Source organism: Aminobacter sp. GW821-FHT11F06 (assembly GCF_058808215.1).
In genome coordinates this window covers 114,691-228,177 of sequence record NZ_JBXARL010000009.1, presented here as the reverse complement: position 1 = coordinate 228,177, position 113,487 = coordinate 114,691, and the positions used below count along the sequence as shown (strand labels likewise).

Below are 113,487 nucleotides of genomic sequence, written 5' to 3'. Positions count from 1 at the left end.
CGCCGAGGTCGTTTTCGCCGATATGCGTGCCGCCGACCTGGTTCATGACGCCGCTGATCGCGCGCCCGAACATGATCGACAAGACCGCTGACCAGCCGACGCCGTAGATGGCAAGGAAAAACCCGACAAGGATCAGAATGCCTGTCGGCCCGAAGACGCTGCGCATCAAGGTGAACTGCTCGATCCCGAATTTGCCGGTCGAGATGCAGACGCTGACGGCCATGATCGACACGCCGATGACATTGCCGATGATGATCGCGTAAATGCCGTCGCGGGCGCCGACGACAAGGGCCGTGCTGCCGCCGAGCAAGAATGCCCAGGTGGCGATGGCGAGGCCGATATTGATCCAGGAGTGATCGAGGAAGCCGAGCTCGCGTTCTTCTTTCAGTACGGGAAGGGTGCCGAAGGCAGCGCTTGCGCCGGTGAATTTGGGTTGGGGGGCCATCAGTTGCCCCCGATCCACATGGCGATCGTGACGATGAGAATAGAGGTCGTGACGGCGAACCAGATGCCGATTTCGCGGCCCGATATGTCGGCGCGCGCTGGATCCGCATAGTTTGGGTCCGCAATGATGTTCAGTCGTCTGTTGAGTTCCCGACGCATTTCATTGTCGGTTGAAGCGACAGTCATTTCATCCTCCTCCAAAGACTAAATGAATACCGATGCCCTGGCGTTGAAGAAGCTCCAACGCTTCGGCTCGGGGTAGGCTTATGTGCCGGGCAGGTCAGAGCCGCGGCCGCGCCCTTTCGGGCGTGGGTCAACTTGGCCGTTGCGTCCGTTTGAGGTTTGGGAGCTCGCAAGCGGGGTTCTCCTATCTGAACGACCCCAGGTTCCGGCAGATTCTTGGATGTGTGGCGCGCCTCTCATCTCCTCGTTCGAGGTCAGCCTCCCATCGGTTCATTACGTTGCGGCAGTTTGATTTCGCTGTCAAACATTTTTCCTGACAGTGCTGTAAAAACATTAGCGAGAGTGCACATAATTGACGAAATGCATCTGTTTTGTGGCTACGAAAATAGGCGTCATGGAAAGGAGCTGCGCTGGCTATCATGGCCCGGACGCTTTGGGGAAGTCAGAATATATGACTGTGATATCAATGAGTTAGATATCAATCTGGATATTCTGACGCGCTCAGATGGGACAGTGGCGGACAGAATTTGGTGGGCTCATTTTCGCCTGAGGGCGCCGAAACAGTTCAAAACGGCTGTTGACACGAATGTCAAAGCTACGTAGCGTCAAGGTCGAAAGAGCAATCAACGACCCCAATGCCCCGACATGTGAGGCTGCGGTTTGGCAGTCCCTCAGGTGCTGTACCGACGGCCAGGCGTCGAGCCTTTCCGGCAATGCTCAAAGTCAGGAAATCATCCATGGAATCCGCCGCTCTCATTCATCTTGAAGATCGCGTGAAATCGGTCAAACGGGCCAAGACCCGCTTTTTCCGCAATCCGGGTGTTCGGGCGGAGTCGCTGCTGGAGGCGGCGCTCGAATGCTTCGCCGAGGAAGATTACGAGAGCGTCACCATCCCGCTTATCGCCAAGAAGCTGGGTGTCGCCCACTCGCTTATCTATTATTACTTCAAGAACAAGGACTCGCTGTACCAGTCTTCTGTTCTTCACGCGCTTGACCGGCTGATGACCAATTATGGCAAGGTCGTCGCACGGCATGAAAGCCCGGCTGAATTGCTGAGCGCTTACCTGGACCTCAATGTCGAGATGTCGGAGACGCTGCGCAGTCTCGTGCGCATCATGTTCGTCAATGCCGGCGGGGCCAAGGACGCGGGTCCCAAGTTCATCGACAGCTTCGTCGAGGACTTTTACGAGTCCGAAAAGCGAGTCCTCGCCGATTGCATCCGCCAGGGCGTCGAGGTCGGCATGTTCGCCTGCCCGGACCCCGATGAGATGGCGGCGTTCATCTCGCGCAATATCGACGGCATCTACTTCGGCAGCTTCATGCCGCATGGCGCGCCGATCCCTGCGGCGATGCGTTACCTCAAGGAGGTGGTCTGGGGACTGCTTCACTATGCCGGCGACCCCTCCGCCAAAAGCCCTTCCACAACCAAGAGCGGGAGATAGCCATGTGCCAGGTATGCGGCTGCGGGCCTGAAAACATTCGTATTGATGGCAAGAGCGATGCCGGGGGCGGCGATCACCAGCATGCCCATGACCATCATGGAGAAGGGCACCACCACCACGATAATGGCGACGGGCATCACCATCATCACGACCATGACCATCGTCACGCGGACGAGAATCCCGTTGCGGGCATCCAGCCCCTCGACCTGCATTTCGGCAAGGATGCCGCCAAGACCCATGTGCCGGGCATGAGCCAGAAACGGCTGGTGCAGATCGAACAGGAGATCCTGGCCAAGAACGGCATGTTCGCCGACGATGTGCGCGACGAACTCTGCTCCCATGGCGTGCTTGCGCTCAATCTGATCGCCAGCCCAGGAGCGGGCAAGACCACCTTGCTGGTCGAGACATTGCAGCGGCTCAAGGGAAGCTTCCCGACCTGGGTGATCGAAGGCGATCAGGAGACGACGAACGACGCCGATCGCATTCGTGCGACCGATACCCAGGCCGTGCAGATTAACACCGGCAAGGGCTGCCATCTCGACGCCGACATGATCCAGCGCGCGCTTGCATCGCTTTCGCTAAAGCAGGGTGGCGTTCTGTTCATCGAAAATGTCGGCAATCTGGCGTGCCCGGCCGGCTTCGATCTCGGCGAGGCCCACAAGGTGGTGATCTTGTCGGTGACCGAAGGCGATGACAAGCCGGTCAAATATCCCGAGGCCTTCGCTGCGGCCGACCTTCTGGTCATCTCGAAGTCGGACCTTGCGCCTTATTGCGATTTCGACATCGAAGCCTGCGTTGCCCGCGCTCGTGAAGTCAACCCGTTGATCGAAACCACCGTGGTTTCGGCCCGCGACGGCACGGGCATGACGGAATGGCTCGAGTGGATTTTCCGCGCCCGTCAACAGCAGTTGCAAGATCTCGCGCGCGAGTTGCAGGCGCGGGTGGAATCCATCCGCAACACATTGCACGCGTGAGGTGGCGTCATGCACGAACTCACGATTGCCTCAAGCCTGATCGATCTTGCCAGCGATCACGCGTCGAAAAATGGCCGCGGCCGGGTCACCGGAATGCATGTGCGCCTCGGCGTCATGTGCGGCATCGCCCGCTCGCTTTATTTCTGCTTCGGCCCGGCGACGCGCGGCACGCTTTGCGAGGGCGCCAAGCTGCACATCGAGGAAGTGCCGCTGACCATATTCTGCGAGCACTGCGCCGAGGCGCGCTCGCCGATATCCCTTTCCAATCTTCGCTGCCCCGACTGCGGGAGGCCTTCACGCAAGGTGCTGTCGGGGCGCGAGATGGAACTTACCCATATCGAGCTTGAGGAAGAAGCTCCATTTCCGGCGTTGGCCCCGGTTGGGCAAACACTTCAGTAGTTTTCTGTTGGGAGGAACAGCAGCATGCTTGATCGAAAAGCAGACATAGCCAAGTGGCAGTTCACGCCACATCAACATCGTGGCCCCGCCGAGCAGTTCGGCGAGAACGATCATATCTACTCTCCGAAGCTGCACAACGGTGCGTTCAAATCCAGGGGGCTCGCCACCTTCATGGGCGCGCCCTATTGCCCGCCGGACCGCCACAAGATCCGCGAAATGGGCGCAAAGATCTGCTTTCTGGCCGTACCGTGGGATCAGGGCCAGATCGTGCGCGCCGGCGCCTCTCAAGGTGCTTCTGGCCTGCGTGAAGCGACGACGCAGTACTTCCCCTACATGTTCGAATATGACGTCGACCTGCTGAGCTTTTTCCGCGTCGTCGATTGCGGCGACGTGCCGACAGTGCCCGGCAACAACATCAAGTCGCAGGAATACACCACCGACTACGTCACCGAATGCCTCGAAGGTGGTGCCAAGGTGATCCTGTTTGGTGGCGATCATTCGCTGCCGATCCCCGGTGCCAAGGCGCTGTCGCGCTTCACCGGCGCCGGCAAGATGGGCTATCTGCACGTCGACAGCCATCTCGATGCCGGGCCCGACTGGGCCGGCAATCTGATCACCAACTGCTCCGGTGCGCCGCGCGCGCTTGACCTGCCCAACTGCAATGCCAGGAACATGGCGCATATGGGCTCGCGCAACGGCCTCAACCCCAAGGACTGGTGGGACTTCTACGTCGACAACGAAATCCGCGTCGTCACCATGCCCGAGATGATCGAGCGCGGGCTTGACGTGTGCGCCAACGAGATCTTCGAACGGGTGAAGAAGGACGCCGATACGCTCTACTTCACCTGGGACACCGACTCGATCGACATGAGCTGCATGCCCGGCTCGACTTCGCCGGAATGCTACGGTCTCAAGGGGCGGGAAGCGATCCAGTTCGCGCGGATCGCTGGCCGGCATGGCTGCGACATCCTCGATGTCGTCGAGCTCTGCCCGTACTTCGACTCCAGCCAGATCAGCGCCAAGATGACGGTCAACATGATCTACCACTATCTCGGCTCACGCGCCCAGACCCTGCGCCAGCAGGGCAAGCAACCGTAAGAATTCTTGAGGAGGAGATTCAGTCATGAACCCAGCAAAATCCTACGCCCATCTATTCTCGCCGCTTGGCGGCGACGCTGGCGACAACTACCGCGCGCCCGGCCTGATCACGTTCCTGCGTTCGGCGCATGTGCCGCTGAACGCCGAAGCGCTCAAGGCCTGCGGCGCCAAATATGCCTTCGTCGGCGTGCCCTTCGATGAGGGCAATGTCGGCAAGCCCGGATCGGAAGACGGCCCGCGCGAATTCCGCCTCGTGTCGCAGGAGTATTTCTCCTACTGGTTCGAATATAATGTCGACCTGCACGGAACGGCTGTCGATTGCGGCGACGTTTCGATGCCGAAGGTCAGCCCCGAAGTGGCCCACGAGCGCATTTATCGTGCGGTCCGCGAAGTGCTGAAATCCGGGCTCACGCCGATCATCTGCGGTGGTGACCGCTCGATCTCGATCGCCGCGGCGCGCGCGCTTTCCGACCATATCGGCGCGGAAAAGAAGATGGGCTACATGCATTTCAGCGCCCAGCTCGACATGGCCGACAGCTGGGCCGGCGAGCGCAATCTCGCCCCTTGCGCGATGGCCCGCATCACCGAGCTGCCCAATCTCGACATCAGCAACGTCGCGCATCTGGGCGCTCGCAACGCCATGAACCCAAAGGACCATATCGACCTGTCGAAGGAGAGGGGGCTGCGGTTCGACTCGATGTTCGACCTGTTCGACGGCGGCATCTACCCGCTTGTCGAGCGCTCGATCGAGCGGGTCTGGGGCAACACCGACGCGCAATATCTGAGCTTCAATTTCAACGTCATGGATTCGTCGGCTGCACCCGGCGTCACCTCGACGGAGCCGGGCGGCATCGAGTCGCGCGAGATGATGCGCATCGCCGACATGATCGCCAAGCGCGGCAGTGTCAGTGTCATCGACCTCACCGAGCTTTGCCCGATCTTCGACATCAGCGGCACGGCGGCCCGCCTGGCTGCGTGTGTCATCATGCGCTTGATGGCATCGTTGGCGGCACAAAATGGCGACGTGATCGACGCCAATCTGCGCCGCACCGACCTGGTCGCCGCCGAATAACAGACAACCACTTGGACAAGGCCGGCTGTGGCCGGCCACAGGAGTTGATGGTGAACACGACAATGAACACTAAAAAGATGACGCGCTTCGCAGCGGCTGTTGCTGTTGCCTATGCCGCCTCGACGATGCCGAGCTACGCGCATTTCCTGCCCGAGGCCGGTGGCCTGGGAGCCGGACTGTCCCACCCTTTGTCAGGACTTGACCATATCCTGGCCATGGCAGGGGTCGGCATCTGGGCCGGGCAGAATGCCGACAACGAGCCAGTGTTTCGCTGGCTGCCGCTCGGCTTCGTCATCGGCATGATCGCCGGTGCGGTGTTTGGCATGACCGGGCTTGCGCTTCCCTTCGTCGAACTGGGCATTGCCGGGTCGGTGGTGTTGCTGGGCGCGATCGTGGCCCTGGGCAGCCGGGTGCCGTTCGGTGCTGCCTTTGCAATGACTGTCGCGTTTGGCGGCCTGCATGGTTTTGCCCATGGCCAGGAATTGCCGATCGCCAGCAATGCCTTGCTGTACGGGCTGGGCTTCGTCGCTTCGACAGTGGTCCTGCACGCGATGGGCTTTTCGCTGGCAACCTTCGTCGCGCGCCAATCCTGGCGCACCGCGCTCAAGGTGGGCGGTGGTGGCATCGCCGCAGCAGGCGTGGTCCTGGCAGCCGGCCTGGCCGGCTGATCGGCGGAACCGGCGCGCTTCGCCTGGCCTGAGCGTTGGAGGGCGCTCAGGCCCATCGCTTCCATTCCTGAAAATCTGTCGCTGGCCCTGCACTTGGGCAGCGGCGAACGAACGACGTTTCTCCTGCGCTTCCGCCGCGCCGGCACGAAACCTGTTTGCCAAAATTACCGGAGGATACAATGACTTTAAGCTGGCGCTTCACCGCCCTCGGCGACCGCCATCGCGCACTGGGTTCCAATCTTGAGGATTGGAGCGGCATGGGCACTGCCTGGACCTATGACGCCGACCCGTTCGACCAGCACATCGCGATCCGCACCAGGGCCGGCCTGATGGACGTGTCGGGCTTGCGCAAGATGCACCTGATCGGACCGCACGCCATCGCGGTTCTGGAGTATGTCACCACCCGCAGTGTTGCAAAAATCCAGCCGGGCCGTTCGGTTTATGCCACCATGCTCAACGAGCGCGGCCATCTGATCGACGACTGCGTGATTTATCGCAACGGGCCCAATTCGTGGATGCTGGTTTCCGGCACCGGCACCGCGCATGAGGAGATCGTCAAGCAGGCGGCCGGGCGCAATTGTGCCGTGCTGTTCGACGACGACCTGCACGACCTTTCGCTGCAGGGACCGGTCGCCGTCGATTTCCTTGCCAAGCATGTGCCCGGGATCCGCGACCTCAACTATTTCCACCACATCCACACCACGCTGTTTGGGGCGCCGGTGACAATTTCGCGGACGGGTTACACCGGCGAACGCGGCTACGAGATTTTCGTGCGCGGCCAGGACGCGCGGCTTGTCTGGGACACGATCCTGTCCGAAGGCAAGGAGATGGGCATCATCCCGTGCTGCTTCAGCACGCTCGATCTGCTGCGGGTCGAGAGCTATCTGCTGTTTTTCCCCTACGACAACTCGCAGATGTACCCGATCCCGGGCGAGCCCGTCGGCGACAGCCTTTGGGAGCTCGGCCTCGATTTCACGGTTTCGCCCGGCAAGACCGGTTTCCGGGGTGCTGAGGAGCATTATCGCCAGAAGGGCCAGGAGCGCTTCAAGATCTTCGGCATGCTGATTGAAGGCGACAAGATGGCCGATCTCGGCGACGAGGTCTGGGCCGATGGCAAGAAGGTCGGCGTCATCACCTGTCCGTCCTATTCGAAGCTGACCAAACGCTCGATGGCGATTGCCCGTCTCGACATGCCTTATGCGCGGCAAGGCGTGAAGCTGGAGGTGCGGGGCAAGTCGCTGAAAGCCAACGCGATCGCGCACACGCTGACCTTCGATGATCCCGAAAAGAAGAAGCGGACGGCAAAGGGCTGACATCCGGCACTGCCGCAGCCTGAGGGTTCCCCCACCGGTATCGCGGGGGGGGGAACCGACAAGGCGCAACGAAAGTGGTATCAATTCTGGCCGGGTGGCCGTCATCTTTTTGCTGCGTCTGTCTCAAAATCCTGATACGAACCGATCCGGCCTCACTGTCGGGCCATGCACATTGCTAAAGTTACAAGGAATAAGCATATGGCGACTGGAACCGTGAAGTGGTTCAACAGCACTAAGGGATTTGGGTTCATTCAGCCGGACGATGGTGGCCAGGACGTTTTCGTCCACATCTCCGCTGTTGAACGCGCTGGACTCTCGACCCTCGCTGATGGCCAGAAGGTCAATTTCGAGATTGAGCAGGACCGCCGCACCGGCAAGTCCTCCGCTGGCAATCTCAGCAAAGCCTGATTTTTCTCGCGCACCCTGGCAACCGGAGGCGCGCGGCAAGTCTCGACTGTACTGACGGCTGCGCCAATGAGCGCGCGAGAAATATGGCGTGATCCGGAGGCCTGGGCAGCAAACTGCCGCAGGTCTTCAGACATGATCATTTCAGATCGGTCCATTTGGCGACGAAAAGGCGGGGCTATGCCCCGCCTTTTCGTGCTTGTGGGGTCAGTTTCAGCATTATGATGATGGGCCGCCGGCGCGCCCGACACTGGTTAAAGTGACATCGCCGGCTCGGTTTCTCGCCTGATCATGTGCCGATGCTATTGTTGCCAGACGCGATTGACGATGGCACGGCGGTTCTGGCGGGAGCGGTAGAGGCGGATGTCGACCCGGATGTCCCAGGATGTATCGCCCGCCCGAACGAGCGTGCCATTGTCCAGTTCCGCCCGGACCAGGCTTTCGGGAACCCAGGCGACACCCCAGCCGGCAAGCGCCATGCCCTTGAGCCCGACTGACATCGATCCGGTATGAGCACGTTTGTGCGCGGCCAGTCTTTCGGACAGAACTTCGCCAAACAGCAGGCCGAAAAACGAGCCTTTCTCATAGCCGACATAGCTCGCGGGGTGCTCCCCATCCGGATCGTGCAGCGGCTTGCCGTTGCTTGACGGAGCGGAGACCGGAATGATCGTTTCCTGGTCGAGGATGCGGTACTCGAACAATTCGGGATCGAGCACGAGGGACACCGCGGGGTGCGCATAGGTCAGCAGGAAGTCGCAGTCGCCTTCGACCAGCGAACTGACGTTTTCTTCCATGCTGCCCAGATCGGGCTTGATGCGCGACAGGAGCGGGCCGACCCTGTCGCTGACTGTGCGCAGCCAGCCGGGGAAATAGGTGAAGGACAGCGTGTGAAGCGCGGTGACGGTGATCGTCTGCGCCTCGACCCCTTCCTGCTCGCGCAGGCTTCGCCTCGCCTGGGTCAGGCTGCGTACGGCCTCGCGCGCCACGGGCACGAACTTTTCGCCGGTGCCGGTCAGTCGCGAGGGATAGGTGGCGCGATCGATCAGGCTTGAGCCGAGCCATATCTCGAGTTGCTTGATGCGGCGGCTGAAGGCGGACTGGGTGATGTGCCTATCTTGCGCAGCCTTGGAGAAGCTGTTGGTTTCCGCCAAGGCGAGGAAGTCTTCCAGCCACTTGAGTTCCAAGACGCCGCTCCCTCAACGCAACGCCTTGCGTCTGATGAACGCGTAAGCCGGCGCTGTACCATTTTGACTCTGCGATGGTGGGATGCCGCCGAAGCCGACCTTATGTCAAGCATGCGGTGGCGAGGTCTCGTGGATGAAACCGATATCCCCGGGGCGGCGGCGCGCTGGCGCTGGCCGTTGTCAGCCGCGATGCCTGCCCGCCCAGCGGCTTGCGGCAACGGCATCAAACTATTCCACCTTTGCAATGTCTCCGGCCGGCAAATGGAACTAAGGATGTCGCATGAAACATGGCTCCACGGGCATTCCTCAGACATCGACGCGTTGCAGGCTGCGTGACCTTGGCATAACGCCAGGCGTTTTCGCGCCGGGTCCGCTCAATGCGATCACCGACGTTGCTGGTGTTCTGGTTGGGCACGCGACCGTCGTCGAAGGCGACACCATCCGCACCGGCGCCACCGCGATCCTGCCGCATGGCGGCAACATCTTTCGCGACAAGGTTCCAGCCGCACTCGCCGTCTTCAACGGTTATGGCAAGTTCGTCGGCTCGACCCAGATCGACGAGCTGGGCGAGATCGAGACGCCCATCATTCTCACCAACACGCTGGCGACCGGCCGCGCCATCGAGGCGATCCACGCGCATACGCTGGCGCAGCCGGGCAACAATCGGGTGGTGTCGATAAATGCCGTGGTTGGCGAAACCAACGATTCCCGACTGAACGACATCCGCGCCGGGCGCCCCGACATTTCGGAGATCAGGTCGGCGATCGATGCCGCCGGGGATGGCGTGGTCGCCGAAGGGGCAGTCGGGGCGGGCACAGGCACGGTGGCCTTCGGGATGAAGGGCGGTATCGGCACAAGCTCGCGGCGCGTGCCCTTCAAGAGCGGCGAAACCTTCACTGTCGGTGTTCTGGTGCAGTCCAACTATGGCGGTCGGCTGTTGGTCGACGGCGAGCCCTGGAGCGCCAAGCCTGCTTCCGAGGATAAGGACGGCTCCATCGTCATCGTGGTGGCGACGGATGCACCCTTGTGCGAGCGCAATTTGAAGCGGCTGGGCCAGCGTGCTTTCGGCGGCCTTGCCAGGACGGGCGCGGCCCTCAGTAACGGCTCAGGCGACTATGCGCTGGTGTTTTCGACCAATCAGAGCGTTCGCCGCACACCCGAAAGGCGCGCCGGCATCGTCACGGCGCCGACGCTGCCCAATGAACTGGTGTCGCCGCTGTTTGAGGCGGTGATCGAAGCGACGGAAGAAGCCATCCTCAACTCGCTGTGCATGGCCCATACCGTCGAGGGTTATGACGCGGGTAGCGGAAAGCCGTCTCGCATCGAGGCAATTTCACTGAAAACGCTGGCGCGGAACAAGACGCGCTAGCGGCCACTTTTATTCGGATTTGGAGAATTCCCATGACTGGCGGAGAAAATCGCATTGTCTGGCTGAACGGCAGCTATCTTCCGGCCAGCGAGGCGAAGCTGTCGATTTTCGATCGCGGCTTCCTGTTTGCCGACGGTATCTATGAAGTCACCGCGGTCCTTGGAGGCAAGCTGGTCGACAGCGCGTTGCATATGGCGCGGCTGGAACGTTCGGCACGCGAGCTTGGCTTGCGCCTTCCGGTCACCACTGCTGCGATCGAGCAGATCGAGCATGCCCTGATCGAGCGCAACGGGCTTGAGGAGGGCGTCGTCTATCTCCAGCTGACGCGCGGTGCCGAGGAGCGGAACTTCCTGTTTGGCGACGAGTTGGAGCCAACGCTCCTGCTGTTCACGCAGCCCAAGGTGCTTGTCGATGTAGCGGCGGCAAAGACCGGCATTGCCGTCAAGACGGTGGCCGATCAACGCTGGGCCCGGCGCGACATCAAAAGCGTGTCGCTGCTGCCGCAGGTCCTGGCCAAGCGCGACGCGCGGGCCGAAGGCTGCGACGAGGCGTGGATGGTCGAGGACGGCCATGTCACCGAAGGCGCGTCGTCCACCGCCTATATCATCACGCATGACGGCAAGATCGTCTCGCCGGCCAACAGCAGGCGCACGCTGCCTGGCTGCACGCGGCAGGCGATCGTTCAGTTGATGGACGAGAGCAGCCTGACGCTTGAGGAACGCCGCTTTACCGTCGAGGAAGCCCTGGGCGCGACTGAGGCCTTCATCACCAGCGCTTCAACTTTCGTCATGCCGGTGACCCGGATTGACGGAAAACCGGTCGGCGACGGCAAGCCAGGTCCGATCGTCACCAGGCTGCGCGAGATCTATCTCGATCATGCCCGGGCAAATGCCAGCTGATCTGCGGCGTAAGACCGTCACGTCATCGTGACCAGCGAGAGTTGATGACGCTGGAATAAACCTGTTCGTCCCGAGGTCTCCTCAGCATGCGCCACAAGCGGCGCGGCAGGAGATCGACATGACCCATTATGACGAAAAGGACGGCGAGGGCATCAGCCGTCGCCATGCGCTGGAGTGCATGATCTGGGCAGGCACGGGTATACTGTGGACGATTTCAGGTGGCGTGCCGGTTTCGCTCAACCTTCTGGGCGAAGCCGAGGCCGCCGCGGCATTGTCCACCGGCTTCACCTTCCTGCAGATCTCGGACAGCCATATCGGCTTCGACAAGGCGGCCAACCCGCATGCGATCGATACGCTGAAGGAGGCGATGGCCAAGATCAAGGCGCTTCAGACAAAACCCTCCTTCCTGATCCACACAGGCGACATCACCCATCTTTCCAAGCCGGCGCAGTTCGACAACGCAGCTGAGATCATCGGCGGCTCGGGCTTCGACGTGCGTTATGTGCCCGGCGAACACGATGTCATCGATGAGGGCAACGGACAGGCCTATCTCGAGCGCTACGGCAAGGGCACCAAGGGTGCCGGCTGGTACTCGTTCGATCAGAACGGCGTGCATTTCATCGGTCTCGTCAACGTCGTCAATCTGAAGGCTGGCGGGCTTGGCAATCTCGGCGCGGATCAGCTCGCCTGGCTGGCCGACGACCTGAAGCCGGTCAGCAACTCGACCCCGGTCGTTGTCTTTGCCCATATCCCCTTGTGGGCCGTCTATCCGGAATGGGGCTGGGGCACTGACGACGCGGCACAGGCGCTCGCTCTGCTCAAACGTTTTGGCTCGGTCACCGTGCTGAACGGCCATATCCATCAGATCATGCAGAAGGTCGAAGGCAATGTGACTTTCCATACGGCCCGTTCGACGGCCTTTCCGCAGCCGGCGCCGGGCACGGCTCCAGCACCTGGGCCGATGACGGTCGAACCGGGCAAGCTTCGCGGTTTGCTCGGCACCACCAACGTTGCGGTGAAACAGGGCGGTGGCGAGCTTGCGATCATCGATCACACGCTTGCCGACGTTTGAACGGAACGCCGAAAGGAGCCATTCGCATGATCCGCATACATCTCCAGCTTGCGGCAATCGTCATGGGTCTCGGCCTGGCCGCCATGGATGCACCTTTGCTCGCGGCCGATGCGCCGGTGGTGAAGATCGAAAACTTCGCTTTCACCCCACGGACATTGACCGTGAAAGCCGGGACGACGGTCACGTTCCGCAATGACGACGACATTCCGCATCTGGTCGTATCGAGCGATGGCTCCTTCAGGTCCAAGGCGCTTGACACAGGCGACACCTATGCCTTCACCTTTACGAAGGCTGGCGACTTCCCCTATTTTTGCGGGCTACACCCGCATATGCAGGGCAAGGTCACAGTTACTTTTTGAAAGCCGTCCGCGAACCTTGTTGGGAGTCCCGGATGATAAGGCTGTGTTGAGCGGCAATGTCTCGGCCGAACGCTTTGGTGAGGTGGTTTTGCCTCATCTTGGCGACGCTTTGGCGCTGGCGCGCTGGCTGACCGGCAATGCGGCGGACGCCGAAGACGTGGTGCAGGAGGCCTGTCTCAAGGCCCATGCCGGCATCGGCAGCTATGCCGGCGGCAATGCCCGGGCGTGGCTATTGAGCATCGTGCGCAACAGCTCCTACTCGTGGCTCGCGCGCAACCGGCCACGAAGCATCATCGCCGTCGGCGATCTCGCGGATCTCGACGAGATGGCCGCTTCGCAGGAGCCCGCCGCCGGCCCTGAGGCGGCGCTGATCGCCAAGGCCGACATCGCCGCACTGGAAGCGGCCATCGCATCGCTGCCGCACCATTTTCGGGAAGTTGTCGTGCTGCGCGACGTCAATGACCTCAGCTACAAGGAGATCGCGACAATGCTTGGCGTGCCGCTTGGCACTGTCATGTCCCGCCTTTCGCGCGCCCGAGGCATGCTGATATCGGAACTGGGAGGCAAGCCATGAACGAAGATAATGGCCTTCCAACCGATCCGCGCGATATTCGCCTTCTGATCCATGCCCTGGTCGATGGCGAGCTCGACGCTGCAGCGGCCTTGACCCTTGAGCGGCGGATGGCGAGCGATTCGGCCCTTGCCGCCGAACATGCGCGTATCGCGGCCCTGCGCACCGCTGTTTCCAGCTTGCCCCGGCCCGAGATCAGCGATGCGTTTCAGGCGCGCATCGCCGGCCTTGGTACACACAAGCTGGCGGCGACGAAGCCGGCAAATGACAGCTTCCGCTTGTCGGGCTGGCGCGCCATGGCCGCCTCGGCACTGGTCTCAGCCGCAGTGGCAAGCGGTGCCACCTACTGGATGACCGGCCCCGTGGCGCAAGATAGCATCGCCACGGCCATCGCCAGCAGCCATCGTCGCAGTCTGTTGGCGGCCAGCGCGGTGGACGTCGCATCCTCCGACCGTCACACGGTCAAGCCATGGCTCGATGCCAGGATCGGCGTCTCGCCGCCGGCACCCGACCTTGCGAAAGATGGATATTCACTCCTTGGCGGCCGGGTCGAGGTGATTGGCGACAAGCCTGTGCCGGCGCTCGTCTACCGCCACCGCGAGCACCTGATCACCCTTGTCGCGATGCCACAGCAAACCGTCGTTGTGCAGACTGTGGCGGCGCTTTCGGCCAACGGCTTCTCGCTGGTGCGCTGGAGCGAGGGCGCCTTTTCCTACTGGGCCATTTCGGATACCGAGCGCCCCGTGCTTGAAGACTTCGTCCAGCGTTTTCGGGCTGCGGCCGCGGCAGGTTGACTGCAGGCCGACGGGATTTCCAGTCGCCTGTCTCGAATTTCGTGATTACTTCTTGCTATGCGTGACATATAACAGGGCACGTGCAGCGGAAGAACAGCCATGAGACGGTCAGACCCAGACAATGACGGCGATCAGAGATCGTCGTCAACGGTGAAAAGCGTCGAGGTTGCGGTCGAGATACTCGACGCGCTCGCCGACGCCCCGGGGCCTGTGCGCGTGACCGAGCTTGCGCGTTCGCTCGACATGACCAAGGCCAGGGTTTCCAGGCACCTGCAGACGCTGACCCGCCTCGGTCTTGTCGACCACGCCAGGGAAGGCGAGGGTTATGTCTTTGGCCGCAAGCTGTTCAAGTTCGGCCGCGCGGCGGTCTACCGCAGCAACGTCGTCGAGATCGCCCGGCCCTATCTCAGCGAGCTGTGCGCGCAGACCGGGCATACGGCCTTGCTGACCACGCCGATCAAGGGCGGCGCGATGGTCGTGCACGCGGTGCCAAATCCATTCGAGCCCGGGATCATGGTGCAGCCGGGCATGGTGCTGAGCCTGCCCGGATCGCCGGCGGCCCGGCTGTTTTATTATTTCGAAAACAAGAAGCCGGTGCCGCCACGGGTCGTCGAGAATTTGTCGAAATACGGGGTCGATTTCGAGACCGACACGCGCGGCAATGGGCTTGGCGGTATCGCAGCCCCGATCTTCGAGGCCGACGGACAGATTTGTGCCTCGCTGGGCGTGATCCTGTCGTCGTCGCTGCTCGTGCCCGAGCCGGACGTCCAGCTTCTCGCCACCGTCAGGTCAGTGGCGAGCGAGATACAGAAGCGTTATGCCGATGGCGTCCACCCGCCGCTGATGCCACAGCAAGCAAGCTGATCACAGATGTTTGCCGGCTCGCAGGCAAGCCCGCGAGCCGGGTCGATCATGCCTTGGCTACTGTGCGCGAACCCGCTTCGAGCTGAACCAGCGCTTTGGCCGGATCGAAGACCACGCCGATGGGATCCTTGCCCGCTGCCACCGCATCGACCTGTTGGCGCAAGACACGGCGCAGCATGCCGATGCCTTGATCGGTCGAGGTCAGGTTTTCTTCCGAGTGGAAGGTGATCGGCCCCTGGCCGACCTGCGCCTCGTAGTCTCCCGGCAGCTTCCGGTGTTCCTGCTCGGTGAGTTCGTGCCAGAGCTTGCCGGCATATTTCGAGCGGATCTTCGCCAGCGTGCCGGCTTCGCTCACCCGGCCGACCGAGTAGATGCGGAACGAAGTGTTGTCCATCGGCAGCACCCAGCCGAGCAGAGAGCAGGGTCCGTCGACAGTCGCGACCGGGCTTGCGACAGCGCGCACGGTGGGTACCACCGCCTCGGTGATGCGCTGATGTTCGCCGGCTTCCAAATCGCGCAGTTGCAGGCTCGAGACGCCACGCGGCGTATAGTGAAAAGTCACGCGCGGCATCAGGCTCATCTTGGAGTTGAACTGATCGCCGCTGAAGGAGCCGTGCAGGATCGGCACGTGGAACGGGTCGAGCACATTCTCGTAGTGCTGGAGCCAGTTGCAGTCGACGATGACAGGGCCGCCGCTGCCGATGCTGCTGTCGTCGGTTTCCAGGAACTCTCCGGCCTCAAGCCCCTCAAGCACGTCATAGCTCGGCAGGACCGGCTTGCGGTCGAGCGGGCCCATATAGGCAAAGATCAGGCCATATTTCTCCTCCAGGGGATAATGCGGCTGGCGGACATGGCCGCGCGTCTTTTCGCCCATTTCCGGTTCGCAGGGCTGCTCCAGGCAGTTGCCTTCGGTGTCGAACAGCCAGCCATGGTAGCAGCAGCGAATGCCTGACTCCTCGACGCGGCCGTAATAAAGCGAGGCACCGCGATGCGCGCAGCGCGGGTGCACGAGGCCAGGGCGGCCCTTGCCGTCGCGAAACAGGATGAGCTCTTCGCCGAGCGCCTGGATCTTCTTTGGCGTGGCGGTCGCGTCTTCCGACAGCCCGACCGGGTGCCAATAGCGGCGCAGCAGTTCGCCCATCGGCGTTCCGCGTTCCACTTCGGTCAATTCGGCAAAATATGTCGGCTTGGGCAATGTGTAGGCCGATCCGTCCTTGGTCATGCATTCCTCCCTAGCGGTCGAGCCGCAGCAGCGCCGTCTTGGCGCGTGAGCAGCAGATCATCATTGTGTTCCCGGCAGCGCGCTCCCCGTCGCTGAGAACCTTGTCGCGATGGTCCGGCACACCCTCGAGAACGCGGGTTTCGCAGGTGCCGCAGACCCCGTTGCGGCAGGACGAAGGCGCGTGAACGCCGGCCTGTTCGAGGGCGTCGAGAATCGTCTGGTCCGCGCCGACACGGACCGAGGCGCCCGATTTGTTCAATATGACGGTGAAGCCGCCATCGTCCGCCGCCGGAACGGTCGGGGTGAAGGACTCGTAGTGCACGGTCGATGGATCGCGGGTTTGGCTTGCGGCCAAAAACGCATCCAGCATCGCCTGCGGTCCGCAACAATAAAGATGGGTACCAGGGCTGGTCTGGCCGACGATCCCCTCGATGTCGAGCAGGCGATCATTCTCGTTATCGATGTGCAGGTGGACGTGTCCGCCGAGCGCTGTCAGTTCGTCAACAAGGGCACATTCGGCGCGCGAACGCACCGCATAATGCAGATGCCAGTCGGCGCCGGTCGCCTGCAATTGCCGGGCCATGGCCAGCAAGGGCGTGATGCCGATGCCGCCGGCGATCAGGACCGATTGGCCAGCCGTCCCGGCCAGTTGGAAGGTCGTCCGTGGCAGGGAAATCTTGATGCGGTCGCCGGGACGGGCGCTGGCATGAAGCCATCGCGAACCGCCGCGTGTCGTCCGGTCAAGCGCCACGGCGATGCGGTAATCGGCCCCGTCTGCGGGACCGATCAGGGAATATTGGCGCACCAGCCCATCAGGCAGATGGACATCGATGTGGGCGCCGGGCTCGAATGATGGCAGAGGCCCGCCATCGGCGGGCCTGAGGTCGTAGGAAAGGACCGAGGGCGTTTCGTAGGACATCCGACGGACGATCATCTCGATCGTTCCGCCGGCATTTTCTTTGTGACCGTCGTTCATTGTTGCGGCCATCCCCAAAGCCGTTTGAGTTGAGTAGCCGCGCGTCCGCGGAATGCCTAGGCGAGCGGTTCGCCGAGCGGATTTGCTGGCGGTACCACCGGCGAGGGCACGAACGGATGGATCAGCGCCCAGGGGCTCGGCATCTCGCTGACCGAGACGGCGATCAGGGCAGGGCCCTTGCTGTCTTTTGCCCGTGCAAGCGCGTCGTGAAGTCCCTGAGGTGAGTCCACCTTTTCAAAGGGCAGGCCGAAGGCGCTTGCCAGATGCGCGAAATCAGGGTTGGCAAGCTGAACCGCGAAGGTCTCGCCAAAGGTGCGCTGCTGGATGCGGCGGACATTGCCGTAATGGCCGTCGACGAACACCACGACCGACATGTTGCAGCCGTCGCGCGCGAGTGTCGCCAGCTCCTGCATGCCCCAGCCGAAACCGCCGTCGCCGTTCAGCGAAACGACGCGCCGGCTCGGATTGCCGTGTGCCGCGCCCAGTGCGGTGTTGAAGCCGTAGCCCAGCGTGCCCTGATAGCCTGGGGTGACGTAGGAGTTGGCGGCATGGACGGGGAAGGCGATGTTGGAGAAATAGCCGATCTGGGTCAGCTCGCTGACCAGAATGTCGTCGTCGGCCATGCTGGAACGGATGGCCCTGACATAGTCGGTCTGCGGCTGGATCGCGTCGGTTTGCGATGAGGACCAGGCCTTGACCTTGGCGGTCTTGTCGGCGGACGAGCTGCGTGCACCCGCGGGCAGGGCGGCAAGAAGCGCTTCAGCGCCGGCCGTCGCATCGGCTTCGACCAGGCAACCGGGCGCGCGGGGCGCGCTGGCCGCGGCAGGGTCGACATTGACGTAGATGTATTTGGTGTTGCCGTTGGCGTGGGTGGGCTTGGCGATGCCGTCGATGAAGCGGGTGCCGACCGCAACGATCACATCGGCATGTGGGAACACTGCCCGGCCGCCGAGTGAAGTCAAAGCGAGCGGGTGGTTGTCGCTGAGCAGGCCGCGTGCGCCGTCGGTCATGACCACGGGCGCCTGCAGCCGCTCGGCGAGCGCCTGGATGGCCTTGCCGGCACCGGAAGCAGCAGCGCCACCGCCGATCTGGATGACCGGGAACTTCGCCTGCGCCAGGATGGCCGCCGCTGCGTTGACGGCATCGGTCTGCGGTTCGAGGCGGCTGAATTCGGCGCGCGGCAGGATTGACGTCACGCCCTTGGCCTGAAGCACATCCGGCGGCAGTTCGATGGCAACCGGGCGCGGGTGGCCCGAACGCAGCTGCACGAAGGCTTCGTGAACCAGCGCGGCGACATCTTCGGGGCGATGCGCGATGCCGTGCCATTTGGTCAGCGACTTGAGGATGCCGCTTTGATCGGGGATCTCGTGCAGCATGCCGTGCTTCTGGCCGATCAGCGTCGAGGGGATCTGGCCCGAGATGCACAGGACACGCGAGGAACAGGCATAAGCGGTGGCGAGGCCGGAAAGCGCGTTGAGCACGCCGGGTCCCGGCACGACCATGAACACGCCTTCGTGACCGGTCGTGCGGGCATAACCGTCGGCCATGTAGGACGTCGCCTGTTCGTGGCGCGGCATGACATAGCGGATGCGGTCGGGCTGGCTGCGGATGGCCTCCACCGCCCAGTCGAGCTGAATGCCGGGAATGCCGAAGATGTCGGTCACGCCTTCTTCGAGGAGCTGGGCTACCAGCGCCTGTCCCCCGGTCAGCTCCATAGGTTCGTACTTCCCGCTCACGCTGCTCTTCTCCAATAGTTTGACCGCAAGGCGGAGGTCTGTCCCGGGCGGCTTGCCAGCCCGAGGCGCATCCCAAAGTCCTGCGAATAGTCACGTGGAATACAATGTCGTCTCATAATGCGTTACGGCGTCTCGCTAGTCAACGAAAAATCGCACCCGACAATGACCAGTCAGATACCGGGGCTGGTCGCCTGTCGTGCACATCCGCAAAAAATGCTAGGCGTCGCTTGCGCCGCCGCTGGATGCGGCAAGCCAGACGTTGACCATGTTCAAAATACGCGATAGAGTCTCACAATACGAGACAAACGAGGATGTTATGTTTTCCAATCTCTCCACGCCGACGGCCGATCCGCTGCTTGGGATGATGCAGCAATTTCGCGATGATCCGAGTTCCGACAAGGTCGATCTCGGCATCGGCATCTACAAGGACGGGCAGGGCAACGCGCCTGTGCTGGCCACCGTCAAGCAGGCGGAAACCTTCCTGGTGGAGAACCAGAAGTCGAAATCATACGTCTCCTCGGCCGGCAACGAGGACTATAACCGCTTCACCAGGGAGCTGATTTTCGGCGCCAACAGCGCCTTGCTTGCGCGGTCGCGGGCTATCCAGACGCCCGGCGGGACCGGCGCCTTGCGCGTCGCCGGCGATTTTGCCAACCGGCTGAAGCCCGGTTGCAAGGTTTACCTGCCGACACCGACCTGGCCGAACCATCCCTCGCTGCTGGCGGCGGCTGGTCTCGAAGTGGTCAGCTACCCCTATTACGATGTCGCCTCTGGAACCCTGCAGTTCGACCAGATGATCGAGGCCCTGCGCGCCACGCGCCCCGGCGACCTGGTGCTGTTCCACGGCTGCTGCCACAATCCGGGTGGTGCGGACCCCAGCCTGGCGCAATGGGCCGAGATCGCCGAGCTGCTTGCCTCGACCGGCGCGATGCCGCTGATCGACCTCGCCTATCTCGGCTTTGGCGACGGCCTGAACGAGGATGCGGCCGGCGTCAGGCTTCTGGCCGAGCGCCTGCCGGAAATGCTGATCGCCAGCTCCTATTCGAAGAACTTCGCGCTTTACCGCGAACGCGTCGGCGCACTGACGCTGGTGGCCAAGGATGACGCGACCGCCAGCCGCGCGCATGGCCACCTGCTGCCGGTCGTTCGCACCAACTACTCGATGCCGCCGGATCACGGTGCTTCGGTTGTCGCGCATATTCTCGGCGATGCGGCGCTTCGCAAGACCTGGGAAGGCGAGGTCGCCGAAATGCGCGAACGCATCAACGGCATGCGCACCAAGCTGGTGGCGGCACTGGCTGGCCGCACCACGCGCGATTTTGGCTTCCTTGGCGCGCAGCGCGGCATGTTCGCCATGCTCGGTATTACCCCTGCGGACGCCGAGCGGATGAAGGTCGAGCACCATGTCCACATCACCAGTTCGGGCCGCGTCAACGTGGCCGGCCTGACCGACAAGAATGTCGGCCATGTCGCCAACGCCATCGTCGCGGTCTGCGGCTGATTTTCTCCAGACGCAGTGTGGATAAAAATAGGGCGGCGTTCCGATGGAGCGCCGCCCTTTCTCATGGGCGCCTGAATGTCATCCGGGACCAGCTTCCGCTGTGTCCCGGATTTTGACCGAGTTTCAGATTTCGTAAGGCAGGCCGAGCTGGGCCTTGCGTAGCCGCTGCTGGCCGATCTCGGTGTTCCCCCAATGGTTCAGCGTCTGGTACTGCATCCTTGTCTGGAAGCTCGTCTGTCCCGGGAAGATGTGCAGGGCCTCGCACATCGAGCAGGCCCAGTGGACCGTGGGCCAGATGCGGCGCAGGCACATTTCCGAATAGCTATCGAGCAGGGTCGAGTCGTTGGACTTCAGCAATCGCCTGATCGCCTCGGCCATGATGCGCGCATCGCCAACCGCCAGGTTGAGCCCCTTGCCGCCGCTCGGCGGCACGATGTGCGCTGCGTCGCCAGCAATGGCCAACCGGCCGTGGCGCATCTTTTCGCAGACATAGCCACGAAGGCGGGCAACGGAGCGCTCGATGATCGGGCCGCGATTGAGCTGGGCGTTGGTACCATCGTCGAGGCGAAGGTCGAGTTCGTCCCAGATCTGCTGATCGCTCATGGCATTGGGATCGGCATCGGGCTCGACTTGGAGGTAGAGCCGGCCGACCGAGGCGGAACGGGCCGATGCTACCGCCAGGCCGCGCGTGGAGTGCGCGAAGCCGCGACGAGCCGCAAGCGGTGCGGCCTCGGCAAGGATGCCGAGCCAGGCGAACGGGTATTCGGTCAGGAAGACATGGTCGTCGGAGCCCGGAATGTGGCGGCGGCTGACGCCGTGATAGCCATCGCAGCCGGCGATGAACTGGCACTCCAGCACCTTGTCTTCGCCATTATGGCTGTAGTGGATCACAGGGGCGTTCTCGATATCGTCGAGCCTCGATACGGCGGCCTCGAAATTGATCGGCAGGCCGTCGGCCTCGCGCTGGAGGATCAGGTCCTCGACGATCTTCTGCTGGCCATAGGTCGTCAGGTGGCGCCCGGTGCCGTCGTCGAGCGAAATGTCGGCCTTCTGCTTGTCCCAGCACAGCTGCATCGAGCGCATGGGAATGCCTTCGCGGTTGAGCCGCTCGCCCATGCCATAGGTTCTCAGCGTATCGACGGTGCCCGATTCAAGCACACCGGCGCGCACGCGCCCGAGCACATATTCGCGCGTCCGCCGCTCCAGGATGACGGAGTCGATACCGTTGAGCTGGAGGATACGCGCCACGAGCAGGCCGGCAGGCCCCGCGCCGATGATCCCGACCTGAGTTTTCATGAGTTCACCTATTGCTGACTGGAGTGCTACGCTGCTGCGGGCGTCAGTATTCGAGGCCCTTATCCTTCAGGCGCTTGCGCAAATTGAAGAGGTCGAGGCTGAGGACGCCCTTGGCGAGTTCGGCGCGTTTGGCCTCTTCCTCGGCGATGCGCTGCTCGGAGAGCCGCGCGACATTGTCGGCCTGATCGCGGGGGATGATCGCCACGCCGTCATCATCGGCGACCACGACATCGCCGGGATTGACGACCGCGCCGGCGCAAGAGATCGGCACGTTCACCGAACCCAGCGTCTCCTTGACCGTGCCTTGCGCGCAGATCGCCGTCGACCAGACCGGGAACTTCATCTGCGTGAGGTCTCGGATGTCGCGGACGCCGGCGTTGATGACCAGCCCGATGCCGCCGCGCGCCATGACCGAAGTCGCCAACAGATCGCCGAAATAGCCGGCGTCGGAAGGCGAAAACGGCGCAACGACGAGGATGTCGCCCGGCTTGATCAGCTCGATCGCCACATGGATCATCCAGTTGTCGCCGGGCGGCACCAAAACGGTGACAGCACTTCCAGCAATGGCAGCACCCGGATAGATCGGCCGCATCCGAGAGCTCATCAGCCCGGTTCGGCCGAACGCCTCATGCGTGGTGGCGACGCCGGCCTTGGCCAGCCGGGCGATGGTGGCGCTATCGGCGCGCTCGATGTTGCGGATGACCTTGTTCATGATTGGCGCGTCTGCAGCGAGTGATAGCGGAATTTGGTGCGGGCATCGCGCAGCGACATGCCCTCGGTGATGGCTTGGCGGATGGCGTTTTCGGCGGTGGCGATCTCGTCGGCGAGGTCGAGAACCTCTGTCGCGCGCTCGCTCGGAATGACGACGACACCGTCGGCATCGCCAACCAGAATGTCGCCCTGTCGAACCAGTGCGCCGCCGATCTCGACGGTGATGCCGGTGGCGTCGACCTGGACGCGATCCTTGCCGGTCTTCATCGAATAGCTGCGCGAGTAGATCGGATAGCCGAGCTTGAGGCAGAGATCGACGTCGCGGCAGGCACCGTCGATCACCGTGCCGGCAAGCCCCTTATGGCTGGCCAGCTGGGTCATGATATCGCCCCAGACCGTGCAGTCCTCACGGCCGCGATTGTCGAGCACGACGACAGTGCCGGCCGGGAGATCGTCGATGAAGTCGCCGACATTGCCCGGCGCCAGCACGTCGATCGGGACATAGCGGACGGTGAAGGCGCGGCCGACAAGCCTGAACTTGTGGTCGCGCGGCTTGATGCCCCGGCAGACGCCTTCGATGCCGAGCCGATCCATCGCGTCGGACAGAGTGGCGCAGTCGTGTTTTCCGGCGCGTTCTACGGCCTGGTCGGTCATTGCATAACCTCGAGCATGTCTTCGTAATCGGCGCCGAGCACCTGCGAGACCGGCTTGCCGGTCTTCAGGGCCTCGACCATCAGGCGTTCCTTGGCCGCGATGCGCTCGGCGGTCTGGATCACCTTTTCCGCCTTGTCGGCGGTAAGGAATACCGCTCCCGAACCGTCTGATATGACGTAGTCGCCGGGCGCAATCGTCACCGCATCGATGGTGACGGATACGTTGGTTGCGACTTCGTGGACGCGGCCACGCGCCGTGCGCACCGTGTTCGTTCGGGCAAAGACGGGAAAGTCGAGACCGTTGGCTTCGTCGACGTCGCGCAAGGGGCCATCGACGATGACGCCCTGTATCCCGGTCAGGCGCGCGGCCTGGGTGAGCACGCCGCCCCAGCCGCCGGCATCGATGCCGGGATGGGCAACCACGATCACGGAATCGGCGTCGCCGGCCTCGATGGCGCGAGCGCCCAGATGCACCTTGGGCGCACCTGCGGGTGCCGGACCTGCTGCGAGCTGGACCGTGACCACGCGCCCGGCCACCACGCCGCCGCCGGAGCGGCGGGCTATGCCGGTGACAGCACCATTCATGCCAAGCGCGTCGAGCGCGTCGGAGACCGAGCAGGCGTCAAGCCGGCGCAGCCGCTGGATGAGATCGAGGCTCATGGCTTGACGTCCCACCAGTACATGCCCTGCGCGGTGCCGGTTCCGGCCTCCGACCGGTAGCATGGCACATAGGCGACCTCGTGGAACTCGGTGTTCATCCTTTCCATGACACCGGCGGTGGTGATCCAGCTCTTCATTTCCGAGGTGCCCGACTGAAGCTCGGACAGCGGAATGTTCTTGAGGAACTCGGCGTCCTTTTCGCGCATCGCTTTCATGAAGCGGGCATCCCAGTCTTCATCGATGGTGAAATGGCTCATGCCGCCCGAGCCGAACACGACGACGCGCGCATCGCTGTTCCAAGAGCGGATCGCATCGCCGACCACCTGGCCGAACTTGTAGGAGCGCTTTGCCGTCGGCTGGTTGGGCGGGAAGAAGGTGTTCTGATAGATCGGGACGTTGGGGATGACGTTGTCGCGCATGACCTGCCGGTAGATATGGCCGAAGGCATGGCTGATGCCGGTTGTGCGCGGATTGTGGGTCGGCAGCTTGGGCGACACCGTGATGTCGAATTCGTTTTCGACCAGATTACCGATGATGTGCTTGGCGAGTTCCGGCACCGTGTCGTATTCGCGGTACTCTTCCGGCGCATGCCCGGCTTCACCCTCGGCTACTCCCGGCGGCATCAGGCGGCGGCCCTCTTCGGTCGCCGGATGATGGCGGATCTTGTCGCCGTAGTAGATCATGTAGGGCGGGCTCAAATCCTCGCCGTAGATCTCGTGCTGGTCGTTGCCGAAGATCACGGCAACATCGGCCTTCATCGCGTCGAAGGCGTCGGCAAGGCGCTCGCTGGCCGCGTGGCACTTCTCATAGTTGGCGGTCATCGCCGCCATGGTGCTGCGCGCCGCAAGGTTTTCGTGCTTGCGCAGTTCGCAGAGTTCTTCGAAGGAATAGACCCCGCCGCGGAACGGGTGCTTGCGCGTGCGGTCCGACTGGACGCGCAGCAGCCACTTGTCGGGCGTGGTGTGCAGTTGCGGCCCGTGGGCCGTGCAGATGAATCCGACTATTTTCGCCATTGGGTAGCCTCCATGTTTGCCAAGGCTGCGCTTCAGGTGACCTGGGGTTGATCAGGCTTCGATGTTGAAAAGCCGCGCGGCATTGCCGCCCAGGATTGCCTTGCGTTCATCATCTGAGATGAACGACAGACCGTTGATGTGTGGGATGATGGTGTCGAAGGTCTCGCCGGTTTCCGGATCGATCGACGAGCCGACGCCGGGCATTTCCGCGCCGTAGAGGCACTGCGAAGCGCCGACGACCTTGACCAGCAGTTCGATCGCATCGCGCGAGTAAAGCACGGTGTCGAAATAGAGCTTCCGCAGCTGGTCGCGGAAACGCACGCCCGAAGAGGACATGCCGTTACGCGGTACCGTCGTCGCGTCGAAGCGGCCGAGCTGGTAGGGGATCGCCCCGCCGCCATGGCTGACAAGGATCCTGAGATCGGGGAAGTCGTCGAGCACTGTCGACTTGCACAGCCCGTAGACGGCGGTGGTTTCTTCGTTGATGAAGTGCAGCGAATAAGGTTCGCGCTCAGGCGCCCGCGAACTCGCCGAATGGATGTGGCCGACGACGTCCAGCTCGCAGAGCTTTTCGTAGAGCGGGTACCAGTAGCGGTCGCCCATCGGCGGCGCCATGCGGCCGTTGTTTTCGAACGGGTCGGGATTGATCAGGCAGCCGCGGAAACCGAACTCCTTCACGCAGCGTTCGAGTTCGGGCAACGCCTCGGTGATCGGGCTGTCGCCGGTCTGGGGCAGGCCGGCGACGCCATAAAAACGCTCGGGGTAGAGCGCGCATTCCTGGGCGATGATGTCGTTGGCGTATTCGACATACCAGTGCACCAGCTTCTTGGGCTCTTCCGAATGCATCAGCTGGAACGGGCGCGGCGACAAAAGCTGGATGTCGACGCCGGCCTGATCGAGGCAGGCGAGGTGGCCCATCGGCGCCATCTCGACGCGGTTGAATGCCTGTTCCAGCGCCTCGTTGGACACCGGTGGCGCCTTGCGGCCATGCGCGCCGCGATGCGACAGGATGCTGGCCTTGTAGGCGGGAAGCTGATGCGGCACCGCCATATGGGCATGACAATCGATGATCTTCATCGGGCACTCCAGAATTCCAGAAAGGTTTGCATTGGGCTTCGCCTCAGTTCGATGAGGCGGCTGCGCCAGTGATGATGTCGAGCAGAGCGTTGGGGTCGGCCGGGCAGATTTCGCCGCGCCAGGCCACGTGCCGGTCGGGCCGCGACAGGACGAAGGCCTCGGCGTAAGGTCCCGGCCCGGAACCGTCGGGCACCACGTCAAGCAGCTGGATCGGGATGCCGCGCGCCGCCGCCGCCGCCATCAAAGGCTGGGCATCGCGGGTCAGGTCGAACCGCAGCAGCGTGTAATCAGGGCCCATCGCGTCGTAGAGCGAACGCTTGCCAGCGAGCCAGATATGAGGCGTGCGGCAGCCAGGCACTGTCGACGGCGTGAAGTCGGCCATCGAATAGGCCGGCTGGGCCTCACCATCGTAGGAAATGATCGGCGAGCGATCGTAGTAGTAGCCGAAGTTGAGGCCGCCGCAGCAATATTGCTGGACGTTGAGATCGTAGATCTTGCGTCCGAGCGTCTCGCGCGCCGTCTCGCCGGCTGGAGTGTCGTCTTCGATGTCGGCGGGGACGATGCGACGTTCCTTGGCCATGGCATGGGCATGGTTCATGGCAAAGACCGAAACCTGTTCGGTGATCGGCTGGCGCTCGGCCGCGTAAGCGTCGAGCATTCCGGCCTTGCCCCATCCAGCGATGTTGGCGGCGAGCAGCCACCCCAAGTTTTCCGCGTCGGCAATGCCGGCATTCATGCCGTAGCCGGCGTAAGGCACCCACAGATGTGCCGCGTCGCCGCAGATGAACACGCGCCCGGAATGGAAGCGGTCGGCGACGAGGCGGCGCCCGAACCAGTCTTCATTAGAGAGCACTTCATAGGAGAAATCAGGGCCGACGCCGAGGATCTCGCGGATCGACCAGTCGCGGTCGACGCTGTCGAAATCCGGCTCGTCGTCGCGCAAATAGTTGTGCACCAGCCAGGTTTCGCGGCCGTCGATGGCATAGACATTGCCGCTGCGCCGGGGGTTGAGCGAAAAGCTCGCCCAGGCCGGCTGGTCGTTCATCAGGCCGAGCAATTCAGGCGCGCGGATATAGGTCGACTGCACCCGCTGAACCACGGCGTCGCCGACGAGCTTGGCGCCGATGTCGCGGCGCACCTGCGAGCGGCCGCCATCGCAGCCGGCGAGGTAGCGGGCGGAGATCGTCGTCTGCTCGCCGCTGTCGATGTTGCGGGCGCTGATCTCAACGCCGTCAGCGGTCTCGCTATGCGACAGATACTCCGTGCGGTTGAGCACGGTTAGCCCGGGCATCGCCACAGCATGTTCAAACAGGATCGGCTCGAGGAACAGCTGGTTGATGCGGTGCGGCGGCTCGGCCGTCGGCCAATCGGTATCTGGGCCGCCGGTTGCCGTGAAGCGGTCGCGCCGGCAGGGGATCGGGATGCGGGTGATCGCCTTGCCGACCATGCTGGTGCGGTAGGCGATGTCGTTGGCATAGTCGGCCGGCAGGCCGGCGTTGCGGGCAGCATCCGCGACGCCAAGCCTTCTCAGAATCTCCATCGACCTGGCCGAGACGTGATTGCACTTCACGTTTGGCGGCTCGCCATGATGGCGCGTCTCCAGCAGCGTCACGGCCACGCCGCGCTGCGCCAGGATCATGCCGAGCGTCAGCCCGACAGGCCCCGCGCCGACGATGAGGACGTCGGTATTCAGCACTGCCGTCATGGCCGAGGCCCCGCGACGGTCAGCACGACCTCGCCGTTGCTCACACGCACAGGAACAGGCGTCAGCCCGACGGACTTGTCGATCGGATGGCGGCCCGTCAGCATGTCGAACTCGAAACCATGCCAGGGGCAGACGATGTGCATCTGGTCCTTGGAGAAGCCGAGGCCCAGGCTTTTGCCGCTCTCGGCGACCTGCTCCAGCGTGCGGGGCATGATCTTGCCCTGGCAGACAGGCCCGCCCATATGCGGGCAGATGTTGAGATAGGCCCGCACTTCGTCGCCGATGAAATAGACGCCGACGCCGACGCCATCCACTTCGACGACCATGCGCTGCCGGGTCTTGAGCTCATCATGACGGCCCAGAATAACCTGCCGCGGCGCGACCGCCGCCATGTCAGGGGCGCTCAAGATGCCCTCCTGAACCACATGGCCAGATCAAACACGTTGAGGTCGGCCGACCGCAACAGCTCGCTGACCAGGACCACCGTCTCGGTGGCCGTCAAGGCGTCCGGGTTGACCGGTGGGAAAGCCTTGTCGGACTTCTCGACCTTGGCCGAATAAAGCCGTCCCAACGCGGTCAGCGCGACGGCGATGTCCGCTTCCGTGATGTTATCGAGAGTTCCGGAAGCCAAAGCTTCGTCTGCTGCTGCTGCGATCGCTGCGGCCGCTGCGCTGAACCCAGCGCCATGTTTGGATGTTGTCATGTTCTGTGCCACTAGGATGCGGTTTTGGGACGGTTGGCGAGCACGTCTTCGGCGAGCGGCTTGCGGCGTGTCGTGTCCAGCTTGAACAGCCTTGCAGCGTTCAGACCGAGGATGTTGCGCTTGGCCTGCTCGGTGAGGAACGGCAGCGAGTCGATGGTGGCGGGCGAATCCCAGTCCCAGTGCGGCCAGTCGGACGAATAGAGCAGCTGCGTCTCGGCGTTCATGGCCTCCATGGTCGCTTCGAGAAGCTTCATGTTGCCGCGTTCGAGCGGCTGGCTCGTGTAATACATCTCGCGCATGTATTCGCTCGGCAGCCGCTTGAGGCCGGGCGCTTCGCTGGGGCGCATCATCACCTCGTGGTCGAGGCGCTGCATCAGGAACGGAATCCAGGCCAGCCCGCTTTCCACCCACAGCATGTTGAGCTTGGGGAAGCGCTCCGGCATGGCGTTGACGATCCAGTTGGTCAGGTGGATCTGGTTGTAGTGGGTGAACGAGAGCGCATGCATCGACAGAAAGCGGTTGAGCTGCGCGAAGGACGGGTCGCCCCAATGATAGCCGGAGTGGAAGGCCAGCGGCTTGTCCAGTTCCTGGATCATCGAATAGAGGCGCATGTAGCAGTCATGGTGGACCGGCTTGTTGCGGGTCGAGCAGACCGTGAAGCCGATGATGCCCTCGGTATCGCCGTAGCGCGCGACCAGCTCCTCGCAAGCCTCGGGCGTGTTGAAGGGCAGATAGAGCAGGCCCTTCATGCGCGTGTCGATGGGCAGGATGCGCTCGATCATCCAGCGGTTGAACGCCTTGGCCAGCGCCACCTCGATCTCGTCCTGCGGGTGCATGCCCAGCAGCAACATGGCGCTCGGAAACACCACCTGGTAGTCCAGCCCCATCGCGTCCATGCTGCGGCGCGCGGTCGAGATGAAGCGGTGGACGCTGTCGTCCAGCACCGGCTCGCGGCGTCCCTGGTGGCCGATGCGCCCGCCCACGCTCTGCAGCGACAGGCCAGGCGAGATGTTGAGCAGCGCGTTCGGGCCGGCAAAACCCTTGACCTGCTGCTGGCCGATCTGGCGCAGCACGTCATTGTCGATCAGGTCGATGATTTCGGACCAGAAATGATCTTCCGAAACGTGAGCGTCGACATCGACGATGAGATAGTCGTCAAAGTTCTTCGCCGCCTGGCGCGTGGCATGCGAGAGCACGTCGCGCGAGTCGGTCGAGCCGGTGATTTCACCAAGCTCGCGGAAATTGGGAATGGAATTCTCGTTCATTGCGCTACGTTTCAGCCCTGTGTCACGAATTTGGTCACGAGATAGCTATCGAGGCCTTCCGACCCGCCTTCGGATCCGTAGCCGCTTTCCTTGACCCCGCCGAAAGGGGTTTCAGGTGTCGTCAGGACCATGTGGTTGACGCCGACCATGCCGGACTCCAGCTCGTCGCCGATCCTTGTCGCGGTCGTTGTGTCCCGGGTGAAAGCGTAGGCGGACAAACCGAACGGCAACCGGTTTGCCTGGGCGACGACCTCGTCGAAATCCTTGAACCGGCGTGTCACGGCGACGGGTCCGAACGGCTCCTCGTTCATGATGCGGGCTTCGTTCGGCACATCGGTCAGGATTGTCGGCTGCCAGAAATAGCCGCGTTGGCCATGACGTTCGCCGCCCAGTTCGACGCGGGCGCCGCAACGTTCCGCATCCGAAATCATGCCTTCCACGGCACTGATCCGGCGGGCGTTGGCGAGCGGCCCCATCTGCGTGGTGGGGTCGAGGCCATCGCCCAGCTTGAGCGATGCGGCGACCTCGCGGAACCTGGCGACAAACCTGTCGTGGATGGATTCGTGCAGGTAAAACCGCGTCGGAGCGATGCAGATCTGGCCTGCGTTGCGATATTTCGACCGCGCCGTCATCTCGGCGGCTTTTTCGACATCGGCGTCGGCAAAGACGATGGTCGGCGCGTGTCCGCCGAGCTCGAGCGTCGCTGGCTTGACGCCTTCGGCCGCCAGCTTGGCGAGGTGTTTTCCGACGCGCGTCGATCCGGTGAAGGAAATCTTCTTGATGACGGGCGATGCGATCAGGTGCGTCGAGATCTGGTCCGGCACGCCGAAGACGATGTTGAGCACGCCGTCGGGAAGGCCGGCATCCGCGAGTGCCTGGGCGATAGCAAGGGTCGGCGAAGGGGTTTCCTCGGCGGGCTTGGCAATGCAGGAGCACCCGGCAGCCAGAGCGGCGGCGATCTTGCGGGCGGGGATTGTGACGGGAAAATTCCACGGCGTGAACACAGCGACCGGGCCGATCGGCTCGCGGAAAACCAGGCTGCGGACACCTGTTGTACGCGAGGGAATGATGCGGCCATAGGCGCGGCGGCCTTCTTCGGCGTACCAGTCGAAGATGTCGGCGGCACCCATGACCTCGGCCACGGAATCGCCGACCGGCTTGCCCTGCTCCAGCGTCATGAAATGGGCAATGGAGGCGGCGCGTTCGCGCAGCAAAGCTGCTGCCCGGCGCAAAATACCGTAGCGTTCGAAGGCTGAAACCTTGCGCCAGGACCGATACGCCGTGGCGGCCGCATCAAGCGCATTATCCAGATCGGCGGCTGTCGCGACCGGGATTTCACCGACAGTTTCGCCGCTGGCGGGATTGATAATGGGCAGGATCTCGCGATCGCCCGCCCTGACCCTCTCGGATCCGATCCGCATCAAGCGATCTATCTGACCTTCTATGATCATGTCCCACTCAACTGATTGAAATTGTTGAAGGCGGGAGCTCGTCACCGCCATTTTCAAAACATATGATAGTTTAAAAAAAATGGTCGTGCAATCGCCATTTTTAGCTTGATATTCGGCTCGAAATATTCTTTTTTGTCCTAAATATCGTATCAAAGGGATAGGCATGCAAAAAGCGCCTGATGCTGACGGTGGCGGTCTGACCCAGATGGTCGGGCCGGCCGAGCGCCTATGGTCCTCGGGCAAGCAGTCCACGCTCTCGGCGAACGTGATCGATCAGATACGAACGGTTCTGTTTGCCGGCCGGCTGGCCCCCGGCGATCGGCTTGGCTCGGAGGCGTCGCTGGCGCTGCAGTTCGGCGTCAGCCGCATGACCATGCGCGACGCTTTGCGCTCGCTCCAGGCGTCCGGCGTGCTCGATGTCAAGGTCGGCATCAAGGGCGGGATCTTTGTCGCCGAAGGCAATTCCGAGCGCCTTGCCGAGACCATCGCCATTCAGCTCAAGTTGATCGGCATCAGCACCGAAGAGCTGCTCGACACCCAGATCGCCATTGAGGTGATGGCGGCAGGCCTTGCGGCAACCAACGCCGACAGCGCCGATATCAAGGCGCTGCATGACGCGCTGGCCGAGGCCGAGCGCCTGATCGACGACGCCGAGGAATTCACCTGGGCGGCGATCAATTTCCATGGCTGCGTTGTCGGGGCTTCCCACAACCGGGTTCTGGTCGCGCAGTTCAGGGCGCTCAGCCATGTTCTGATGCCGCTTTATGTCCGCGGCTCGTCGCCGGAAGTGGCGCGGCGGGCAGTGGCGTTTCAGCGTGCCCTGATTGCCTGCATCGAAGCGCGCGGGCCCGATGCGGCGAGAAATCTGGTCTACCAACGTCTGCAGTTCGTCAAGTCGCGCCAATTGGGCGACCTGGCGAAGGGAGAGCCTGGCGAATGACCACGGAGGAGCGGTGAGGCCCATCGCCTTGCCGCTTTGGTTCACGCCGGGCGCAGAGGGGCCAGGTGCAGAGGGGAATGCCTGCTGAACGCCGCAAAAGGAGCGGGCGTTGCGGGTTAATTTGTGAAAAAGGGAGTGAGGAACATGTTTACGATTTCGCGCCGAAGCCTGCTCAAGATATCGGCGGCTTCCGGTCTTATGGCGGCATTGCCGCGTGGTGCGTGGGCGGCTGAGCCCAAGCGCGGCGGACACCTTGTCGTGGCCAGCGGCGGTGCCTCGACGGCGGACTCGCTGGATCCGCGCACATTCGGCTCGCCTTACACGGCGGTCATGTCAGGCATCACCTACAATTCGCTGATCGAGGTCCATGGTCTGGACATGGATTTGCGCCCGGGTCTCGCCAAGAGCTGGGAACCGGCCAATGGCGGCAAGACCTGGATCTTCGACCTGGTCGAAGGCGTGACGTTCCACAATGGCAAGCCCTTCACCAGCGAGGACGTGGTCTTTTCGCTGAAGCGCCATGGCGAGGAAGCCTCGCGTTCCAACATGCGCAGCATCATCAAGGGCGTGTCCGATATCCGCGCCGATGGTCCCAACCGCGTCATCATCGATCTGCCCGAAGCCAACTACATCTTCCCAGCCATGCTGACGGCTTTCTCGCTCGGCATCGTTCCGGCGGGAACAACGACGTTCGACGGTGTTGGCACAGGTCCCTACAAGCTGAAGAGGTTCTCGCCGGGTGAAGTTCTCGAAGCCGAGCGCAACGAGAACTATTTCAAGTCGGACGCAGCCTTTGTCGACAGCGTCGAGTTCCTTGCGATCAATGACGCCTCGGCGCTCGGCAGCGCTTTCCAGAGCGGCCAGATTCACCTCACCACGCTGCTCGACGCACGTACCGCGCCGCTGATGCGCCAGATGCCGAACCTCAAGATCTACAACACCGAGGGCCGCGGCTTCATCTGCTTCAACATGCGTACCGACATGGCGCCGTTCGACAATCCCGACATGCGCATGGCGCTCAAGCTTGCCGTCAACCGTCCCGACATGCTCGAGCGCGTTTCGGTGGGCGTCGGCCGCATTGCCAACGACACGCCTGTTGCGCCGAGCGATCCGGTCTACGCGTCCGACCTGCCGCAGACTGAATATGATCCGGTGCGCGCCAAGGAACTTTTCGACAAGACAGGCTTCAAGGGCCCGATCGTCTTGCAGACCTCGGAAGCCATCTCGTCGCGTGCCGTGGACATGGCCGTGATCTTTCAGGAGCACGCCGCCAAGGCGGGCATTCCCATCGAGGTCAAGCGCGAGCCTTCGGACGGCTACTGGGAAACCATCGTTGGCCAGACGCCGTTCCATGTCTCGGCCCGTTCCGACCGGCCGACGGCCGACGCGATCTTCTCGGTCGCCTTCCTCAGCACCTCTGGCAACAACGAGTGCAAGTGGGTGAACAAGGATTTCGACGCCGCCGTCATCGCGGCCCGCGCCGAACCCGACCTCGAAAAGCGCAAGGCCTTCTATGCGACCGCGCAGAAGATCTGCCGCGAGGATGGCGGAACCATCATTCCGTTCTTCTCCAGCACGGTTGAAGGTACGACCAGCGATCTCGATGGTTTTGTGCCCTCGGCACTGCAGATGGCCGGTTACCGCGCCATCGAGCAGGTCTGGTTCGCCTAGTACCAAGGACTGGACGGCATGACTCTATTCGCCAATTCCCCGGTGAAATCGTTCGTAGTAGCCAGGGTTGCGTCTGGACTCGTGTCGATCTTCTTCATCTCGTTCCTGGTCTTTGTGGGAACGTCGATGTTGCCGGGCGACGCAGCCAATGCGTTGCTCGGCCAAAATGCGACCCCTGAAACCGTCGCGGCCCTGCGCAAGGTGCTGGGCCTCGACGAACCCTTGCCGGTCAGATACCTGCACTGGCTGAGCAATGCGCTGCACGGCGATTTCGGCACCTCGCTGTCCAATGCCCAGCCGGTCATCAACCTGCTGGTGCCGCGCCTGATCAATTCGCTGATCCTGGCCTGTTCGGCAGCGGTGATCGTGCTGCCTCTGGCGATTGCGGCAGGACTGCTTTCGGCGATCAACCGGGGCAAGGCGATCGACACCGCGACCGGCTCGATCTCGGCGATCTTCCTGTCGATGCCGTCATTCCTGATCGGCTACCTCCTGGTTTTCATTTTTGCCGTCAAGCTTGGCCTGTTTCCGCCCTTGTCGATGGTTCGCTCCAGCGCCAGCTTCTCGACCTGGATTTCGGCCCTGACGCTGCCGGTCCTGACCCTGGTGCTTGTCGCGCAGGCCCATGTGATGAAGCTCACCCGCGCTGCCGTGCTTGGTGTGATGAGCTCCGACTACATCTTGATGGCCGAAACCAAGGGCATCCCGCGCAATGCGATCATCCTCAAGCACGCGCTGCCCAATGCACTGTCGCCGATCGTGTCGATCTGCATGATCACCATGGCCTATCTGATCGTCGACGTGGTGGTGATCGAAGCGGTGTTCAACTATCCCGGCATGGGCAAGCTGATGGTGGATGCCGTCGCCTATCGCGACATTCCGATGGTGCTGGCCTGTGGCGTGTTGTTCTCGACGATCTTCATCTCGCTCAATTTTGCCGCCGACCTGATGGCCATGCTCGTCAATCCGCGTCAGCGGCTGCCCAGGAAGGGGAACTGAACCGTGTCGAGCAAAGTGACGCTGGGCGTTTCCGTTGCCGTTCTCGCAACGATGGCGGCTGCCGCCATCTTCGCGCCGGTGCTTGCGCCCTTTCCGCCAAACGAGATGGTTCACACCCCGTTCGATGCGCCTGGCGTGGGCGGCCTTTTGGGCGCCGACGGCCTTGGCCGGGACATGCTGTCCCGCATCCTCTACGCCACGCGCTATACGTTCGTTGCGACCCTGATCGCGACAACGCTGGCCTGCATGCTGGGGGTGACGCTTGCCATCCTCGCCGGCTTGAGCAAGGGCTGGATCGATATCGTCATCGGGCGCGCCGTCGATATCCTGATGTCGATTCCGCAGATCATCTTCGCCTTGATCATCCTGGCCATTGCTGGCGTGTCGCTGACCACGCTGATCCTGACCATGGCGGTTCTGCAGTCGAGCACCTACTACCGTGTCACCCGCCCGATCGCCGGCGACCTGGCGGCGATGGAATATGTCGAAGTCGGACGCCTGCGCGGCGAACGCCTGCACTGGTATCTGTTCAAGGAGATCCTGCCCAACATGATCCCGTCGCTGCTGGCGCAGTTCGGTCTTGGGCTTTCTTCGGCGGCGCTTTTCATCAGCTCGCTCAGTTTCCTGGGCATCGGCATCCAGCCACCCGCAGCCGATCTCGGCGGGCTTGTCCGTGAGAATGCGCTGGCCCTTTCAACCGGCCGTCTGACACCGCTGATCCCGGCTTTCTGCATCGCGCTCTTCTGCCTGAGCGTGAACGGGATCGTTGATTGGCTCGTTGGTCGCTATTCTGACAAACCGGAAGTGAAATGAGCGGAAATCGGATACTGAGCATCGACAATCTGCGCGTCGAGGCACGTTCGAGCATCTTGCTCGATGACGTTTCGATCCATGTCGATCGCGGCGAGGTGCTGGGCATCATCGGGGAATCCGGGGCCGGCAAAAGCACGCTGGCGCTGAGCTCGATCATGCTGTTCAAGGCTGGTTGCGTGCCGACCGCCGGCTCCATCACATTGTGCGGCCAATCGCTGATGGAAATGGGCACCACTGAGCTCGAAACCATCCGGCGCACCAAGGCGTCTTATGTCGCCCAAAGTGCTGCCGCCGCGTTCAATCCATTCTACCGGCTGGAAGACCAGGTCACCGAAATTCCAGCCATGTCGCAGAAGCTGACATCGGCCCAGCGGCGGCGCATGGCGGTCGAGCTGTTCGAGGAGCTTCAGCTGCCCGACCCCGAGAATTTCGGGCGGCGCTATCCGCACCAGGTTTCGGGCGGCCAGCTGCAGCGGGCGATGATCGCCATGGCGCTGATCAACCAGCCCGATTTGATCATCTTCGACGAGCCGACAACGGCGCTCGACGTGACGACGCAGATCGAGGTGTTGCGGCTGATCAAGAAGGTCGCGCGTACCCACAATTGCGGCGCGCTTTATATCTCGCACGATTTGGCCGTGGTGTCGCAGATGGCCGACCGGATCGTGGTCATGCGCAACGGCAAGATGGTCGAGCAGGGCACCACCCGGCAGCTGGTGGACAATCCGCAAACCGAATACGCGCAGCGCCTTGTCGCCAACCAGGGCGACGGCAGCTATGCCAAATCGAATGGCGGCGATGCGGCCTTGCTCAACGTGAGCAATGTCGATGTCGGCTATGGCGGCGTCGCGGCGGTCAAGGACGCGTCGATCAGGCTCGGTGCAGGCTCCGTGCTGGCGCTCGTCGGTGAATCGGGCAGCGGCAAGACCACATTGGCGCGCAGCATCGCCGGGCTGCAGCCGGCCCGCACCGGCCAGATCCGGATGCGCGACAGCCTGCTGGCACCTGTTGTGGAGGGCCGCAGTTTCGATCAGCGGCGGCTGATCCAGTATATCCACCAGCTGCCCGATCTTGCGCTCAACCCGCGCCAGACAATCCGCGACATCATCGGCCGGCCGCTGACCTATTTCCATGGTCTGCGTGGTGCAGCCGCCGACAAGCGGCTCCGCGAACTGATGGAGTCCATCGAGCTGCCTGCCGCTTATCTCGACCGCTACCCGGCCTCGCTTTCGGGCGGGCAGAAGCAGCGCGTCTGCATCGCGCGCTCGCTGGCGGCAAAGCCTGATATTCTGATCTGCGACGAGATCACCTCCGCGCTCGATCCGCTGGTTGAAGAAAGCATCGTCAAATTGCTGACGCGGCTGATCGAGGACGAGGGGCTGAGCATCCTGTTCATCACCCACAATCTGGGGCTGGCGCTGCGTTTCTCTCATATGACGGCGGTGATGCAGGCAGGTCGGATCGTTGAGCATGGCGAAACGCGATCGGTGTTCGAGACGCCGCAGTCGGACTACACGCGCCGCCTGATCCGCGCTGTGCCGCAATTGCGCGAGGGCTGGCTGGACGGTTTTTCCAGCAATGCCGCACGGCCTGGGCCCGCGCCCGCTGAAATTCGAGGGAGACAAGAATGACCCATGCGATGATCATCGATGGTGAAAAGGTCGAAGCCGCCGGGTCGTTCGGCGTGATCGACCCGGCACGGGCGGAGGTCTTCGCCCAATGCCCCGCCGCCAGGCCGGAACATCTTGATGCAGCGGTCGCCGCTGCCCGCCGTGCGTTTGCCACGTGGCGGGACACGACGCTCGAGGAACGGGCAGCACTGCTTAACGCGATCGCCAATGCGGTCGAGGGCGACAAGGAAGCCCTGGCCGTGTTGCTTTCGACCGAGCAAGGCAAGCCTCGGGCCAGCGCCCATGGCGAAATCGGCGCGGCCATCCACTGGATGCGCGAAACGGCAAAGCTCAGGCCTGCCGTCGAGGTCATCCGCGACGACGAGAAGCTCAGGATCGAAGTGCACCGCAAGCCGCTTGGCGTGGTCGGCTCGATCACGCCGTGGAACCATCCGGTCCTGATCGCCGTCTGGCACATCATGCCGGCGCTGATGGCGGGCAATTGCGTCGTGATCAAGCCGTCGTCCTACACGCCGCTGAGCACGCTTCGGCTCGTCGAGCTCGCCAACGCGCATTTGCCGCGCGGCGTGCTCAATTCGGTCACCGGCGAAGGCGGCATCGGCCGTGCGATCGCCAGCCATCCCGGCATCGACAAGATTGTTTTCACCGGCTCGACCCCGACCGGGCGCAACATCATGTCCAACGCCGCGATAACGCTGAAGCGGCTGACGCTCGAACTGGGCGGCAATGATGCGGCGATCGTCCTTCCGGACGCGGATATCGACGCCATTGCGCCGGTGATCTTCGCCAAGTCGTTCGGCAACAGCGGCCAGACCTGCGCTGCGCTCAAACGGCTTTATGTCCATGAAAGCCTGCACGATGCGCTCGCCGAAAAGATCGCCGGGCTGGCGCGTGCGGCGAAGGTCGGTCCAGCGACCGATCCGGCAAGCGAGTTCGGTCCCTTGCAGAACAAGGCGCAGTTCGATCAGGTTCGCGAGCTTGCCGACGATGCCAAGGCCAATGGCGGCAAGTTCCTTTCCGGTGGCGCTGCTTCAGGCGAGCCGGGCTATTTCTTCCCGTTGACCGTGGTCACCGAGGTGACCGACGGCATGCGCATCGTCGACGAAGAGCAGTTCGGCCCAATCCTGCCGATCGTCCGTTACAGCGATGTCGATGACGCGCTTGCGCGTGCCAATTCAAGCGAAAACGGTCTGGGCGGCTCGATCTGGTCGTCGGACCTCAAGCGGGCCGAAGAGCTGGCGCGGCGTCTCGAATGCGGCACCGCCTGGGTCAATGACCACAGCTCGATTTCGCCCGCGGCACCCTTTGGCGGCGCCAAGCAGTCGGGTATTGGCGTCGAGTTCGGCCATTGGGGGCTCGAAGAATACATGCAGATGCAGACGGTTCACATCACGCGCTGAGCGCCAGCTTCAGCTGTGCGAGGCGGTTGCCGCTGGCGCTGGCGAACGCAGGACAGCAAAATGAAAGGGCGGCTCATGGCCGCCCTTTCTGCGTTTCAGATGTCGGGAGCGCTCAATAGCCGGAGCTGGACGCTTGGGGTGCGTCGTTGCGCGTTGCCTTGAACTTGCCGGCAAGCGTGCTCGTTGCCTGTGCCAGAAGCGTGACGTCGGTGCCGACAGCCACGAAGGCCGCGCCCAATTCGAGATAGCGTGCCGCAAGCTGCGTGTCGGAGGTCAGGATCCCCGCCGCCTTGCCGCTTTTCTGGATGCGCATGATTGCGTCTTCCACGGCTGCCTGGACCTCAGGAGCGCCAGGTTTGCCGAGATATCCCATGTCGGCGGCAAGATCGGCCGGGCCGATGAAGATGCCGTCGACGCCATCGACCGCAGCGATGTCTTCAAGTGCGGCAAGCCCGGCCCGGCTCTCCAGCTGGACCAGCAGGCAGGTCTCATTATTGGCCGTTGCCAGATAATCGGGAATGCGGTTGAAAGCCGAGGCGCGGGCAAGGGCGGCACCCACGCCGCGCACGCCATGCGGCGGGTAGCGCATGGCCTGGACGAGCTGGCGCGCCTGGTCCGCGGTTTCGACCATCGGCACCAGGATCGTCTGGGCGCCGATGTCGAGCAGTTGCTTGATGATCCAGGTCTCGCCGATCGGCGGGCGCACGACTGCACTTGCCCCTGATGCCGCGATCGCCTGGAGCTGTGCCGTCATCGTGGGAATATCGTTAGGCGCATGCTCGCCGTCGATGAGCAGCCAGTCGAAGCCGGCGCCGGCGCAGATCTCGGCGGTGTAGGCATTGGCAAGGCCGAGCCATAGGCCGATCTGTGCCTCGCCGCCCGACAGGGCGGCCTTGAACGTGTTAACTGGTGCGGGCATTGATATCTCTAGGCGAAATAGGCGCTGACGGTGCCGAAGGGGCCGAAATCGGCCATGATGGTGTCGCCGTGGCGCGCCTCGACGGGGCGGATGAAAGAGCCTGACAAAACGATGTCGCCGGCGGCGATCGAGCCGCCGAACATGGCCAGCCGGTTTGCCAGCCAGGCGATGCCGGCAGCGGGATGGTTGAGCACGCCAGCACCCAGGCCGGTTTCTTCGACTTCGCCATTGCGCGACACGATGGCGCCGATCCAGCGCATGTCGGCCTCGGTCGGGCGCATCGGCCGCCCGCCGGTGATGATGCCGGCATTGGCCGCATTGTCGGAGATGGTGTCGACGATGGTGCGCGTGCGCCCGGTCGCCGGATCGCTGCGCAGGATGCGCGTGTCGAGGATTTCGATGGCAGGGGCGATGAAATCGGTGGCGTTGAGCACGTCGAAGACCGTCGTGTTCGGCCCCTCCAGCGGTGCCTTCATGACAAAGGCGATCTCGGCCTCGATGCGCGGCTGGATGAAGCGGTCGGCCGGTATGGTCGCCGCATCCGAAAACATCATGTCGTCGAGCAGGACGCCTGAATCGGGGATGTCGATGTTGAGCGCATATTGCATCGCCTTGGAGGTCAGGCCGATTTTCCAGCCGATCCTGCGGCGGCCCTGGGCGAGCTTGAGCTGCACCCACTCGGCCTGCACGGCATAGGCATCTTCCATGTCCATCTCGGCATGATCGAGCGACAAAAGCCCGATCTGCTTGCGCTGCTTTTCGGCCTGGTCGAGACGCTGGGCGGCGGCCAGATGCTGTTGAGGCGAAAGCTTCATGGCTGTTCGTCCATGACAGTGTTGCGCAATGTGCCGATGCCTTCGGCTTCGACCTCGATGACGTCGCCCGGGACGAGCCAGCGTGGCGGGTCGAAGCGGGCACCGGCGCCAGTCGGTGTGCCGGTCACGATCACATCACCCGGCACCAGCGTGGTGAAGGTCGAGATGTAGGCGATCAGCTTGCGGAAGCTGAAGATCATGCGGCTGGTGCGATCGTCCTGCCGCAACTCGCCATTGACCCTGGTCGTCAGGCGGATGTCGGCAATCTGCGTCTCGTCGGTGTAGGGCACGAGCCAGGGGCCGATAGCGCCGGAGGCGTCGAAGTTCTTGCCCTGGGTCACGTTGAACTTGGCGTGCCGCACCCAGTCGCGGATGGTGCCTTCGTTGCACAGCGAAAGGGCCGCGATGTGATCGAGCGCATCCGTTTCGGCGATGCGGCGTCCGCCCTTGCCGATGACGATGACGATCTCGCCCTCATAGTCGAGCTGCGGCGATTCCGGTGGCCGCATGATCGCTGAGCGGTGCCCGACGAAGGAGCGCGGAAAGCGGATGAACAGCGACGGGTTGGCAGGGGCTGCCTGGCCGTCCTTGTATTCCTCGTTGCGGTCGGGAAAATTCACCCCGACACAGATCAGCTTCTCCGGTGCCGGGATCGGGATCTGGTAGGTCACCGCATCTTCGGCGATGTCAGCCGCACGCTTTGCCGCTGTTTCCGCGAGCTGATTGAAACCATTGTCCGCGATGACTTCGCGCAAGGTCGGCCACTGCGGGAAAAGCGGCGCGAGGTCGACGATGCCGTCGGAGGTGACAGCGCCGTAGCTGCTTTTGCCGGCATGCGTGTAGGTAGCGAAACGAGGCCTGTCGCTCATGTCGTTGCCCTCACGGTGCGATGATGGGTGATGCGGCAAGCGCGGAGGGCCGCGGCGCGGTGCCGGCAAAGGTGCTGCCTTCCTCGAACCACGAGCGCGGGGCAGGGGCGCCCCACAGCGTCTGGCGCTGCGGATCTTTGAGGTCCCACTTGATCGGCTCAAGATCTGGATCGACGGTCTGGTAGTCCGAGCAGTAGATCTCGATACGGTGACCGTCGGGGTCGCGGATGTAGAGAAAGAAAGCGTTGGAAATGCCGTGCCGGCCTGGGCCGCGCTCGATATTGCCGACGTAGCCTGTCGTTGCCATCAGGTCGAGCAGGTCGATGATGTTGAGCGGCGTCGGCACCCAAAACGCGACGTGATGCAGGCGCGGGCCCAGCCCGTTGGTGAAGGCGATGTCGTGCACGCCGCCCTTGCGGTGGGTCCATGCCGCCCACAGACGGCCGGTTTCGGCATCCTCGGTGAACTCGGTCACGCGGAAGCCGAGCTCGTTGTAGAAGGCCACCGACTGGTCGACGTCAGGCGAGAAGCAGTTGAAGTGGTCGATGCGCAGCGGCTTCACGCCCTTGTAGAGCGCGTATTTCTGGTGGATCGGCGCCAGCCGGTCCATCTTGGAATAAAATTCGAGCGGAATGCCGTGCGGATCGCGGGTACGCAGCGTGCGTGACTGATAGGGCCGCTCGACCCATTCGACCGGCAGCTCCTTGGCCTTGAAGAAATGCTCGGCCTTGTCGAGGTCGTCCTCGGAGAACACCTTGAAACCGAGGTCGCGGGCTTCGGCCCGGTCGCCTTGTTTCAGCACGATGCAATGGTGGCCGCGCTCTTCCATGGCGCGCAGATAGATCGTGTCGGCCGTCTCGTCGGTGACCTGGAGGCCGAGCGTGTCGACATAAAACGCGCGGGATTTGGCCAGATCGGTCACGGCCAGCTCGACATGGCTGAGCCGCACGATGTTGAAGGCGGGATAGAGGTTGGGTGTGGGCAATGGCATGATGTCTGTTCCCGCTCAGCCGCCGAGCTTCTGGATGTTGTGGGCCGTCGTGGCGAAGGCGATGTTTTTGGTTTCCATGTAGAAATCGAACGACCAGTCGCCGCCGTCGCGGCCGATGCCGGAGTTCTTGACGCCGCCGAACGGTGCCGGCAGATGGCGGACGTTTTCCGAGTTGACCCAGATCATCCCCGCCGCGAGCCCTTCGGTGAAGCGCAGGGCGCGTGTCACGTCGGATGTCCACAGATATCCGGCGAGGCCATATTGGGTGTCGTTGGCGATGGCCAGAGCTTCGGCTTCGTTGCCGAACGGGATCGCCGTCAGCACCGGCCCGAAAATCTCTTCCTGGGCGATGCGCATGTCGTTGCGCGCGCCGGTAAACAGCGTCGGCGCCACGTAGCAGCCGCCTCCTGGCCCTTCGACCTTGCCGCCGCCGGCGGCGATTGTTGCGCCTTCCGAGCGTGCGAGCTCAATATAGGACAGCACCTTTTCCTCATGGATCGGGTGGATGAGCGGGCCGACGACAGTCTTCGGATCGAGCGGATGGCCGACCTGGATACGCCTGGCTTTCTCCGCGACGATGGCGGTGAACTTGTCATAGATCGAGGCTTCGACCAGCAGGCGCGAGGACGAGGTGCAGCGCTCGCCGTTGAGCGAGTAGATCATGAACACGGCAGCGTCCGCGGCGCGCTCAAGATCGGCGTCAGCGAACACGATCACCGGGTTCTTGCCGCCGAGTTCGAAATGCACGCGCTTCAGCGTGTCGGCGCCCTGGCGCATGATCATCGAACCGGTGCGGCTTTCGCCGACGAAGCCGATCGCCTTGATATCAGGATGTTCGGTCAGCGCCTTGCCGGCATCTTCGCCGAGGCCATTGACGAGGTTCCAAACGCCCTTCGGCAGGCCGGCCTCTTCGGCGATTTCGACCAGGAGACGAGCGGTCAGTGGGGAAAATTCCGCCGGCTTGTGCACGATGGTGCAGCCTGCGGCGAGCGCGGGCGCGATCTTCCATGTCGACAGCATGAACGGCGTGTTCCACGGCGTGATGACGCCGACCGGGCCGATCGGCACGCGGGTGGTCATGTTCAGCTGGCCGGGCGCATGCAGCGTGCGGCCGTCGCGTGCCTCGGGTGCCTTGTCGGCGTAGTAACGGAAATTTTCGGCACCTCGCAGTGCCGCCTTGGCCATGAATTTCAGCGACTGGCCGGTGTCCATGCATTCGACGAAGGCGATCTCCTCGGCCCGCTTGACGATGGCGTCGGCAATCGCATGCAGCAGCTTCTTGCGAGCATCGCCCGATTGCGCGGCCCATGCCGGAAAGGCCGCTTTGGCAGCCTTGGCGGCCATGTCGATGTCGGCAGCCTTGCCATGTGCCACCTGGGCAAGCGGCTTGAGGTCGACAGGCGAGATGGTCTCGAAGGTCGTCCCATCGAGCGCAGCGATGGCTTCGCCGTTGATATGGTTGGTAACACCACCGGACCGGAAGCGCTCGAGATAGGCCTCGGCCTTGCGCAGATTATTTTCGAATTCTGACATGTGGTTTTCCGTCACGTGTTGCGCAGGCGCGGGTGGATGGCGTTGTTTTTCCAGCTCAATGCGGCGTCGATCTCGCGGATCTCGAGGGAAAGCGCGAAATGCGGCGTGGCAAAGAGCGGTGCGAGAAATGCGTTCGCGGCGGCGAAGATGACGGCGCCCGCGCGCTTCTTGTCTTCGGCGGATCGGCCCGCGCCGATCCTGAAGCTCATGTCGATGAAGCCATTTTCCGGCAGGCGGTCGGCGATGGCATAAGCGTTTACCCGCAGCGCCCGCACCCTGACGGCACCGTGCTCGAACAGGCCGGTGTCGAGGATCGCCTGCGACAGCCGCTCGCACAGTGCCTGCATGTCGACGCGGTCGTCGATATTGGCTGAATATTCAAGGGTGAGGTGAGGCAAGACGCTTCTTTCCGCTGAGGTGGCGCATCGATATTTAACATGTTAAGTAGTTTCATGATCCGATGTCAATACCGCCTTGCTGCCGAAGTCCGCCGAGCCGCGTTGATCCGTTGTGACGGGCGGCAATATCGGGAATAAAGTGCAAAAATGCCGGCCTCGTAGCCGCCCGCCATCCGGAGTTCGCCCTTGCTGCCGCAAAGCACCCGCCGTTCACTGCCCATGTCGCTGCTGCGCGCGCGCGAAGTGGTGATGGCCCAGTTTCGCCCGATCCTTGCCCAGCATGGCGTCTCGGAACAGCAATGGCGTGTCATCCGTGTGTTGGGCGAGCAAAGCCCGCTCGACGCTACCGAGCTGGCGGAGCGGGCCTCGATACTGGCGCCAAGCCTGACACGGATCATCAAGGCGCTGGAAGAGCGCAAGCTCATCACGCGCGGCAAGGTCGAAGGTGATGGGCGCCGTGTCATGCTGGCCATCGCGCCCAAGGGGCAGGTCCTGATATCAGAGGTCTCCCCGGAGAGCAGTGCCATCTATGACGAGGTCCAGAAACGCATCGGACACGAGCGCTACGAACAACTGCTCGATCTGCTTGAGGGACTGATCGACCTGGAGAGCCGCAAGGATTGAGCGCTCTGGTTGTTGCAGCGCGACCCTTGATACACCCCTGCAGCGGTCCCGATCTCTGTCGTGCGGGCCTTGCGCTATAATAAAGTGACGCCCACTATAGCTTCAGTTGCGCTTCGTGTTTAGTTGATCAATGGCTCACGTTCTGACTGATTTGCCCTTGGCGCACCTCGTTGGCCCGGCGATGCGTGCGAGCGAAGCGCTGGTGCGCCTCGACGAGCGCGTTGCCCGTTCGCCGGTGGGAAAGGGTTTTGTCGAGCGCAGCCATTTTGCAGATGCCGCATCGTCGCTGTGGCTCGATGGCGAGCTGGTGCATACCGAGGACCTGGTGTTGCATGACGCGCATATGGACCTGCGCGCGCCGACGCACGAACTGACCCGAGCGCATGAAATCCTGCGGCTCAGGCGCCAGATTTTCAGCAACAGGCCCGGCTGGGCGCTTGGACGCGAAGGCTTTGCCATACTGTGCGGACGCGGCGCTGTGCCGCCGGCGCCAAAATCGCAAGGGCAAGAGGCCGCGCTCGACGGCGGCGAGGAAGCTGAAGACGACAGCGACGACACCCTCAAGGCCGAGATGGCCGCGCTCGATGCGGCACTTGACCACGCCCAGGCGGTGCTCGAACGGACGCGCGGCGATGCAAAACTGCGCGCCCCACCCGCCGATGTGGCCGTGCGCCGTAACACCGATGACAAAAACCCGCTGATCTATGATGCCGACTGGGACGAGCCGGAGCGGCTTGCTGCCTGGCAGGGAGCGCTTTCCGACAGCGAGGGCCTGCCGCCGCTTCTGCGCGCGGCTGTTGTCTTTGACGCCTGGAGCGTGATGGCGCCGCTGCAGCATGCGCCCTGGCTCGGGCGCCTGCTCGTTGAAGCGCTGCTGCGCGAAATCGGAACGACAACAGCGCATCTTGCTGCACTTTATCTCGGCGCGCGGATCATCCCGCGCGAGCGCAGGCATTCGCGCGACCGCACGACGCGGCTGTTGGCCTTTCTCGACGGCGTCTACGAAACCGCCAGGGCCGGCACAAAGGAACACGACCGGCTGATCCTCGCCAAGACCCAAATGGACAGGCGGCTCAAGGGCCGCCGCTCGACATCGAAATTGCCCCAGCTGATAGAGCTTGTGCTGTCGCGGCCGCTGGTCTCCAGCGGCATGGTCGAAAAGGAGCTGGGCGTGACGACCGCCGGCGCGCTCAATTTGATCGGCGAACTCGACCTGCGCGAGATCACCGGCAGGGGCAGATACCGCGCCTGGGGCATCATGTGACCGGCAAGGCAAGCCTGCGGCGGTGGGACGCGGGCAGTGCAATTCGCTGGCGCTGGCGTTCAAATGAACCGATGCTTTCATCCGGCCGCTTGAGGAGCGGCCCGGCGATCTCAGGCGAGCGGCGTTTCCAGCCGACATGCCCGCAAGGTTGCCGCGCTTCAGGGGAGGATGATCTTGAACGAAAGCCTGCAGCCGAAAGGGCGTTCTGTTTATCTCGAAATCGGCGGTGAGGAAGCCATCCGCCGCCTTGTCGAGATTTTCTACGACATTGTCGAACAGGACGAGGATGCGGCAGCGCTGCATGTCCTGCACCTGCGCGGCCACGGTGTCGCCCACTCGCGCGAGGAGCAGTTCAACTATCTCTGCGGCTTCTTCGGCGGCCCGAGCTACTACGTCCAGAAGCACGGCCATTCGAGGCTCAAGGAAATCCACGAGCATGTCGAGATCGGCCCGGAATTGCGCGATCTCTGGCTGACATGCATGCGAAGAGCAGTCGAAAAAGCAGGCTTTTCGGACCGCTTCCGCGACCTCGTCATGCGCCACTTTGGTTTCGCCGCCGAAACGACGCGCAACCGGGATTAGTTTCGCAGGCGGCACCATTTTGCGCCGCCTGCTGCTGGAGGGCTCAAAGCCCCGCGGTAAAGCCGATGACGCCTTTGAAGCCGTAGCCGCCTTCAAAGCTGGTCGAAGCAAGCGCCTCGCCATGCAGGGCATATTTGCCGCCGGCCCATTTGTAGGTGCCGCCCAAGCCGATCTCGCCGCCGAAACGCTGCGGTTCGAAGGCGACGTTGACGCCCGACACCGCAACCGAGGTGCCGTCGAGGAATTCGTAGGTCAAATTGGCGATGCCATAGACATGGTTGCCGGTGGCGTCGGCGTCATAGTTGACGGCGGCACCGAGCCGGCCCTTCAGGCTATCGCCGCTGCGCAGCGCGACATTGGCGCCGAACGGATCGGTGAAGGCATCGAAGTCGACCGCGGCATAGGCCAGCTGTGCCTGCGGCGTCAGCGACCAGGTGGCGTCGAGCGCGATCTTGCGCCCGGCCTCGAGGCTGAACGCATAGCCGCTGCCGTGGATGCCGTCGCCGATCGTGCCGATGCCTGAAGCGCTCATGTCGGAGCGCAAGGTCGCGACCTGCGCCTGGGCGTCGACATAAAGGCCGGTCTGTCCATACCAGGTCAGATTGGCGCCGATGCCATGGCTTTCGGTGGTGTTGGCACCGTCGCCGAGGCTCGAGAAGATGTCGGCTGTGGCGCGCGAATATTGCGCCGTCAGCCCACCGACCACCATGCCGGCAGAACCTTCGTAGAGCTGGCCGTCGAAACCGACCTGCACCAAGGCGGTGTCGCTGTCATAGGTCGCGTTGGCGGTGGAGGCGTCGGCCTCGACATGGCCATGCGCTGCCTCGATGCGGGTCCAGATGGCGGCCTCGCGTGCCGGGGTACCATTCACCGCACTGCGCACGCGCTCGCCGACACGCTGCTCAAGCGTCGGCAGGGCGACCATGCCAAGCAGCACCTGCGGATAGTTCTGGTAGACCGGCACTGTCGGGGCGAGACCACCAGCGCGCAGATACCAGTCGCCGTCGGCAGGGTCGGCGATGCCGTGCTGGAACAGATTGTAGCGATAGGCACCGCCGATGGCCGGGCCGTTGAGCACGAAGGCGCCGGCCGCCGACGTGCCGTCGACCTGGACGATCCTGATGCCGTCGCCTGTCGTTTCGGCGCCCGCGCCGCCGACATTGACGACCCGCACCTTGGTCGCGCCGGTGCCCAAAATGGTGTCGCCGGTGACGACGAGAAGATCGCTCGGCGAATTGTCGGCGCCGAGCCTGGCTTCGATCTCCAACCCGCCGCCATTGCTGGTGTAGTTGCCACCAATCGTCAGCGTGCCGATCGAATTGCCCGGCGCGATGATGCCGCCGGCATTGTTGGTGGTTGCGCCAACGGTACCGGTGCCCTGCAGCCGCCCGCCAAGCACCTCCATCGTGCCGCCGAGCATGCCGTTGACGGAAAGGGTGCCGGCGCGGACAGTCGTTGCGCCGGTGAAGCCTGAGCTATCGCCGGTGAGGGTCTGCTGGCCGCCGGCAAGGGTGAAGCTGCCACTGCCGGCAAACACGCCGGAGAATGTGTCGTTGGCCTGGGCCAGCGTCAGCGCCCGGCTGCCAAAATTGACCGCGCCCGAGCCAGCAAGCCTCGCGACCGACGTCCCGGACGTTGTCGCGGAGATATCGAGCACCCCATCGGCGACGACACCGCTGGAGCTTGCGAGGCTGGCATTTCCGGAAAGAGCGAGCGTGCCCGACCGGATGACCGTCGCGCCGGCATAGGCGATCGAGCCTGTCAGGTTGACCACCCCGCCACCGGCTACGGTCAAGCCGCCGCTCCCAGCGATATTACCGGAAAGCGTTGCGGTGTTGCCCTTGGTGTCGATCGTACCGCCGCCAGCCGCCAGTGAAATGGTACGCGCCGATGTGAAGGACGAGCCGAATCGAAGCGTGCCTCCGTCGAAACTCACCCCGCCCGATGCCGCGCCGAGATTTCTGTCCGCGGTCACCTCGGCCGTACCGCCATTCAGGAAAGTGCCGTTGGTGTAGCTGTTGGGACCGGAGAGGTAGGTCGTGCCGGCACCCTTGACGATCAGGCTACCAGTTCCCGTTACGGCGTTGTTCAGTATGAAGGAGTTGCCGGTGCCTACGGCATTGAGCGTCAGCATGTAGCTGCTGAGGTTCAGGGCGCGAAACGGCGTATGGCCCAGTTGAGTGATGCTGCCGGTGTCGCTGTCGATCCGCCATTCCTGGTTGCCGCCGAGGGCGATCCGCTCCGACAATGTGATCTGTTGGTTAACCCGGCTGTCGACACCCAGTCCATCGACGCCGTGGATAGTGAGGGTCGATGACTGTGAGGGAGACTGCGGCGCGAATCCGCTGCCGGTATAAGGAGCCAGAAACACCAACTGACCAGCAGCTCTTGGTGCACTCCAGATGGTTGACTGGCCGGTGCCTGCCTTGTCGTAGATCGCCCGGTCGCCGGCACCGGGTGGGACGGATCCCGCGAATCCGCCGTTGCTGGGAATGTCTCCCCATGTCGCGTTGCCCGTCGAGATGAAGTGGAAATCGGCGGCCACCGCAGGCCCAGACGACAACAGCGCCGAGATCGCGAGCGTCGAAACACTTGCGGAGATGAGGCGCGCAGTCGAGATTTTCCTAAAGGCAGGCATGCAAAATACTCCCTTCCGGGAGCGCATGTGCAGAGCCCGGATCGCTGGTCTGATACGAGCCTTTCAGTCAGGGGAATGCATGCAGCAAGCTGCCGCAGAGCTAGTCCCTCAAGTGCCCGCCGCGCGGGTAGCTTTTACATAGAACTGGCTATTCCGAAGCGGCGTCATGTCTCATTTCTCTATGCATTTTGTCTCAAGCCATTGACCGTACTGCTACCGGGCCGTGCCGACCGTCTTCGACGCACGCCGCGATAGGTGGAACACGACATCAAATCATCTTACCCACCGTCAGGTGAGGTTTCGGCCTTGGCGGGGGGAATGAGCGATGCGGCGAGCCAGACAGGCGTCCGATAGTGGCTGATGAAGTGCTGCTTTCGACTGATTTCGTCGAGCCTGGGTTGCGCGACGAGGTCTGGCGCGAGGTAACCCGGCCTTACTTCGAAACCACGCGACGCCTGGAGGACGATGTCATCGCGCTCGAAGGTTCGGTGCTGTCGCGAACTGTCGGCACAATGCTGATTGGGCCGACGACATTCAACCGGCAGCACTATGACCGCAACCGCCGCATCGTGTTGAACAGCGGGCTCGATCATTACCTGATCCAGCTTTTCGTCTCGGGCGCATTGCAAGGCGACTGCGACGGCCGCTCGATCTCGGTCGAGCCGGGCGATATCTGCGTCTTCGACCTTGCCCGGACATTCACCAGCAGCGTCCACACCGGTTCGACCATATCGGTCGTTTTGCCGCGCGAGCGCATCGACAAGGCGGCGGGCGGGCGCAGCCTGCACGGCGTGGTGCTCAAGGCGGGGTCTCCCATCACGCGGCTGCTCGCGGATTTCATCGTCAGCCTGTCCAACGCGTCGGTGGACATGGAGCGTGCCGACGCGCAGGCCATGGAAGGGGCTGCGATCGATCTGCTGGCGAGCGGGCTGGCGCGCCACATCCCCGACGGCGCGATGGGCGACCAGGACCTGACGCATGTGTTGCGTCGGCGTGTGTTGGATTTCATAGACGCGAACCTGTCCGACCGGGACATCGGCCCAGCCTTGCTGATGCGCCGCTTCAGGGTTTCGCGCGCTCATCTCTACCGGATGTTTGCCGCCGATGGCGGCGTGGCCAAGGTCGTGCGCGAAAGGCGGCTCGATGCCTCCTACCGCGCGCTTGTATCTCCCGGCGCTGCGTCGCGCTCGATCACCGAGATTTCCTACCGGCTGGGCTTTGCCAGCAGCGCCCAGTTTCTGCGGGCATTTCGCGCTCGCTTCGACATGACGCCAAGCGAAGCCCGACTGGAAGGGGCGCGCCCGGCGTTGAACGACCCGCAGCTTGCGCAGGTCCAAGGGCGCTTCGCCGAATATGTGCAGCAGCTTGGCCTTGCGGATGGCGAGCCGATTGTCGCGGAGCGGCCTCGCCAAATGCGATGAACGGGCACGGCGCCCAGCCGCGACAGATGTTCACTTTGCCGCTCAGAGTGGTCGGCGGGAAGGAACTGTTAACCACTCGCTTCCTATTGCTCAGCAGACGTTTCATCGGCGAGTCTTGGGTATGCAGTCCATGCGTTTTTCTCGAACCAATCTTCCGGACACGGCTTCGCATGATGACGGAGCGAACCACCCGGACAACAAGCGCGGCGACAGGGCGGCGGGGCAGCTGCCTTCGGCTGCCGACGGTCCCGGCTGGCAGGATTATTTCTTCCTCGCACCCAATGTGCGCTTCACCCGCACGCCCGATTATGATGCCGCAAAGCGCCATGCGGACGGCGATGTCGATGCCGGGCAGGGCGAAACACCGGCTGAGGTTTCTCCCGTGCAGCCGGCGATGCCGGAAACGCAGGTCGCGGTGACGCCCTACGTTCCCAGCGCGCCCTCGGCAACGGTGATCCGCCGGCCGCAGGTCGTGGAAGCCTTGCAGGCGCAAATTGCCAGCAGGATGGGTGCTACGCCGCCCAAGCCATTGCAATCGCATACGCAACAGGCAAGCGCTGCTCCGCAGCCGGTGATCCCCGCTGCGCGTCCGACGGCAAGGGCAATGGACCCAAGACCCTCCACCGGCGGCAGCGAAGTGCCTGCGGGCCAGCCCAAGAAAGCGCGCTGGTCCTACCTGTCCGATCACGCCTTCTTCGAACTGATGGCGCCGAGCACGTCCGAGGGGCCCTCACCGACAGCGCCGGCCATTGCTGCGCGGCCAACGCCTGCGCCTGTGCCGGTTGTTCCAGCTCCCGCCATCATCAGGCGCCCCGAAATCTCGGCTACCGAAATCACCGCGCTGTTTCGCGTCATCGAATGCATCCCGGCAGTCGACAGTGCCATGCCGATTGTGGCGCCTGCCAATTCGAACGAGGCCAAGCCAGAAGCTTCCGTCATTGCCGACGTTGCACCGGCTGCCAGCGCCGAGCCCGTGCCGGCAAGTGTCGAGGTCGCGGTGCCGGCCACACGGGCCTTGCCGCCGATCGGCAGGATCGTGCCGGCAACCACGGGCGACGCCTATCAGCTTCCCTCCGAAGAGCTGTTGCAGCTGCCGCCCGAAGGGCAGGGCTTCTACATGTCGCAGGAGCGGCTGGAGCAGAATGCCGATCTTCTGGAAAGCGTGCTCGAGGATTTCGGCGTGCGCGGCGAGATCATCCACGTTCGCCCCGGACCCGTGGTCACGCTCTACGAATTCGAGCCGGCACCAGGCGTCAAATCCTCGCGCGTCATCGGCCTCGCCGACGACATCGCGCGTTCCATGTCGGCGATTTCGGCGCGTGTCGCTGTCGTGCCCGGCCGCAACGTCATCGGCATCGAGCTGCCGAACGAAACACGCGAGACGGTGTATTTCCGCGAGCTGATCGAGTCGGACGGCTTCCGCAACACCAGCTGCAAGCTGGCGCTGTGCCTCGGCAAGACGATCGGCGGCGAGCCTGTCATTGCCGAGCTTGCCAAGATGCCGCATCTGCTCGTCGCCGGGACCACCGGCTCGGGCAAGTCGGTCGCCATCAACACCATGATCCTGTCGCTGCTCTACCGGCTGAAGCCGGAAGAGTGCCGGCTGATCATGGTCGATCCCAAGATGCTCGAACTCTCGATCTATGACGGCATCCCGCATCTTCTGACGCCCGTCGTCACAGATCCCAAGAAGGCGGTGACCGCGCTCAAATGGGCGGTGCGCGAGATGGAGGACCGCTACCGCAAGATGGCGCGGCTCGGCGTTCGCAGCATCGACGGCTACAACGAGCGTGCCGCCGTCGCCCGCGACAAGGGCGAGACCGTCGTCATGACGGTGCAGACCGGGTTCGAAAAAGGTACAGGCGAGCCGCTGTTCGAGGAGCAGGAGATCGATCTGGCGCCGATGCCCTACATCGTCGTCATCGTCGACGAGATGGCCGACCTGATGATGGTCGCCGGCAAGGAAATCGAAGGCGCCATCCAGCGCCTGGCGCAGATGGCGCGCGCCGCCGGCATCCATCTGATCATGGCAACGCAGCGGCCTTCGGTCGACGTCATCACCGGCACGATCAAGGCCAACTTCCCGACCCGCATCTCGTTCCAGGTGACGTCGAAGATCGACAGCCGCACCATCCTGGGCGAACAGGGCGCCGAACAGCTTCTCGGCCAGGGCGACATGCTGCACATGGCGGGCGGCGGGCGCATTTCGCGCGTGCATGGCCCGTTCGTCTCCGACATCGAGGTCGAGCATGTCGTGGCGCATCTGAAGGCGCAAGGACGCCCCGAATATCTCGAAACCGTGACCGCCGACGAAGAAGACGAGGAGCCCGACCAGGGCGCTGTCTTCGACAAGGGCGCGGTCGCTGCCGAAGACGGCGACTCGATCTATGACGAGGCGGTCAAGGTGGTGCAGCGCGACAAGAAGTGCTCGACCTCCTACATCCAGCGTCGCCTTGGCATTGGCTACAACCGTGCCGCCTCGCTGGTCGAGCGCATGGAGAAGGAAGGCCTTGTCGGCGCGCCCAACCATGTCGGCAAGCGCGAGATCATGGCGGGTCGCCGCGACCTCGCCGACGGGCCCGACATGGATTGATCGATACGCCGCCCTTGTAGCGGCATATCGCCTACCGCCGCTTCTTGTTGGCGCGGCGTTCGAGATAGGCCGTCGTCTGCAAGGCAACGAGGATCACGACAGCGCCAATGACGATGCGCTTGTCGGGCACCTCGTTGAAGAAGATGTAGCCGGCGGCCGTCGTCACGACGATGGAGAGATAGCCGATCGGGGCGAGCACACTCGCGTCGGCGAGGCGATAGGCGCGCAGGAAGCAATATTGGCCGGCCTGCGCCAGAAGCCCGATGCCGAGCAGGGGAACCCAGTCGAAGATCTTGACCGGCTGCCAGACGAAGATGGCGGGAACAGCGGTGATGACAGCGAGACCGACGGTGTAAAACACCATCATCACGGTGGTGTTTTCGTCACGCAGCATGCGCGTCTGGATGATGGCGAGCGAGCCGAAAACGACAGTGGCAAATACGGCGAGCAGGCCGAGGTTCCATTCGACGCCGCCGGGCGCCAGCATCACGAGCACGCCGGCAAAGGCGAAGGCCGCACCCACCCAGCGCAGCCGCGACACCGTCTCGCCGAGAAAGGCGACCGCCATGGCCATGGTGATCAGCGGCCTGGAAAAGCTCAGCGCGTTGACCACAGCCAGGGGCAGCAGCGTGTAGGCCATGAACTGGCTGGTCAGCGCAATCGCGTTGCAGCTGATGCGCGAGATGTTCTGCCAGGGATGCTTGGTGTGGCGGATGTGGTGGCGGTGGCGCCAGATCAAGGGCAGGATGAACAGCAGGCCGATCATCGCGCGGATGAAGACGAGCTGGAACGCCGGATAGATCAGCCCTTGCGCCTTGACGAGCGCCGTCATGCCGCCGGAGACCAGCAGCATGTCGGCGAGCACCCAAACGACGCCCTCGCGGTTGGCCTTGTGACGCTCGTCCCCCGCCTCGGGCGCCACAGTGCTGTCAGGCGGGCTGGACAAGATTTGCCATCAGGCGGAATGCTCCAGCTACAAGCTTGTCCATCTGGTGGTGCAGGACGAGGCTCGTATGCGTGTGGCGACCCTTGCCGATCTGAGCCGACACCAGCGCGCCCATCAGCGGCTGTTCGTTGGCGTCGTGCATGGCGAGCAGAGGCTGGTAGGCCTCGTCCCAGCGCGCGGCGAAATAGAGCCCGCGCTCCTTGTTCCAGCCGGACCAATCCTGCGGGCCGATGATATTCGGCCCCCTGAGCAGGACGTGGTCCGGCACCAGCACCGTGACCTCGGCGTTCGGATCCGTTACGCGCCAGCGTAAAGACGGCGAGCCAATCTCGAGTTTCCTCGGCGGCGTCGCTAGTGGATCCCAACCGTCGGTCGGGCGGTGGTAAAGGGTGACAAGGTGGCCGCCATTTTCGACGAAGCGGTGCAGCTTCTCGGTGCTTGCAGCCAGATCCTTGCGGATGCCGAAGGCGAAGATGCCAACGACAATGGTGGTGTAGTGCGACAGGTCACCGGCAAGCGCCTTGGCGTCCAGTTCGGTGACATCGAGCCCCATGCGCGACAGCCACAGGCCGACGCGGTCAGCACCTGCGCCGACATAGCCGACGCGCGCGCCTTGCGGCAGCTTGAGGTCGAGCGTGAGCACGCGCAGCGCTTCGGGTTGGCGATGGGTGACGCGGCCGATATGCGGATAGGCGATCGGGGTCAGCCTCAGTGCCGCCCTGCCGGCGACGAGCGGGGTGATCGTGGACAGTCCGGCGACGCGTGTTTCGGGCGCGCGGATGACCTGGCCGCCTTCTGTCTGCGCTAGCGACCAGCCGCCATCCATGTTGAGCGAGACGGGCGCTTCCTTGCCGGCGACGACAGGCTTGATCGGCCATTCCTGCCTTGTGCCGTCTAGCGGCACGATGACCGCTTCGGGCTCGATGATGACCGAGCTTGCCGGCAGCACGGCAAAAGCCTCTTCGAAGTCGTAGGTGGCGCGGGCGGTGTGATCGCCGAAGCTGGCCGAGATGACGACATGGGCATCGCCATTGCCGCCAAGTGCCGACCATGACGGGGGATAGAGCTTTGTGTAGGCGGCGTCGGCTGTAGCCGCGATTTCCAGGCTGCGCCGGCGGCCGGTGCTGGTCTTGGCTTTCGCCGTGATGGCATCGGGCAGGATCGCCTCGATTTCGACCGAACGGCTGTCGCCGCCGGGTGCGAGATCGACGGTGAGTGTGGCTGTTTCGCCCGGCGACAGTGTCGGAGGCGTAAGCATGGCGCGGTCGAAAATGCCGGCGGCTTCGATCAAGGCGGCGTCGATCTCGCGTGCCTTGCGCTCCAGGCGGTGGCGGTGAAGGTTTAGGAAAACCGGCGAGGCGCTGGCACGCGCGGTGGCGAGCTGGCCGGCCGCCTCGACGAGATGGGCGATGATCGCGTCGCTGTTGGGGAAGGCGGCGACCGCTTTGTCGACGGCCTCTGCGGCAGCGGCCAAGGCTGCCGCAGTGTCGCCGGACAGGTCCTTCGATTTGGCCAGTGCCGCGAGTGTTGCCGGCAGGGCGTCGAGCACCGAGGTCTCGGCCTTCGCGCCATTCGCGGCGAGCAGCAGGTGCAGCGGCCAGCGCGTCTCCGCCACATCAGGCCAATGACCCATGCCTTGCGAGGCGTGGTAGTAGCGCGACCATTCGCCGATGCGGTCATATTCCGCGCCTGTCGCCGGCTCGCGGCCGGGCGCGTCCACGACAACCGTGGCATCGGGCGGCGGAACCTCGTCGTCATAGGTATCGCCGCCGCCGGACCATGCCGGCAGATAATATTTCGCCACCTGCCAGGGGCTCATGCCTTCCTTGAAGTGTTCCGGAAACGCTTCGGGGTCGGCGGCGAGCTTGATCGCCTTTTCGGCGGCGCGGGTCATGGCGCGGTGGTGGCCATGCTGGCCGGGAACGTCGAGGAAGGTCGGGATGACGATGTCGGGCCGTTCGCTGCGATAGGCGCGCACCAGCCGCTCGACAGTGCGCATTTCGCCCCAGCGGGTAAAGGTCTGGTCGCCATCCTTGGAGAAGCCGAAATCATGCACTTCATCGTCGGGGCCATGGCCGAGCCAGACGACGTCGGCATCGAGCTCGCGGGCGGCCTCTTCCATCTCGCGTGTGCGCATCATGCCGAGCACGCCAAGGCGCTCGGGTCCGAGCGAGTTCTGCCCGCCTTCGCCGCGCGTCGAGCAGGCGACGATGACGCGCATGCCGAGACCGAGGCGGAACCAGGCGAGCATGCCGCTCTGCTCGTCGTCGGGATGTGCGCCGGTATTCATCATGGTGACGGTGGAATTCAGACGGCTGAGAGCCCGGTGGAGCCTGACCAGCGACGGGTTGGCCTTTTGTCTTTCAATACGTTCGCGAGCGCTCGGCATTCAGGTCCTCCGGTATTTCAGTCTGCTATTCGGTATGTGCGGTGGCGGCTGTTTCGAGCTTGGGCGTGACCACCTCAAACAGCGGCAGTGCGGCGGCTCCGAGTGCCGCCGTGTATTGCCCGGTCTGTCCGCGCATGACGCGGGGCAGGGCGCGGGTTCTCCGGCTGGCGACCGAGATCGGCAGCGGTCCCATGCGCTCGATCAATTCGTCAATGATCGCGTCGGGCAGCATGCCGCCGAGGATCACCGTTTCGGGATCGAGGATGTTTTCGATCATCGCGATCATCGGCGCGAGATAGGTCGCGGCCTCGTCCATCCACTCCAAAAGCACCGGATGGCGCTTGGCATGGAGGTCGGCGAAGTCGGCGAAATCACAGCCGGGAATGCCGGCATCGCAAAGCTTTTCGCGCAAGGCGTGAACCGAGGCATAGCGCTCAAGGCAACCACGCTGGCCGCATGGGCAGGCCCTGCCACGCGGAACGACGACGACATGGCCGATTTCGCCGGCATTGCCGAAGGCGCCACGGAACGGCGTGCCATCCTGGATCATGCCAAGGCCGAGGCCGGCACCAAAATAGACCATGCAGAAACTGGAAATCGCATGGCCAGCGCCGAAGAAACGCTCGCCGACGGCTGCGGCGTTGGCGTCGTTTTCCACCGTCACCGGCTCGCCGCAGGCCTCGCTGAGCAGGCTCGCTGCATCGATATTGGCCCAGCCCGGCAGTGTCGTCGGGCCTACCGAAGTCATGCCCTCGATCTCGAAGGGGCCCGGCATGACCACGCCGATGCCGAGCAGCCGCGACTTGAACGTTGATCTCACCGTTTCGAGCTCGGCGCGCAGATGCGCGATCACCTGGCTCGGACTGGTGTCGCTGACGGGCGTGATTCGCTTGGAGCGCGGCTGCCCCGACAGGTCGAGCACGGTCGCCACCATATGGTCGGAGGCCATTTCGATGCCCATGGTCATGGCGCCATCGGGGTTGACCGCGAACTGGATCGGCGGCTGGCCACGGCCGGAGCGTAACCGCCCGGTCTCCATCAACAGGTTTTCGCTGACCAGTTCGTCGACGATGTTGGCGATGGCCTGCGCTGTCAGATGCGTCAGCCGGGCGATATGCATGCGCCCCAAAGCGCCGTTTCGGCGCACGACGTCGAGCACCACGCGACGGTTGTGGTCGCGGCTGCGCTCGGGATTGTTACCCAAAGTGACCTGATGCGTGCTGCCCGGCTGAAATGCCATTCGCTCATCCTGACCTCAGTTGCAAAATTGATAACGCGGAAGGCCCGAACCCCGCAACAGATTAATTCAAGTAAATTATCTTATTGACAAAAGGCGTGCGGCAGGAAAGCGTATAGGCAGTGTGCGGGGAGGATCCGCAGCTTGCTGGTGCCCGTTTTTTGTCGAGCGTGATCCGCTCGCGTTCGACGGCATCGGATTCACGAGATGGCCCGGGCCTCGATTGCATGAGAGGCTACGGTCCAAGGGGATAATCGCCGCCCGTAGCCCGGATTTTCCGGCGGGCGCAGATGGAGGTTTATATGCGCAGAGCAACCCTGTTTGCCGGACTGATCGCAGGATTCAGCACGCTGGCAATCAACGCGGCCCAGGCCGTCGAGATCGAATATTGGCAGTATGTCTTCGACTCGCGCGTCAAGGCGATGGACCAGCTGATCGAGAATTTCGAAAAGGCCAATCCAGACATCACCGTCAAGCAGACGACCTTCCCTTACGCCGACTACCAGACGCGCGTCATCGCCGCGAAGATGGGCGGACAAGGTCCTGACGTGATGCAGCTGTTCTATGGCTGGCTCGACAAGTTCGTTGCCGGTGGCCTGCTGCAGCCGCTGCCGACCGACGCGTTCCCGCACGACAAGATCGAAGCCGATTTCTTCCCGATCGTCAGCGCCATGAAGCGCGGCGAGGATTATTACGGCCTGCCGACCGCAGTGCGTTCGCTGGCGCTGTTCTACAACAAGAAGCTGTTCACCGAAGCTGGTCTTGACCCGGCAAACCCGCCCAAGACGCTCGAAGAGTTCGTCGCGGCCGCCGAAAAGATCACCAAGCGCGACGGCAACGGCAACCTCGTGGTCGCCGGCTCGACCCTCGACATGGCCGGCCAGGATCACCAGTGGTGGCGTGAAGTGCTGGTTCGCCAGTTCGGCGGCGAGCCCTATGCCGACGGCAAGGTGGCCTACAACACCGAAGCTGGTGAAAAGGCGCTGAAGTTCTACACCGACCTGCAGACGGTACAGAAGATCGGCCAGTCCAGCTTCATGGACGAAGGCCAGGCGGCATTCCGCGCCGGCATGGCGGGCATGACCATCGATGGCACCTTCCGCCTCGGCGCGTTCAAGTCGATCGAAAGCTTCGAATGGGGCGTGACCGAACTGCCGGCCAATGCCGATGGCGTTCGTTCGAACTATGCCAGCTACTTCGCCAACGGCATCTCGGCGACGACAAGCGGCGAGAAGCTTGAAGCCTCGAAGAAGTTCCTGGCCTACATCTCCTCGCCCGAGGCCATGGACGTCTGGCTGAAGACTGTCGGCGAGCTGCCGGCGCGTCGTTCGGTTGCGATGACCGAGGCCAACCTTGCGGACCCAATCTACGGTCCGTTCCTCAAGGGTCTCGAATATGCCCGCACCACCAAGTTCGTGGATGAGGCGGCGCAGCGCCAGACCACCATCGACATGGCAAACCGCGTGCTGCTCGAAGGCCAGTCGGTGAAGGATTCGCTCGCACAGGCCGCAGCGGCCGAGCAGGCGATCATCGACGCAGCGGCCCCGAAGTAAGGCGAAGGCTTGATGTCTGTGACAGCGGATCGACAGGGGGCGGCGCTGAGCCGCCCCGGCGGGACCTTCTGGGCCCGCCGTTCCATGCGGACGAAGCGGCTGGTGTGGGTGTGGAGTTTCCTCGCTCTGCCGATCCTGTTCTATTCGGTGATCCGCTTTTACCCGACAATCGAAGCCTTCTGGCTTTCCCTGACCAACTGGGACCTTTTGAAGCCGCCGCAGTTCATCGGCCTGGCCAACTACGAAAAACTGTTCGCCGACCCGCAGTTCTGGAAGGTGTTCAAGAACACCTTCGCCTATCTGCTCGTCGGTACGCCGATCAGCTTGCTGCTGTCGTTCGTCATCGCCTATCACCTCGACCGCGTGCGCTTCATGCACGGGCTGATCCGCGGCCTGTATTTCCTGCCCTATTTGACCACCGCAGCCGCCATGGCCTGGGTCTGGCGCTGGTTTTATCAGCCGGCACCGATCGGCGTGATCAACAATGCGCTCGGCACGCTCGGCATTCCCCAGCAGCCGTTCATCCGCTCGGTCGACCAGGCCTTGCCGTCGATCATGCTGACGGCGATCTGGGCCGGCCTCGGCTTCCAGATCATCATCTTCATGGCCGGTCTGCGCTCGATCCCCAACACTTTCTATGAGGCGGCGCGCATCGACGGCCTCGGCGATTGGGCGATCCTGCGCAAGATCACGCTGCCGCTGCTCAAGCCGACGACAGTGTTCCTCGTGGTGTTCTCGTCGATCGGCTTCCTGCGCATTTTCGACCAGGTCTACAACATGACCACCAACGATCCGGGCGGCCCGCTCGGTTCGACCAAGCCGCTGGTGCTGATGATCTACCAGACGGCGTTTTCGTCCTACGCGATGGGATATGCGGCGGCACAGACGGTCGTGCTGTTCACCATCTTGCTGTTCGTGTCGCTGTTGCAGCTCTGGATCCTGAGGGAAAAGAAATGAGTGCCGTCACCCAAACGCCGGCGCTTTCCCACGCCAATCTTCGGCCCGGTCGCATTCTCACCTGGACGCTGCTGTTCATCGGCGGCCTGATCATGGTGACGCCGCTGGCCTTCATGTTCTCGACGTCGTTCAAGACGGCGGGCCAGGTCTATGACCTCAGGCTCATTCCGGCAGCACCGACGCTCGCCAACTACATGGCCATCCTGGCAGACGGGCGCTTCATGCGCTGGTTCTTCAACTCGATGTTCGTTGCCGTTACCGTGACGCTGTCGAATGTCTTCTTCGACAGCCTTGTCGGCTACACGCTGGCCAAGTTCGAATTCCGCGGCCGCTATTTCATCTTCCTGGCCATCTTGTCGACGCTGATGATCCCGACCGAGATGCTTGTCATCCCGTGGTACCTGATGTCGAGCAAGCTCGGCTGGCTGGACAGCTACTGGGGCATCATGTTCCCCGGCATGATGACGGCCTTCGGCACCTTCTTGATGAAGCAGTTCTTCGAAGGCGTGCCCAACGACTTCCTCGAGGCAGCACGCATCGACGGTCTGAACGAGTTCCAGATCTTCTGGAAGGTGGCGATGCCGCTGGTGACGCCGGCACTGTCCGCGCTCGCCATCTTCACCTTCCTCGGCAACTGGACCGCGTTCTTCTGGCCGCTGATCGTGACCACCAGCCGCGACCTCTACACCCTGCCGGTGGGGCTATCGAGCTTCGCGGTGGAACAGTCCATCCAGTGGGAAATGATCATGACCGGTGCGGCGATCGCCACGCTGCCGACCCTGATCGTCTTCATCGTCCTGCAGCGCTACATCGTCCGCGGCGTCATGCTGGCAGGGCTCAAAGGATAAGACATGCCTGAACTGAACCCCAAGCTCGCCGACAGATCCGTATTCCCCGATCCCGTCTACAAGGAAACGGTGCTGAAGCCGCTGTTCGACGGCGCCAAGACCCACCATGTCGACGGCTTCCGCGCCATCGACCGGGCGCATCTGGTGATGCTGACCGAGACCGGCATCCTCGACGCCAAGCAGGCATCGGCGATTGCGGGTGCTCTAGAAGCCATCGACCGCGAAGTCGATCCGTCGACGCTCGTCTATACCGGCGAAGTGGAGGACTTCTTTTTCCTCATCGAAAAGGAACTGAAAGCCCGCCTCGGCGCCGACGTCGCCGGACGCCTGCACACCTCGCGCTCGCGCAACGATATCGACCACACGCTGTTCAAGCTCGGCCTCAAGCAGCGCATCGACGCGCTGATGGTCAAGGCGCGGCATCTGCTGGGCGCGATGATCGACGCGGCCGAGCGGGAAAAGGCGACGCTGATCGTTGCTTATACCCATGGCCAGCCGGCACAGCCCTCGACCTTCGGGCACTATCTGGCAGCAGCCATCGAGGTGCTGATCCGCGACATCGAGCGTTTCGAAGAGGCGCGGAAAATCGTCGACCTGTCGCCGATGGGTGCGGCCGCCATCACCACGTCGGGCTTCCCGATCGACCGCCAGCGTGTCGCCGATCTGCTCGGCTTTGCCGCACCTTTGCGCAATTCCTACAGCTGCATCGCGGCGTCGGACTACATCACCTCGACCTATTCGGCGATCGAGCTGATGTTCCTGCATCTTGGTCGCCTGATCCAGGACTTCCAGTTCTGGACGAGCTTCGAGGTTGGCCAGGTCTATGTGCCGAACGCCTTCGTGCAGATCTCGTCGATCATGCCGCAGAAGCGCAACCCCGTGCCGATCGAGCATATGCGCCTTTTGGCCAGCCAGGCGATGGGCCGCGCCCGCACGGTGCTTGGTGTCATCCACAACACGCCGTTCACCGACATGAACGACAGCGAGGGCGAGACCCAGTCGATGGGCTACGAGGCGTTCACCGCTGCTTCGCGCGTGCTCGACCTGCTTGCAGCCTTCGTCGGTGCGATCCGCATCGATCCCGAGCGGGTGGCCGAGAATATCCGCCGTTCCTGCATCACCATCACCGAGCTTGCCGACTCGCTTGTCCGCATCGAAGGCCTGTCCTTCCGCGAAGCGCATGAGATCGCGGCAACCGTTGCCAAGTCAGTGGTTGCCGCGGGCGGCGGGCTTGCCAAGGACGGCTACGGCCCGTTCCTCGATGCTTTCAGGCATTCGACCGGCCGCGAGCCGAGCTTCGGCCGCGACAAGTTCGAAGAGATCGTCTCGCCAGAGCATTTCGTTGCCGTGCGCGACCGCTTCGGCGGCCCGGCACCAGCTGCGATGGCCGAGGCGATTGGCGTCTACAAGGACAAGGCCGCGTCCTTTGCGGCGAAAGCCAACAACCATGCCGAGCGCGAGGCGAAAGCCGCGAAAGAACTCGGTGAGAAATTCAAGGCACTGGTAGGGGCGCTCTGATGGCGACGATCGAACTTGAAAAGCTGGTCAAGCGCTACGGCAAGGTAGACGTCGTCCAGGGCATCGACCTTGAAATCGCCGACGGCGAATTCGTCGTCTTCGTTGGGCCTTCGGGCTGCGGCAAGTCGACAACGCTGCGCATGATCGCCGGTCTCGAAGACATCTCCGGCGGCACACTGAAGATCGGCGGCGAGGTGGTCAACGAGCGCGATCCCAAGCAGCGCAACATCGCCATGGTGTTCCAGAACTACGCCATCTATCCGCACCTGACCGTGCGCCAGAACATCGGCTTCGGGCTTTACACCTCCAAGCTGTCCAAGGCGGAGAAGGACAAGCGGATCGAAGAGGCAGGCCGTATTCTTGGCCTTGAAAAATATCTCGACCGGCGCCCTGCGGCCTTGTCGGGCGGCCAGCGCCAGCGCGTCGCCATCGGCCGCGCCATGGTGCGCAACCCCTCGGCCTTCCTATTCGACGAGCCGCTGTCCAACCTCGACGCGCAGCTGCGCGCCCAGATGCGCATCGAGATCAAGCGGCTGCACCAGAAGCTCAAGACAACGACCGTCTATGTCACCCACGACCAGGTCGAGGCGATGACCATGGCCGACCGCATCGTTGTCATGAAGGACGGCCACATCCTGCAGGTGGGTACGCCGACCGATCTCTATGAAAATCCGGTCGATGTCTTTACCGCCCGCTTCATCGGCAGCCCGTCGATGAACCTGGTGCCGGGCCGCAAGAACGGCAAGGGCGTAGAACCGTCGGCCGGCGGCGACATCCTGATCGGCGTGCGGCCGCATCAACTGACGGCGGCCATCGAAAAGGCCGAAGGCGGCCTCGAACTTACCGGTACGGTGACGGCGGTTGAACCGCTTGGACCTGAAACGCTGGTGCATCTTGATGTCGACGGCAATGCTGTGATTGCCACTGCACCAAGCAAGTTCATTCCGGCGACGGGCAGCAAGCTGACCTGCCGCGCGGCGCCCGGCAGCCTCTATCTCTTTGACGCCAAGACAGAGAAGAGCCTGGGCCGGCAATGACTTCGGGAAATGCCAAGCGTCCGGCGGTGCTCAGCATCGGGCGGATTTACTGCGACCTCATTTTCACCGGACTGGCATCGCTGCCGGAGCCGGGACGCGAGGTGTTTGCGCAAGACATGAAGATGGCTGCCGGTGGCGGTGCGTTCATCGCGGCCGCCCACATGGCCCATGCCGGCCGGAAGGTGGCGCTGGTGGCGCGCCTTGGCACCGACTCGCTGTCTTCAGGGATCGAGGCCGAGCTTGGCGCAAGCAATGTCGATCTTCGTTTTGTCGAGCATTCACCTGGTGCCGGGCCGCAAGTCACTGTCGCCTCGGTGATCGGCAACGACCGCGCTTTCCTGTCGCGGCGCGCCGGTACGGCCCTTCCGGCGACGCTCGATGCTGCGCTCGACTGGAGCGATGCCGGCCATCTGCACATCGCCGAATATGCCACGCTGCACGAGATCCCCGATCTGGTGACCCGCGCCAAGGCAAAGGGCCTGACCGTCTCGCTCGATCCGAGCTGGGACGAGACGCTGATCTACGAAGCCGAGCTGCTCGAGCGCTGTGCCGGTGTCGACATCTTCCTGCCCAACATGGAAGAGGCGACCGCGATCACGCGCGAAAACGATCCGATCGCAGCGATCGAGATCCTGTCCAAGGCCTTCCCCGTCGTTGCCCTCAAAGCAGGCGGCGAAGGCGCGTGGCTGAAGGCCAATGGCCAGTTGCTGCACCGGCGCGCGGAAGAGGTTCCGGTTGTGGATACGACGGGTGCAGGCGATGCCTTCAACGCCGGCTTCATCGATGCCTGGCTTTCCAGCCAGTCCGAGGAAGCCTGCCTTGCTGCCGGTATCACCTATGGCAGCCTTGCCGTCCAGGCGGCAGGAGGCTCGGCGATCCTGCGCCAGCCGCAGCGTCGCGCGGCAGGCTGATGGCGCCAAGACAGGCATAGCGAGACGCGGTTCCTTCTTGTTGGAGCATGATCTTTTCCGAAAACCGGTATCCACTTTTCGGGATCATGCTCTACGGCCGGCTGATCAGCAGTGAGATGCCCTGGCCGACGCCGATGCACATGGTGGCAAGCGCGCGTTTCGCGCCTCGCAGATCAAGTTCCAACGCCGCCGTCAGCGCCAGGCGCGCGCCCGACATGCCGAGCGGATGGCCAAGTGCTATGGCACCGCCATTCGGATTGACGTGGGCCGCGTCGTTGGCGAAGCCAAGCTCGCGCATGCAGGCCAGCGACTGCGCGGCGAAAGCCTCATTGAGCTCGATGACGTCGATGTCTGATATGGTCAGGCCAGCGCGTTCCAGAAGTTTTCGGGTCGAAGCGACCGGGCCGATGCCCATGATGCGAGGGGCGACACCCGCTGTGGCCATACCGTCGACCTTGGCGAGCGGTTTCAGGCCGTAGCGTTCGACGGCGCGGGCGGACGCGACGATCACAGCCGCGGCCCCATCGTTGACGCCCGAGGCATTGCCGGCAGTGACAGTGCCGCCGGCGCGGAACGGTGTCGCAAGGCTGCCAAGTTTTTCGATGGTTGTCTCGCGCGGATGCTCGTCATGCTCGACAACGATCGCTTCGCCTTTGCGGCCCTTGATGGTGACAGGAGCGATTTCACGGGCAAATCGCCCACTCTTTTGGGCGGCGGCCGCGCGCGCCTGGCTGCGCAGGGCGAAATGATCCTGGTCGTCGCGCGAAATGGAAAACGCGGCCGCGACGTTCTCGGCCGTCTCTGGCATGGAGTCGATGCCGTATTGCTTTTCCATCAGCGGATTGACGAAACGCCAGCCGATGGTGGTGTCGAAAATCTCGGCGCTGCGCTGGAAGGCGCTGGTCGCCTTCGGCATGACGAAGGGCGCGCGCGACATGCTTTCGACGCCGCCGGCGATGATGATCTCTGCTTCTCCAAGCTTGATGGCACGCGCGGCATAACCGACAGCGTCGAGGCCGGAACCGCAGAGCCGGTTGATCGTCGTTGCCGCCACCGTCTCTGGCAGGCCTGCAAGCAGGGTGGCCATGCGGGCGACATTGCGGTTGTCTTCGCCGGCCTGGTTGGCGCAGCCGAGCACGACCTCGTCGATCTGGTCGGCGGGAATGCCGGGCAACCGCGCCAATGCCTCGCGGATGGCATGGGCGGCGAGATCGTCGGGGCGCACGGATGCAAGCGCGCCGCCATAACGGCCGATCGGGGTGCGGACGCCGCCGACGATATAGGCTTCGGTCATGGTTTGGCGTCCTTGTGGGCTACGGCTGCGAACATCGGTCCACCCTTGTGCGCCGGGAAGCCGTAGCCGTTGATCATCACCAGATCGATGTCGCTGGAACGCGCGGCGATGCCTTCAGCGAGCAAGGCAGCACCTTCATCGGCCATCGCCTTGAGCAGCCTTGCAACGATCTCATCGGGCGTAAAGCTGCGCGGTACAATGTTCTTGGCGGCGCGCACGGCCCCGATCAATGCCGTCACCTCGGGGTCGACGGCGCGTTCGCCGCTGGAATAGTCGTACCAGCCCCGCCCGGACTTGCGGCCGAAGCGGCCGGCTTCGCACAGCCTGTCTGCGATTTCGACATAACGTGCTTTGGGATCGCGGGTCACTGCCTGACGCTTGCGCCGGGCCCAGGCGATCTCGAGGCCGGCCATGTCGTAGACGGCGAAGATGCCCATCGGAAAGCCGTAGGCTTCGAGCGCGGCGTCGATCTCGTGCGGCGAAGCTCCATCCTCGACCATGAACTCGGCCTCGCGGCGGTAGGCTGAAAAGATGCGGTTGCCGATGAAGCCTTCAGTGACGCCGCAAACAATCGGCAGTTTGCCGAGCTTCTTGGCAAAGGACAGCGCCGTGGCGAGCACGTCAGGTGCGGTCGCCTTGCAGTCGACGACCTCGACCAGGCGCATGATGTTGGCCGGCGAGAAGAAATGCAGGCCGACAACGCGCTCGGGATGCGCTGTCGCGGCTGCGATTTCGTCGGGGTTCAGGTAGCTGGTGTTGGTGGCAAGGATCGCATCCGGTCTGACGATGCCGTCAAGCCGCTGGAACAATTCGGTCTTGACGGTGAGGTCGTCGAAGACCGCCTCGATGACGAGGTCGGCGGCGCCGAGTTCGCCTGTATTGGCGGTCACCGCAAGCCTGGTTAGGCAGTCGTCGCGACCCGTCGCGGCAAGACGCCCGGATAGAACCGACTTGTCGAGGATGCCCGCGATGCGCTCGCGGCCTTTTTCGGCAGCTTCCGCTGCCTGCTCGACGCCGATGACGCGGTAGCCAGCTGTCAACGCTGCCACCGCAATGCCTGCGCCCATCAGGCCGGTGCCGACGATGCCGACTGTCTCGATCTTCCGCGGGGCGACGCCGTCGAGCTTGTCGACCTTGCCGGCCAAGCGCTCGGCGAAGAAGACATGGCGCAGGGCCGCCGACTCCGTTGAATCGCGCAACCGGATGAACGTGGCGCGCTCGTCGGCGAGGCCCTGCTTCAGGTCGACATGTGCGGCCGCCTTGACGAGGCGAACGGCCTCGGCGGGTGCCACCTGGCCGCGCGCTTTGGACAGGACTTTTTTCGCTGCAGCGTCGATAGCCGCCGGGTCCGTGGCGGGGACTTCCAGCATGCCGGTGCGGCGCAACGGCTCGCTGGCGAGATCGTGGACGAGGCTGAGCGCTGTGTCGATATGATCTGCGGCGACGCCATCGACGAGGCCGAGCGCAAGCGCTTCCACCGCCTTGACGGTGCGGCCGCTGCCGATCAGGTCGATGGCAGCGACTGTGCCGATCAGGCGCGGCAGGCGCTGCGTGCCGCCTGCACCCGGCACGATGCCAAGCTTGACCTCGGGCATGCCGAACACCGCCTTGTCGCTGGCGATGCGGCCATGGCAGGCGAGCGCGATCTCGCAGCCGCCGCCCAACGCAGCGCCGTTGACTGCCGCGACCACAGGCTTGCCGTAGCTTTCGATACGCTCGACCACCTCGGGCAGCGTCGGCTCGACCGGGGGCTTGCCGAACTCCTTGATGTCGGCGCCGCCGACAAAGGTTCGGCCGGCACCTGAAATCACGACGCCGACCACCAAGCCAAGGTTTGCCGCATGGTCGAGTGCCTGGATCAGCCCCTGGCGGACATGCGCCGAGATCGCGTTGACCGGCGGGTTGTCGATAGTGACGACGAGCACGCCGTCGCTCAAGCTGCCCGTAACGCTCTCGGAAAACCGCGTCGCGCTCATCGGGGCCTACTCGGGAATGACGGCGGTGGCCTGGATCTCGATCTTGGCGCGGTCCTCGACCAGCGCCACGACCTGCATGGCGGCCATGGCAGGGAAGTGCCGGCCGATGACGTCGCGATAGGCCTGTCCGAGGCCGCGCAGGTTTTCGGTGTATTCCTTCTTGTCGGTAAAATACCAGGTCATCGTGGTGATGTGGTGCGGCTCGGCACCGCCGGCCTTCAGCACGGCGACAACGTTTTCCAGCGTCTGGCGCACCTGGCCGACGAAGTCGTCGGTTTCGAACTCGCAATTGCCGTTCCAGCCGATCTGGCCGCCGACAAAGACCGTGCGACCGCTCGCTGCGATGCCGTTTGAGTAGCCGACCGGCTTTGCCCATCCCTCGGGCTGCAGGATTTCATGCATCTGATGTCTCCAGAAGTTTTTCGAGCGCGGCACGGATATCGTTGGGCCAGGCGAGCGATTTGTGGGTGTCGAGCGACGTCGCAACGACGCTGTGGCGGGCGCTCCAAAGCAAGGTGCCGGCCGCCGAAATTGTGTGCTCCAGGTCGAGCGAGGAGCGGCCGACCCGGCGCACAGCAAGCTCGAAGTCAAGCATGTCGCCGTGGAAGCCGGGATGAACGAAGGTGAGATCGAGGCTGACTGTCGGCGTGCCAATACGGCGTTCGCTGATCAGCTCTTTCCATGGCGCGCCGACCGAGCCGAAAAACTCCTCCAGCACACCCACGAGGATGTTCAAATAGGAGGGGAAATAGGCAATGCCCGAGGGGTCGCAGTCCCCAAAACGCAGCGGCCGGCTGGTGCGGAAGGTCAAGGTTGCGCCCTCTATTTCGCGGCCTTCATCAGCTCGCGGCCGATGATCAGCTTTTGCACTTCGGTTGCGCCCTCATAGATGCGCAGCGCACGGATTTCGCGGTAGAGCCGCTCGGTGATCTCGCCGACGCGCACGCCGCGGCCGCCAAACATCTGCAGCGCCTGGTCGATCACCCACTGCGCGTTTTCCGTCGCCGTCATCTTGGCCATGGCGGCCTCGCGCGTGATCGGCAGCCTCTGCACGTCACGGCGCCAGGCGGTGCGCACGGTGAGCAATGACGCCGCGTCGATGGCCGTTGCCATCTCGCCCAGCGTGCTCTGCGCGGTCGGCAGATCGGCCAAAGTCGCGCCGAACATCTTTCGCGACTTGGCGTGAGCGACCGCCTCATCAAGCGCACGGCGGGCAAAGCCGAGCGCGGCAGCCGCTACCGACGGACGGAAGATGTCGAGCGTGCGCATGGCGATCTTGAAGCCTTCGCCTGGGCTGCCCAAAAGCTGCGACGCCGGGACACGGCAATTGTCGAAGCGGATGCGGGCGAGGGGATGCGGCGCGATCGTTTCGATGCGCTCGACGATGGAGAAGCCCGGCGTGTCGGCGAAGACGACGAAGGCCGAGATGCCGCGCGTACCCGGAGCTTCGCCGGTGCGGGCAAAGACGGTATAGACGTCGGCGATGCCGCCATTGGAGATGAAGATCTTCTCGCCGTCGAGCACATAGTCGTCGCCGTCGCGGCGAGCACTGGTGCTCATCGCGGCAACGTCCGACCCGGCATCCGGCTCGGTCAGCGCGAAGGCGGAGATCAGCTCGCCCTTGGCGATCTTGGGCAGGATGGCCTGCTTGACCTCAACCGAACCGGACAGGCTGATCGCACCGGTGCCAAGGCCCTGCATGGCGAAGGCAAAATCGGCGAGGCCGTCGGCATAGGCCAGCGTTTCGCGGATCAGGCAGAGCGAGCGACTGTCAATCTCTTCCGCCGCGCCACCAAATGCCGCCGGCACGCAATGCTGGAGGATGCCGGCCGCGCCGAGTGTAGCGACCAGCTTCTTGCAGGCTGTATCCGCGTCGGCGTGGTCGATCTCACCGAGCCCGCCGCCTGCGACGAAGCCGTCGAGTTCAACGGCCAGCGCGCGGTGGGTATTGGCGAAAAACGGCCAATCGAGGTGGTCGCGGGTCGGATTTCCCACGGGCGCCGAATGCGAGGCCATGGCTCAGTTCCCCTTGAATTCCGGCTTGGTCTTGGCGGCGAAGGCTTCGAAGGCGCGGCGGAAATCGCCCGTCGCCATGCAGATCGCCTGGGCCTGCGCTTCGGACTCGATCAGCTGGTCGATGCCCATCGCCCATTCCTGGTCGAGCATCTTCTTGGTCATGGCGTGCGCGAACCACGGACCGTCGGCAACAATACGGGCGAACTTCTGCGCCTCGGCAAGCAGGTTCGGGCGTTCATGCAGCGCGTTGTAGAAGCCCCAGTTGTGACCTTCGGCGGCGGACATCGAACGGCCGGTAAACAGAAGCTCGGCGGCGCGGCCCTGTCCGATGATACGCGGAAGGATACCACAGGCGCCCATGTCGGCGCCGGCAAGGCCAACCCTGGTAAACAGGAAGGCGGTCTTGGCCTCGGGCGTGGCGACGCGGAAGTCGGCCGACATGGCAAGGATCGCACCCGCACCGGCGCAAATACCGTCAACGGCGGCGATAACCGGTTGCGGGCAGGTGCGGATCTGGCGCACCAGGTCGCCGGTCATGCGGGTGAAGTCGAGCAGGTCGGGCATCGACATGCGCGTCAGCGGCTCGATGATGTCAAAGACATCGCCACCCGAGGAGAAGTTGTTGTCGGCCCCGGTCAACACCACGGCGCGCACGTCGCTGGCGCGTGCCAGCGAACGGAACAGGTCGGTGAGTTCCTCGTAGCTTTCGAAGGTCAGCGGGTTCTTCTTCTCGGGACGGTTGAGCGTGATGGTGGCGACGCGGCCGTCAGCATCCGTTTCAAACAGGAAGTGCTTGGCCTTATGGCCCTTGAACGGACGCTTCTTGTCCTGCATCGGGTTTGTCACGGCTCGCTCCTTGTCGCGTCGCTATCTTGTTCAGTCGTTCGCCGACGGTGGAAGGAAATCCACTTCATGCGCGGCGGAAATCTTCACGACCTCTTCGGGGTCGCCGAGATTGTCGAGCTTGGCGAACAGCTCCTCGAGCATCCCTGCCGGGGAGACCCAAAACAGCGCCCGCGTCGGCTTGTCGGATTTGTTGAAATAGCCATGCGGCACACCGCGCGGCATACGCACAAGGTCCCCGGCCTTGGCCTTGAACCATTGTCCGTCGAGCTTCAGGTCGAGCTCGCCTTCCTGCACCAGGATGAATTCATCCTGTGTCGGATGGATATGCACGGGGACGAACTGCCCCGGCGCGCTGTTTGTTTCAAAGGCGAATGTCGCGTCGGAAACCGCCTTCGGAAAATAGATCTGACCGAGAATGTTCCACTGCTTGCCCTCAAAGCCGTGACCGTCGCGCGTAATTCCCTTTTCGAGATTTCCTGCCATGTCTACCTCCCCGTTGATTAGCCTGGTGTCAATTCCAGTGGTGTCAGCACCCGTATGAAGCCCTGCTCAGCCTCCCAGAACTTCGCCGCCGGCGACCGGAATCGCCTGGCCGGTGATGGCGGTGGCCTTTTCCGAGGCGAGCCACAGCACCGTGTCGGCAACCTCCTCGGGCGTGACAAGGCGTCCCTGCGGGTTGGCGCGGGCAAGGCTGGCGCGCGCCTCATCCGCCGTGCGGCCTGTCTTGCCGCTGATCGTTTCGACCGCGCCATCAAGCAGCGGCGTGTCGGTGAACCCAGGGCAGACGGCGTTGACGGTGACATCGGTGCGGGCGAGTTCGAGTGCAAGCGCACGCGTCATGCCGACCACGCCATGCTTGGAAGCACAGTAGGCGGAGACATAAGGGTAGCCAGTCAGGCCGGCGGTGCTGGCGACATTGATGATGCGGCCGTTGCCGGCGCGCCTGACCGAGGCAAGTGCTGCCTGTGTCACCAGGAACGTGCCGGTCAGGTTGATGCCGATCACCCGGTTCCACATGGCGAGATCGGTCTTGTCGAACGGTGCCGAGGGCGCTTCGCCGGCGCAATTGACCAATACGGCGATGTCGCCGGCCTGGGTGATCGCCTTGGCCATGCCTGCCTCGACCGACTGAGGGTCAGTGACGTCGAAGCCGTCAAGCACGAAGGCCTCTCCGCCGGCGGCAGCGATCTCGGCGCGGACGGCTTCGAGCGGTGCCGCGCGCCTGCCGCACAGGCTGACGCGCAGGCCCTCGGTCGCCAAAGCCAGCGCTATGGCGCGGCCAATGCCGCTGCCCGCACCGGTGACAAGCGCATGACGCCCATTCTTGCCCAGATTGCTCATGCCTTGCCCGTGGGGGCTGCTGCCGCGGCGCGGGCGAGGTTGTTCACATATTGCGCGCGGGCCGAATGATACTGCTTTGGCCAGGCCTGCTCGGCATAACCGATCTTCGCCGCCTCATGCATGACGAAGGACGGGTCGGCGAGATGTGGACGGGCGACGGCGCAAAGATCGGCGCGGCCGGCGGCGATGATCGAATTGGCGTGGTCGGCCTCCGAGATCGCACCCACGGCAATCGTCGGCACCTGGATCTCGTTGCGGATCTTGTCGGAGAACGGTGTCTGGAACAGCCGGCCATAGACCGGCTGCTCTTCCTTCACCACCTGGCCCGACGAGCAGTCGATCATGTCGGCGCCGGCTTCCTTGAACATCTTTGCGAAGATCGCCGCGTCTTCCGGCGTGTTGCCGCCTTCGTACCAGTCGTGCGTGGAGAGACGTACCGAGATCGGCTTGTCTTCAGGCCATGCCGCGCGGACGGCACGGAACACTTCGAGCGGGAAGCGGGCGCGGTTTTCGTGGCTGCCGCCATATTCGTCGTCACGCAGATTTGTCAGCGGCGACAGGAAGGAAGACAAGAGATAGCCGTGAGCGGCGTGCAGTTCGAGGATGTCGAAACCGAGTTCGGCGGCCATCTCGGTGGAGCGGACGAAGTCGGCAACCACACGGTCCATGTCCTCGCGTGTCATTTCGCGCGGCATGTCCGAGTGCTTGAGGTAGGGCAGGGCGGATGCCGAAATCAGCGGCCATGCGCCTTCCGTCACCGGCTGGTCGATGCCTTCCCAGGCAAGCTTGGTCGCGCCCTTACGCCCGGCATGGCCGATCTGGATGCCGATCTTGGCCTGCGTCTGATGGTGGACGAAGTCGACGATGCGCCTGAAGGCCTGCGCCTGCTCGCCGTTCCACAGGCCAAGGCAGCCAGGCGTGATGCGGGCATCGGGCGAAACGCAGGTCATTTCGGGGAAGACGAGGGCCGCGCCACCCATGGCGCGCGCGCCGAGATGGACCAGGTGGAAGTCGTTGGGCAGGCCGTCGGTGGCCGAATACATCGCCATCGGCGACATCACGATGCGGTTCTTGAGCGTCAGCCCGCGAATGCTGAAGGGCGTGAACATCGGCGGTGGAACCGAGCCGTTGGGGGCTGGGTCGACACCGGCGCGCTCGGCGAACCAGCGCTCGTAGCCTTCGAGCCAGTCCTTGTCGCGCAGGCGCAAATTCTCGTGGCTGATGCGCTGCGAACGCGTCAGCATCGAATACATGAACTGCTCGGGCTCAAGCGTGTCGGCATAACGCGTGCCAACGACCTCGAACCACTCCATGGCGTTGCGCGCCGCGTTCTGGATGCGGGCGACGTCGACGCGGCGCACCTCTTCGTAGGCTTCGAGAACGGCCGGGATGCTGGCGTTGTCGTGGCCGATGATGTCGAACTGGCGGGTGAGCTCGATGGCGTCGTCAATGGCGAGCTTGGTGCCTGAGCCGATGGCGAAATGCGCGGTGTGCGCGCTGTCGCCCATCAGGACGACATGGCTTTGGCCATTGAAATGGCTCCACTTGTCGCAGATCAGGCGGCCGAAATTCAGCCAGGCCGAGCCGCGCAGATGGCGCGCATTGGTCATCAATTTGTGGCCTTCGAGCGTGCCGGCAAACAGCTTCTCGCAGAAGTCGATGCACTGGTCCTGGTCCATCTCGCCGAGGCCATGCGCCTGGAACACGTCGTCGGTGGTCTCGACGATGAAGGTCGAGGTGTTCTCGTCGAAGCGATAGATGTGAGCCTGGAACCAGCCGTGCTCGGTCTTTTGGAAATCGAAGGTGAAGGCGTCGAAACGCTTGTCGGTGCCGAGCCAGATATAGCGGTTGGGCCGCATCACCATGTCTGGCTTGAAAATGTCAGCGTATTTGTGGCGGATGCGCGAATTGATGCCGTCCGCGGAAATGATCAGGTCGGCGTCGGGGAAGTCCTGGTCGCTTTGAACGTCGGTTTCGAAGACCAGCTCGACGCCCAGTTCGAGGCAACGCTCCTGCAGGATGTTGAGCATCTTCTTGCGGCCGATGCCGACGAAGCCATGGCCCGTGGTGCGGATCTTGCGGCCCTTGAACACCAGCTCGATGTCGTCCCAGTGGTTGAAGGCAACCTCGATCGTCTCGGCGGTTGCCGGATCCCACTGGCGCATTGACTGCATGGTGGCGTCGGAGAAGACCACGCCCCAGCCGAAGGTGTCGAAGGGACGGTTGCGTTCGACCACTGTCACATGGTGGGCGGGGTGCTGCTTCTTCATCAGGAGCGCGAAGTAGAGACCGGCCGGCCCGCCACCGATACAGACAATGCGCATGCCGTTCTCCTCCGAAAAGTGCCGCTGTGTCGTCAAGACGGAGTGGGTTCAGGCTTGACCTGGGCTCACCATGAACGCGTTTCGGAGAAACTTCAAGCTTAAAGTTATTTTCGGGAGAGGGCACAAAGTAGCTTCAGCCACCCTTGGCGAGAGATGCCACGATCGAGCGCTTGAGCTTGGCGAGTTCGTCGAGCAGAACCACGCCGTCTTTCGGCGCCAGATTGCCGAACAGATCGGCGATCCAGTCGGCGTGCGCCGCCGCCATCTTTTCGAACTCGGCGCGGCCGAAAGGCGTGAGCGCGATGATCTGCACGCGGCGGTCGGTCGGCGATGTGGTGCGGCTGATATGGCCGCTTTCGGCAAGCCTCTCGACGAGCACGGTGATGTTGCCGGGCGACACCATCATGCGCTTGGACACTTCGCCAAGCACCATGCCGTCCTGGGCGCGTTCGAGCTGGGCCATCAGGTCGAAGCGGGGCAGGGTGGAATCGAATTCTTCGCGCAGGCGCCGGCGTATCTCGGTCTCAACCAGCGTCGAGCACGTCAGCAGCCGCAGCCACAGCCGGAGTTCGGTGCCGTGGTCGGCGGGGGCTTCCTGCACCTTGGTCTCGCCGTCGACCCATCCGGTGGCGGCAGCCGTTTCTTTGCGGTCGTCCATCTCTGCCCGGTCTTTCCTCAGCTTGCGGACCGGGAAACAGGCCGATCCGACAGGCTTTGTAGTGCCGTTTCGCCGGGTCTTACAAGCTTGAAATATTCACGGCTTGGGAATGCCGCCGGCCAGCACCGTGGCATAGGCTTCGGCATCGATGTTGCCGCCCGAGATGACGCAAACGACGTTGCCTTTCGCATGCTCGCTCGAAAGTGCAGCGGCAAGCGAGGCAGCGCCGGCGCCCTCGGCGACGATCTTGGCCTTGGAAAACAGCAGACGCATGGCCTCCGTCACCTGTCCCAGGCTGACAGCAACGGCACCGTCGATCAGTTCGCGCGCCACCGGCCAAAGCTGTGGCACCAGCGACGGCCCGCCGATGCTCTTGATGAAGGACGGCCGCGTTTCGATCTCGACAATGCGGCCGGCTCCAAGGGCTGCCGTCACAGGTGCGGCATTCTCGTCTTCGACAGCAAGGACTTTTGCCCTGGGTCGCAACGCCTTGACGGCACTGGCGACGCCAGTGGTCATGCTGCCACCGCCATAAGGGGTGAGCACGACATCGACTTCGGGCAAATCCTCGACGATTTCCATGCCGATCGAGCCGTTGCCGGAAAGCACGGGCTGGTCGGTTACCGGATTGATCAGCAGTTCAGGGAAATCGGGACGGTCAGCGCCGATGATGTATTGCCACCAGCTTTCCATCGAAATGAAGCGCACTTCGCCGCCGAGGCGGCGCACGCCGTCGATCTTGGTTTGCGGCGCACCTGAATACATGTAGGCAGCCATCGGGATGCCGAGCTTGTTCGCCGCCCAGGCCATGCCATAGGCCATGTTGCCGGAGCTCGTGGTTGCAACGCCATTGCGCAGGGTATCGGCGTCGCGCGACAGAACCGCGTTCAGCGCCGGCCTGAGCTTGAAAGCACCAATCGGCGACAGCGTTTCGAGCTTGAGGAAGATTTGCCGGTCGGGCAGGCCGAGATCGAGCCGCACAAGCGGCGTGCGCGGGACGTATGGCGCAATCCGTGCGCGTGCGGCAGCGATTTCTTCGAGTGTCGGGCGATAAGGCGCGCTCATTCGGCTGCCGATCTTGTTCTCAGGCTACCGGCACGCGCGGCATGCTTGTTGCCGCTGTAATCCTCGGTGTGGACATAGACATGCAGCGTGTAGCCGATGTGATCGATCATCACCGCCTTGGCCTTTTCGAGGTCGCGGTCGAGCGCGGCTTCCATCAGCGCTGTGTGGGGGCCGATCGACTGCGCTTCGTCAAGTGCGGCCATGGCTTCCTCGTAACCCTTCTTCTGGCCTTCGGCCGCGCGCAATGTCGGTGCGAGGCCGAGAAAACGATGATGGCGGCGCAGCTGGTCGGAGATTGTCGAGCGGAAGCGCAACAGCCAGTTGGAGGTCGCGGCACTCAAAAGTGCCGAATGGAACGCCTCGTGCTTTTCGTCCCAGTCGTCGACGGCGTCGTCGGAGGGGTCCTCGACAGCGGTCTTGCAGCGCGACAGCCTGTAGTGGGCGGTGACGACGGCCGCTTCCCAGTCGCTGTCGCCTTTTTCGATCGATTCCAGCAGCAGCGGCAGCTCGACCACCATTCTGGCGCGTGCGAGGTCTTCGAGTTCGGCCCGCGAGACCGGGGCGACGGCAAAACCGCGATTGGAAATCGCCGTCACCAGGCGCTCGGCCTCCAGCCGCGACAGTGCTTCGCGCAACGGCGTCCAGCCAACACCATAGGCGGTGCGCAGCGCGCTCAGCTTCAGCGGCGCGCCCGGCATCAGCCGGGTGGTCAGGATATCGCGCCGCAGCAGCCGGTAGGCCGCTTCCGTCTTGGTGGAGTGCTCGTCATCCTGCATCGCTATCCATCCATGTCTCCCGCGAAAATTATATATCATGGGAGGCTGTGGCAAGAATTATATATAATGTTTGACAGACCTCTTCGGACTGCTCATGATTGCCCCATGCCGCCGTTCCGTGAGCGGTGCTTGTCAAATCTGGGAGGAATAGATGAGAAATTTGAAGTCCGGCCTGCTGTCGGGTCTCGTATTGGCCGGCGCGCTCGCCGCCAGCCTTGGTGCGGCCGTCGCCGATCCGATCAAGATCGGCATTGCCAATTTCGGTGAGCACCCGCAGCTCAACGCTGCCGTCGCCGGCTTCAAGAAGGCGCTGGCCGACAACGGCTACGTTGAAGGCAAGGATGTGGTCTACTCCATGAGCCACACCAATTTCGACGCGTCGCTGGTTCCCCAGATGATCGCCAAGCTGCAGGCCGAACAGCCCAAGCTGATGTACACCATCACCACTCCGGTTTCGCAGATCGCCAAGAAGGCGCTCGCTGGCTCGGGCATTCCGGTCGTCTTCGCGGCCGTGACCGATCCGGTCGCCGCCAAGCTCGTTCCCTCGTGGGAAGCTGGCGATGAAGGCATGACGGGCGCGACCGACCTGCAGGACGTCGCCGCGGTGATGGCATTCACCAAGAAGCTGCTGCCGAATGCCAAGCGCTTTGGCGTGCCTTACAATCCGGGCGAAGCCAATGACGTCGCCCTGGTCGAAAAGATCAAGGAAGCGGCACCTGCCGCAGGCTTCGAAGTCGTTGAAGTCGGCATCGACAACGTCAACGACATCCAGCAGCGTATCGCGTCGCTGGCAGGCAAGGTCGACGTGATCTACGGCCCGACCTCGAACCTCATCCAGCCTGCGATCCCGGCCGTTTCGGCTGCAGCGCGCCAGGCCGGCATTCCGGTCGTCAATGCCGACGACAATGCTGTGCGCGACGGCGTCGTGCCGGCAAGCTTTGCGGTCAACTACGAGCAGGTCGGCGTCAATGCCGGCAAGATCGCCGCCGAGATCCTGAAGGGCAAGGACCCCAAGACCATCGCGCCTTCGCGCCCGGCCTATGAGGACCATGCCGCGATGATCTCGAAGAAGGCGATGGCGGCATTCGGCATCGAAATCCCGGCTTCGCTGGCCGATTGCAAGTGCATCGTCGAGTAATCTTCGGCTTCGTCAAAAACAGGTGGCGGCGTCTTTGACGCCGTTACCTTTTTCGGGAGGGACGGATGCTCGAAATCCGATCTGCACGTAAAGTTTTCTACAAGGGTCAGGCCGACGAGAAAGTCGCGCTGGACGGCCTCAGCCTCAAGCTCGCCACCGGTGAATTCGGCGTCGTCATCGGCTCCAACGGTGCCGGCAAGAGCAGCATGCTCAATGCCATTTCGGGTGCGCTGGTGCTCGATTCCGGCCAGATCCTCATCAATGGCGACGATGTCTCCGACATGCCCGTCCACAAGCGCGCCATCCGTCTGGCGCGCGTTTTCCAGGACCCGATGAAGGGCACAGCCGCCTCGATGACGGTCGCCGAAAACATGCTGCTCGCCGATCTGCGCTCCAAGAAGCGCACCTTGCGCCAGGGTCTCAATCCGACCCGCCTGGCCACCTACAAGGAACGCCTTGAACTCCTTGGGCTCGGCCTTGAAAATCGCTTGGACACCCGCGTCGAACTGCTTTCGGGCGGCCAGCGCCAGTCGCTGTCGCTGATCATGGCGGTTGGCGGCTCACCGGATCTGCTGTTGCTCGACGAGCATACCGCAGCCCTTGATCCGCGCACCGCCGACATCGTCATGAAGGCGACCGTTCGCGCCGTCGAAGCGCTCAAGCTCACCACGTTGATGGTGACCCACAACATGCAGCATGCCGTCGATTTCGGTCACAGCGTCATCATGCTCGACGCCGGCAAGCTCCGGCTCGAAATCTCCGGCGAGGAAAAGGCCAAGGTCACCGTTATCGACCTGATTGGCCATTTCTCCGTGAAAACCGACCGCATGCTGTTGGCGAGCTGATCATCATGGACCTTATCCAGACCGTTTTCACGAGCTTCGTCGCGCTCATTCCCGTCACCCTGGCACAGAGCCTGATCCTGGCATTCGTCGTGCTCGGCATCATGATCCCGTTCCGTACGCTCAACTTCCCCGACCTCACCAGCGAAGGTGCGTTTCCGCTCGGCGGTTGCGTCTGCGGCGTGCTGCTGGCTAGCGGCGCTTCCCCGCTGACGGCAATCGCCGTGGCGCTGATCGCCGGCTTCCTCGCCGGCTGCTGCACCGCCTTCATCCATTTGCGTTTCCGCATCCACACCCTGCTCGCCGGCATCTTGATGATGACAATGCTCTACAGCATCAACCTGCGCATCATGGGCAAGTCGAACCTTTCGGTCTTCGGCGCGCCCACTGTGTTCGACTGGGCGCCGTTCGTCCAGCCGGGCTTCCCGGTCAGCAAGATCATCGTGGCTGGCTTGATCGGGGCCATCGTCTTCATCTTGCTCAACATGTTCTTCAAGACCGAGAAGGGCACGGCGATCCGCGCGGTCGGCGCCAACCCCGACATGGCCGAAGCACAGGGCATCAATGTCTGGGTCGCCACCATCGGCGGCGTCGGCCTCGCAAGCGCTTTTTCGGCAACCAGCGGTGCGCTGATGGTGCAGAGCCAAGGGTTTGCCGACGTGAATATGGGCCTCGGCATCCTGATCAACGGCTTGGCCGCGCTGATGATCGGCGAAGCCATCGTCGGCAAGCAGACAGTGCTGCGCCAGCTCGCCGCCCCGTTCGTCGGTGCGGTGGTCTACTACCAGCTCGTGTCGTTCTGCCTGGCCGCCGGCATGCCGCCCCCCGACCTGAAGCTCGCCACCGGCCTGTTCGTGCTCGCCATGCTTGCGCTTCCAAGCCTCAAGCGCAGCCGGGGACCGGCGCAAGCACGCGAAACCATTCGCGAATAATCAAGGATAGCCCGCATCATGACTGCAATTCCTGATCTCGCTGCTGTCGAGGCGATGGACGCTGCCGACCCGCTGCGTTCGATGCGCGACCGCTTCATCCTGCCTGAAGGGGTGATCTATCTCGACGGCAATTCGCTGGGGGCTGCTTCGCACGCCGCCTTCAGCGAGCTCCAGGCGGCCGCGTCCAAGGAGTGGGCACAGGATCTGATCCGCGCCTGGAACACTGCCGGCTGGTTCGACATGCCGACCGAGCTGGGCGACCGGATCGGCCGCCTGATCGGCGCCGCACCCGGCCAGACTGTTGTCTGCGACACCACCTCGACCAACATCTACAAGGTGCTGCATGCGGCACTCGCGCTGCGCCCTGACCGTTCGGTCATCGTCGCCGAAGGCACCAGCTTCCCGACGGACCTGTACATGGCCGAAGGCGTCGCCTCGACGCGGGCAGGTGCTGTGCTGCGTCTTGAAGGTGTCGATGCGCCCAGCATCGAAGAGCTGATCGACGAGAATGTCGCTGTGGTTCTTGTCAACCACGTCAACTACAAGTCGGGCGAACTGCGCGACATGGCTGCGCTGACCAAAAAGGCGCATGCCGCCGGCGCGCTGATCGTCTGGGACCTCTGCCACACGGCAGGCGCCCTGCCGGTCGACCTCGACGGCGCCAATGTCGATTTCGCCGTCGGCTGCACCTACAAATACATCAATGGCGGCCCCGGTTCGCCGGCCTTCATCTACGCCGCTACCCGCCATCTCGCCGATGTGCGCCAGCCGCTGAGCGGCTGGTGGGGCCATGCCAGGCCCTTCGCCTTCGAGCAGGGTTATGCCGCCGACGCCGGCATCCGCCGTTTTCTGTGCGGCACCCAGCCGATCCTGACGATGCGCGCGCTGAAAGGTGCGCTCGATGTCTGGGACGATGTCGACATGACGGCGCTCAGGACAAAAAGCATCGCCTTGACCGACCTGTTCATCCAGCTGGTCGAAGCGAAATGCGGCGCTTATGGCCTCGAGCTCGAAAGCCCGCGCGATGGCACCAAGCGTGGCAGCCAGGTTTCGTTCACCCACCCGCACGCCTATCAGGTCATGCGCGCACTGATCGAGCGCGGCGTGATCGGCGATTTCCGTGCACCCGCAACGGTCCGTTTCGGCTTCACCCCGCTCTATGTCGGCTACAAGGATGTCTGGCAGGCGGTCGAAATCCTCGAAGACATCATGCGCACCGGCGCCTGGAAGGACGAGCGTTTCGCCGTCAAGTCGGCGGTGACCTGATCTGCGGCTCACCCTCCCCCTTGGGGGGAGGGGCGGTCCGCGTAACGGATCGGGCCGGGGGGCGACCGGCAAACCACTGGCCGCCGCAGCGGAGCGGCTTCCCTTTGTGATGTGAACTTAATTCTGAACCGCCGCGCATGTCACTGATGTCGCGGCATGGGTTCCCGACACTCTCCGCTCGTTTCACTCGCTCACGAGGTCGGGAATGACGGGCTTCATTTGTCGCTGCCGCTAATTTCCAACGCTTGCCTTTCGCTGATGGCCAGCCAACGTCGCGCACATGCACATCGTCGATTTGCTTATGCCAGACGCAGACATTGGAGATTTGCCGAGGCGTTCCCTGCAATTCGTCATTCCCGACCTCGTGAGCGAGTGAAACGAGCGGAGAGTGTCGGGAATCTATGCCGTGACATCAATGAGACGCGCGGCGGTCCAAAACGTGCTGGAGCGCCAACGATCCAGAACCGGTTTGGTTCACACCCCGAGATAGCGGTCCTGAACTTCTGGCGTCAGCGCCTCGGGCGTACCGGAAAAAACCGTCACACCCTTCTCGAGCACAAAGCAGCGGTCGGCCACCGGCAGCAGTTCCGACAGCGTCTTGTCTACGACAAGGATCGACTGTCCGCTCGCCTTGAGCTTGCGGATCGCCGCCCAGATATCCTGGCGGATCACAGGCGCAAGGCCCTCGGTCGCCTCGTCGAGAATGAGCAGGCTCGGATTGGTCATCAGCGCGCGGCCGATCGCCAGCATCTGCTGCTCGCCGCCCGATAGCGTGTTGGCATATTGGTCGCGGCGTTCGCCGAGACGCGGAAACAGCGCGACAACTTTTTCCAGCGTCCACTCGCTGCCGCGGGCTGCGGCGAGCAGGTTTTCCAAAACGGTCAGATTGGGAAAGCAGCGCCTGCCCTCCGGCACCAGGCCGAGGCCCAGGCGCGCGATGCGGTGCGGGCGCATGCCGGCGACCTGGCGGCCGCCAAAGCTGATCGAGCCCGCGCGCGGTTTTGCCAGGCCAAGAATGGAATTGATCGTCGTCGTCTTGCCCATGCCGTTGCGGCCCATGAGTGCTACGACCTCGCCCGCTTTGACATCGAGCGAGACGCCGAACAGCGCCTGCGATGCGCCATAAAAGGTTTCGACACCTTTGAGTTCGAGCAGGCTCACGCGGCTTCTCCGAGATAGGCCCGGCGCACTTCGGGATCGTTGCGGATCTGGTCGACCGTGCCGGTGGCGATGACGCAGCCATAGACCAGAACCGAGATGCGGTCAGCGAGCGCGAAGACGGCATCCATGTCGTGCTCGACCAGAAGGATTGGCGCTTCATGGCGCAGGCCGTCGAGGAATTTTGTCAACGCTTTCGATCCTTCAGGCCCCATGCCGGCCATCGGCTCGTCGAACAAGAAGGCCTTCGACCCAAGCGCCAGCGCAATGGCGATTTCAAGCTGGCGGCGTTCGCCATGCGACAGCTCGGCGGCGGGCACGTAAGCGCGTGCGGCAAGCCCGACGCGCTCCAGCATCGCCATGGCCGGGTCGGTCAGGCTCGTGTCGCTCATAACAGGGCGAAAAAAGCGGAAGCTCGTTCCCTGACGTGCCTGTACCGCCAGCATGACGTTGCGCAGGGCCGAAAACTCCTGCGCCAGCGACGAAATCTGGAAGCTGCGGCCAAGCCCCAGCCGCGCGCGCGCCGCCATGTCGAGCCCGGCCATGTCTAGGCCGAGAAAGCGAATGCTGCCGCTATCGGGCCGGAGCGATCCCGATATCTGGTGGATCAGCGTGCTTTTGCCGGCACCATTGGGGCCGATCAGCGCGTGGATTTCGCCTGGCCTGAGATCGAGGCTGACGCCGTCGGTGGCCTTCAGCGCACCGAAGGTCTTTTTGAGATCGCGGATTTCGAGGACCGGCTCAGCCATGACGCGCCTTTCCGGCCAGAAGTCCAAGCAACCCGCCGCGGGCGAATAAAACGACGCCGAGCAGGATCAGGCCAAGGAAGAACTGCCAGCGCTCGGTGATGCCGCCGAGCGCGAACTCGAACAAGACGTAGAGCATGGCGCCCGCGACCGGACCGAACAGCCGGCCCTTGCCGCCGAGGATGATCAAAACGATGAGCTCACCCGACATGTGCCAGGACAGCATCGAGGGGCTGACGAAGCGGTTGAGGTCGGCAAACAGCGCACCGGCGAGGCCCGTGACCATGGCCGAGATGGCGAAGGCAACGAGCCTGATGTTGAAGGGGGCGATGCCGACTGCGGAAAGCCTGGTCGCGTTCTGCCGCGCCGCCTGCAATGCGGCGCCGAAGCGTGAGCCGCGCAGCAGCCAAAACAGGCCGAGCGCTGCCATCAGCACCACATAGCAGATCAGGAAATAGGGCAGGGGCTGCGCCGTGTTGACGCCGGGAAAGGCGTTGCGGACGTAGAGCGACAGCCCGTCCTCGCCGCCATAGGCTGGCCAGGAAATGGCGAAATAGTAGATCATCTGCGCGAAGGCGAGCGTGATCATGATGAAATAGACACCCGTCGTGCGCAGGCTGATCGCGCCGATCGGCAAGGCGACGAGGCCGCAGACCATGATCGCCACGAGCCAGATGACCGGCATGGAGGTCGAGCCTTGCAGGCCGAAGAACAGCGGTTCGGCGTTGAAGGCGTGGGTCGCCAGGATACCGGCGGCGTAGCCGCCGAGGCCGAAGAAGGCAGCGTGGCCGAAGGACACCAGTCCGCCGAGCCCGAGCGCGATGTTGAGCCCGACGGCGGCGAGCGCGAGGATCGCGATGCGCGTGGCGAGCGTGACGTAGAACTGCTCGCCCATGGCGGACGCGCCGAGCGGGATCGCCAGCAGCAACAGTGCCAGCAAGATGTTGACGATGGTTTCGCGGCTCATGGCGGCTCTCACGACTGCGCCGCAAACAGGCCGCTCGGCCTGAAAGCGAGGATCAGGGCCATGACGATGTAGATCAGCATGGAGGCGAGCGCGGCGCCGATCAGCCCGGCCTGGGCCGCCGGCATCATCAGCGCCAGCGCCTTGGGCAACAGGAAACGGCCCATCGTGTCGACGAGGCCGACGAGGATGGCGCCGAACAGCGCGCCCTTGATCGAGCCGATGCCACCGATGACGATGACCACGAAGGCGAGGATGAGCGCTGGCTCGCCCATGCCGACCTGCACAGATTGCAGCGCGCCGACCAGAGCACCGGCAAGGCCAGCAAGGGCGGCACCGAGCGCGAAGACGACTGTGTAAAGCGTACGGATATCGACGCCGAGGGCTGCTATCATTTCACGGTCGGATTCGCCGGCGCGGATGCGCATGCCGAGACGGGTCCGCGAAATCAGCAGGTAGAGCCCGATTGCAACGGCGATGCCGACACCGATGATGGCGAGGCGGTAGAGCTGGTACTGGCCACCGCCGGGAAGCGGAACGGCCCCTTGCAGCAGTGGCGGGATGTCGAGATAGAGCGGAAACGAGCCGAACAGCCAGCGCGTGCCTTCCGAAAAGATCAGGATCAGCGCAAAGGTTGCCAGCACCTGGTCGAGATGGTCGCGCTCGTACAGCCTGCGGATGACAACGATTTCCATGATCGCACCGGCGGCTGCCGCAGCGATCAGGCTCGCCACCAGGCCGATCCAGAACGAACCGGTGGCCGCGGCGACCGCGGCACAGGCAAAGGCGCCGACCATGTAGAGCGAGCCATGGGCCAGGTTGATCAGGCCCATGACGCCGAAGATCAGCGTCAGGCCGGCGGCCATGAGGAACAGCATCACCCCGAGCTGCAGCCCGTTGAGAAGTTGTTCGATCAGAAGAGCGATGGACAAGCGGATACTTTCGCTGGCTGGGGCTTAGGATGCGACGAAGACGCCTCCCTCTCCCCGTTCACGGGGAGAGGGTAAGGGTGAGGGGCAGCGCCGGACTTGCAGGCGTATGCGCCGCCCCTCATCCGCCTGCCGGCACCTTCTCCCCGCATGCGGGGAGAAGGAAGCTCACATCTTGCACTGGTCGGCGTAGGCGTCCTTGTGGTGCTCGAAGGCGGTGGCGATGATCTTGTTGGTCAAGACGTCGCCTTCCTTCACCACCTCACGCACATAGATGTCCTGCACCGGGTGGTTGTTGGTGTTGAAGGTGAACTCGCCGCGCACCGACTTGAAGTCGGCGGCCTTGAGTGCCGCGCGGAACGCATCCTTGTCCTTGACGCTTGCCTTGGACAGCGCCGACAGGATCAGGTTCGCCGTATCCCAGCTCTGGGCGGCGTAGATCGAGGGCAGGCGGTTGTATTCGGCCTTGAAGGCCTCGACGAACTGCTTGTTGGCCTCGTTGTCGAGGTCCTTGGACCAGCTCGCCGAGTTCTTGACGCCGAGGGCCGCGTCGCCGACGGCAGGCAAGATGTCCTGGTCGAAGGAGAAGCCTGGGCCCATGACCGGGATGTTCACGCCCGACTGGGCGTACTGCTTCATGAAGGAGATGCCCATGCCGCCGGGCAGGAAGAAGAACACCGAGTCAGCGCCGGAATCGCGGATCTGGGCGATCTCGGCGGCGTAGTCGGTCTGGCCGACCTGGGTGTATGTCTCGCCGGCCAGCTCGCCCTTGTAGTAGCGCTTGAAGCCGGTCAGCGAATCCTTGCCTGCGGGATAGTTCGGGGCGAGGATGAAGGTCTTTTTGTAGTCCTTGTTGGCGTATTGCCCCATCGCCTCATGGAAGTTGTCGTTCTGGTAGGCGACGTTGAAATAGTTCTTGTTGCATTTGGCACCGGCCAGCGCCGAGGGGCCGGCATTGGGCGAGAGATAGATGACGTCCTGTGCCACAGCGTTCGGCACGACCGCCATCGCTAGGTTCGACCAGATGATGCCGGTGAGCAGGTCGACCTTGTCGCTCTGGATCATCTTTTCAGCGAGCTGCACGGCGATCTCGGGCTTTTGGGCATCGTCTTCGATGACCAGCTCGACATCCTTGTTGCCGGACTGCTTCATCGCCAGCGTAAAGGCGTCGCGCATGTCGACGCCGAGGCCAGCACCACCGCCCGAAAGCGTGGTGATGACACCGATCTTGACCGGTTCGGCATAGGCCAGGCCCGATGTGGCCAGCGACAAAGCGAACATGCTGGCTGCCAGGATTTTCTTCATTTCTCTCTCCCTCCCAATGTTTTCAGTATAGCTAAAATAGCTTTAGAGCCGGGTGCGAACTTTCCAGAGTTCAGGAAACAGTTCAACCTCCAGCATCTTCTTCAGATACGAAGCGCCCGACGTGCCGCCGGTGCCGCGTTTCATACCGATGATGCGTTCGACTGTGGTGACGTGGTTGAAGCGCCAGCGCCGGAAATAATCCTCGAAATCGACAAGCTTCTCGGCCAGTTCGTAAAACATCCAGTAGCGCTGCGGATCGCGGTAGATAGCCTGCCAGGCGACCAGCACTTCTTCGCTTTCGGTGCGGGTCTCGCGCCAGTCGGTGCGCTTGGCGTCCGCCCCGACATCGAAACCGTTGCGGCCAAGCAGCAGGATCGCCTCGTCATAGAGCGATGGCTGGGCGAGCACCGCTTCCAGCTTGGCGCTGAGCTCAGGCTGGTGCGCGTGCGGGCGCAGCATGGCCAGGTTGCGGTTGCCGGCCATGAACTCGATGGCGCGATACTGCCACGACTGGAAACCCGAGGACTGGCCGAGCGAGTCGCGAAATTCGGTGTATTCGCTGGGCGTCATCGTCCTGAGCACATCCCAGGCACTGTTGAGCTGCTCGAAGATGCGCGACACGCGCGTCAGCATCTTGAAGGATGGTTCGAGCTTGTCGGCGCGTATCGAGCGGATCGCCGAGCCAATCTCGTGCAAAGCCAGCTTCATCCACAGCTCGGTGGTCTGATGCTGGATGATGAACAGCATCTCGTCATGGGCGGTCGAAAGCGGCGCCTGGGCGTCGAGGATCTTTTCGAGGTGCAGATAGTCGCTGTAGGACATGCGGTCCTTGAACGACATCTGCGCGCCCTCGCCGGAGGGATCGTATGGCTTGCTCAATTCATCTTCTCCGCGCGCAACCGGAAGCGCTGGATCTTGCCGGTCTGGGTCTTGGGCAGGGCGTCGATGAACTTCACCGATCGTGGGTACTTATAGGGCGCGATCGTTGCTTTGACATGGTCTTGCAGGCGCTTGATCGTCGCGACATCCGCGGCCACGCCCTGCACGAGCACGACATAGGCTTCGACGATCTGGCCACGCTCGCCGTCCTCGGCGCCGATGACCGCGCATTCGGCGACTTCAGGATGCGCAAACAGCGCGGCTTCGACCTCGGGCCCGGCGATGTTGTAGCCGGCGCTGACGATCATGTCGTCGGAGCGGGCGGCGAAATGGAAGAAGCCATCCGGGTCCTGGTAGAAGGCGTCGCCGGTCAGGTTCCAGCCATCGCGGACATATTCGAGCTGGCGGTCGTCGGACATGTAGCGGCAGCCGGTGGGGCCACGTACGGCGAGCTTGCCGACCGTACCGCGCGGCACTTCGTTCATATCGGCGTCGACGACGCGCGCCTCGTAGCCGCCGACCGGCTTGCCGGTGGAGGCGGGCTTCATGTCCTCGAAACGGTTGGAGATGAAGATGTGCAGCATCTCGGTGGCGCCGATGCCGTCGAGGATCGGCTTGCCGGTCTTTTGCGTCCACTCCTCGAACACAGGCGCGGGCAACGTCTCACCGGCCGAGACCGCGACGCGCAGCGACGACAGGTCAGCACCTTCGTCCATTGCCTTCAGCATCGCCCGATAGGCGGTGGGCGCGGTAAACGAGATCGTCGCCTTATAGGTCTCGATGATGTGGACCATGTTGGGTGGCGTCGCCTGTTCGAGCAGGGTCGCAGCAGCCCCAAAGCGCAGCGGGAAGATAGCGAGGCCGCCAAGGCCGAAGGTGAAGGCAAGGGGCGGCGAGCCGACAAAGACGTCGTCGGAGGTAACCGAAAGCACCTCCTTGGCATAGGCGTCGGCGATGATCAGCAGGTCGCGATGGAAATGCATCGTCGCCTTCGGCACACCAGTCGTGCCCGAGGTGAAGCCAAGCAGGGCGACGTCGTCGCGACCGGTCTTGACCGCTTCAAAGAGCACGGATTTGTCGAGTGCGACGCGATCAAGCTCGGCGTCATGGTTGGCCGTGCCGTCGAAGCCGATGACCGTCTTGAGGAACGGGCTGTCCTTGGCGCAGGCGATCATCTCGTCCATCAGGCGCGTATCGCAGAGCGCGATGGTGATCTCGGCCTTGTCGACGATCTTGGCCAGTTCGCCGGCGCGCAGCATCGGCATGGTGTTGACGACAACCGCACCGGCCTTGGTGGCGGCCAGCCAGCAGGCGACCATGGCCGGGTTGTTGGCCGAGCGGATCAGCACGCGATTGCCGGGCTTGACGCCATAATTTTCGACCAGCGCATGGGCGAGGCGGTTGGTCCAGTCGGACAGTTCCTTGTAGGTGCGGCGGCGGCCATTGCCGATCAGCGCGGTGTGGTCGCCCAGGCCCTTTTCGACCAGCCTGTCGGTCAGCTCGACGCCGACATTGAGATGTTCAGGGTAATCGAAGCCGTCGAGCAGGAAGTCCGGCCACTGCTCCTCAGGCGGAAGATTGTCGCGCGTGAACGTGTCGATATGCGCTGACGGTCCAAGCATTCTGCGGCTGTCCCCTAGATGCTCATCGCCACGGCCTTGTCGCCGTGGGTGTGTTTGAATGCGTAACTTGCGGGGAGGCTTTGCGCCGACGCCGGGCCGTCCGTCCGGTATATGCGGCGGCACCCGTTGCGATCGAAGATGCGACCGGCATTTGGCACAGCGAGACCTCCCACGCTCTCGACTGATGGGGTGAGAATTGCACCAGACCAAAATTATTTCAAGCATAAAGTTTTTAACCCTGACCCATTGACGGCTGCAGGCGTGCTGGCCATTGCTACGGCCCTGAACGTGCCGCCAGGGAGGGTGCCGAGTGCTCGAACATCACATCGCCGATTGGGACAACGCCTACACCAATGGCGCAAACATCGCCGGCGGCGACCGTTGGCCAGCGGCGTGGGTGGAGCCGGCGCAGGCGTTTCGCGACAAGTTATCGGCAGCAGGTCGGGCGACGCTCGACGTCGCCTATGGCGACAAGCCGCGCAACCGCCTCGACCTGTTCTTGCCGGAAGGTGCGGCCAAGGGGCTCGTGGTGTTTGTCCATGGCGGCTTCTGGATGGCGCTCGACAAGAGCTTCTGGTCGCATCTGGCGGCTGGCTCGGTCGCCAGCGGTTATGCGGTGGCAATGCCGTCCTACACGCTGTGCCCGGAAGTGCGCATCGGCAACATCGTCAACGAGATCGGCGCTGCCATCACCAAGGCAGCCGAGATGGTCGAGGGCCCGATCATGCTGAGCGGCCATTCGGCCGGCGGGCACCTCGTCAGCCGGATGATTTGCGCCAACACGCCGCTTGCGCCCAACGTCCAGCGCCGCATTCGCCATGTCGTGTCGATCTCGGGCGTCCATGATCTGCGCCCGCTGATGCGCACCGGCATGAACAAGACGCTGGCGATCGACGAGGCCGAGGCGCTGGCCGAGAGCCCGGCGCTGCTCAGGCCGATGGACAATGCGCGTGTGACCTGCTGGGTCGGCGGTGGCGAGCGTGCCGAGTTCCTGCGCCAGAACGCGCTGCTTGCCAATATCTGGACCGGGTTGGGCGCTGTGACCAATGCCGTGGTCGAGCCCGACCGTCACCATTTCAGCGTTATCGACGGCCTGGCCGATCCGTACCATGCGCTGACGCGGACCTTGCTCGGCTAGGCTCTTATCCGGCGGACGAGTTTACCGGCGGGCGACAAACGCGCCCGCTTTCCGGTCGTCTCAGTGCACGGCTTGTATCGAGCCTGGCGCAGGTTGGCCACGCATGTTGACGACCGGCTCGCCCTGCGCGTTCTGCGCCGCCAATCCGGTCGCGACCACGGAAACCTTGAACTGGCCTTCGAGCGTGTTGTCGAAGATGGCGCCAACGATGATGTCGGCATCGTCGCCGACCTCTTCGCGAATGCGGGTGGCTGCTTCGTCGACCTCAAACAGCGTCATGTCCATGCCACCTGAAATCGAGACCAGCACGCCCCTGGCGCCCTTCATCGAGTTTTCGTCGAGCAATGGATTGGCGATCGAGGCCTCGGCTGCCTTCCGGGCCCGGTCTTCGCCGCTGCCCACGCCCGTACCCATCATGGCGCGGCCCATGTCGCGCATCACCGTCTTCACGTCGGCGAAGTCGAGATTGATCAGACCTTCCTTGGTGATCAGGTTGGTGATGCAGCTGACGCCGGAATAGAGAACCCTGTCGGCCATGCCGAAGGCATCCTCGAAGGTCGTCTTCTCCGTCGCGATGCGGAACAAATTCTGGTTCGGAATGACGATGACCGTGTCGGCGGCCTGGCGCAAAAGCTCGATGCCCTGCTCGGCCATCTGCATGCGGCGCCTGCCCTCGAAGGTGAAGGGCTTGGTGACGATCGCAACCGTCAGGATGCCCGCTGCCCGCGCTGCCCGGGCGATCACAGGGGCGGCACCGGTTCCGGTGCCACCGCCCATGCCGGCTGTCACAAAGCACATATGCGTGCCGGCAAGCTGGTCCATGATCTCGTCGATCGATTCTTCGGCCGCCGCCTGGCCGATCTCGGGCAAGGAGCCAGCGCCCAGGCCCTCGGTCGCAACAGCACCGAGCTGGACCAGCCTCGTGGCCTTCGACATCGTCAGCGCCTGCGCATCGGTATTGGCGGCGATGAACTCGGTGCCTTCCAGGCCCTCGGCGATCATGTTGTTGACGGCATTGCCGCCGCCGCCACCGACACCGATAACGGTCAGCTTCGGCCTCATTTCCGAGATTTCAGGTTTCTTGGAAGTGCTCATGGTTCCGTTTCCTGCGCAGCGCCCCTGCCCGAATCGGACTGGCTCAGGGAATCAGATTGATCGGGAAGCTGCAAGGAATAGCCTGCGGATTGCGGCTTTAAACCGGCAAGAGCGGATTTTGCGGTGGAAAGGCAGGGCGGCGAGGTGCGGCACTTTTGGCCACCCGCACGGCTACGCGGCAGCGGAGCCGTGCGGGCCTGTCGCCTAAAACGACTTTGCCGCTTCGTCGATGAGGGCGGCAACCTCTTTTGGATGCGAGGCCAGCGAGGCGTGGCTTGCGTCGAGCTTGATGGTCTTGCGCGTCTTCATGCGGTCGGCCATCCACTGCTCGGTCTCGGGCGGGATCATGTGGTCACGGCTGGAAACCTGATACCAGCTTGGCTTGCTATGCCATGCCGCCGGTCCCGACTTGTCCTCGAAGCAGCGCCCGGAGATGGGTTTTTGCGTCACCGCCATCACCAAAGCGTCGGTTTCGCTGAGATCCTGGCCGAAACTTTGATGGAAGCTGTCCTGGGCAAGCCACAGGAAACCGTCCTTGTCGGGGCGGATGCTGGCCGCACCTGAGGGCGGTTCGCGCCGGGCAAAGATGCTGCCCAGGCTGTCGCCCTCATCGGGTGCGAAGGCGGCGATGTAGACCAGCCCGGCAACGTTCGGCGCGTGACCGGCACCGGTGATCACCGCTCCGCCATAAGAATGTCCGACCAAAAGCGTCGGCCCGTCCTGGGCGGCGGCGAGCTTCTTTGTGCGCTCGACATCTTCGGCAAGCGACGTCAGCGGGTTCTGAACCGCGGCGAGCTTGTATCCCTTGGCGTGGAGCAGCGGAATGACGTGACGCCAATGCGAGGCATCGCCCCATGCGCCGTGGACCAGAACGATGTTCTTTACCGATGGCATAACCAGTCTCCTTCTTCGATTGAATTCGAGCCGTTTGCATCAGGTGGCAGGTCGTCTTGATGGAATGGCACGAGACGTGCCGCGCGCATCGGCCAGTCTGAGATAGCCTTGTGACGACCATGCGACATCAAGCCTATGCCCGCGCGATCCCGGCGTCGATGCATTGTCTGTCCGGGGCCGAAAACAAAAAAGTGATGCGGTCGATGGAGGCGGCACTGGTTTGCCTCTCAGGCAAAGACGGTGGCCTTCCACATACATTGTGCATATATATGGATACACGATGATGGAACCTGCGATATCATGACCTGGTCACCCTCGATCTCAAAGGCCGGCGGGCCGCTTTACCTGGCTATCGCCGATGCGCTGTCGACCGATATCGCATCGGGCCGCCTGCCTGCCGGGTTTCGCCTGCCGCCGCAACGCACGCTCGCCGACCAGCTCGGCATCGACTTCACCACGGTCAGCCGCGCCTATGCCGAGGCACGCAAGCGCGGGCTGGTCGAAGGCCGCGTTGGCCAGGGTACCTATGTCCGGGCACAGCGCCCCTCAGGTGCTGCCGCCGCCGTGACCGGCATCATCGACATGAGCATGAACCTGCCGCCGCGCTTTAATGACCCGGAACTGGCGGCAAGGATGTGGGACGGCATCGCCGAGCTGCAAGCCGGCGACGGGCTCGACCTTTTGATGCGCTATCAGGAGGCCGGGGGCACTTCGCGCGACAGGGCAGCCGGCGCCATGTGGCTTGCGCCGCGCCTGGGCGAGATCGGCCCTGGCCGCCTGATGGTCTGTCCCGGCGCGCAAGGCGCGCTGCTGGCGCTGATCGGCGCGCTGGCGGCACCTGGCGAAACGATCTGCGCCGAGGCATTGACCTATCCCGGCCTGCTGGCCGTCGCCGAACACCTGCGCATCGCTGTCGCCGGTGTCGCGATGGATGCGCAAGGCCTCATTCCCGAAGCGTTCGAGGACATCTGCCGCGAACGCGCGCCGAAGCTGCTTTATTGCACGCCGACACTGCACAACCCGACAACGGCAACGCTGTCGCAAGCCCGGCGCGAGCGCATCGTTTCGATCGCGCGCCAGCACAATGTGCTGATCATCGAAGACGACGCCTACGGCGCCTTGCCGGGCAATCCGGTGGCGACGCTAGCGGCACTCGCGCCCGACATCGTCTATCACATCGCCGGCCTTGCCAAATGCGTGGCACCGGCCTTGCGCGTCGCCTATGTGGTGGTGCCGCAAGGGCGCACCACCGCGCATCTGGCAGGCGCGATCCGCGCCACCGCCGGCATGGCCTCGCCGCTGACTTCGGCTGTCGCCACCCGCTGGATCGAAAACGGCGTGGCCCAGTCCGTTCTCGCCGCGATCAGGTCCGAGGCAAGGCAGCGCCAGGTCATCGTGTCGAGGATTTTGCCGGCAAAGCTGGTTCAGGCCAACCCCGAGGGTTTCCACGCCTGGCTCAAGCTTCCCGGCCATTGGAACCGCAGCGATTTTGCAGCGCGCTTGCGCTCGGCCGGGATCGGCGTTGTCACCAGTGATGCCTTTTCAGTCGCGGGTCCCGCGCCCGAAGCCGTGCGGCTGGGGCTCGGCGCGGCACCCGACCACGCCTCGCTTGCGGCAAGCCTGGAGATTGTCGCCGACCTGCTTACTCAGCAGTCGACCATGTCGCCGATGGTGGTGTAGCTACTCAAGATCAGCTGACCACTTGCAGCTCATAAGTGAACTCGTCGCTTGATCGCCCTTTGAAATGATCCGCGTTTCTTTTCAGTCCGATCTGTCGAAACTGCAGGGATTCCAGGAGCTTTCTGGAAGCTACATTGAGCGTATCGATCTCCGCCACAAACCGCGTGACGTGGTGGACCGAGACGAGATGATCCATGACGGCGATACACGCCTCCCGTGCGATGCCTTGCCGACGGCTTGACGCGAAGGTCTGATAGGCGAGCATGGCCGAACGCTCCGCGATATCAACGGTAGCCTGCACCGAACAGGCCAAAGCGCCATCCTTTTTGGCCCTCCCGAACCAGTTCAGCCATATCTGATTGGCGGGCGCGTTGGTCAGGACGTGACGGTAACGTTCAGCCAGTTTTTCGATACTGGCCGGAGGATCTTGGGGTACGTAGAGGTAGAGATCGGGGTCCGCGAGGTGCCCGAAGGACAGCTCGGCATGCTCGACCTGCAGTGGCTCCAGAATGAGCCGTGCCGTGATGATCTCAGTGCCAGGATGCTCGTTCAGCCGCTGTCCTCCGGCATGCCTTTGATTGTGCAATTCCTAGAGAGCAGCGACCTTACCGGCTGGCATCGGTCCAGTGAAGCGTTCGACCCGGCCCATACCCAGGATTTCACTGAGCGAGGTCTCGTCGCTGACGCGGCGGAACATGCCGGGCGACATCCACCGGGCATAGCCGTCGACATTCGGTGCGCCGCGCCCGGTGCGGACGTCGTCGATCCACAGCGTGCGGGTCTCAAGCGAGATGCGGGTCAGGCCGGTCGAATTCGGCACGCCGGCATGGGCGTGCGCGCTGGAAAAAGCGATGATCTCGCCCGGTGCGATGACAACGGGCGTCGCATCTGTGACTTCCAGCTGCTCGGTCAGATGCGGGATCGCCGAATCCGCATCGACGGCGTTGCGCCCGCCGGCCTTTGAGCGTTCCAGCAATTCAGCAAGGTCGAAGTCGGCGCTGGTGTTGGCGACCGGACGTTCCCACAGCGACGGATAGATCGCAAAGGTGCGGCCTTCCGATATGTCGTAGATCGGCGCCCACCAGTTGGTCTGGGCGTAGAGGTTCGAGCCCCAGGTGTCGCGGTGGAAGGCGATGGTCGCCGTGGCGCGGGCGCGCGGAACGACGGTTCCACGGTCCTGATGCGGCTGGAAACGTAGATAAAGGCTGTCGCGCGCCAGTCCGTCCGCGTCCAGGCCGATCGCCTCGAACAGCTCACGCCACAGGCGCTTGACCTCGGGCGAACGCGCGAAATCGCGTTGGCGTTGCGCGAAACTTTCGGTCTGCTCCTGATGCGACAGGTGCCGGTGGATTTCGACCGGCGCGTAGGGCGCGAAAGCGTCCTCCAGGAAAGCCTGGGTGAAGCCGACGAGCTCGCGCATCGGCTTCAGATGGCCGAAGCGCAGCACGTCGCCGGCATAGATCTTGTCATGGAAAGCGCGCTGGTCGAGCGCCCGGGCGACATCGGTGTACATGCGATTTGTCCGTTATCGGGGTCAGACGGTCAGGCCGGCGAGGCCCATCAGGAAGCGGAACAGATAGGCCACCACGCCGAGCCCCAGCACGCTGGCTGCCCAGATGAGGACCAGCCAGCCGATCCGCCTCGGCCAGGAAGGTGGCGCTTCGGAAGGGACTGCCATCAGTGATAACCCTCACCTGCCTTCACCTTGCCGCGGAAGACGTAATAGGACCAGGCGGTGTAGGCCAGGATGAAGGGGATGATGAACAGCGCGCCGACCAGCGTGAAGCCCATGCTTTGCGGCGGGGCAGCCGCCTCGCGGATCGTGATGCTAGGTGGGATGATGTACGGCCACAGGCTGATACCAAGCCCGCTATAGCCAAGGAACAGCACGAACAGGGCCAGCAGGAACGGCGCGACATGCGGCGTACCTCGCAGCGAACGCAGGATCAGCAAGCTGCTGATCAGCACCAGCACCGGCACCGGCGAAAAGAAGACGATGTTGGGGAAGCTGAACCAGCGTTCGGCGATGTCGGGGTGAGCAAACGGCGTCCATAGGCTGACGATGCCGATGACGGCGAGCAAGGCCAGGGTGATCGGCCGCGCCAGCGCCACCATGCGATCGTAGAGCGCACCTTCGGTCTTGATGATCAGCCACGTGCTGCCGAGCAGCGCGTAGGCGACGATCAGCCCGAGCCCGGTGAACAGGCTGAAAGGCGTGATCCAGTCCAGCGCACCGCCCGTATAAGAACCGTTTTCCATCGGAAAACCGTTGAGGAAAGCGCCGAGCGACACGCCCTGGAAGAAGGTCGCGACATAAGAACCGCCGGTAAAGGCCTTGTCCCAGAACGGCTTGTGGTGCTCGTCGGCCTTGAAGCGGAACTCGAAGGCGACGCCGCGCCAGATCAGCCCAAGAAGCATCAGCACCAGCGGCAGATAGAGCGCGCTGAGGATGGTGGCATAGGCGAGCGGGAACACCGCCATCATCGCCGCGCCACCAAGCACCAGCCAGGTCTCGTTGCCGTCCCACACCGGGGCGACCGTATTGACCATGGTGTCGCGGTCCTCGCGGTCGCGAACGAAGGGGAACAGGATGCCGATGCCGAGATCGAAACCGTCCATGATGACATACATCATCAAGCCGAAGGCGATGATGACAGCCCAGATTACGGGAAGATCGATGCCCATGGTTTCAGCCTTTCCTGTCGTGGTGGGTCGGCGTGGACATGTCCATTTGCTCCAGCGCGGCGGACAGCGGACGAGAGGGGCGTCCTGAGCCAAGCGGCTCGCCTTCGACGGGCTCACCTTCGTCGTCTTCCGGGCCCTTGGCGACCAGTTTCAGCATGTAGCTGGTGCCGATGCCGAAGACGAAAAAGTAGACCACGATGAAGACGATGAGCGTGGTGCTCATTGCCAGCGCCGAATGGTTCGACACGGCGTCCTTGGTGCGCATCACGCCATAGACGATCCAGGGTTGGCGGCCGATCTCGGTGGTGAACCAGCCGGCGAGGATGGCGATCAGGCCGGTCGGCCCCATCACGGTAGCAAAACGCAGGAACAGGCTCGTTTCGAACATCCTGCCCCGCCACCTGAGCCACAGCCCCCAGACGCTGAGCAGCAGCATCAGCATGCCGAGGCCCACCATGATGCGGAAGCTCCAGAACACGACTGTCGAATTCGGCCGGTCCTCCTTGGCGAACTCCTTGAGCCCGGGGAACTGGCCGTTCCATTCATGGGTAAGGATGAGGCTGCCCAGATGCGGAACTTTCACCGCAAAACGCGTCGTCTCGGCTTCCATGTCCGGCCAGCCAAACAGTGTCAGCGGTATCGATTCGCCGGGTTTGTTTTCCCAATGGCCTTCAAGGGCAGCGATCTTGGCGGGCTGGTGCTTCAGCGTGTTGAGGCCGTGCAGGTCGCCGATGAAGATCTGGATGGGCGCCGAGACGAGCAGCATCCACATCGCCATCGACAACATGGTGCGGACGCGACGATTGTCGTTGCCGCGCAGCAAATGCCAGGCGCCCGAGGCGCCGACGAACAGCGCGGTGGCCAGGAATGCCGCCACCGTCATATGCGCCAGGCGGTAGGGGAAAGAGGGATTGAAGATCACCTCGAACCAGTTCACCGGAATGACGATGCCGTTGACGATCTCAAAACCTTGCGGGGTCTGCATCCAGCTGTTGGAAGCGAGAATCCATGTCGCCGAGATCAGCGTGCCGAGCGCCACCATGAGTGTCGCGAAAAAATGCAGGCCTGGGCCGACCTTGTTCCAACCGAACAGCATGACACCGAGAAAGCCGGCCTCGAGGAAGAAGGCGGTCAGCACTTCATAAGCAAGCAAGGGGCCGGTGACGGAGCCGGCAAAGGCCGAAAAATAACTCCAGTTGGTGCCGAATTGGTAGGCCATGACAAGGCCCGAGACGACGCCCATGGCGAAGTTGACGGCGAAGATCTTCGACCAGAAATGGTAGAGGTCGCGATAGACAGTGTCGCGCTTCCACAACCACAAGCCTTCGAGCACTGCGAGGTAACTTGCCAGGCCGATGGTGATCGCGGGGAAGATGATGTGGAAGGAGATGGTAAAGCCGAACTGTATACGGGCCAGTTCGAGTGCGGTCAGGCCGAACATTAGAGACCTCTCTTGCATGCACAATCGGCTTGCGCGCGATTGCTGGTCGAAGCGGAATACTCGTCGATTTCCGTCAGGTATTGCTCACGCCTTGCAATAGACCCCCATCTTGATCTGCGCAGCGCGCAAAGTCGACGCACCCCCACGGACATTTTGACCCATGGTTGATTTCACGGGTTCGCATCTTCGCGAGGGCGGGGTGATCCATACAATTTATCCATTCAATCGAAATTGATCGGAGTGTATGTGGATTATATGCAAATCATTCTTGCCGGCAAGGGGAAAGCGCCCTATGTATGGATGCGATAGAGCGCCTTGCCATGTGGCGCTGCCCGCGTGTTCGCGACCCGCCAAAAGGAGGCGCGTATGTCACAGTCCAGATTTCAGGCGGAGGGGTTCACCCCGACCGACAACCCGATGAAAACAGGCATCCAGGGGCTTTGCCCCCGCTGCCAGATGGGGCACCTGTTCTCAGGGTTTCTGAAGCTCGCACCGAGCTGCGAAGTCTGCGGTCTCGACTATTCTTTTGCCGATCCCGCCGACGGCCCGGCCTTCTTCGCCATGACAATTGCCGCTGTGCCCGCGCTTGCCTTCGGCGTCTGGCTCCAGATGGAATTTGGCCTGCCGCTTTGGGGGCATCTGTTCATCACCTTGCCGCTCACCGTGCTGAGCTGCATGGCTTTGCTTCGGCCGCTCAAGGGCTGGCTGGTGTGCTCGCAATACTTCCACAAGGCGGAGGAAGGCTCGATCGACTTCGATTGGCACGCCAAGGCCAAGGGCAAGCAGCAGAACGGCGAGACGCCGGCTGCCTGATCAGCCACGCGGGTTTATGGCCGCCTCGACGAAAGCCGAGACGGCCTCGACATAGTGCTCGATTGTCGTGCCGCGCTTGCGGTATTTGGCCCGCTTCACATACCAATCCTGCAATAGCGGCTTGATCAGCGACGCCGTCAGCTCGATGTCAGCGACGGCGAACTGGCCGCTGGCCGCTCCTTGCCGCAGCACTGCGGCAAATATCTCTTCGGTTGCGGCCTCGCTGTCGACCGCCATCCGGCGTTCGGCGGCCGGAAACGATTTCGCTTCCATATAGGCAAAGACGAACCATGGCTGCATCGCCTCGGTCAGCCGGATATGCGTGTCGATCAGCCATTTGAGATGGCCAAGCGGATCGTCGGCGATGCCTTCCGGCACAGCCCCCAGCACCTCGTTCACCGTTGTCGACACCTCGCCCAGGATCATCGACAGCAGCGTCGTCTTGTTGTCGAAGTAGGAATAGAGCCCGCCCATGCTGAGACCGGACGCTTGCGCCAGGTCGCGCAGGCTGGTGGCGTGGAACCCTTGCTTGTTCGACAGCTTCAGTGTTGCTTCGATGATACGCGCGAGATTGGCGACCGCGACATGCGGCTTTTGCACGCGCACGGTGTCGCGATGCCGTTCGAGGATGCGCGCGCACAGCGCCTCCGTCGAAAATGCCGCCGTCAACTGCCTGTGCCCTGCGAAGTTCAATCTGGCTCCTGTCGTCCGCGACGTGCTGTGCTGCAGTGTCCGTGCCGAAATAGCAGCAAATGCACGGTTGCAAAAGGGGATGCAGGCGAATAAAGAAAACGAGCGCTCGCTCGATTTTTGAGGTGATCACTGATGCTGTTCGACGATCTCAAGGGAAAATCCGCCCTCATCACCGGAGCCTCGGGAGGGCTCGGCCTGCATTTCGCCGAACTGCTCGCAAGCCAAGGTGTTGCCGTCACGCTCGCCGCGCGCCGCCGCGAGGCACTGGACGAAGCTTGCGCCAAGATCACTGCATCAGGCGGCCAAGCCAGCGCCATCCAGATGGATGTGACCGACAGCGCATCTGTGGCTGCGGCACTGGCGGACAAAAGCTTCGACGTACTGATCAACAATGCCGGCATTTCAGGCGCATCCCGCGCGCTCGATCTCGATGAGGCCGAATGGGACCGCGTGCTCGACACCAACCTAAAGGGTGTGTTCGTCGTTGCCCAGGCGGTGGCGCGCGAAATGAAAGCGTCCGGCCGGGGTGGCGCGATCGTCAACATCGCTTCGATCCTCGGCCATCGTGTCGCCGGCAATCTCAGCGCCTATGCCGCCTCCAAGGCCGGCGTGATCCAGCTGACCAAGGCCTTGGCGCTCGAATGGGCGCGCGAGGGCATTCGCGTCAACGCGCTGTGCCCCGGCTATATCGAGACCGACATCAACCGCGCGTTCTTTGGCTCCCCAGCCGGCCTCGACCTCATCAAGCGCATCCCGCAGCGCCGGCTCGGCCAGCCACAAGAACTCGACGGCGCGCTGCTTTTGCTGGCTTCCGCCGCCGGCAGCTACATCACCGGCTCGTCGATCGAGGTCGATGGCGGCCATCTCGTTTCATCCTTGTGAGTGCGTCATGAATTTCGACATCCCCGCCCGCGTTGAAGACTACCGCGCCCGCATCGCCGATTTTGTGGCGCGCGAGATCCTGCCGCTCGAAGCAGACAAGGCGTCTTATGACGAGCATGGCAATATCGCTTTGCCGACGCTTGAGACACTTCGCGCCAAGGCAAGGGCCGCCGGCCTGTGGTGCCTCCAGCTCAAGCCGGAGACCGGTGGTGCTGGCCTCGGCAAGATGGGCATGGCGGTCTGCTACGAGGAGATGAACCGTTCGATCTTCGGCCCGGTGGTCTTCAATTCGGCAGCGCCCGACGACGGCAACATGATGGTGCTGGAAGCGCTTGGAACGCCTCAGCAGAAGGAAAAATGGCTGAAGCCGATCGTCGAGGGCAAGGTGCGCTCGGCCTTCGCCATGACCGAGCCGCATCCCGGCGGCGGCTCCGACCCCTCGATGATCGCCACCAGTGCCGAGAAGCGCGGCGACAAATATGTCGTCACCGGCCGCAAGTGGTTCATCACAGGGGCGGAAGACGCCAGCCACTTCATCCTGATCGCCCGCACCTCCGACGATCCGCGCAACGGACTGTCGGCGCTGATGTTCCATAAGGATCAGCCCGGCTGGCATATCACGCGCCGCATCGAGATCATGGGCCCTGAGGAGCATGGCGGCCATTGCGAGCTGGAATTTGACGGGCTCGAAATTCCTGTCGAAAACCTGCTTGCAGGCGAGGGCAGGGGCATGAAGGTCACCCAGGTGCGCCTCGGTCCCGCACGCCTGACCCATTGCATGCGCTGGCTCGGGCTGTCCAAGCGCTGTGTCGAGATCGCGCGCGCCTATGCCGCCGAGCGCTACGGCTTCGGCATAAGGCTGGCCGACCGCGAGAGCATCCAGCTCAAGCTCGGCGATCTCGCCATGCGCATCGAGATCGGCCGCATGCTGGTGATGAAAGCTGCGTGGGAGCTCGATCGTGGCGGCTTCGCCCGCAAGGAGGTGTCGATGGCCAAGGTGCAGGTCGCCAATGTGCTGCATGACGCCGCCGACGTGGCGATCCAGATCAACGGCGCGCGCGGCTATTCCAAGGACACCGTGCTCGAATGGATCTACCGTTACGCGCGCCAGGCGCGGCTGGTCGACGGTGCCGACGAGGTGCACAAGATGGTGCTCAACCGCTTCCTCAACGAAGAAGGCTCGGACTTCTGGCACTGGAATGTCGAAGGCGAGGCGAAGGCTTGATGGCTGGGGACGACAAGGTGCGGGGCAATGCGGACTTCGATCCGGCGGCGCTGGCACACTTCCTCGCGGCACGGTTCGGCGCGGGCAAGATGACGCTCGAACGGATTGGCGGCGGCCAGTCCAACCCGACCTATTTCGTCGATTTCGGCGCACGCCGGATGGTTCTGCGCAAGAAGCCGGCCGGGCCGATCCTGCGCGGTGCGCATGCCATCGACCGCGAATTCCGCGTGCTCGAAGCACTGGCGCCAACCAATGTGGCAGTGCCCAAGCCGGTGCTCTATCATGACGGCGACACGCCGCTCGGCACGCCGTTCTATCTGATGGAACGGCTCGAAGGCCGCGTCTTCCATGACTGCTCGCTACCTAGCCTGTCGCCAGACGAGCGGCGCGGCATCTATCTCGGCATGGCCGAGGCGATGGCCAAGCTGCATGCTGTGCGCCCGGACGATGTCGGCCTTGGCGACTTTGGCAAGCCGGGCAATTATTTCGAGCGCCAGATCGGCCGCTGGACAAGACAACTCAGGGAATCGCCGAGCGAACGCATCCCTGCACTGGAGGCTGTCGCAGACTGGCTGCCGCAGAACATGCCGGCGGACGATGGGCGCGTGTCGATCGCGCATGGCGATTTCCGGCTTGGCAATCTACTCTTTCATCCCGAAAAACCTGAAGTGATCGGCATTCTCGACTGGGAGTTGTCAACGCTCGGCCATCCGCTCGCCGATCTCGGCTTCTGCTCGATGACCTGGCATTCGGCACCCAACGAATATGGCGGCATCCTTGGCCTCGATATCGCAGCGCTTGGCATTCCGAGCCAGCGCGAATTCCTCGACCATTATTTCACGCACGCGGCCCCCACCGCACCGCTCGAACGCTTCCATCTGGTTTTTTCGCTGTTTCGCTTTGCCGTGATCTTCGTCGGTATCGCCGACAGGGCACGCGCCGGAAACGCGGCTTCGACCGATGCCGCAGATGTCGCGCCATTGGCCGGGCGCTTTGCCGTGCGGGCCATGGAAATCATCGACGGCGCCCGACCCTGGTAAGACGGTACTGAAACGACAAAAGCCCGCGATTTCGCGGGCTTTTTTGTACATTTGGATTGGCTATGCCCTACTGCACCAGCATTCCGGCCGGATCGAAGCCGGGTTTTGCCCGCCTGACGATGTCGGCGGTGATGCGCGCCGAACCGGCCGACATGGTCCAGCCCATATGGCCATGGCCGACATTGAACACCATGTTGGCGAAGCGCCCGCCGCGTCCAAAGATCGGCGTGCCCTCGGGCGTCATCGGCCTGAGGCCTGCCCAATATTGCGGCCTGGTATAGTCGGCGCCATTGGGGAAGATGTCGCGGATGGCTGCCAGCATGTGGCGGAAATCCTCTGCTTTATGCGAGCGGTCGAAGCCGGCGAATTCGGCGGTTGCCGTCACGCGCATCCGGTCGCCGAAGCGGGCATAGGCGACGAGATTGTCTTCATCGACACCGCCGACCGTGGGGGGAAGGTTGGAGGCCTCGACCGGCATGGTCACCGAATATCCCTTGATCGGATAGACCGGCAGCGACACGCCAAGGCGGCGGGCGAAATCGGGCGCGAAGACGCCGAGGCAGAGCACGAATTCATCCGCCGCCACCGAACCCCTTGAGGTGGTGACGCGGACAATGCGGTCGCCGCTGGTCTCGAAACCCTTGACCTCGGTGTCGAACATGAATTTGACGCCGAGCTGTTCGGCACAATGGCGGGCGAGGTTCTGGGTGAAGACCCGCGCATCGCCGCTGCCGTCGGAGGGGCAGTAGACCGCGCCGGCGAACTTGTCTTTCACCTTGGCCAGTGCCGGGTCGATGCGCGCTGCTTCGTCAGGGGAGACGGCGCGCAACTCCAGCCCTTCCTCAGACAGAATGCGCGTGTTGGCCGAGCCGCGGGCAAACGATTCGGGCTTGCGGTAGAGGTAGAGCAGGCCGCCGTCGAGGCCGTGATAGTCGACGCCGGTATCCGCGACGATGCCTTGCAGGCGCTCCTGCGAATAGCGGCACAGACGCACCTTGCGCTTGGTGTTGGTGCGCGCCTTTTCGGCAGTGCAGTTCATCAGGAATTTCCACGACCACGACCACAGCCGTGGATCGAGGCTTGGCTTGAAACGCAGCGCCTGGCTGTCGTCGAACAGCGAGCGGAGCAGGATGCGCGGCGCCTTGGGCGACGACCAGGTATAGGCGTGGCCGGGCGCGATCAGCCCGGCATTGGCAAAGCTGGTTTCGCCCGCCGCTTCGGAAAGTCGGTCGATGACAGTCACCTCATGCCCGTCGCGGGCAAGCTCATAGGCGGTGGTGACGCCGACAACTCCGGCGCCGAGCACGGCAACGCGCATCCCAAAAATCTCCGTGATTATGTCGTTGCCGCTCAGAGAGCGGCGATAACGGCGATCTCGACCGTGTACTGCGGCGCGGCCAGCTTGGATTCGACGGTGGCGCGGGCAGGGGCGCTGTCCTTGGCGACCCAGGCATCCCAGACGGCGTTCATCTCGGCAAAGCCGGCGATATCGGCGAGCCAGATCGAGGCGGAGAGGACCTTGGTCTTGTCGGTGCCGGCCTTGGCCAGCACGGCGTCGATGCGGTCGAGGATGTTCCTGGTCTGGGCGGTGACGCTTTCGCCGGCGGCATCGAGCGCGACCTGCCCCGATACATAGACGGTGTTGCCGTGCACGACGGCCTGGCTCATGCGCGGGCCAACGTCAATTCGGGTGATGTTGCTCATGGTCTCATACTCCAAGCTTTGGTTCGATTGCGTCGTCACTATATGTCGACACAAGTGTATCCACAAGAGGATTGTGAACTGCACTTTGTCGTGGCATTAGTTCGGCGACATGAGGTCGCCAAGCGGACTCAACCCAACAGACAGCCCGATCGAAACGGAGCGCAGGTGCAGAAGACAGCCAAGCCGAAGAAGACGGCACGCGCCGCAGACAGCGTCGAAAAGGTCTATGACGCGGTCAAGGAACTGGCGGTCGAATACCGCTTCAAGCCGGGCGAGCGTGTCAATGAGGTCGAGCTGGCGACCAGGCTTGGCGTGTCGCGCACGCCGGTGCGTGAAGCGCTCAACCGCCTGGCGCGCGACGGCTTCATGAGTTTTGTGCCCAATCGCGGCTTTTACGCCCGCGACATCACGCCTGAAGGCGTGCAGGAGCTTTACGAGTTGCGCGCGGCGATCGAGCGGGCGGCGTTCCGGCTTGCCTGTGAGCGCGGCACCGACACCGAGATCGGCGAGACCATCGCGATCTGGCAGAATAACAGCAATCTTGGCCCGACCACCGACTGGGCCATGGTTGCCGAGGCCGACGAGGCGTTTCACATCGCCATCGTCACCCTGTCCAAGAACGGGCGCATGCTGAACGCGCTGGAGGGGGTCAATTCGCTGATCCGCTTCTTCCGCCGCATCGATCTCGAGAGCAATCGCCGCCGTGGCGGCACCTATGACGAGCATGCGGCGATCATCGACTGCCTCAGGCGCCGCGACGGCGAGGCCGGTGGCGAGCTCATCGAACGCCATATCACGCTGAGCTCGGCGCACGCCGTCGAGGTGACCAAGGAAGGCTTGGCACGGATCTTCTTCGGCCGGCCTGAATAGGTGCCCAAGGTATGCGTTCGTCGCCGCGAAACGCTGGAAATGCGCAGCGCGGCAACGAGAGTTGCTTGGCGTCTTCATCAAAATGCCGTAGTGGTCGGCTCCTAAGGCAATTCAGCCCAACCGTTCGGACCTTTGCGCCAATACGAGATGCAGCAGACCAAGGCACATAGAAAGCCTGCGACCGGCATTTTGACGGCCGCATTTCTATGCCTGTCCGTGGCGCTTGCCATGGTTTGCAGCCCGCTGGCCGATGGCGTGGCTGTCGCGTCCGAAATGCTCAGGTCGAACTCCGGCGGAATGGACGTCCGGGAGCGGCGTACTGCCCCGGTTATTCCCGAGCGCTCATTTGTTGTCGTTGACTGGAGAGCCGTCAAGGCGGCGGCACTTCATGACGACGGCAATTCGGCCTTGTTGCCGCGTAGCATCGAAGTTCCCGAAGCGGTCTTCGCCAAGCCGCGCCATGATCTGGTTCTCCAGCTCATCCTCCGCCCTTCAGGGCCCGGTTACACCGCCCGCGCGCCCCCTGCATTTTCCTGAACCCTTGTGAATGGTGCGCGCCTTCGTGCGCTGTGCCGCCAAACTAACAATCGTCGTCCGCGTGCCATGATGCAGCGGCGATGATTTTTGCAGGATCAGATATATGCGGACCTCCCGATGGGTGGTGGTGACATACACCATCATCATTTTGGCCGGCATCATTGCCGCGTTTCCCAATGTTCTCACAGCCAAGCAACTGGCAGCGCTGCCGAGCTGGTTTCCGAAACAGCAGGTCACGCTCGGCCTCGACCTCCAGGGCGGTTCGCACCTGGTGCTTGAAGTCGATGCGGCGGCGCTGAAGACTGACCGCTTGCGCTCGTTGCTCGACGATGTGCGCGGCGCCCTGCGCAAGGAGCGCATCAACGCGCAATCGGCGCGCCTTGCCGGCGACGCCATCGTCGTCAACATTCCCGACGACGCACAGCGCGCCACCGCACTTGCCACGCTTCAGGCTCTGGCCGTTCCGGTCAGCGGACTTGGTCTTGGAGCCGGCAAGCCCGACATCGAGGTCACGACGACCGACAAGCAGATCAAGGTCGCACTGACTGAGGCTGGCCAGCGCGACAAGCTCGATGCAGCGCTGCAGCAGAGCCTCGAGATCGTGCGCCAGCGCGTCGACCAGGTCGGCGTCGCCGAACCGACGATCCAGCGCGTCGGTTCCGACCGTATGCTCGTCCAGCTTCCGGGCCTTCAGGACCCGACAAGGCTGCGCGAACTGCTCGGCAGCACCGCCAAGATGACGTTCCACATGGTGGCCAATGTCGCCAGTGGCGAACCGCTGCCGCGCGGCGTCACCATGCTGCCCGACGCCAAATCCGGCAGGCAGTATCCTGTCGAGGACCGCGTCGCGCTCGATGGCGCACGCCTCACCGACGCACGCGCCGGCTTTGACCAGCGCACCCAGGAGCCTCTGGTTTCGTTCCGCTTCGACAGCGTCGGCGCACGCCAGTTCGCCGAGATCACCGCGGCCAATGTCGGCAAGCCGTTTGCCATCGTGCTCGACGGCAAGGTGCTGTCGGCGCCCAACATCCGCGAGCCGATAACAGGCGGTTCGGGCCAGATCAGCGGCAGCTTCAGCGTCGAAGAGACGGTGACGCTTTCAGCACTCCTGCGCGCCGGCGCACTGCCGGCACCGCTGACCGTCATCGAAGAGCGCACCGTCGGCCCCGACCTTGGCGGCGACGTCATCAAGATGGGTATCTACACAGGTATCGCCGGCTTCGTGGCGGTCGTGCTGTTCATGGTCGCGCTCTATGGCACCTGGGGCATGATCGCGAATTTCGCGCTGTTGCTGCACCTGATCTTGACCTTTGGCGTGCTTACCCTGATCGGCGGCACACTGACGCTGCCCGGCATCGCCGGCATCATCCTGGGCATCGGCTTCGGCGTCGATGCCAACATCCTGATCAACGAACGCATCAGGGAAGAGTCGAAGAAGGGGCTCAGCGCCTATGCTGCCTTGGACAATGGTTTCAAGCGCGCCTATTCGACCATTGTCGACGCCAATGTGACGTCGCTCATCGCCACCGGCCTGCTGTTCATGTTCGGCTCCGGTCCGGTGCGCGGCTTTGCCATCACCATGTTCCTCGGTACCTGCCTGTCGATGTTCACCGCCGTTTCGGTGACGCGCATCCTGATGGCCGAGGTTGTGCGCCGCAAGCGCCTGAAGACGATCAAGATCGAACCGCTGGTCCGCTTCTTCCCGGAAAAGACCTCGATCTCGTTCATGAAGGCCCGTTACCTCGGCATCGGCATGTCGATCTTCCTGTCGCTCGCCTCCATCGGCCTGTTCGTCAAGCCGGGCCTCAACTACGGCATCGACTTCAAGGGCGGCATCCAGGTCGAGATCGCGACGTCGACACCTGCCGACCTGGCACAACTGCGCAGCACACTCGGCAACTTGAACATCGGCGAAGTGGCGCTGCAGCAGATCGGCAGCGACGGCAACGTGCTGATCCGCGTGCAGCGTCAGGAAGGTGGCGAAACAGCGCAGACCGCTGCCGTCGACACCATCAAGGCTGCCGTGCAGAAGCTCGATCCAAGCGTGAAGTTCGAACGCACTGAAGTGGTGGGTCCGAAGGTCAGCGGTGAGCTGGCGCAGTCCGGCATCCTGGCCGTGGTTCTGGCCGCACTTGCCATGCTGGTTTACATCTGGTGGCGGTTCGAATGGAACTTCGCCATCGGCGCCATTGCCACACTGGTGCTCGATACCACCAAGATGGTTGGCTTCTTTGCGCTGTTCGGGCTGGACTTCAACCTGACAGCGATCGCAGCCCTGCTGACCATCATCGGCTATTCGGTGAACGATAAGGTGGTGGTCTACGACCGCATGCGCGAGAATCTGCGCCTGTACAAGAAGATGCCGCTGCGCGAGATCATCGACATGAGCATCAACCAGGTGTTCGCGCGCTGTATCTACACCTCTGTCGCCATCCTGCTTTCGATGCTGCCGATGGCGATCTGGGGCGGCAGTGCGGTTGAGAACTTCGCCATTCCGATGGTGTTCGGCGTGTTCATTGCGACGACCTCGTCGATCTTCATCGCAGCGCCGATCCTGCTTCTGCTCGGTGACTGGTGGCAGCACCGTCATGCCGGCCGCGAGCCGTCAACCGAGGTGGCCGCAACCAAGGCCTGAATTATTTACCGGAGCCGTTTCATGGCGGCTCCGGTAAAGACCCGCTAGCCTGAAGCCTGACGACTAGATGGCGAGTTGAGCCTGCTGGCAGAGCCGAGAAATCGTCACTTAAAATCGTAGGCCGTCAGCACAGACAGGCTTTTGCGCCCGTGGGAATAAACCTCCCGCGCAACGTCCTGGATCGAAATGCGAGCCGACGTGAACGCAATCATGCCTGGTCGTTGCTGCAGCAACACGCCAATTGGTGGCAGCCAGGAAGCCTGAAACCCAGCTCCCCATCAACTGCGGTCAGCTCACCACCGGTGTTTTACCGGATCAGGATCGAAAGCATGACCGGCAGGCATGCTCGTGAGGCAACATCATCCGGCTAGCGTGCAAGAATGAGCGTCTCAATGGCGAAGTTGGCTGCATACTGGCATCATGATTCTTGCCTCGCCTCCGACACTTCCACAAGATCCGTTTGAACTCGCCGATGACGCGCTGCTCGATATCGTGCAGCGGCAGACGATCCGCTATTTCTGGGATGGTGCCCATCCAGTCAGCGGCCTTGCCCGCGACCGCCAGAAGACCACGGGCGATACGCCGAACGATCTCGTGGCGATCGGCGGCTCCGGCTTCGGCATCATGGCCATCATCGTTGCAGTTGAACGAGGCTGGGTTGATCGTGCGGAAGCCCTGTGTCGGCTGCATCGAATGCTGGATTTACTGGAGCGGTCGCCGCGCTACCACGGCATGTTTCCCCACTTCATCCACGGCTCGACAGGCGACACGATCCCGTTCCGGCGCAAGGATGACGGGGCGGATCTTGTCGAAACGACGTTCCTGTTTCAGGGATTGATTTGTGCGCGCGAATATCTGGACGGTGTAACGGCCGAGGAGCAGCGTCTTTGCGATCGGGTGAATGCGCTGCTGGCGCAGGCCGAGTGGGATTGGTTTGCGCGGAAAGGCAAACTCTACTGGCACTGGAGCCCCAGGCATGGCTGGGCCATGAACAGCCCGATCGAAGGCTGGAACGAGTGCCTGCTTGCGTTCGTGCTGGCGGCGGGATCGCAGCATCACGCCATCGATCCGGATTGCTATCACGACGGCTTTGCCACCGGGCCGGGTTTTGAAAACGGGCGTGACCATTACGGAATCACCTTGCCGCTCGGAACCGACTTTGGTGGCCCGCTCTTTTTCGCGCACTATTCCTTCTGCGGGCTCGATCCCAACGGTCTCAACGACCGCTATGCCGATTATTGGGAGCAAAATGTTCGTCACACGCGGATCAACCATCGGCATTGTGAGCTCAATCCCCATAACCACCAAGGCTACGGCGCCGATTGCTGGGGGCTCACGGCCTCTCATGGGCCGACAGGCTATATCGCGCATGCTCCGGATAGGGACGTTGGTGTCATCACGCCAAGTGCTGCCTTGTCCAGCTTTCCTTATGCACCCGATCAGGCCATGTCGGCTTTACGCGGCTTCCTGGGCAAGCCAAGGAAACGCATCTGGGGTCGCTTCGGCTTTGTCGACGCGTTCTGCGAAAACCGCAACTGGTATGCCCGCACCTATCTGGCGATCAACCAGGGTCCGATTGTCGCAATGATTGAAAACCATCGAACCGGGCTTTTGTGGCGGCTGTTCATGGGCGCACCGGAAGTTCGTCTTGGCCTGGCCAGGCTTGGTTTCACCGGGCCAGCAACGAAGCGTCTGAGACGTGAGGCGGCCGGGCCGCTCGCGGTTTCCTAGCCGTTGGCGGCGCGGACCTCAACGCGCAACAGGGCGAGCATTTCATCGAGATCGGCCCGGTCGGCGATCGAGATGCGCAGCCATTCCGGCAGGCCGTAGTCCTCGTTCGAGCGGATGATGAAGCCCTGCTTGGCAAGCCGCGCCACAGTCGTCTGCGCCCAGCCGGCATATGCGCCGGGCAGGCGGACGAAAGCGAAGTTGGCAGCGCTTGGCGAAATCTCGAAGCCGAGCTTGCGCAGTTCGCCTTCGAGATATTCGCGCTCCTCGGCGGTGCGGGCGCGCACGTGCTGGACGAAATCCTGCTCGCCGACAGCAACGGTCGCCGCCACCTGGGCCAGGCCATTGACGTTGCCGATGCCGCGCACATTGTTCAGTGCCGAGACCACCTCGGGATAAGCATAGGCCCAGCCGGCACGCGCGGAGGCGAGGCCGTAGGCCTTGGAGAAGGTTCGCGTGACGATGACGTTGGGGTGGCGATCGGCGATCTCGAAGGTCGCGACCGCCTCGGCCGGGTCGACATATTCGGCGTAAGCCGCGTCGAGCACCAGAATGATATGCGACGGCAACTCGCGCGCCAGCCGCGCCACTTCGTCCATCGGCACGACCGAGCCGGTGGGGTTGTTGGGATTGGCAAGGAAGACGACGCGCGTTGCAGGCGTGACGGCGGCCAAAAGCGCGTCGACATCGACGGAGAAGTCAGGACCGAGCGGTGCCTCGACTGCCTTGGCGCCGAGGCGGTAGGCAACGATGGCGAATTGCAGGAAGGAATAGGCGGGAAACAGGATCTCGTCGCCGGCACGGGCATAGACGCGGCCGACAGCATCGAGCAGCTCTTCCGAGCCGTTGCCGCAGACGATGCGGGCGGGGTCGAGGTCGAACTGCTTGCCGATCGCTGTGCGCATCGTCCCGCAATTCGGATCGGCATAGCGGTAGACGTTTGGCGCTGCCTCGCGGATCGCCTCGACCACGCCAGGGGCTGGTCCGAGCCAGCTTTCGTTGAGCCCGAGATTGACGACGCGTGCCGCTCCCGTGGTGTCGATCTTCTTGACGACGGTCAGCGTCCGGGCGGACAGATAAGGCACAGGCAGGGACATTTCATTTCCTCAGTTCATACGGGCCGGCGCCGTCATTCGGAGCCGATAAGGATCTTGGTGTAGAGCGAGCGGAAGCGCTTGCGGTCGGCCGGCGGTTCCTTGAAATGGGTGGCGTAGTAGCCGATCTGCTGGAAATAGGTGATGCGGGCGCGGATCAGGCTTTCGTCCTGGTCGTAGCCCATCACGGCAAAAGCCCTGACCAGAAGGGCCATGCGAAAATCGTCCTGCACTTGCACCTTGCGGGCGATCAGCGCCGAGCTGCGCGCCCAGTCCCTGATCGCGAGATCGAGCCGGGGGCTGAACGGGTCTTCCCTGATCCACACCCCGGTCACCGCATCGAAGAAGGCGGGGCCGTCGATGACCTCCTGGTCGATGAGCGCTTCGAAGGGCTTGCAATTGCGCTGGCGCCATTCCTCGAGCAGGCTGTCGAGCAGGTCCTTCAGGTTCTTGAAGTGGAAGTAGAAACTCCCACGCGTGACCTTCAGCTGTTTCGACAGGTGGTCGATCTTGACGTTGGCGATGCCCTTCTTTTCCAGCGTTGCGATGGCAGCGGCAATCCACGCCTCGCGCGACAGCGTTTTTCGCACTGCGGGCTTGCGTTCGGGAGCAGGAGTGCTTTTCATCGCCAATCGCCCTCTCAGGGAAGGTTGCCGAAGCGCTCCAGCATCAGCGCGAAGAAGCCATCGGCGTCGATACGGCGCAGCACATTGCAGTTCTTGCGCCGGCCGGTGACGTGCCACCAATCGACGACGGTCATGCCGATGGTCTCCGGCGACATCAGCTCGACGGTGACGTTGCACTGTTTCTGCTCGTAGAGATGCGGCGCGAGCAGATAACCGGTGACGCAGGCGTCGTGGATGGGCCGGGCTTCGGTTGGGAATTTGTGCGAGCCGTACTGGCGGTAGAAATCGGCCATGTTGGCGGCTTCGATGGCCGAACGGGTGCCGAGCGCACGCAGCTTTTGCAACCATTCCGGCGTCATTTGGGCGGTGTAGGTGCAGTCGATGCCGGCCATGGTGACCGGCACGCCGGAATCGAACACGACCGCCGCCGCATGCGGGTCGACCCAGATGTTGAACTCGGCGGCCGGCGTGGCATTGCCGCCCTCGAAGAAACCGCCGCCCATCAGCACCACTTCGCGGATGCGCGGGATGATGCGCGGTTCCATCACCATCGCCATGCCGAGATTGGTCATGGGTCCCAGCGTGCAAACGGTGATCTCGCCTTCAGGCGCCGCCATCAGCGTGTCGACAAGGAAATTGACGGCATGCTTGTCCTGCAACGGCTTTGTCGGCTCGGGCAGGACACAGCCGTCGATGCCGGTCGGGCCATGGACATATTCGGCGGTCTTGAGCGCCTTGACCATCGGACGCGAGCAGCCGGCATAGACCGGCATGTCGGAGCGGCCGGCGAGTTCGGCGATCTGCAATGCGTTGCGCGAGGTCAGCGCCAGCGGCACATTGCCGCCAACGGTGGTCAGCGCCACCACTTCCAGCTCGGGCGAACCGAGCGCAAACAGGATGGCAAAGGCGTCGTCCTGGCCGGGATCGGTATCGATGATGATTCTACGTGGCGACATGGCACTTCCCCCCGGTTCGATCGCCGGGTAATTTCCGACGGCATTGCAAGAATTCGATGCTCATGCATACAGTACTGTATGTTATTTTCAAGACGGGTTGGGGCACCTCCCGTTGGCACATTGGGGAGAAATGAATGGGGCCTCCAGTCGATCCGGTTCCCGCTGGCGACATCCAGCCGAAGCGTGCTGATGTCGTCATCGTCGGTGGCGGCATCATCGGGGTCAGCGCAGCGCTTTTCCTGGCCAGAAAGGGCATCTCGGTCGTTGTCTGCGAGAAGGGCCATGTCGCGGGCGAACAGTCGAGCCGCAACTGGGGCTGGTGCCGGCGCATGGGCCGCGACCCACGCGAACTGCCGCTGATCGTCGAGGCGATGAAGATGTGGGGCGGCATCGAGGAACTGGTCGGCGAGGACGTTGGCTTCCGCCGCACCGGCATTCTCTATCTCTGCCAGGACCAAAGCGACGTCGAACATCACGCCGCATGGGTGAAAAGCGCAGGCGACTACGCGCTCGACAGCAAGATGATCGAGGGCAAGGCGCTGGCCGAACTGATGCCAGGTGCGCAAAAGACGTTTCGGGCAGCACTGCACACGCCAAGCGACGGTCGCGCCGAGCCACAGAAGGCGGCGCCCGCGATCGCCCGTGCCGCCCAGCGCGCCGGCGCCCGCATCCTGTTGCGTTGTGCGGTGCGCGAGATCGAGACCGAAGGTGGCCGGATCTCAGGCGTCGTCACCGAAAATGGCCTTATCCGCGCCAGCACGGTTGTCGTGGCTGGCGGTGCGTGGTCGAGCCGGCTGTGCCGTTCTGTCGGTATCAAGCTGCCGCAGCTTGCCGTGCGCTCGTCGGTGATGCGCTCCGGTCCGGTGCAAGGGGGGCCGGAGGGTGCCGCCTGGACCGAGGGCTTTGCGTACAGAAAACGCCTCGACGGCGGCTACACCATCGCCAACGGCACCATCAGCTATCATCATGTGAACCCCGACAGTTTCCGCTACTTCGCCGACTTCCTGCCGATCCTGTCGCGCGAATGGCGTTCGATCGGCCTGCGCTTCGGCGATTTCCTCGGCGGCCCGTGGGGCGTTTCACCCAAGCTGGAAGGCG

Annotated in this window: 107 protein-coding genes (2 of these 107 cut by a window edge); 48 read left to right on the top strand and 59 right to left on the bottom strand. The window is 63.2% G+C overall.

What is annotated here, in order from left to right:
* On the bottom strand, positions 1–445 hold the 5' end (the start) of the coding sequence (locus AC1RTB_RS21570; protein ID WP_492879549.1) for a purine-cytosine permease family protein. It extends 968 nt beyond the left edge of the window; only the first 445 of its 1,413 coding nucleotides appear in the window; it begins with the start codon at positions 443–445; the stop codon falls past the left edge of the window.
* On the bottom strand, positions 445–630 hold the full coding sequence (locus AC1RTB_RS21565) for a hypothetical protein (RefSeq protein ID WP_492879548.1): 186 nt from the start codon (positions 628–630) through the stop codon (positions 445–447). The genes AC1RTB_RS21570 and AC1RTB_RS21565 overlap by 1 nt, the downstream gene beginning before the upstream one ends.
* A 734-nt stretch (positions 631–1,364) precedes the next feature.
* On the opposite strand from AC1RTB_RS21565, the gene AC1RTB_RS21560 reads away from it, so the two are divergent.
* The 8 genes from AC1RTB_RS21560 (at position 1,365) to AC1RTB_RS21525 (ending at position 8,001) form a co-directional block, all read left to right on the top strand.
* Entirely contained in the window at positions 1,365–2,069 is a 705-nt protein-coding gene (locus AC1RTB_RS21560) for a TetR/AcrR family transcriptional regulator (protein WP_492879547.1), read from the top strand.
* A 2-nt stretch (positions 2,070–2,071) separates the two neighbouring features.
* Entirely contained in the window at positions 2,072–3,043 is a 972-nt protein-coding gene (gene hypB / locus AC1RTB_RS21555; RefSeq protein WP_492879546.1) for a hydrogenase nickel incorporation protein HypB, read from the top strand.
* A 9-nt stretch (positions 3,044–3,052) separates the two neighbouring features.
* Positions 3,053–3,442, top strand: coding sequence for a hydrogenase maturation nickel metallochaperone HypA (hypA, locus tag AC1RTB_RS21550; protein ID WP_492879545.1), 390 nt, complete (start codon positions 3,053–3,055; stop codon positions 3,440–3,442).
* Between the two features lie 24 nt (positions 3,443–3,466).
* Positions 3,467–4,540: an agmatinase family protein gene (locus AC1RTB_RS21545; RefSeq protein WP_492879544.1), complete on the top strand. Its 1,074-nt coding sequence runs from the start codon at positions 3,467–3,469 to the stop codon at positions 4,538–4,540.
* Positions 4,541–4,565: 25 nt separating this feature from the next.
* Entirely contained in the window at positions 4,566–5,612 is a 1,047-nt protein-coding gene (locus AC1RTB_RS21540) for an arginase family protein (protein WP_492879543.1), read from the top strand.
* 62 nt (positions 5,613–5,674) lie between these two features.
* Positions 5,675–6,280: a HupE/UreJ family protein gene (locus AC1RTB_RS21535; RefSeq protein ID WP_492879542.1), complete on the top strand. Its 606-nt coding sequence runs from the start codon at positions 5,675–5,677 to the stop codon at positions 6,278–6,280.
* 179 nt (positions 6,281–6,459) lie between these two features.
* Positions 6,460–7,593, top strand: coding sequence for an aminomethyl transferase family protein (locus tag AC1RTB_RS21530; protein WP_492879541.1), 1,134 nt, complete (start codon positions 6,460–6,462; stop codon positions 7,591–7,593).
* 198 nt (positions 7,594–7,791) lie between these two features.
* Positions 7,792–8,001 carry a cold-shock protein gene (locus AC1RTB_RS21525; RefSeq protein WP_476785013.1) on the top strand — a complete coding sequence of 70 codons (210 nt, stop codon included), beginning with the start codon at positions 7,792–7,794 and terminating at the stop codon, positions 7,999–8,001.
* A gap of 299 nt (positions 8,002–8,300) precedes the next feature.
* Here AC1RTB_RS21525 and AC1RTB_RS21520 read toward each other — a convergent pair whose 3' ends face one another.
* Entirely contained in the window at positions 8,301–9,182 is an 882-nt protein-coding gene (locus AC1RTB_RS21520) for a LysR family transcriptional regulator (RefSeq protein ID WP_492879540.1), read from the bottom strand.
* A 280-nt stretch (positions 9,183–9,462) separates the two neighbouring features.
* Between AC1RTB_RS21520 and AC1RTB_RS21515 the strand changes: the two genes are divergently transcribed.
* The 7 genes from AC1RTB_RS21515 to AC1RTB_RS21485 all read left to right on the top strand — a co-directional run bounded on the left by AC1RTB_RS21515 (position 9,463) and on the right by AC1RTB_RS21485 (position 15,110).
* On the top strand, positions 9,463–10,551 hold the full coding sequence (locus AC1RTB_RS21515; RefSeq protein ID WP_492879539.1) for a P1 family peptidase: 1,089 nt from the start codon (positions 9,463–9,465) through the stop codon (positions 10,549–10,551).
* 32 nt (positions 10,552–10,583) lie between these two features.
* Positions 10,584–11,450: a D-amino-acid transaminase gene (locus AC1RTB_RS21510; RefSeq protein ID WP_492879538.1), complete on the top strand. Its 867-nt coding sequence runs from the start codon at positions 10,584–10,586 to the stop codon at positions 11,448–11,450.
* 118 nt (positions 11,451–11,568) lie between these two features.
* Positions 11,569–12,522 carry a metallophosphoesterase family protein gene (locus tag AC1RTB_RS21505; protein WP_492879537.1) on the top strand — a complete coding sequence of 318 codons (954 nt, stop codon included), beginning with the start codon at positions 11,569–11,571 and terminating at the stop codon, positions 12,520–12,522.
* 26 nt (positions 12,523–12,548) lie between these two features.
* Positions 12,549–12,881 (top strand): cupredoxin domain-containing protein, encoded by a 333-nt coding sequence (locus AC1RTB_RS21500; RefSeq protein ID WP_492879536.1) that lies wholly within the window; start codon positions 12,549–12,551, stop codon positions 12,879–12,881.
* Positions 12,882–12,927: 46 nt separating this feature from the next.
* Complete coding sequence (locus AC1RTB_RS21495) at positions 12,928–13,455, top strand: sigma-70 family RNA polymerase sigma factor (protein ID WP_492879535.1); 528 nt, start codon at positions 12,928–12,930, stop codon at positions 13,453–13,455.
* Positions 13,452–14,246, top strand: a complete 795-nt coding sequence (locus AC1RTB_RS21490) for an anti-sigma factor family protein (RefSeq protein WP_492879534.1) — start codon at positions 13,452–13,454, stop codon at positions 14,244–14,246. The genes AC1RTB_RS21495 and AC1RTB_RS21490 overlap by 4 nt, the downstream gene beginning before the upstream one ends.
* Before the next feature lie 99 nt (positions 14,247–14,345).
* Positions 14,346–15,110 carry an IclR family transcriptional regulator gene (locus tag AC1RTB_RS21485; RefSeq protein ID WP_492879533.1) on the top strand — a complete coding sequence of 255 codons (765 nt, stop codon included), beginning with the start codon at positions 14,346–14,348 and terminating at the stop codon, positions 15,108–15,110.
* Positions 15,111–15,156: 46 nt separating this feature from the next.
* Here AC1RTB_RS21485 and AC1RTB_RS21480 read toward each other — a convergent pair whose 3' ends face one another.
* Genes AC1RTB_RS21480 through AC1RTB_RS21470 form a run of 3 tightly spaced genes read right to left on the bottom strand, consistent with a single transcriptional unit; the run spans position 15,157 to position 19,044 of the window.
* Complete coding sequence (locus AC1RTB_RS21480) at positions 15,157–16,332, bottom strand: Rieske 2Fe-2S domain-containing protein (protein ID WP_492879532.1); 1,176 nt, start codon at positions 16,330–16,332, stop codon at positions 15,157–15,159.
* A gap of 10 nt (positions 16,333–16,342) precedes the next feature.
* Complete coding sequence (locus AC1RTB_RS21475; RefSeq protein WP_492879531.1) at positions 16,343–17,308, bottom strand: PDR/VanB family oxidoreductase; 966 nt, start codon at positions 17,306–17,308, stop codon at positions 16,343–16,345.
* Positions 17,309–17,364: 56 nt separating this feature from the next.
* Positions 17,365–19,044 carry a thiamine pyrophosphate-binding protein gene (locus AC1RTB_RS21470; RefSeq protein ID WP_492879530.1) on the bottom strand — a complete coding sequence of 560 codons (1,680 nt, stop codon included), beginning with the start codon at positions 19,042–19,044 and terminating at the stop codon, positions 17,365–17,367.
* A gap of 316 nt (positions 19,045–19,360) precedes the next feature.
* Here AC1RTB_RS21470 and AC1RTB_RS21465 point away from each other — a divergent pair, with 316 nt between their 5' ends.
* Positions 19,361–20,545, top strand: a complete 1,185-nt coding sequence (locus tag AC1RTB_RS21465; protein WP_492879529.1) for an amino acid aminotransferase — start codon at positions 19,361–19,363, stop codon at positions 20,543–20,545.
* A gap of 123 nt (positions 20,546–20,668) precedes the next feature.
* Here the strand turns inward: AC1RTB_RS21465 and AC1RTB_RS21460 are convergent, their stop codons facing one another.
* Genes AC1RTB_RS21460 through AC1RTB_RS21410 form a run of 11 tightly spaced genes read right to left on the bottom strand, consistent with a single transcriptional unit; the run spans position 20,669 to position 31,049 of the window.
* The gene (locus AC1RTB_RS21460) at positions 20,669–21,841 is read right to left on the bottom strand and encodes a 4-hydroxybenzoate 3-monooxygenase (protein WP_492879528.1); all 1,173 of its coding nucleotides are present in this window, start codon (positions 21,839–21,841) and stop codon (positions 20,669–20,671) included.
* A 43-nt stretch (positions 21,842–21,884) separates the two neighbouring features.
* Positions 21,885–22,553 carry a 4-carboxy-4-hydroxy-2-oxoadipate aldolase/oxaloacetate decarboxylase gene (locus AC1RTB_RS21455; protein ID WP_492879527.1) on the bottom strand — a complete coding sequence of 223 codons (669 nt, stop codon included), beginning with the start codon at positions 22,551–22,553 and terminating at the stop codon, positions 21,885–21,887.
* Positions 22,550–23,206 carry an RraA family protein gene (locus tag AC1RTB_RS21450; RefSeq protein ID WP_492879526.1) on the bottom strand — a complete coding sequence of 219 codons (657 nt, stop codon included), beginning with the start codon at positions 23,204–23,206 and terminating at the stop codon, positions 22,550–22,552. Before AC1RTB_RS21450 ends, AC1RTB_RS21455 begins: the two co-directional genes overlap by 4 nt.
* Positions 23,203–23,865, bottom strand: a complete 663-nt coding sequence (locus tag AC1RTB_RS21445) for an RraA family protein (RefSeq protein WP_492879525.1) — start codon at positions 23,863–23,865, stop codon at positions 23,203–23,205. The genes AC1RTB_RS21450 and AC1RTB_RS21445 overlap by 4 nt, the downstream gene beginning before the upstream one ends.
* The gene (locus tag AC1RTB_RS21440) at positions 23,862–24,878 is read right to left on the bottom strand and encodes a DODA-type extradiol aromatic ring-opening family dioxygenase (RefSeq protein WP_492879524.1); all 1,017 of its coding nucleotides are present in this window, start codon (positions 24,876–24,878) and stop codon (positions 23,862–23,864) included. The genes AC1RTB_RS21445 and AC1RTB_RS21440 overlap by 4 nt, the downstream gene beginning before the upstream one ends.
* 51 nt (positions 24,879–24,929) lie before the next feature.
* A complete protein-coding gene (locus AC1RTB_RS21435; RefSeq protein ID WP_492879523.1) occupies positions 24,930–25,955 on the bottom strand; it encodes an amidohydrolase family protein in 1,026 nt (341 codons plus the stop codon).
* A 43-nt stretch (positions 25,956–25,998) separates the two neighbouring features.
* Positions 25,999–27,660 carry an FAD-dependent oxidoreductase gene (locus AC1RTB_RS21430; protein ID WP_492879522.1) on the bottom strand — a complete coding sequence of 554 codons (1,662 nt, stop codon included), beginning with the start codon at positions 27,658–27,660 and terminating at the stop codon, positions 25,999–26,001.
* Positions 27,657–28,067: a Rieske (2Fe-2S) protein gene (locus tag AC1RTB_RS21425; protein WP_492879521.1), complete on the bottom strand. Its 411-nt coding sequence runs from the start codon at positions 28,065–28,067 to the stop codon at positions 27,657–27,659. The genes AC1RTB_RS21430 and AC1RTB_RS21425 overlap by 4 nt, the downstream gene beginning before the upstream one ends.
* Positions 28,064–28,363, bottom strand: coding sequence for a hypothetical protein (locus AC1RTB_RS21420; RefSeq protein WP_492879520.1), 300 nt, complete (start codon positions 28,361–28,363; stop codon positions 28,064–28,066). Before AC1RTB_RS21420 ends, AC1RTB_RS21425 begins: the two co-directional genes overlap by 4 nt.
* An 11-nt stretch (positions 28,364–28,374) precedes the next feature.
* On the bottom strand, positions 28,375–29,628 hold the full coding sequence (locus tag AC1RTB_RS21415) for an amidohydrolase family protein (protein WP_492879519.1): 1,254 nt from the start codon (positions 29,626–29,628) through the stop codon (positions 28,375–28,377).
* Between the two features lie 11 nt (positions 29,629–29,639).
* Entirely contained in the window at positions 29,640–31,049 is a 1,410-nt protein-coding gene (locus AC1RTB_RS21410) for an NAD-dependent succinate-semialdehyde dehydrogenase (RefSeq protein ID WP_492879518.1), read from the bottom strand.
* A 193-nt stretch (positions 31,050–31,242) separates the two neighbouring features.
* Here AC1RTB_RS21410 and AC1RTB_RS21405 point away from each other — a divergent pair, with 193 nt between their 5' ends.
* The 6 genes from AC1RTB_RS21405 to AC1RTB_RS21380 all read left to right on the top strand — a co-directional run bounded on the left by AC1RTB_RS21405 (position 31,243) and on the right by AC1RTB_RS21380 (position 38,533).
* A complete protein-coding gene (locus AC1RTB_RS21405) occupies positions 31,243–32,019 on the top strand; it encodes a FadR/GntR family transcriptional regulator (protein WP_492879517.1) in 777 nt (258 codons plus the stop codon).
* A gap of 144 nt (positions 32,020–32,163) precedes the next feature.
* Complete coding sequence (locus AC1RTB_RS21400) at positions 32,164–33,690, top strand: ABC transporter substrate-binding protein (RefSeq protein ID WP_492879516.1); 1,527 nt, start codon at positions 32,164–32,166, stop codon at positions 33,688–33,690.
* An 18-nt stretch (positions 33,691–33,708) separates the two neighbouring features.
* On the top strand, positions 33,709–34,689 hold the full coding sequence (locus AC1RTB_RS21395; protein WP_492879515.1) for an ABC transporter permease: 981 nt from the start codon (positions 33,709–33,711) through the stop codon (positions 34,687–34,689).
* A 3-nt stretch (positions 34,690–34,692) separates the two neighbouring features.
* A complete protein-coding gene (locus tag AC1RTB_RS21390; RefSeq protein ID WP_492879514.1) occupies positions 34,693–35,502 on the top strand; it encodes an ABC transporter permease in 810 nt (269 codons plus the stop codon).
* Positions 35,499–37,133: an ABC transporter ATP-binding protein gene (locus AC1RTB_RS21385; protein ID WP_492879513.1), complete on the top strand. Its 1,635-nt coding sequence runs from the start codon at positions 35,499–35,501 to the stop codon at positions 37,131–37,133. Before AC1RTB_RS21390 ends, AC1RTB_RS21385 begins: the two co-directional genes overlap by 4 nt.
* Positions 37,130–38,533: an aldehyde dehydrogenase family protein gene (locus tag AC1RTB_RS21380; RefSeq protein WP_492879512.1), complete on the top strand. Its 1,404-nt coding sequence runs from the start codon at positions 37,130–37,132 to the stop codon at positions 38,531–38,533. Before AC1RTB_RS21385 ends, AC1RTB_RS21380 begins: the two co-directional genes overlap by 4 nt.
* 112 nt (positions 38,534–38,645) lie before the next feature.
* On the opposite strand, the gene hpaI is transcribed toward AC1RTB_RS21380, so the two are convergent.
* From hpaI to AC1RTB_RS21350, 6 genes are read right to left on the bottom strand one after another with little or no spacing between them, the layout of a single operon-like run.
* Complete coding sequence (hpaI, locus tag AC1RTB_RS21375; RefSeq protein WP_492879511.1) at positions 38,646–39,452, bottom strand: 4-hydroxy-2-oxoheptanedioate aldolase; 807 nt, start codon at positions 39,450–39,452, stop codon at positions 38,646–38,648.
* Between the two features lie 8 nt (positions 39,453–39,460).
* Positions 39,461–40,267 (bottom strand): 2-oxo-hept-4-ene-1,7-dioate hydratase, encoded by an 807-nt coding sequence (gene hpaH, locus AC1RTB_RS21370; protein WP_492879510.1) that lies wholly within the window; start codon positions 40,265–40,267, stop codon positions 39,461–39,463.
* Positions 40,264–41,136: a fumarylacetoacetate hydrolase family protein gene (locus tag AC1RTB_RS21365; protein ID WP_492879509.1), complete on the bottom strand. Its 873-nt coding sequence runs from the start codon at positions 41,134–41,136 to the stop codon at positions 40,264–40,266. Before AC1RTB_RS21365 ends, hpaH begins: the two co-directional genes overlap by 4 nt.
* A 10-nt stretch (positions 41,137–41,146) precedes the next feature.
* Positions 41,147–42,127 carry a 3,4-dihydroxyphenylacetate 2,3-dioxygenase gene (gene hpaD, locus AC1RTB_RS21360; RefSeq protein ID WP_492879508.1) on the bottom strand — a complete coding sequence of 327 codons (981 nt, stop codon included), beginning with the start codon at positions 42,125–42,127 and terminating at the stop codon, positions 41,147–41,149.
* 15 nt (positions 42,128–42,142) lie between these two features.
* Positions 42,143–43,660 (bottom strand): 5-carboxymethyl-2-hydroxymuconate semialdehyde dehydrogenase, encoded by a 1,518-nt coding sequence (hpaE, locus tag AC1RTB_RS21355; RefSeq protein ID WP_492879506.1) that lies wholly within the window; start codon positions 43,658–43,660, stop codon positions 42,143–42,145.
* 11 nt (positions 43,661–43,671) lie between these two features.
* Entirely contained in the window at positions 43,672–44,058 is a 387-nt protein-coding gene (locus tag AC1RTB_RS21350) for a 5-carboxymethyl-2-hydroxymuconate Delta-isomerase (RefSeq protein ID WP_492879504.1), read from the bottom strand.
* A gap of 219 nt (positions 44,059–44,277) precedes the next feature.
* Between AC1RTB_RS21350 and hpaR the strand changes: the two genes are divergently transcribed.
* From hpaR to AC1RTB_RS21335, 3 genes are all read left to right on the top strand, one after another.
* Complete coding sequence (hpaR, locus tag AC1RTB_RS21345) at positions 44,278–44,682, top strand: homoprotocatechuate degradation operon regulator HpaR (protein ID WP_492879601.1); 405 nt, start codon at positions 44,278–44,280, stop codon at positions 44,680–44,682.
* Between the two features lie 130 nt (positions 44,683–44,812).
* Complete coding sequence (locus AC1RTB_RS21340) at positions 44,813–45,946, top strand: RHE_PE00001 family protein (protein WP_492879502.1); 1,134 nt, start codon at positions 44,813–44,815, stop codon at positions 45,944–45,946.
* Positions 45,947–46,120: 174 nt separating this feature from the next.
* Entirely contained in the window at positions 46,121–46,528 is a 408-nt protein-coding gene (locus AC1RTB_RS21335) for a group II truncated hemoglobin (protein WP_492879500.1), read from the top strand.
* Between the two features lie 43 nt (positions 46,529–46,571).
* Here AC1RTB_RS21335 and AC1RTB_RS21330 read toward each other — a convergent pair whose 3' ends face one another.
* The gene (locus AC1RTB_RS21330) at positions 46,572–49,166 is read right to left on the bottom strand and encodes an autotransporter family protein (protein ID WP_492879498.1); all 2,595 of its coding nucleotides are present in this window, start codon (positions 49,164–49,166) and stop codon (positions 46,572–46,574) included.
* 353 nt (positions 49,167–49,519) lie between these two features.
* Here AC1RTB_RS21330 and AC1RTB_RS21325 point away from each other — a divergent pair, with 353 nt between their 5' ends.
* Both AC1RTB_RS21325 and AC1RTB_RS21320 read left to right on the top strand, forming a co-directional pair.
* A complete protein-coding gene (locus AC1RTB_RS21325; RefSeq protein ID WP_492879496.1) occupies positions 49,520–50,587 on the top strand; it encodes an AraC-like ligand-binding domain-containing protein in 1,068 nt (355 codons plus the stop codon).
* Positions 50,588–50,708: 121 nt separating this feature from the next.
* Entirely contained in the window at positions 50,709–53,180 is a 2,472-nt protein-coding gene (locus AC1RTB_RS21320; RefSeq protein WP_492879495.1) for a DNA translocase FtsK, read from the top strand.
* Between the two features lie 31 nt (positions 53,181–53,211).
* On the opposite strand, the gene AC1RTB_RS21315 is transcribed toward AC1RTB_RS21320, so the two are convergent.
* The 3 genes from AC1RTB_RS21315 to AC1RTB_RS21305 are packed head-to-tail and all read right to left on the bottom strand — an operon-like array spanning position 53,212 to position 57,755.
* Entirely contained in the window at positions 53,212–54,102 is an 891-nt protein-coding gene (locus AC1RTB_RS21315; protein WP_492879600.1) for a DMT family transporter, read from the bottom strand.
* Positions 54,103–54,109: 7 nt separating this feature from the next.
* Positions 54,110–56,515 (bottom strand): PIG-L family deacetylase, encoded by a 2,406-nt coding sequence (locus AC1RTB_RS21310; protein ID WP_492879493.1) that lies wholly within the window; start codon positions 56,513–56,515, stop codon positions 54,110–54,112.
* Between the two features lie 25 nt (positions 56,516–56,540).
* Positions 56,541–57,755 (bottom strand): ROK family protein, encoded by a 1,215-nt coding sequence (locus AC1RTB_RS21305; RefSeq protein WP_492879491.1) that lies wholly within the window; start codon positions 57,753–57,755, stop codon positions 56,541–56,543.
* 287 nt (positions 57,756–58,042) lie between these two features.
* On the opposite strand from AC1RTB_RS21305, the gene AC1RTB_RS21300 reads away from it, so the two are divergent.
* Genes AC1RTB_RS21300 through AC1RTB_RS21275 form a run of 6 tightly spaced genes read left to right on the top strand, consistent with a single transcriptional unit; the run spans position 58,043 to position 64,576 of the window.
* Positions 58,043–59,305: a sugar ABC transporter substrate-binding protein gene (locus tag AC1RTB_RS21300; RefSeq protein ID WP_492879489.1), complete on the top strand. Its 1,263-nt coding sequence runs from the start codon at positions 58,043–58,045 to the stop codon at positions 59,303–59,305.
* Positions 59,306–59,323: 18 nt separating this feature from the next.
* The gene (locus AC1RTB_RS21295) at positions 59,324–60,262 is read left to right on the top strand and encodes a carbohydrate ABC transporter permease (RefSeq protein WP_492879599.1); all 939 of its coding nucleotides are present in this window, start codon (positions 59,324–59,326) and stop codon (positions 60,260–60,262) included.
* On the top strand, positions 60,259–61,110 hold the full coding sequence (locus AC1RTB_RS21290; protein ID WP_492879487.1) for a carbohydrate ABC transporter permease: 852 nt from the start codon (positions 60,259–60,261) through the stop codon (positions 61,108–61,110). The genes AC1RTB_RS21295 and AC1RTB_RS21290 overlap by 4 nt, the downstream gene beginning before the upstream one ends.
* 3 nt (positions 61,111–61,113) lie before the next feature.
* Positions 61,114–62,628, top strand: a complete 1,515-nt coding sequence (argH, locus tag AC1RTB_RS21285; protein ID WP_492879485.1) for an argininosuccinate lyase — start codon at positions 61,114–61,116, stop codon at positions 62,626–62,628.
* Positions 62,628–63,665 carry an ABC transporter ATP-binding protein gene (locus AC1RTB_RS21280; RefSeq protein WP_476785851.1) on the top strand — a complete coding sequence of 346 codons (1,038 nt, stop codon included), beginning with the start codon at positions 62,628–62,630 and terminating at the stop codon, positions 63,663–63,665. The genes argH and AC1RTB_RS21280 overlap by 1 nt, the downstream gene beginning before the upstream one ends.
* Positions 63,662–64,576, top strand: coding sequence for a carbohydrate kinase family protein (locus tag AC1RTB_RS21275; RefSeq protein ID WP_492879483.1), 915 nt, complete (start codon positions 63,662–63,664; stop codon positions 64,574–64,576). The genes AC1RTB_RS21280 and AC1RTB_RS21275 overlap by 4 nt, the downstream gene beginning before the upstream one ends.
* A gap of 91 nt (positions 64,577–64,667) precedes the next feature.
* Here AC1RTB_RS21275 and pcaF read toward each other — a convergent pair whose 3' ends face one another.
* The 12 genes from pcaF to AC1RTB_RS21215 form a co-directional block, all read right to left on the bottom strand.
* Entirely contained in the window at positions 64,668–65,870 is a 1,203-nt protein-coding gene (pcaF, locus tag AC1RTB_RS21270; protein ID WP_492879481.1) for a 3-oxoadipyl-CoA thiolase, read from the bottom strand.
* On the bottom strand, positions 65,867–67,846 hold the full coding sequence (locus AC1RTB_RS21265) for a 3-hydroxyacyl-CoA dehydrogenase NAD-binding domain-containing protein (protein WP_492879479.1): 1,980 nt from the start codon (positions 67,844–67,846) through the stop codon (positions 65,867–65,869). The genes pcaF and AC1RTB_RS21265 overlap by 4 nt, the downstream gene beginning before the upstream one ends.
* Positions 67,847–67,852: 6 nt before the next feature.
* Positions 67,853–68,248 (bottom strand): RidA family protein, encoded by a 396-nt coding sequence (locus tag AC1RTB_RS21260; RefSeq protein WP_492879478.1) that lies wholly within the window; start codon positions 68,246–68,248, stop codon positions 67,853–67,855.
* A complete protein-coding gene (locus tag AC1RTB_RS21255) occupies positions 68,241–68,657 on the bottom strand; it encodes an acyl-CoA thioesterase (protein ID WP_492879477.1) in 417 nt (138 codons plus the stop codon). The genes AC1RTB_RS21260 and AC1RTB_RS21255 overlap by 8 nt, the downstream gene beginning before the upstream one ends.
* 11 nt (positions 68,658–68,668) lie before the next feature.
* Positions 68,669–69,862, bottom strand: coding sequence for an acyl-CoA dehydrogenase family protein (locus AC1RTB_RS21250; RefSeq protein WP_492879475.1), 1,194 nt, complete (start codon positions 69,860–69,862; stop codon positions 68,669–68,671).
* A 3-nt stretch (positions 69,863–69,865) separates the two neighbouring features.
* The gene (locus AC1RTB_RS21245) at positions 69,866–70,696 is read right to left on the bottom strand and encodes an enoyl-CoA hydratase family protein (protein WP_492879598.1); all 831 of its coding nucleotides are present in this window, start codon (positions 70,694–70,696) and stop codon (positions 69,866–69,868) included.
* A gap of 42 nt (positions 70,697–70,738) precedes the next feature.
* Positions 70,739–71,191 (bottom strand): cupin domain-containing protein, encoded by a 453-nt coding sequence (locus AC1RTB_RS21240; RefSeq protein ID WP_492879473.1) that lies wholly within the window; start codon positions 71,189–71,191, stop codon positions 70,739–70,741.
* 66 nt (positions 71,192–71,257) lie between these two features.
* A complete protein-coding gene (locus AC1RTB_RS21235) occupies positions 71,258–72,049 on the bottom strand; it encodes an SDR family NAD(P)-dependent oxidoreductase (protein WP_492879471.1) in 792 nt (263 codons plus the stop codon).
* Positions 72,046–74,373 carry a bifunctional salicylyl-CoA 5-hydroxylase/oxidoreductase gene (locus AC1RTB_RS21230; RefSeq protein ID WP_492879469.1) on the bottom strand — a complete coding sequence of 776 codons (2,328 nt, stop codon included), beginning with the start codon at positions 74,371–74,373 and terminating at the stop codon, positions 72,046–72,048. The genes AC1RTB_RS21235 and AC1RTB_RS21230 overlap by 4 nt, the downstream gene beginning before the upstream one ends.
* Positions 74,374–74,506: 133 nt before the next feature.
* A complete protein-coding gene (locus AC1RTB_RS21225) occupies positions 74,507–75,031 on the bottom strand; it encodes a MarR family winged helix-turn-helix transcriptional regulator (RefSeq protein ID WP_492879467.1) in 525 nt (174 codons plus the stop codon).
* 96 nt (positions 75,032–75,127) lie between these two features.
* Positions 75,128–76,096, bottom strand: a complete 969-nt coding sequence (locus AC1RTB_RS21220; protein ID WP_492879465.1) for a threonine ammonia-lyase — start codon at positions 76,094–76,096, stop codon at positions 75,128–75,130.
* On the bottom strand, positions 76,093–76,872 hold the full coding sequence (locus AC1RTB_RS21215; protein ID WP_492879463.1) for a GntR family transcriptional regulator: 780 nt from the start codon (positions 76,870–76,872) through the stop codon (positions 76,093–76,095). Before AC1RTB_RS21215 ends, AC1RTB_RS21220 begins: the two co-directional genes overlap by 4 nt.
* A gap of 151 nt (positions 76,873–77,023) precedes the next feature.
* On the opposite strand from AC1RTB_RS21215, the gene AC1RTB_RS21210 reads away from it, so the two are divergent.
* From AC1RTB_RS21210 to kynU, 4 genes are all read left to right on the top strand, one after another.
* A complete protein-coding gene (locus tag AC1RTB_RS21210; RefSeq protein WP_492879461.1) occupies positions 77,024–78,010 on the top strand; it encodes an ABC transporter substrate-binding protein in 987 nt (328 codons plus the stop codon).
* Between the two features lie 65 nt (positions 78,011–78,075).
* Positions 78,076–78,855 carry an ABC transporter ATP-binding protein gene (locus AC1RTB_RS21205; RefSeq protein WP_492879459.1) on the top strand — a complete coding sequence of 260 codons (780 nt, stop codon included), beginning with the start codon at positions 78,076–78,078 and terminating at the stop codon, positions 78,853–78,855.
* Between the two features lie 5 nt (positions 78,856–78,860).
* Entirely contained in the window at positions 78,861–79,784 is a 924-nt protein-coding gene (locus tag AC1RTB_RS21200; protein WP_492879458.1) for an ABC transporter permease, read from the top strand.
* A gap of 18 nt (positions 79,785–79,802) precedes the next feature.
* The gene (gene kynU / locus AC1RTB_RS21195; RefSeq protein WP_492879456.1) at positions 79,803–81,050 is read left to right on the top strand and encodes a kynureninase; all 1,248 of its coding nucleotides are present in this window, start codon (positions 79,803–79,805) and stop codon (positions 81,048–81,050) included.
* Between the two features lie 474 nt (positions 81,051–81,524).
* On the opposite strand, the gene AC1RTB_RS21190 is transcribed toward kynU, so the two are convergent.
* From AC1RTB_RS21190 to AC1RTB_RS21160, 7 genes are all read right to left on the bottom strand, one after another.
* Positions 81,525–82,211, bottom strand: coding sequence for an ABC transporter ATP-binding protein (locus AC1RTB_RS21190; protein ID WP_492879454.1), 687 nt, complete (start codon positions 82,209–82,211; stop codon positions 81,525–81,527).
* The gene (locus AC1RTB_RS21185) at positions 82,208–82,957 is read right to left on the bottom strand and encodes an ABC transporter ATP-binding protein (RefSeq protein WP_492879453.1); all 750 of its coding nucleotides are present in this window, start codon (positions 82,955–82,957) and stop codon (positions 82,208–82,210) included. The genes AC1RTB_RS21190 and AC1RTB_RS21185 overlap by 4 nt, the downstream gene beginning before the upstream one ends.
* Positions 82,950–83,921, bottom strand: a complete 972-nt coding sequence (locus AC1RTB_RS21180; protein WP_492879451.1) for a branched-chain amino acid ABC transporter permease — start codon at positions 83,919–83,921, stop codon at positions 82,950–82,952. Before AC1RTB_RS21180 ends, AC1RTB_RS21185 begins: the two co-directional genes overlap by 8 nt.
* Positions 83,922–83,929: 8 nt before the next feature.
* Entirely contained in the window at positions 83,930–84,850 is a 921-nt protein-coding gene (locus tag AC1RTB_RS21175; protein ID WP_492879449.1) for a branched-chain amino acid ABC transporter permease, read from the bottom strand.
* A gap of 165 nt (positions 84,851–85,015) precedes the next feature.
* The gene (locus AC1RTB_RS21170) at positions 85,016–86,152 is read right to left on the bottom strand and encodes an ABC transporter substrate-binding protein (RefSeq protein WP_492879447.1); all 1,137 of its coding nucleotides are present in this window, start codon (positions 86,150–86,152) and stop codon (positions 85,016–85,018) included.
* 42 nt (positions 86,153–86,194) lie between these two features.
* Positions 86,195–87,031, bottom strand: a complete 837-nt coding sequence (gene kynA / locus AC1RTB_RS21165) for a tryptophan 2,3-dioxygenase (protein ID WP_492879445.1) — start codon at positions 87,029–87,031, stop codon at positions 86,195–86,197.
* Positions 87,028–88,653, bottom strand: coding sequence for an AMP-binding protein (locus AC1RTB_RS21160; RefSeq protein WP_492879443.1), 1,626 nt, complete (start codon positions 88,651–88,653; stop codon positions 87,028–87,030). Before AC1RTB_RS21160 ends, kynA begins: the two co-directional genes overlap by 4 nt.
* Before the next feature lie 310 nt (positions 88,654–88,963).
* On the opposite strand from AC1RTB_RS21160, the gene AC1RTB_RS21155 reads away from it, so the two are divergent.
* Positions 88,964–89,791 (top strand): hormone-sensitive lipase, encoded by an 828-nt coding sequence (locus AC1RTB_RS21155; RefSeq protein WP_492879441.1) that lies wholly within the window; start codon positions 88,964–88,966, stop codon positions 89,789–89,791.
* A 60-nt stretch (positions 89,792–89,851) separates the two neighbouring features.
* Here AC1RTB_RS21155 and ftsZ read toward each other — a convergent pair whose 3' ends face one another.
* Positions 89,852–90,886 (bottom strand): cell division protein FtsZ, encoded by a 1,035-nt coding sequence (ftsZ, locus tag AC1RTB_RS21150; protein WP_492879439.1) that lies wholly within the window; start codon positions 90,884–90,886, stop codon positions 89,852–89,854.
* A gap of 204 nt (positions 90,887–91,090) precedes the next feature.
* Positions 91,091–91,780 (bottom strand): alpha/beta hydrolase, encoded by a 690-nt coding sequence (locus tag AC1RTB_RS21145; protein WP_492879437.1) that lies wholly within the window; start codon positions 91,778–91,780, stop codon positions 91,091–91,093.
* A gap of 300 nt (positions 91,781–92,080) precedes the next feature.
* Between AC1RTB_RS21145 and AC1RTB_RS21140 the strand changes: the two genes are divergently transcribed.
* Positions 92,081–93,460 carry an aminotransferase-like domain-containing protein gene (locus AC1RTB_RS21140; protein WP_492879435.1) on the top strand — a complete coding sequence of 460 codons (1,380 nt, stop codon included), beginning with the start codon at positions 92,081–92,083 and terminating at the stop codon, positions 93,458–93,460.
* A gap of 10 nt (positions 93,461–93,470) precedes the next feature.
* On the opposite strand, the gene AC1RTB_RS21135 is transcribed toward AC1RTB_RS21140, so the two are convergent.
* Genes AC1RTB_RS21135 through AC1RTB_RS21115 form a run of 5 tightly spaced genes read right to left on the bottom strand, consistent with a single transcriptional unit; the run spans position 93,471 to position 97,586 of the window.
* Complete coding sequence (locus tag AC1RTB_RS21135) at positions 93,471–94,046, bottom strand: GNAT family N-acetyltransferase (protein ID WP_492879433.1); 576 nt, start codon at positions 94,044–94,046, stop codon at positions 93,471–93,473.
* 3 nt (positions 94,047–94,049) lie between these two features.
* Positions 94,050–94,973: a hypothetical protein gene (locus tag AC1RTB_RS21130; protein WP_492879431.1), complete on the bottom strand. Its 924-nt coding sequence runs from the start codon at positions 94,971–94,973 to the stop codon at positions 94,050–94,052.
* 21 nt (positions 94,974–94,994) lie between these two features.
* A complete protein-coding gene (locus tag AC1RTB_RS21125) occupies positions 94,995–95,138 on the bottom strand; it encodes a DUF2474 domain-containing protein (RefSeq protein WP_492879429.1) in 144 nt (47 codons plus the stop codon).
* Positions 95,138–96,145 carry a cytochrome d ubiquinol oxidase subunit II gene (gene cydB, locus AC1RTB_RS21120; RefSeq protein ID WP_492879427.1) on the bottom strand — a complete coding sequence of 336 codons (1,008 nt, stop codon included), beginning with the start codon at positions 96,143–96,145 and terminating at the stop codon, positions 95,138–95,140. The genes AC1RTB_RS21125 and cydB overlap by 1 nt, the downstream gene beginning before the upstream one ends.
* 4 nt (positions 96,146–96,149) lie before the next feature.
* Positions 96,150–97,586 carry a cytochrome ubiquinol oxidase subunit I gene (locus AC1RTB_RS21115; protein WP_492879426.1) on the bottom strand — a complete coding sequence of 479 codons (1,437 nt, stop codon included), beginning with the start codon at positions 97,584–97,586 and terminating at the stop codon, positions 96,150–96,152.
* A 366-nt stretch (positions 97,587–97,952) separates the two neighbouring features.
* Here AC1RTB_RS21115 and AC1RTB_RS21110 point away from each other — a divergent pair, with 366 nt between their 5' ends.
* Complete coding sequence (locus tag AC1RTB_RS21110; RefSeq protein ID WP_492879424.1) at positions 97,953–98,399, top strand: DUF983 domain-containing protein; 447 nt, start codon at positions 97,953–97,955, stop codon at positions 98,397–98,399.
* Here AC1RTB_RS21110 and AC1RTB_RS21105 read toward each other — a convergent pair whose 3' ends face one another.
* Positions 98,400–99,092, bottom strand: coding sequence for a TetR/AcrR family transcriptional regulator (locus AC1RTB_RS21105; RefSeq protein ID WP_492879422.1), 693 nt, complete (start codon positions 99,090–99,092; stop codon positions 98,400–98,402). It abuts the gene before it with no gap.
* A gap of 132 nt (positions 99,093–99,224) precedes the next feature.
* Here AC1RTB_RS21105 and AC1RTB_RS21100 point away from each other — a divergent pair, with 132 nt between their 5' ends.
* The 3 genes from AC1RTB_RS21100 to AC1RTB_RS21090 are packed head-to-tail and all read left to right on the top strand — an operon-like array spanning position 99,225 to position 102,239.
* On the top strand, positions 99,225–99,974 hold the full coding sequence (locus AC1RTB_RS21100) for an SDR family NAD(P)-dependent oxidoreductase (protein WP_492879421.1): 750 nt from the start codon (positions 99,225–99,227) through the stop codon (positions 99,972–99,974).
* A 7-nt stretch (positions 99,975–99,981) separates the two neighbouring features.
* Positions 99,982–101,199 carry an acyl-CoA dehydrogenase family protein gene (locus AC1RTB_RS21095; protein ID WP_492879419.1) on the top strand — a complete coding sequence of 406 codons (1,218 nt, stop codon included), beginning with the start codon at positions 99,982–99,984 and terminating at the stop codon, positions 101,197–101,199.
* Complete coding sequence (locus AC1RTB_RS21090) at positions 101,199–102,239, top strand: phosphotransferase family protein (protein ID WP_492879417.1); 1,041 nt, start codon at positions 101,199–101,201, stop codon at positions 102,237–102,239. The genes AC1RTB_RS21095 and AC1RTB_RS21090 overlap by 1 nt, the downstream gene beginning before the upstream one ends.
* A 67-nt stretch (positions 102,240–102,306) precedes the next feature.
* Here the strand turns inward: AC1RTB_RS21090 and AC1RTB_RS21085 are convergent, their stop codons facing one another.
* Positions 102,307–103,557, bottom strand: coding sequence for a D-amino acid dehydrogenase (locus AC1RTB_RS21085; protein WP_492879414.1), 1,251 nt, complete (start codon positions 103,555–103,557; stop codon positions 102,307–102,309).
* A 32-nt stretch (positions 103,558–103,589) separates the two neighbouring features.
* Positions 103,590–103,943, bottom strand: coding sequence for a RidA family protein (locus tag AC1RTB_RS21080; RefSeq protein WP_492879412.1), 354 nt, complete (start codon positions 103,941–103,943; stop codon positions 103,590–103,592).
* Between the two features lie 165 nt (positions 103,944–104,108).
* Here AC1RTB_RS21080 and AC1RTB_RS21075 point away from each other — a divergent pair, with 165 nt between their 5' ends.
* From AC1RTB_RS21075 to AC1RTB_RS21060, 4 genes are all read left to right on the top strand, one after another.
* Positions 104,109–104,813: a GntR family transcriptional regulator gene (locus AC1RTB_RS21075; protein WP_492879410.1), complete on the top strand. Its 705-nt coding sequence runs from the start codon at positions 104,109–104,111 to the stop codon at positions 104,811–104,813.
* A 228-nt stretch (positions 104,814–105,041) separates the two neighbouring features.
* Positions 105,042–105,350 (top strand): hypothetical protein, encoded by a 309-nt coding sequence (locus AC1RTB_RS21070; RefSeq protein ID WP_492879408.1) that lies wholly within the window; start codon positions 105,042–105,044, stop codon positions 105,348–105,350.
* A gap of 103 nt (positions 105,351–105,453) precedes the next feature.
* Entirely contained in the window at positions 105,454–107,985 is a 2,532-nt protein-coding gene (secD, locus tag AC1RTB_RS21065) for a protein translocase subunit SecD (protein WP_492879406.1), read from the top strand.
* Positions 107,986–108,405: 420 nt separating this feature from the next.
* A complete protein-coding gene (locus tag AC1RTB_RS21060) occupies positions 108,406–109,716 on the top strand; it encodes a glucoamylase family protein (protein WP_492879404.1) in 1,311 nt (436 codons plus the stop codon).
* Here the strand turns inward: AC1RTB_RS21060 and AC1RTB_RS21055 are convergent.
* From AC1RTB_RS21055 to AC1RTB_RS21045, 3 genes are read right to left on the bottom strand one after another with little or no spacing between them, the layout of a single operon-like run.
* Entirely contained in the window at positions 109,713–110,810 is a 1,098-nt protein-coding gene (locus AC1RTB_RS21055) for a pyridoxal phosphate-dependent aminotransferase (RefSeq protein ID WP_492879402.1), read from the bottom strand. The genes AC1RTB_RS21060 and AC1RTB_RS21055 overlap by 4 nt on opposite strands.
* Before the next feature lie 32 nt (positions 110,811–110,842).
* A complete protein-coding gene (locus AC1RTB_RS21050; RefSeq protein WP_492879400.1) occupies positions 110,843–111,433 on the bottom strand; it encodes a TetR/AcrR family transcriptional regulator in 591 nt (196 codons plus the stop codon).
* 14 nt (positions 111,434–111,447) lie between these two features.
* Complete coding sequence (locus AC1RTB_RS21045; protein ID WP_492879398.1) at positions 111,448–112,389, bottom strand: nucleoside hydrolase; 942 nt, start codon at positions 112,387–112,389, stop codon at positions 111,448–111,450.
* A gap of 134 nt (positions 112,390–112,523) precedes the next feature.
* Between AC1RTB_RS21045 and AC1RTB_RS21040 the strand changes: the two genes are divergently transcribed.
* Positions 112,524–113,487 carry the 5' portion of an NAD(P)/FAD-dependent oxidoreductase gene (locus tag AC1RTB_RS21040; protein WP_492879396.1) on the top strand. The gene runs 362 nt beyond the window's last position, so only the first 964 of its 1,326 coding nucleotides appear in the window; its start codon is at positions 112,524–112,526; its stop codon lies off the right edge, out of view.

Bases quoted from the DNA above. Each gene is read 5' to 3' on its own strand.
- AC1RTB_RS21435 (WP_492879523.1), bottom strand. From the start codon at position 25,955: ATGAAGATCATCGATTGTCATGCCCATATGGCGGTGCCGCATCAGCTT.
- cydB (WP_492879427.1), bottom strand. From the start codon at position 96,145: ATGGGCATCGATCTTCCCGTAATCTGGGCTGTCATCATCGCCTTCGGC.
- AC1RTB_RS21340 (WP_492879502.1), top strand. From the start codon at position 44,813: ATGGCTCACGTTCTGACTGATTTGCCCTTGGCGCACCTCGTTGGCCCG.
- AC1RTB_RS21445 (WP_492879525.1), bottom strand. From the start codon at position 23,865: ATGAGCCTCGATCTCATCCAGCGGCTGCGCCGGCTTGACGCCTGCTCG.
- AC1RTB_RS21060 (WP_492879404.1), top strand. From the start codon at position 108,406: ATGATTCTTGCCTCGCCTCCGACACTTCCACAAGATCCGTTTGAACTC.
- AC1RTB_RS21465 (WP_492879529.1), top strand. From the start codon at position 19,361: ATGTTTTCCAATCTCTCCACGCCGACGGCCGATCCGCTGCTTGGGATG.
- AC1RTB_RS21475 (WP_492879531.1), bottom strand. From the start codon at position 17,308: ATGAACGACGGTCACAAAGAAAATGCCGGCGGAACGATCGAGATGATC.
- AC1RTB_RS21140 (WP_492879435.1), top strand. From the start codon at position 92,081: ATGACCTGGTCACCCTCGATCTCAAAGGCCGGCGGGCCGCTTTACCTG.
- AC1RTB_RS21395 (WP_492879515.1), top strand. From the start codon at position 33,709: ATGACTCTATTCGCCAATTCCCCGGTGAAATCGTTCGTAGTAGCCAGG.
- AC1RTB_RS21225 (WP_492879467.1), bottom strand. From the start codon at position 75,031: ATGGACGACCGCAAAGAAACGGCTGCCGCCACCGGATGGGTCGACGGC.
- hpaE (WP_492879506.1), bottom strand. From the start codon at position 43,660: ATGTCAGAATTCGAAAATAATCTGCGCAAGGCCGAGGCCTATCTCGAG.
- AC1RTB_RS21410 (WP_492879518.1), bottom strand. From the start codon at position 31,049: ATGCGGATCGGATCCGAGAGGGTCAGGGCGGGCGATCGCGAGATCCTG.
- ftsZ (WP_492879439.1), bottom strand. From the start codon at position 90,886: ATGAGCACTTCCAAGAAACCTGAAATCTCGGAAATGAGGCCGAAGCTG.
- AC1RTB_RS21240 (WP_492879473.1), bottom strand. From the start codon at position 71,191: ATGGCAGGAAATCTCGAAAAGGGAATTACGCGCGACGGTCACGGCTTT.
- AC1RTB_RS21450 (WP_492879526.1), bottom strand. From the start codon at position 23,206: ATGACCGACCAGGCCGTAGAACGCGCCGGAAAACACGACTGCGCCACT.
- AC1RTB_RS21085 (WP_492879414.1), bottom strand. From the start codon at position 103,557: ATGCGCGTTGCCGTGCTCGGCGCCGGAGTTGTCGGCGTCACCACCGCC.
- AC1RTB_RS21100 (WP_492879421.1), top strand. From the start codon at position 99,225: ATGCTGTTCGACGATCTCAAGGGAAAATCCGCCCTCATCACCGGAGCC.
- hpaD (WP_492879508.1), bottom strand. From the start codon at position 42,127: ATGCCATTGCCCACACCCAACCTCTATCCCGCCTTCAACATCGTGCGG.
- AC1RTB_RS21235 (WP_492879471.1), bottom strand. From the start codon at position 72,049: ATGAGCAATCTGGGCAAGAATGGGCGTCATGCGCTTGTCACCGGTGCG.
- AC1RTB_RS21460 (WP_492879528.1), bottom strand. From the start codon at position 21,841: ATGAAAACTCAGGTCGGGATCATCGGCGCGGGGCCTGCCGGCCTGCTC.
- AC1RTB_RS21210 (WP_492879461.1), top strand. From the start codon at position 77,024: ATGAGAAATTTGAAGTCCGGCCTGCTGTCGGGTCTCGTATTGGCCGGC.
- AC1RTB_RS21485 (WP_492879533.1), top strand. From the start codon at position 14,346: ATGAGACGGTCAGACCCAGACAATGACGGCGATCAGAGATCGTCGTCA.
- AC1RTB_RS21055 (WP_492879402.1), bottom strand. From the start codon at position 110,810: ATGTCCCTGCCTGTGCCTTATCTGTCCGCCCGGACGCTGACCGTCGTC.
- AC1RTB_RS21185 (WP_492879453.1), bottom strand. From the start codon at position 82,957: ATGGCTGAGCCGGTCCTCGAAATCCGCGATCTCAAAAAGACCTTCGGT.
- AC1RTB_RS21415 (WP_492879519.1), bottom strand. From the start codon at position 29,628: ATGAACGAGAATTCCATTCCCAATTTCCGCGAGCTTGGTGAAATCACC.
- AC1RTB_RS21110 (WP_492879424.1), top strand. From the start codon at position 97,953: ATGTCACAGTCCAGATTTCAGGCGGAGGGGTTCACCCCGACCGACAAC.
- AC1RTB_RS21070 (WP_492879408.1), top strand. From the start codon at position 105,042: ATGGTTTGCAGCCCGCTGGCCGATGGCGTGGCTGTCGCGTCCGAAATG.
- hypB (WP_492879546.1), top strand. From the start codon at position 2,072: ATGTGCCAGGTATGCGGCTGCGGGCCTGAAAACATTCGTATTGATGGC.
- AC1RTB_RS21160 (WP_492879443.1), bottom strand. From the start codon at position 88,653: ATGCTTGGACCGTCAGCGCATATCGACACGTTCACGCGCGACAATCTT.
- AC1RTB_RS21455 (WP_492879527.1), bottom strand. From the start codon at position 22,553: ATGAACAAGGTCATCCGCAACATCGAGCGCGCCGATAGCGCCACCATC.
- AC1RTB_RS21280 (WP_476785851.1), top strand. From the start codon at position 62,628: ATGGCGACGATCGAACTTGAAAAGCTGGTCAAGCGCTACGGCAAGGTA.
- AC1RTB_RS21380 (WP_492879512.1), top strand. From the start codon at position 37,130: ATGACCCATGCGATGATCATCGATGGTGAAAAGGTCGAAGCCGCCGGG.
- hpaR (WP_492879601.1), top strand. From the start codon at position 44,278: ATGTCGCTGCTGCGCGCGCGCGAAGTGGTGATGGCCCAGTTTCGCCCG.
- AC1RTB_RS21565 (WP_492879548.1), bottom strand. From the start codon at position 630: ATGACTGTCGCTTCAACCGACAATGAAATGCGTCGGGAACTCAACAGA.
- AC1RTB_RS21490 (WP_492879534.1), top strand. From the start codon at position 13,452: ATGAACGAAGATAATGGCCTTCCAACCGATCCGCGCGATATTCGCCTT.
- AC1RTB_RS21230 (WP_492879469.1), bottom strand. From the start codon at position 74,373: ATGCGCATTGTCTGTATCGGTGGCGGGCCGGCCGGTCTCTACTTCGCG.
- AC1RTB_RS21130 (WP_492879431.1), bottom strand. From the start codon at position 94,973: ATGTACACCGATGTCGCCCGGGCGCTCGACCAGCGCGCTTTCCATGAC.
- AC1RTB_RS21500 (WP_492879536.1), top strand. From the start codon at position 12,549: ATGATCCGCATACATCTCCAGCTTGCGGCAATCGTCATGGGTCTCGGC.
- secD (WP_492879406.1), top strand. From the start codon at position 105,454: ATGCGGACCTCCCGATGGGTGGTGGTGACATACACCATCATCATTTTG.
- AC1RTB_RS21560 (WP_492879547.1), top strand. From the start codon at position 1,365: ATGGAATCCGCCGCTCTCATTCATCTTGAAGATCGCGTGAAATCGGTC.
- AC1RTB_RS21080 (WP_492879412.1), bottom strand. From the start codon at position 103,943: ATGAGCAACATCACCCGAATTGACGTTGGCCCGCGCATGAGCCAGGCC.
- AC1RTB_RS21440 (WP_492879524.1), bottom strand. From the start codon at position 24,878: ATGGCGAAAATAGTCGGATTCATCTGCACGGCCCACGGGCCGCAACTG.
- AC1RTB_RS21515 (WP_492879539.1), top strand. From the start codon at position 9,463: ATGAAACATGGCTCCACGGGCATTCCTCAGACATCGACGCGTTGCAGG.
- AC1RTB_RS21245 (WP_492879598.1), bottom strand. From the start codon at position 70,696: ATGCAGGACAAGAAGCGTCCGTTCAAGGGCCATAAGGCCAAGCACTTC.
- AC1RTB_RS21300 (WP_492879489.1), top strand. From the start codon at position 58,043: ATGGAGGTTTATATGCGCAGAGCAACCCTGTTTGCCGGACTGATCGCA.
- hpaI (WP_492879511.1), bottom strand. From the start codon at position 39,452: ATGCCCGCACCAGTTAACACGTTCAAGGCCGCCCTGTCGGGCGGCGAG.
- AC1RTB_RS21250 (WP_492879475.1), bottom strand. From the start codon at position 69,862: ATGGCCTCGCATTCGGCGCCCGTGGGAAATCCGACCCGCGACCACCTC.
- AC1RTB_RS21290 (WP_492879487.1), top strand. From the start codon at position 60,259: ATGAGTGCCGTCACCCAAACGCCGGCGCTTTCCCACGCCAATCTTCGG.
- AC1RTB_RS21505 (WP_492879537.1), top strand. From the start codon at position 11,569: ATGACCCATTATGACGAAAAGGACGGCGAGGGCATCAGCCGTCGCCAT.
- AC1RTB_RS21510 (WP_492879538.1), top strand. From the start codon at position 10,584: ATGACTGGCGGAGAAAATCGCATTGTCTGGCTGAACGGCAGCTATCTT.
- AC1RTB_RS21050 (WP_492879400.1), bottom strand. From the start codon at position 111,433: ATGAAAAGCACTCCTGCTCCCGAACGCAAGCCCGCAGTGCGAAAAACG.
- AC1RTB_RS21180 (WP_492879451.1), bottom strand. From the start codon at position 83,921: ATGAGCCGCGAAACCATCGTCAACATCTTGCTGGCACTGTTGCTGCTG.
- AC1RTB_RS21220 (WP_492879465.1), bottom strand. From the start codon at position 76,096: ATGAGCGCGCCTTATCGCCCGACACTCGAAGAAATCGCTGCCGCACGC.
- AC1RTB_RS21200 (WP_492879458.1), top strand. From the start codon at position 78,861: ATGGACCTTATCCAGACCGTTTTCACGAGCTTCGTCGCGCTCATTCCC.
- pcaF (WP_492879481.1), bottom strand. From the start codon at position 65,870: ATGACCGAAGCCTATATCGTCGGCGGCGTCCGCACCCCGATCGGCCGT.
- AC1RTB_RS21385 (WP_492879513.1), top strand. From the start codon at position 35,499: ATGAGCGGAAATCGGATACTGAGCATCGACAATCTGCGCGTCGAGGCA.
- AC1RTB_RS21330 (WP_492879498.1), bottom strand. From the start codon at position 49,166: ATGCCTGCCTTTAGGAAAATCTCGACTGCGCGCCTCATCTCCGCAAGT.
- AC1RTB_RS21530 (WP_492879541.1), top strand. From the start codon at position 6,460: ATGACTTTAAGCTGGCGCTTCACCGCCCTCGGCGACCGCCATCGCGCA.
- AC1RTB_RS21170 (WP_492879447.1), bottom strand. From the start codon at position 86,152: ATGAAGAAAATCCTGGCAGCCAGCATGTTCGCTTTGTCGCTGGCCACA.
- AC1RTB_RS21115 (WP_492879426.1), bottom strand. From the start codon at position 97,586: ATGTTCGGCCTGACCGCACTCGAACTGGCCCGTATACAGTTCGGCTTT.
- hpaH (WP_492879510.1), bottom strand. From the start codon at position 40,267: ATGAAGCTTTCGCCTCAACAGCATCTGGCCGCCGCCCAGCGTCTCGAC.
- AC1RTB_RS21275 (WP_492879483.1), top strand. From the start codon at position 63,662: ATGACTTCGGGAAATGCCAAGCGTCCGGCGGTGCTCAGCATCGGGCGG.
- AC1RTB_RS21420 (WP_492879520.1), bottom strand. From the start codon at position 28,363: ATGACAACATCCAAACATGGCGCTGGGTTCAGCGCAGCGGCCGCAGCG.
- AC1RTB_RS21540 (WP_492879543.1), top strand. From the start codon at position 4,566: ATGAACCCAGCAAAATCCTACGCCCATCTATTCTCGCCGCTTGGCGGC.
- AC1RTB_RS21125 (WP_492879429.1), bottom strand. From the start codon at position 95,138: ATGGCAGTCCCTTCCGAAGCGCCACCTTCCTGGCCGAGGCGGATCGGC.
- AC1RTB_RS21545 (WP_492879544.1), top strand. From the start codon at position 3,467: ATGCTTGATCGAAAAGCAGACATAGCCAAGTGGCAGTTCACGCCACAT.
- AC1RTB_RS21205 (WP_492879459.1), top strand. From the start codon at position 78,076: ATGCTCGAAATCCGATCTGCACGTAAAGTTTTCTACAAGGGTCAGGCC.
- kynU (WP_492879456.1), top strand. From the start codon at position 79,803: ATGACTGCAATTCCTGATCTCGCTGCTGTCGAGGCGATGGACGCTGCC.
- AC1RTB_RS21480 (WP_492879532.1), bottom strand. From the start codon at position 16,332: ATGACCAAGGACGGATCGGCCTACACATTGCCCAAGCCGACATATTTT.
- AC1RTB_RS21525 (WP_476785013.1), top strand. From the start codon at position 7,792: ATGGCGACTGGAACCGTGAAGTGGTTCAACAGCACTAAGGGATTTGGG.
- AC1RTB_RS21400 (WP_492879516.1), top strand. From the start codon at position 32,164: ATGTTTACGATTTCGCGCCGAAGCCTGCTCAAGATATCGGCGGCTTCC.
- AC1RTB_RS21145 (WP_492879437.1), bottom strand. From the start codon at position 91,780: ATGCCATCGGTAAAGAACATCGTTCTGGTCCACGGCGCATGGGGCGAT.
- AC1RTB_RS21365 (WP_492879509.1), bottom strand. From the start codon at position 41,136: ATGAGCGACAGGCCTCGTTTCGCTACCTACACGCATGCCGGCAAAAGC.
- AC1RTB_RS21260 (WP_492879478.1), bottom strand. From the start codon at position 68,248: ATGCATGAAATCCTGCAGCCCGAGGGATGGGCAAAGCCGGTCGGCTAC.
- AC1RTB_RS21405 (WP_492879517.1), top strand. From the start codon at position 31,243: ATGCAAAAAGCGCCTGATGCTGACGGTGGCGGTCTGACCCAGATGGTC.
- AC1RTB_RS21045 (WP_492879398.1), bottom strand. From the start codon at position 112,389: ATGTCGCCACGTAGAATCATCATCGATACCGATCCCGGCCAGGACGAC.
- AC1RTB_RS21305 (WP_492879491.1), bottom strand. From the start codon at position 57,755: ATGGCATTTCAGCCGGGCAGCACGCATCAGGTCACTTTGGGTAACAAT.
- AC1RTB_RS21090 (WP_492879417.1), top strand. From the start codon at position 101,199: ATGGCTGGGGACGACAAGGTGCGGGGCAATGCGGACTTCGATCCGGCG.
- AC1RTB_RS21320 (WP_492879495.1), top strand. From the start codon at position 50,709: ATGCAGTCCATGCGTTTTTCTCGAACCAATCTTCCGGACACGGCTTCG.
- AC1RTB_RS21265 (WP_492879479.1), bottom strand. From the start codon at position 67,846: ATGAGCGCGACGCGGTTTTCCGAGAGCGTTACGGGCAGCTTGAGCGAC.
- AC1RTB_RS21310 (WP_492879493.1), bottom strand. From the start codon at position 56,515: ATGCCGAGCGCTCGCGAACGTATTGAAAGACAAAAGGCCAACCCGTCG.
- hypA (WP_492879545.1), top strand. From the start codon at position 3,053: ATGCACGAACTCACGATTGCCTCAAGCCTGATCGATCTTGCCAGCGAT.
- AC1RTB_RS21430 (WP_492879522.1), bottom strand. From the start codon at position 27,660: ATGACGGCAGTGCTGAATACCGACGTCCTCATCGTCGGCGCGGGGCCT.
- argH (WP_492879485.1), top strand. From the start codon at position 61,114: ATGCCTGAACTGAACCCCAAGCTCGCCGACAGATCCGTATTCCCCGAT.
- AC1RTB_RS21095 (WP_492879419.1), top strand. From the start codon at position 99,982: ATGAATTTCGACATCCCCGCCCGCGTTGAAGACTACCGCGCCCGCATC.
- AC1RTB_RS21215 (WP_492879463.1), bottom strand. From the start codon at position 76,872: ATGCAGGATGACGAGCACTCCACCAAGACGGAAGCGGCCTACCGGCTG.
- AC1RTB_RS21535 (WP_492879542.1), top strand. From the start codon at position 5,675: ATGAACACTAAAAAGATGACGCGCTTCGCAGCGGCTGTTGCTGTTGCC.